This is a genomic window from Testudinibacter aquarius (genome assembly GCF_004342725.1).
GTDB classification, from domain to species: Bacteria; Pseudomonadota; Gammaproteobacteria; order Enterobacterales; family Pasteurellaceae; genus Chelonobacter; species Chelonobacter aquarius.
This window is the reverse complement of the sequence record NZ_SMCP01000002.1, coordinates 55,801-171,143: the sequence shown is the minus strand read 5'-3', so window position 1 is coordinate 171,143 and position 115,343 is coordinate 55,801. Positions and strand designations below refer to the sequence as shown.

The window sequence follows — 115,343 nt, the reverse complement described above, 5'->3', positions numbered from 1 at the left end:
TTGTCTTGGTTTCACCCGGTTTTATGACTTCAGCCGGAATTGATGAAGTGGATTTATTCTCTCTATTGTATCTTTTCAATAATTATCAACATTGGGAAAAGGTTGTTGATGGGAATATCGGTAAAAAAATTGCGGATATTATTTATCAAAAATCAGGTAATAAATATTATGTGATCGGCTATTGGACCGCTGGTGTGCGTCACTGGTATGGTAAAAAGCCAATAAATACTCCTGCAGATGCAAAAGGCTTAAAGATCAGAACCCAGACAGCGGGGGTTGTTTCTGATTTTTGGAGTTCGATAGGAGCAATTCCGACCTCAGTTGCATGGGCTGAGTTGTATCAAGCGCTGGCTAGCAATGTGGTTGATGGTTCAGAAAATGCTTATCCATACCTTGTACCAATGGAACACCACAAAACAGCTAATGGAAAATACATTTCTGAAACTGCTCATGATTACACCACTCGTTTTTTGCTGATCAGAGCTAGTATCTGGGACAAAATGAACTCGGAGCAAAAAGCAATTTTGGAAACTGCCGTCCAAGAGGCGACTCAAGCCGAGCGCAATGCCATTTATAGCGAAGAACATCAATATAAAGACAAAGCGATTGCCGATGGTGCGATTGTTAATGAGGTAGATACTGTCCCTTTCTCCGATGCAGCGAAAATTATTCAAGATCGCTGGGCTGAAAAATATGGTATGACCGATACGCTGCAACAAATTCGAGATACGCAGTAAATTCATTAAATGATGGTATTTGGTTGATGGACTTGAATTAGGGGGAAAGATGCGAAAACTAACGGATTATCTGGAAAAAATACAATTGTCGCTGGGTACATTATTTTTAGTGGTTTTTGTGATAACGACCCTGCTTCAAGTCGGTACACGTTATTCGGGGATCAGTGCGACTTGGACTGAAGAGGTATCGGTCAATGCGTTTATTTGGTCGATGTTGCTGGGGGCGGCGGTGATGGCGAAACGCAAGCAGCATTTCAGTTTTAATTTATTAAATGGTCAGCTTTCAACACAGAAAAAACCGATATTAATTATCTTGCAAGATCTGATTATTATTGTTTTTTGCACTTTTTGTTTTGTTTATAGCAGTGAAATCACCAATACATTTTGGAATTCACGCTGGGTTACCATTCCAAGTTTAAAACAAGGTTATGTTTGGCTGATTCTACCGATTACTTTTATCAGCATTACGATCTATCTGATTGAAGATCTGATTAAACAAGTTATTGCCTTAAAAACAGGTGTTTTGTTAACAGATGACATTTCGGGAGAAAAATAATGACACTCTTATTGGTCACTATTCTATTTATCATATTGATACTTATTGGTATTCCGATTGCATTTTCGATCGCTATCGCAGCTTTAATCGGAATCAGCTCTATCAGTGGTGTACCAAATACCATGATTCCGATGAAAATGTTTTACGGGTTGAACTCTTATGTGTTGTTGGCAGTACCGTTGTTTGTGTTGACCGCAACCATTATGAATCAAGGTAATATTTCCAGAAAATTGATCGATTTCTCACTAGGCATTGTCGGTCGATGTCCGGGCGGTTTGGGGCATGCTAATGTAATGGTTTCGATGTTATTTGCCGGGGTGAGCGGTTCTTCACAAGCTGATACCGCAGGAGTAGGTAAGATTCTGATTCCGAATATGATCGAAAAAGGCTATAGCCGAGAAATGGCCGTCGGTGTGACTGCGGCATCTTCTACCATCGGCAGTATTATCCCGCCGAGTATCACAATGGTTATCTATGGCGGGCTAACTAATACTTCGGTCGGTAAACTCTTTATCGGCGGTATTTTACCGGGTATCGCAATCGGTCTTGGTATGATGTTGTTTATTTACTATGTTGCAGTACGCACGGCTCTACCGAAAGAAGCTAAAATGCCGTGGCCTGTTTTTTGGCTGCTCTTTAAAAACTCGATTCCGGCTTTGATCACACCACTGATTATTATTGGCGGGATCGTGTTCGGGGTGTTCACACCAACCGAGGCGGCAGCATTTTCGGCTGTGTATGCTTATTTTGTCAGTGCTTATTTCTACAAAACCATTACGGTTAAAGATCTGCCAAAAATTCTGGTCGAAACCTTAAAACTAAGCTGCCTCTCTTTATTTGCGTTGGCTGCAGCTTCAGCGTTAGGCGAATTTCTGGGATATTTCAGAATCAATACTTTAGTTGCAGGCTTTTTCAATGATATCGGTGGTAGCCAATATCTATTCCTGCTGTTGATTATTGTATTTTTCTTATTTATCGGCACCTTTATGGATGCTATTCCGGCGATGGTACTTTTTGTACCGGTAATTTATCCGGTAGCGCAAGCAATCGGGGTTGATCCGATACAGTTGGGTATCATCATCATTATTACCTTAGCAATGGGATTGGTTACGCCGCCGTATGGCTTATGTTTGTTGATTGCCAGTGTCATCGGAAATTTGCCGATAGATAAATCATTTAAAGCTGTTATGCCATATTTAGCGATTATTTTGATTGTCTTGGCTATTGTGATTTTCATGCCGGCGATTTTGTTGAATAATATCCTTTTATAGATAAATTAGGATGGCTCAGCATGAAAATGGCTCCCGGCGATAAAAAAGCGACGATCAGTGATGTGGCAAAACTGGCAAAGGTTGGCAAAACCAGCGTATCACGCTATTTGAATGGCGAGTTTGCAATACTTTCAGAAAATATGCAGCACAAAATTGCGGCAGCAATCGAAAGCTTAAATTATCAACCTAGCCAGATTGCCCGTAGTATGAAGTGCGGTCGCACTAGATTGGTGGCACTGGTTTTTGCCGATATCAATAATCCTTATTCGATTGATGTTATGCAGGGAATCGAAGCGGCTAGTCAAGAGCATGATTACACCTTGCTGGTTTTTAATACCAACAATCAAATTGAGCGGGAGTGCAAAATTTTGCGACTTTTGCGTAGTTACCAGGTTGAAGGAGTGATTATTCATGCGTTGCGGACGCATGATGATAATTTTAAACAATTTTCCCTACCGACAGTTTCGGTGGATCGCCAAATTTATGATTTGCCCTGCGATGTGGTAGGTTTGGATAATGTGCAGGCGGCAACGGAGGTCACACATTATTTGTTAAATTCTGGGTTTGAAGCAATGCTTTTTATCACAGAAACGATGGATGATATTCAACCGCGGCAAAAACGGATCGAGACCTTTAAACAGATTATTGCACTGAATCAACCTTGTATCGGTGAAGTGGCGGAGCTGCATGATAGCAAAAACGCACAGGAAGTAGACCGTATTATTGCAGCATTTTGTGCTAGAAATCGAGGAATGCGCAAAGCGATCATTTCGGTGAACGGGGCGGTAACACTGAATATCTCACTCTCGCTAAAACGTTTAAAATTGGAATGGGGTAAGGATATTGGTTTACTGGGTTTTGATGATCCGGTTTGGGCTTCTGTCGTCGGAGTTGGAATTTCGACCTTGAAGCAACCTACGTTTCAAATAGGGTATAAAGCGTTCACACTGCTATACCAGCGAATGAACGGAGAGCGTTCAGATTTTCAAACGGTATTATATCCGGGTGAGCTAATCATTAGAGAGTCAACAGAATAAATCATTGTCAGTATTTAGTATGAATTCATTTTTTATTCTTTGGTATCGGTTCCATTAATATGGAAGACCAAAACAAAGGAAATATAGGCTATGGCTAGAAAAATTATTATTGTCACTTCATCTTACGGATCGGATTACATCCAAGAAATCGGTGGTCAGAAAGAAATTCTGGCAACGGTTAAAGCCGCTGGAGCCGACGGGGTTGAAATTCGTCGCGAACTATTTTCCGCTGAGGAATTATCACAATTGTCCGAACTGGCACAAGCCATTAAACACCAGCAGTTGGAGTGTTTTTACTCGGTTCCTTTTTCACTATTTTTGCAACAGTTTCCAGAGCAAAAAATCGAGATTAATCCAAATATTGAACAGTATTTTGATGAAGCAAAACAGCTCGATGCCAAGTTGATCAAATTTTCTCTTGGTGATTTTCAGTTGGATATGTCATCGGTTTTGGCAGAGAGATTAGCGGCAGTAAACCGTGTTTACCCGGATATATTATGTGTTATCGAAAATGATCAAGCGCTAAAAAGCGGTAATCTACACAGCATGGCTGCTTTTGCCGAATGGTTGAAACAACATAAGTTGCCGCTATGTTTGGCTTTCGATAGTGGTAATTGGGTTTGGGTGCAGCAAGATCCGCAAACGGCTGCACAAAAATTGGCGCCTTATGTTGGTTATGTGCATCTTAAGTCAACCGCACTTGATGCTGCCGGAAAATTAAGCGCTGTTCCACCAACAGGGAGCGCGGATAATTATGTACAAATTCTACAACGGAATTTTTCACAAGATATCCCACTGGGAATTGAGTTTCCATTAATTGGCGAAAATTTGGTCGCCACATCCTTGTATTTTGTCGAATTATTAAAAGGATAATAAGATGTCAAACCAACCGTTATTAGATGTCATCACTTATGGCGAAGCAATGGTGATGTTTGTTGCCACTGAATTTGGAGAGTTATCTGAAATCAACCACTTCGCCAAGCGAGCAGCTGGGGCAGAACTGAATGTGGCTATCGGACTGGCGAGATTGGGGCTTGAGGTTGCGTGGTTAAGCCGAGTCGGCCATGATTCTTTCGGAAAATTTATCTTGCAACAACTGGCTAAAGAAAATATTTACAGTGAATTAGTCACTATCGACTCACGCTATCCGACCGGATTTCAACTGAAATCAAAAGCGGTGAACGGAACAGATCCGGCAGTGGAATATTTTCGTAAAGGCTCGGCAGCCAGCCATTTATCGCTAGTAGATTTCAATCCAGATGCTTTCTTAAATGCGCGTCATTTACATCTCAGTGGTGTTGCGGCAGCGTTATCCGATAGCACCTATCAATTATCGTTGCATTTTGCTGATTTTATGCGAACCGCAGGAAAAACCGTTTCTTTTGACCCCAATTTACGCCCTATGCTTTGGAAAAGTGAGCAAGAAATGGTTTGTCACTTGAATCAACTCGCTTTCAAAGCCGATTGGGTGTTGCCGGGAATTAAAGAGGGTTATATTTTAACCGGATTAACTTCTAGCGAAGCAATTGCAGATTTTTATCTGGAACAAGGGGTCAAAGCGGTGATTATTAAATTAGGCGAACAAGGGGCTTATTTTAAAGATTATCAGGGAAATCAAGGTATGGTTCCGGCTTGTTTCGTCGAAAATGTGGTGGATACGGTCGGCGCCGGTGATGGTTTTGCTGTCGGTGTTATCAGCGCATTATTGGAAGGAAAAACGTTGCAGCAAGCTGTGGAACGCGGTAACCGTATAGGTTCGCTTGCGATACAGGCGATCGGCGATAGCGAAGGATTGCCAAACCGAGCGCAGCTAGGTGAGATTTGATGCATTAAATCAAACCGCATTTTAAGGATAAATGAATGAAAAAGAATGTTATTCTGTATAAAAAAATTCCACAAGAGCAGCAAGCCAGATTGGCTGAATCTTTTAATTTGATGACTTTTGATGGTATTACCTCCGATAACCGTGCAGAATTTATCGCAGCATTAGCACAGGCGGATGGTTTAATCGGTGCCAGCGTACCGATTAAACAGGATTTGCTGCAATTTGCTCCTAAATTAAAAGCAATTTCCACTATTTCGGTTGGTTATGATCAATTCGATGTGGACGATTTAACTTTGCGTGGAATCCGGCTGATGCATACGCCGACAGTATTAACCGATGCCACCGCAGATACGATTTTTACCTTAATTTTAGCCACCGCACGCCGTGCAGTCGAACTTTCGATGTTGGTGCGAGCGGGAGAGTGGCAGCGCAGCATCGGGGATGAATATTATGGAACGGATGTACATCATAAAACCATTGGTATTTTGGGTATGGGGCGGATCGGAAGCGCAGTAGCAAAAAGAGCGCATTGTGGTTTTGATATGAAAGTTTTATATATGAGTAATAAACCGAATATTCAGGTTGAGCAGCAATATCAAGCGCAACGTTGTTCTTTGGACGAGCTATTGCAGCGTGCGGATTTTGTCTGTATTACCCTACCATTATTGCCGTCCACCGAGCGGCTGATCTCCGCTGAAAAATTAGCGTTAATGAAACCGAGCGCTATTTTAATTAATGGCGCACGCGGAAAAATTGTTGATCAACAGGCACTGGTGGCAGCGTTACAAAATGGTACTATAAAAGCTGCCGGATTAGATGTATTTGAGGTTGAACCTTTGCCGTCAAATTCTCCGCTAATAGTATTACCGAATGTCGTGCTCTTGCCGCACATTGGCTCAGCCACCATAGAAACCCGCTATAACATGGTACGCTGTGCGGTGGACAACATCATTGTCGCCCTCGCAGAGCAACCACCTAATGAAAATTGGGTCAACCCTCAAGTCGGATAACGAATACCGCACTTTACTTGTTATAACAGCAAAGTGGGGTATCAACTATTTCATAAATGCACAGTGCAACTATGCAAGCTGGTGTGAATTATAAATAATCACCACAGATTATTTCGCATTCTGTGATTTCGCTTTTATAATAGCGCTTTGATGTTAGCTAACTTGAAAATATCCCTCCATGGCACTTTTTTATACGGAACGCAAGCAAAGCACCGCAGCGAAGAAAATGAAGCTGCAGATAACCGATCTTGATTATCAAGGATTGGGGGTTGCCCGTTTGCAGGGCAAAACCTGGTTTGTGGAAAATGCGTTGCCACAGGAAACCGTGGAAGTGCGGGTGTTGGACGAGAAAAAGCAGTACGGGCACGCCGTCGCGCAAAAAATTTTGCAGCATTCTGAGCAGCGCATTGAGCCCAAGTGCGCTTATTATGCTGAATGCGGCGGCTGTCAAATGCAGCATATTCCAATAACGTTACAACAGCAGGTGAAGCAGCAAGCGTTACAGCAGCGTTTAAGCCGTTTGCAGCCGAAAATTGCTTTTCAACCGCTGCTGACAGCTGATGAATGGGGTTATCGTCGCCGTTTGCGTTTAAGCATATTTTTCGATAAAAAAAGCCAAACCTTGTCGCTCGGTTTGCGCCAACGGCGTTCGAAATCGATTGTCAATATCCAACATTGCACCGTTGCCGAACCGCACTTGAATGTGGTGTTGGCGGCATTGCAAACATGGCTATCACAATGGCAGAGCAAAGCACAATTGGGACATATCGAACTGGTCGTGGCGGATAACGGTGTAGCGATGTTGTTGCGCCATTTAGGGAAAATACAACCTGATGACAAAGTGCGGTTGTTGCAGTTTGCCGCTGAACAGCAATTGCTGCTATTTGTTTGCGAACAGGAACATCAGATTCAACATTGGTATGGTGACACCCCTTATTATCAGTTGGCTAACGGACAGCGGCTGGCGTTTGCGGTGCGGGATTTTATTCAGGTGAACCGCACTTTAAATCAAAGAATGATCGATACCGCCCTTGACTGGTTGGCACTATTGCCGAACGATCGGGTGTTGGATTTATTTTGCGGCATGGGAAACTTTACCCTGCCGTTAGCGTCCAAAGTAGCAAGTGTGGCCGGGATTGAGGGTGTTGCCGAAATGGTGGTGCAAGCGAAACAGAATGCGCTTGCCAATGGCGTAACCAACGTTGAATTTTACCAAACGGATTTGGATCGTACTTTTAGTGATCAGCCTTGGGCGAAACAGGCGTTTGACAAAGTGTTGCTCGACCCGCCACGCAGCGGTGCGTTGTTTGCCTTGCCGCATATTTGCGAATTGCGTCCAAATAGTATTTTGTATGTTTCTTGCAATCCGGCAACATTGGTGCGCGACAGTGAATATTTGTTGCAACAGGGGTATCAAATTGAAAAAAGTGCGGCGATTGATATGTTTCCGCATACCGCGCATTTGGAATCAATCACGTTATTTAAAAAGCGCTAACCAGCAAAAAGGGAGAATAATATGGTAGCCATTCGTGCATCGCATTTGCTCTCACCCGAGCAATTTGTGATTGAGGATTGGAGTGAGAGTTTGACGCTCACTCCTGTGGTTCGTCAAAAGTTAATCGAAACTTGGCACTATAATTGCGGCAAATTAGCGGATTTGGAGGCAAAAGAGCAGCAATATTTGCTCTACTCTGCTAGCGAAATGGTAGAGGTGTTGAGTGGCTTGAATATGGATCAAGACAGTCTGATTGCTGCGATGTTATTCCCTTTGGTGAAGCGACGCATCATCAATTATGACCATGTTAAAGAGGATTTCGGTAACGACATTCGCAAACTGGTGAAAGGTGTGGTGGATATGGACAGTATCCGTCAATTGAGTGCCAGCCAGTCGAGCAGCAATTTGCAGGTGGATAATGTGCGCCGCATGCTGCTGGCGATGGTGGACGACTTCCGCTGCGTGGTGATTAAATTGGCGGAGCGGATTGCGTTTTTACGTGAAGAAAACAATTTTATCTCCGAACCGGAAAAAATCTTAGCTGCGCGCGAATGCAGCAATATTTACGCCCCGCTTGCCAACCGTTTGGGCATCGGGCAGTTGAAGTGGGAGTTGGAAGACTACTGTTTCCGCTATCTTGATCCGGCGCATTACCGCCAAATCGCTAAATTATTGCAGGAAAAGCGCCGCGATCGTGAAGCCTATATCCATGATTTTGTTGCGGTGATTGAGCGTGATCTACAAGCCGAACTGCCGCAACGTGCGCAAGTGTATGGGCGTCCGAAGCACATTTACAGCATTTGGAAAAAAATGCAGAAGAAAAATCTGCCGTTCGATCAGCTGTTTGATATACGCGCAGTGCGGATTATTGTGGATAAATTGGAAGATTGCTATACCGCACTCGGTATTGTCCACAGCCATTTTAAACATATCGCTGCTGAGTTTGATGATTATGTGGCGCACCCGAAGCCTAACGGCTATCAATCGATTCATACCGTCGTGTGGGGCGAAGGGAAAAAAGTGATTGAAGTGCAAATCCGTACCCAAAAAATGCACGATGATGCTGAATTGGGCGTGGCGGCTCACTGGAAATATAAAGAGGGCAGCACCGGCGGCAGGGCGGATTATGAACAGAAAATCAGCTGGTTACGTCAAGTGTTGGCGTGGCAGCATGATTTGAGCCAATCCGGCGACATGATGGAAGAGACCCGTAGCAAAATCTTCGATGATCGAATCTATGTGTTTACACCGCAAGGGGATATCGTTGATTTACCGTGCGGATCTACGCCGTTGGATTTTGCCTATACTATCCACAGCGAAGTCGGGCACCGCTGTATCGGCGCTAAAGTCGCGGATCGAATTGTGCCGTTCACCTACAAATTACAAATGGGGGATAAAGTGGAAATTATCACCCAGAAAAACCCGAATCCAAGTCGTGACTGGCTGAATCCAAATACCGGTTTTGTGACGATCAATCGGGTACGCTCTAAAATTCAAGCGTGGTTCAAACGGTTGGATCGCGAGAAAAATATTCCGCTTGGCAAAGAACAATTGGAAGCGGAAATGCTCAAATTGGGACTGAATCATAAGCAGATCGAAGAGTACGCATTACCACGCTACAATTTGAAACAGCTTGAAGATCTTTATGCCGGCATCGGCAACGGCGATATTCGCCTGAACCAACTCAGCAATTACTTACAAGGTAAACTGCTGAAACCGTCTGCCGAGCAGGTTGATGAGCATATTTTGCGCCAGGTGGAAAGCAAGCAGCAAAACAAAACCAGCAGCGGCAAAGGGCAAATTGTGGTGGAAGGGGTCGGCAATTTGATGCACCATATTGCACGCTGCTGCCAACCGATTCCGGGCGATGCGATTTTGGGTTATATCACCCAAGGACGCGGCATCTCAATTCACCGTGCTGACTGTGATCAGGTGCTGAATCTGCAAGAAGTCTGTCCGGAGCGGGTGGTGGAAGCGGTGTGGGGCAAAAGTTTCAACACCAAATTCAATTTGGTGATTCGGGTGGTCGCCAACGATCGCACCGGTTTACTGCGCGACATCACGACGGTATTGGCGAATGAAAAAGTCAGTGTGCTGCGGGTCTCCAGTAAAAGCGACGTCAAAAATATGACAGCCACCATTGATATGGAGATCGAACTAGGCAATGTCGAGATGCTGGGGCGGATTTTATCTTCGCTGCTGCGGATTAACGATGTGCTGGAAGCCAGACGTTTATCAAATTAAACCTAACCGCACTTTTAACCGTATTTTTAAACTAAACAGGAACATTATGTCAAAAAATCATTCTGAGCAGCCGGATATGCAGAAACACAAAGGCTTTACTCATTTAGTCAAGGCGACCGGTTACTCCATTAAAGGCTTGAAACAAGCCGTTACCGAAACCGCATTTCAGCACGAGCTGATGATGGCGGCGGTGTTGATTCCGTTAGCTTGTTGGCTTGGCGAAAACGGTGTGGAGCGGGCGTTGATGATCGGCTCGGTGCTGATGGTGTTGGTGGTCGAATTGCTGAACAGCGCAATCGAGTCGGTGGTCGATCGCGTGGGTATGGAATACCACGAACTCTCCGGCAGAGCCAAAGATCTCGGCTCGGCAGCGGTGACGATGGCGTTAGCAATCATGGCTATCACGTGGTTGTTGCTGATTTTTGGTTGATATCGTCGATGCTGACAATCCAATTACAACAGCGATCTTACTCCTTAAATTTACCTTAATATTCAAATGGCGTGATGAGATTTAAGTTATAGTATATTTTTTATATTGTTGAATTAAATATCTCATTGATTAACAATGATACAGTTCTCATTTGAGCAATAAAGAGATTGTTTATCATTTAACTCTCATTTAGAATGAAATCGCTCAATTCGAGTATTTCTTTATAAGAGGATTATAAAATGAAAAAAGTACTGGTTTTAACAGCAGCGCTGCTTAGTGGCAGCGTTATTTCAGCTACCGCTCTTGCGGCTCCAGCTGGTCAAACTTTTGTTGGCCCTTCAGTTGGTTTGAAAATAAATAGTGAAAAACTTAAATTCAATGAAGAAGGGATCAAACTAAAACGTTTCACATCAGTGAATTTAATTGCGGATTACGGGTTTGATTTTGGCAATGATTTTGTCGGCTTAGCCCAAGCCAGCATTCAATTAGGGACAAGTGGAAAATATGCGGTTGATACCGACGAGGATGGCGGAAGTGCTAAAAGAAAGTATAATTTCACCGTTGGCTATGCACAAGGTTACCGTGTACTGCCTAATCTCTTGCCTTATGTCAAAGTGAATTATAATTATGGTAAAGTCAAATGGTCTGATGACGGCAGTTCTTATAGTGTGAAAGGATTCGGCTATGGTCTAGGGGCTAAATATGCCCTGTCGCAAAATGTTGAATTGGGCGCGGAATACACGCGTGTACACTTACAAGATTCTGTAAAATCGAATGAACTTTCTTTCTTAGCATCTTACCGTTTCTAACGTTTGCATAAACCCAAATCAACTTAGCAATATAACTTTTAGGGCCTGTCCTCATTGCAACCATGAAGATACGCCCTAATTTATTTAAGCCTCTGCTTTAATCTTTTCCACCAGCTTAGCTACATTTTCATACAGCCAAGCATTCGGTAGCACTTTGGTTTTGCCGTTTTGCGCATGTGCCAGCAAAGAGGGTCGAATAAATACGTTAGTTTGGTGCTGGACATCATGCACTCCTGTTTGATGTGTGTTATGGCGCTTTATTTTAGAAAGGCTATCCGAACTAAACAATCAAGCCTAAAAATGCTGCCTGAACAGCCATCAGGTTAAATTAAATCGGTGACTTTTTCTGTTTTATGCTGTGGTTGTTGATGGTTTTGTTTACTTGTCAAATGCCCTATTAATCGCTAATAGGGCATTGATTTATTGCTTAGGATTGACCGCTAAATTTTACCAAGTAAATTTCACCCCAAGGTTGAAAATGGCATTTTGGTAATGGTTGCTGTCTAAAGCGAATTTCACATCTTGTGTCAAATACAGGTGTTGCGCCAATTTATAGCTTGATCCCAGATCCAAATTGAATTTTAATTTTCCGGTGCCACGTGAATAGTTACGGTCGGTATCTTTATACCGCACTTGCAATTTACCCAGATCATAACTAACCCCAATACCGGCATTAAAACTCCAGCGTTCACCATTGTAATCAACCATCACACCGACTTCGCTGCTGAGTGGTAATTTATCGCTCACCTCAATTTTATCGCCGTTGCTGTCTGTTAATTCGCCTAATCCCAAATTGTTATAGCTCAATGCAATATACTCTTTCAAGCTGATATTACCGAACGGCTGCGTATAGCTGATGCCGCCTTTGGCAAAAATGCCGGTAGATGAGAAATGGCTATTCATGCTCGTTGGCGCTTGTCCGTCAATTTTAGTATTAAAACGTGCTTTGGCTACCCCCAGCGCAGCATATAATTTGAGCTCATCAAAATAATAGCCACCGTAACCGATAACCGATGTTAATTTCGTTTTCGATTGTAACCGCACTTTGTCTGATTCTGTACTGGTGGCTAAATCTGCCAAGCGGATTTGCAACCCACCTTCGATATCATTGAGTCGGTTGGCTAGGTTAAACACCACGCCTTTACCATTTACCTTACTCTTGAAGTTGTATTGATGCTGGTAATTATCACGCTCGTAGTAACCTTCATAAGCTACACTGAAGCCAGACTGGGCATTATTTAAATTAATATTGACTATATTACGAGCACTGCCAATCAAGGTTAAATATTCGCCAACTTCCGGCGCTGTTTTTACCGATAAGCTGATTTTAGCGGCTTGTTCAGCAGCCGCTTTTTCTGCAGCGGCTTTTTCGGCAGCCGCTTTCTCTGCAGCCGCTTGTTCTGCGGCGGCTTTCTCAGCGGCAGCTTGTTCCGCAGCCGCTTGTTCCGCAGCAGCTTGTTCAGCAGCAGCTTTCTCTGCAGCTGCTTGTTCTGCGGCAGCTTTTTCTGCAGCGGCTTTTTCGGCAGCAGCTTGTTCAGCAGCGGCTTGTTCAGCAGACGCTTTTTCAGCAGCGGCTTGTTCAGCAGCCGCTTTTTCAGCTGCGGCTTTCTCAGCAGCGGCTTGTTCAGCAGCAGCTTTATCGGCGGCAGCTTTTTCGGCAGCTGCTTTCTCTGCAGCTGCTTGTTCTGCGGCAGCTTTTTCAGCGGCGGCTTTTTCAGCAGCTGCTTTCTCTGCTGCAGCTTGTTCGGCAGCCGCTTTTTCGGCAGCGGCTTTTTCTGCGGCAGCTTGTTCAGCAGCAGCTTTCTCTGCAGCAGCTTGTTCTGCGGCGGCTTTCTCAGCGGCGGCTTGTTCAGCAGCGGCTTTTTCGGCAGCGGCTTTTTCGGCAGCGGCTTTTTCAGCGGCAGCTTTCTCTGCGGCAGCTTTCTCTGCGGCAGCTTTCTCTGCGGCAGCTTTCTCTGCAGCCGCTTTCTCAGCAGCGGCTTTTTCGGCAGCGGCTTTTTCAGCGGCGGCTTTCTCTGCGGCAGCTTTCTCTGCGGCAGCTTTCTCTGCGGCAGCTTTCTCTGCGGCAGCTTGTTCGGCAGCAGCTTTCTCTGCCGCAGCTTGTTCTGCGGCAGCTTTTTCTGCAGCAGCTTTTTCGGCTGCGGCTTTCTCAGCAGCGGCTTTTTCTGCGGCAGCTTTCTCTGCAGCCGCTTTCTCAGCAGCGGCTTTTTCTGCGGCAGCTTGTTCGGCAGCGGCTTTATCGGCGGCAGCTTTCTCTGCCGCGGCTTGTTCAGCAGCGGCTTTTTCGGCAGCGGCTTTTTCAGCGGCAGCTTTCTCTGCTGCAGATATTTTTGCTTGATCGATTAAGAAAGTATGTTTATCGTCTTGGGTAAAACTAAATTCTACGCCTTTATTCACAATACGCGGCGCATTGATAAAATATAGCGAGCCGCTGTTATAGTCGACAAATGTCAATTTCTGCACCGAATCGACTAGCATTGTTGTTACCTCATCAGACAAGGAGAAAACCGGCTGTACAACACCGCTGACATGTCCATTAACCGTCAATTTATTGGTTAATTCATATTCCGTTCCGTTTACCGGTTTAAGTTGTGCTTGGTTGATATTACCAAATACCAACGTGCTCAATGCATATTCCGGGTTTGTCGAGAAATCACCACTGATGGTCAACGCGTTATGTAAGCCTAATGCGCCATTTTTTAATGTCAGATTGCTGTCTAATTGCGATTGTTTAAAATGGAAAGTGGTATTCTCATCGGATAGCGTAATTGTCGGTAATACGCCATTGTTGTTCACGGTATTAATATTGGCATTAATTGCCACCGCACGTTGAGTGGTATTTTGGCTCATTCCGGCAAAGGTTAACTGGCTGTCGTTATCCAGATTGATCTTAGTGTTTTCGCCCAAGACCGTTGCTGATGGCGCAAAACGTAGCGTGGCTTGTTTCTGGTTATTTAGCACAATATTATCGCTGTTGCTGCTCAAGGAGAGATCCAAACTGGCGCTGTTGTCGATTTGAAGTGCGGTATCCTTCGCCGTGATTTTAGTTTGCAGCACTGTTGGGCTGTTGTTTTTCCAGATAACACGGCCTTTTCCTGCGGTATTAATCGCAGCTGCACCATGCATACCACCTTCAATGGTTGTAGTAAAGTCGTCCGGCGTGGTGATATTAATTTGATTATTATCACCATTAAACTGTAAATTGGCTTTCAGGGAAGGATCATGGAAAGTCGGATCCAAGAATTTATCGCCTTTAATACTGGCGGCATCGGCATTGTGGCGCTTGCTATCTTGCACCGCTATTTCTAACTGATTGTTACCGGCAAAGGTGATGGTATCTGCGATTACTGCTGCAGCGCGCCCGATACCCAAAATTGCGCCATTATCTAATGTGATTGTTTTTGCTTGGAAACTATTCGGGCGCCATTCTCTACGATCGGCATCGCCGATGGATGTTTGTATATCGTAACCGTTTCTGAGTATCGTGGTATAAATCAATCGATCCGCTGCAACATTAACCCGCCCCTGTTGAATATGCAAATTGCCCTCAATCCGGCTGTCGCCACGCAAATGCCAAAGTGCGGTCGGCTGTGATGGTTTATATTGTAGATCCAGATTGCCGTTGAAGCTGCCTAAATAGTTGCGCTCACCATCGGCGGTAAAGGTAAAGGTTGATTTTTGCGCATGGTTTTCATTGCTAATATTGGCACCGCGATCGAGGTGATAAATATCATTAAAACTCAGTGAATGCCCATTTAAATCCAGTTTGCCGCCACGCACGCCAAAATAGATTTGGTTATTATTTAATTGATTTGGGTTAATCAATTTAACCGTACCACGCCCGGTAGCCAACATCACTTTATCTGCTGCCGTGCCTTGATTCGCCAGTTCTAACGTGCCTTCACCCACCGCCAAGCTGCCTTGTCCGGGTGCGGTGCCTGCAATGCGTAATGTCCCTGCCCCCACTTTGCGCCAATCACTGCCTTTGGCAAGCGTTAGGTTGGAAGTGACGGTTTTTCCCTCTGCCACCGAAAAACCGCTGAGATCGAACTTTCCTTGCCCTTGAATAGTCGCATTGCTGTTAAAATACAGCGGAATAGTGCCAATATTGGTGTCACCATCAATTTGCAACGTGACGCTACCATCACCACTATTATTTAAATAAAGATCTTTAACCCAAGGACGCGTTCCACTGTGATATAAACCCATTACTCGCCGCTTATATAGCTCTAACGAAGCTTGTTTCTGCCCATCGGAAAACAATTGAAAATCGGCAATATTATTTTTGCTGGTATCAATTTTAATTATTTGTCCGTCTGTAACATTTTGGGTTGCTGTTGTATTGTTTAAAACCTGCGTCAGATTGCCGGTCTGCATAATCCCAATTTTGCCGTAACCTTTAGCATTGTTGCCACCTTGCGAGTTGATGCCGAGCAATAACCAGTTTTGTGCGGTTTTATCCCACCAAAAAACCGGCGAACCGCTGTCGCCACCCATACTGGAACTGTCAAGTGCGGTTTGACTCTCTGGATCAAGCCAAAAAGAGACATTTTGCCCGGCAACCGAACCAATCTCTTTGACTTGCGTTAAGCTGCCGTGGATATAACGGTAACTATCGGCGCTCACATTGCCAGCCGTGCCAGAATACGCCCCTTGCAGCGGTTGCAGAAAGATCCCGGCGCCATTGCGTGCCAGCAAATCCTCCTTGGCAACATTACTGAAAGTGGCAACAGGATAGGGAATGGTATCAAACATCATTTTATCGGTGCGAATAACCGACGTATCAACACCGATATCTTCCGCATTGCGGAAATAAGAGCCATTGATAGAGTTGATATCCGGTTTATATCCGTATTCATTTCGTGCAATACTTTCCGCAGATAAGATAAATTTTAAATAGGTTTGTTCTTTTATATCTTTATCGGAAGTATTACTGTTTTCAAATAGCGATAAATCGGTGCGATAAAACCGTTTGCCGTAGGTTTCGTTAGTATATCTCTCTTTCATATGTGCGGCAGTTACAACCATATTATAACTGAACGGTGTCGCGAAGCCTTTATCCGAAACTGAATAGAAATCCGGCATTAGTGGAATGCTATTTTTGCCGTCCGCTTCACGACTGCCAATATTCTGATTACCGTCTTTTTTATAGACCGCAACATTCTGATTACCGGCTGCATATTTGCCGGCGTTATTTCCAAATTGGATATAGTCGCTATAATCAATATCATGCCGAATCACCCCGGCATAGCTTTTACTCAAATATAGTGGCGCAAGCAAAAACAATAATATCGGAGAGTAACCGCGTGCTTTGCTGTAGAAGTTTAATTTGAATAACGTTGTCCAATGGTTACTGTACATATTCCGTTCCTGTCGATAAAAATTTATCGATATTTAAGTGAGCCAGATCTCATCAAAAGGTTGAAATTTAATCATCAACTAGTTAATTTGAAGATTATAGCATCATTTTTCAAATTTTTACGGAGTTTTTACATCAATTAAAGTAATTATTCAATTAAAACACTGATAAAGAATAACTATTTCAGTAATAGATTTTATATAAAAAAACCTGAACCACACAGTTCAGGTTTTTAGCGAAAGAATATTTCAGTACTTAATATGCTTTTACATCTTTCACATCGCGCATATCCGGCAATTGGTGGGCAATACCTTTGTGACAATCAATACAAGTGTTGCCGTCTTTGATCGCTTTTTCGTGCATTTTTGCCGCAACGGTTTTTTGTTGGCTGAAATCCATGTTATCGAAGTTGTGGCAGTTGCGACACTCTTGTGAATCATTGGCTTTCATTCGCTCCCACTCACGCTCTGCCATATGCAAACGACGAGAATTAAATTTATCGATTGTGTCGGTATAGCCCATCACATGAGCATACACTTCGCGACTGGCTTGCAGCTTGCGGATCATCTTCGGTACAAACTCATGCGGCACATGGCAATCCGGACAAGTCGCTTTCACACCACTGCGGTTTTGGTAGTGGGCAGTATGTAAATATTCCGGATAGACATCATTGCTGTGACAACTGATACAGAATTCCTCGGTATTAGTCTGCTCCATACCGTAATTGAAGCCGACCCAAGAAACAATCCCGGCAATAAAAGCCACGACTAACAACGTGCCGACCGCAATTTTGCTCGGCGAACGAAACCAGTGCCAAAAACGCTTAATAAGGTTCTTTAACATAATGAGCAATCTCCTTATTTTTCACCGTAGCCGGGCAATGGTTTGAACTCGTTCGGCACAATTGGTTCAACATCAGATTGCGAAACGTGGCACTGAACACAAAAATAGCGACGTGGGGAGACTTCTCCGCTGACAACGCCATCACGACTGATAAAATGGGTCGGGCTGATACGAGTTGCACCGGTAGTACGAGACGCCTGCACACTGTGGCAATCCAGGCATTGATTGGTATTTTTGGTTACCTGATAATTTTTAGTACTGTGTGGCACCATCGGTGGTTGGTTCACATAATTCAACGGCGCCAACTCATTTTCTTTTGGCTGGTTATGAAATGCCGGTGCAATACTTTCCGGGGAACTGGCAATATCTTTGCCGACGGGCTGTACGTCCTGTGCCAAAATCGGTGTGCATACGCCACCCAATAATAAACTGACCAATACTAATGCTTTTGTATTTTTAATCATCGCTCACTCCTCGCATGATCAAATCTTGTCGTAAACTGAAAAACGGATTCCGGACACACATCAACACAACGACCACAACTGATGCAATCACGGGATAAAACTAATAAACTTTCATCTTTGCTGCCAAACAAAGGACTTCTCAAAACCTGTGGCTCCGGGCAAACATTAAAGCAGTCCATACAGCGATCACAACGCTCACGCTCAATGACTTTCACCCGAATGATGCCTTTGGCGCCAATCACGCCGTAAGCGGCACCAATCGGACAAAGGTGTCCACACCAACCGTGTTCGACTAACAATAAATCAAATAAAAACAGCGCTAAAATCAACCAGAGCGTAGCACCAAAGCCGTAAATCAAAGCTCGCCCCAATGCCGCAACCGGATTAATCCACTCCCATAACAGCATGCCGCTGACCGCGCTTCCGATTAAAATCATGATCAGAATGCCGTAACGCAAAGTGCGGTCGAGCTTGGCGCTTTGACGAATATTCAATTTACGTCTTAGCCACGCTGCCGCATCGGTCACTACATTCAGCGGACAACACCATCCACAAAACACCTTGCTGCCGAGTAATGCGTATACCGCGATCACGATAATCCCGCCCAAAAGTGCGGTAAACAACGGCAGATGTCCTGCCGCCAGACTTTGCGCCAACATCAGTGGATCAGAAAGCGGAATCGTGTCCAGTAACATGCTGCTACTGTAGTTGCCACGTAGAATCCACACATTCCATAATGGTCCACTGAGAAACATTGCCAGAATACTCAGCTGGCTCAGCCGCCGCCAAAACAGAAAACGGTTGGCATGCCACCAGCCCAATTTTTGTCGGGCTTCCCGTCCTGCCTGATTAATCGGATTTGCCATTATCGATTCTCCACCGGCAAGGTTTCCGGTAAGCGAGTCGGTAACTTAATCATCTCATCAGGCAATAAGGAATGTCCGGCTTTTTCTTTCTCTTCCCAACCCAAGCGGTAGTGCTGCCCTAACATGCCTTTTGCCAACGCCATCGGCAATACCTTAATCGCTGCTTCTTCCAACACGCAAGCTTGTTCACATTTACCACAGCCGGTGCAAGCGTCCGAATGAACCGTCGGTATAAATTTGGCATGACGGTCACTGCGATTGTTATGCTGCATTTCTAACGTAATCGCCTTATCGATTAACGGGCAAACCCGATAACAAACATCACAGCGCAAGCCTTGCCAATTCAGACAGGTTTCTTGATCCAGCAGTACCGAAAGTCCCATACGCGAATCATCGATATTATCTTGGGTCGAGTCCAACGCCCCACTCGGACAAGCTTTAGCACAGGGAATATCCTCACACATTTCACACGGCTTATCGCGTGCGATAAAATAAGGCGTTCCGGCTTCCAACGGTGATAACAATGACGCCAAATGCAGCATGTCATAAGGACAAGCTTGCACACACTGCCCACAACGAATGCACGCTGCGGCAAAATCTTTATCATTCTCTAGCGCAAAAGGTGGACGTAGCGCCACGCCTTCTCTTGCCAGACTTTGTTGCTGCTGCAAGCCAAGCAGCAATCCGATTCCCGCCAACCCACCGGCAGTGCGAGTTGCGTCTTTCAAAAAACGACGACGGTTCGGATTAACCGTTGGCTTATTCATCAATTGGCCTAAACTTAAGCTTTAACCACTTTAACCGCACATTTTTTGAAGTCGGTCTCTTTTGAAATCGGATCGGTTGCATCCAACGTCAATACGTTTGCCAACTGACCGGCATCAAAGAAAGTGGTATACACCAAACCTTGCGGCACTTTATTACGCCCACGGGTATCCAAATAAGTTTCCATTTCGCCGCGGCGAGAAATCACTTTGACTTTGTCGCCATGACGCATACCTCGTTCTTTGGCATCCAATGCATGCATATACAGCAAGTTATTCGGGAAAGAGCGGTGCAGCTCAGGCACACGACGGGTCATGGTGCCGGTATGCCAATGCTCCAATACACGGCCGGTGGATAACCACAAGTCGTACTCTTGATCCGGCGCTTCCGCAGGCGGCTCATACGGCACAGCAAGAATAATCGCACGTCCGTCCGGCTGTCCGTAGAAATTCACGCCTTCTCCGGCTTTGACATACGGGTCATAACCCTCACGGTAACGCCACAGAGTCTCTTTGTTTTCCACTACCGGCCAGCGCAAACCACGCGCTTTGTGGTACACATCAAAATCAGCCAAATCATGGCCATGACCTCGACCAAACTCAGCATATTCTTCGAACAAGCCTTTTTGAATGTAGTAGCCAAAATGGCGCGATTCATCATTCAACACGCTGTCGTCCCAATCACTGATTGGGAATTTATCTACTTGTCCATTGGTAAATAAAATATCGTAGAGTGTTTTGCCACGATATTCTGGCATTTGCGCCAACAGCTCTTCTTCCCAAACTTCTTCCACTTTGAAATATTTGGCAAATTCGACCAACTGCCATAAATCAGAACGAGAATCTCCGGTTTTCGGCACGAGTTGATGCCAAAATTGAGTGCGGCGTTCCGCATTACCGTAAGCCCCTTCTTTTTCCACCCACATTGAAGTTGGCAGAATCAAATCGGCAGACAACGCACTGGCAGTCGGATAAGGATCGGAAACAATGATAAAGTTTTCCGGATCGCGCCAGCCCGGCAAACGGTCTTCATTGATATTCGGACCTGCCTGCATGTTGTTGTTACACATCACCCATAACACATTCATTTTTCTGTCTTTTAATGCACGGTCTTGAGCAACGGCATGATAACCGACTTTATCTGAAATGGTACCTTTCGGCAGTTTCCACGCTTTTTCACAAATCTCACGGTGTTTCTCATTCGTCACCACCATGTCCGCCGGCAAACGGTGGGCAAACGTTCCCACTTCACGCGCAGTACCACAGGCTGACGGCTGTCCGGTCAACGAGAATGGCCCGCAGCCCGGTAATGAAATTTTACCGGTCAACAAGTGAACGTTATACATCAAATGGTTAACCCACACACCACGAGTATGTTGGTTAAAGCCCATGGTCCAGTAAGAGACAATTTTCTTGTTCGGATCCGCATACAGTTTTGCCAAGGCTTCCAGTTGATCTTTCGGCACGCCACTGATTTCGTGTGCTTTATCCAGCGTATATTCGGCAACCATAGCTTTCAGCTCGTCAAAGGTGCTGTCGTGCATTTTACCGCTACCGGCGTTTTGTGCTTTTTGTTCTAACGGATGTTCAGGGCGTAAGCCGTAACCGATATCGGTGTCGCCTTTTTTGAATTTGGTATGTTTGTTGACAAAATCCCAGTTGATCGCATCATTTTGGATCAAATAATTGATGATATAGTTCAGAATTGCCAAGTCACTTTGTGGCGTGAATACCAAACCGTAGTCTGCCAATTCAAAAGAGCGGTGCTCAAAAGTCGATAACACAAAGACTTGACTGTCTGGTTTTGACAAGCGGCGATCGGTAATTCGCGACCATAAAATCGGGTGCATTTCCGCCATATTCGACCCCCACAGCACGAAAGCATCGGCTTGTTCGATATCGTCATAGCAGCCCATCGGTTCATCAATACCAAAGGTACGCAAAAACGCCACCGCAGCAGAAGCCATGCAGTGACGCGCATTAGGGTCAACGTTGTTGGAACGTAATCCGGCTTTGTATAATTTGTTCAGGGCATAACCTTCCCAAATCGTGGATTGTCCGGAAGTGAAACAACCTACGGCATTACGTCCATTCTTAGCAATCGCTGCTTTAAACTTATCTGCCATGGTATTAAAGGCAACATCCCAACTGACCGGGGTAAATTCACCGTGTTTGTCATATTGTCCATTGCTCATCCGCAACATTGGCTGAGTCAGACGGTCTTTACCGTACATAATTTTCGGCAGGAAATAGCCCTTGATACAGTTCAAACCACGATTCACTTCGGAATCCGGATCTCCTTGTGATGCCACCACACGTCCGTTTTGTGTGCCGACCAACACGCTACAACCAGTACCACAAAAACGGCAAACCGCTTTATCCCATTTTATGGTGTTATCCGCAGCAGCGACATTCACCACCGGAATACTTAAACCGGCAGCCATAGTTGCTGCCGTTGCAGCATTGGCTTTCATAAATTCACGACGACTTAGATTCATCTGTTCCTCCGTCTGTTCCCACATCCGATTGATTAATTCTGATCTTGTTGGTGATACACCAAAGAGACAGCCAATACGCCATGAATATTGCGCGCCGCCTCCATACGTTCTAATAAAGCGCTCTGGCTGTGCGACTCCATCACTACTGCCAGTTTGCCACTATTTTCATCAACAGCGTTGATCTCGGTATAATCCATTTGTTGCAAAGCGGTTTTGACCGGGAAAACATCTTGTGGTCGACACTGCACCACCACACCACAAACATGCCATTCGGCACTGTTTTCTCTGTTTGAATCACTCATCTCAATTTCCCGAAACCTGTCTTAAATCCCACTGACCTCACCGCATAATAGTGTGTAAAAATGCAAAGTGCGGTCAATTACAACTTTGAAGATAAAATTATCCATGCTTTCCGTCTAGATTTAATGACTATAAAGAGGTATTTTTCCGCTTACCTTTGAGACTTTTGATTTATATCAAGTCATACGGGATAAACTTATGGTTATATAATTTTTTATATTACGATTAAATATGATCAAGCGCTTGCTTTTTCACCTGCCCACCAGTAGATTGGTATTATTATCCCTCTAATTTAAAATTTTATGTCTTTCTTTCAGTTTAACGCTGCCGCAGCGATGTTGATTTTTCTGATTATTCTCGGTTACTTCAGCCATAATAATTCTATTATTATTTCTGCAGCCGTGTTGCTGCTGATGCAGCAAACGCCATTAGAACGGCATATTCCGTGGCTTGAAAAATACGGATTACACATCGGTATTACGGTATTGACCATTGGTGTGCTCAGCCCGCTGGTTTCAGGCAAAATCAAATTGGATGGCATCGGCAGCTTATTATTCAATTGGAAAATGATACTTGCCATCGTTGTCGGTATTTTTGTTGCTTGGCTCGGTGGGCGGGGTGTCACGTTAATGAGTGCTCATCCATCAATCATCACAGGGCTGTTAATCGGTACTATCGCCGGAGTGGCTTTTTTCAAAGGCGTTCCGGTTGGACCATTAATTGCCGCAGGTATGCTGTCATTAATTTTAAGTCGCTTCAATTGAATAGTCATATATAACCGCACTTTTAAGGCTGACTCAGCACTAAATAGAACGAAAAACAATCAAATCATTGTTTTATTTCTTGAATTGCAACACCAAACTGACTAAAATGAACGTTCATTCATTTAACCGTTTTGAGGTCGGTTCAACCCATGCAATATTCTGAAACGCAAACTGCCCAGCAAATCCTTGTTGCAACAGAAAAATTGATGGCAGAAGACGGTTTACACACCCTGTCGATGCAAAAAATCGCCAAAGCCGCGGGCATTTCCGTCGGCACGATTTATATCTATTTTACCAATAAAGAAGAGTTGTTAAGCAATTTGGCAAAATATCTCTTTGCGCGAATTGATGCCCAGCTAGTTAAAAAGCACAATCCTGATGCACCGCTGTTTGAGCAATATCGTCAAATGTGGTGGAATTTTTGGGAATTTTTCGAGCAAAATCCGCATGTTTTAAAGAATTTCTACCAATATGACAGCCTTCCCGGATTTAGTGAGCTCGTTAAAAGCTGCCACCAACGCCGAGATATCTGGAATACATTTATTAAACATGGGCAGAAGCAACGAGTTCTATCCAGCTTGCCACATGATGTTTTATTTGCGCTAAGCTTAGGAAGCGCCATCAAACTGGCTTTTCGGCAAGCACATTATGATGAATCCTATGCTGTTGAAATGCTTGAAGATGTGATCCGCAGAACTTGGCAAAGTATTTGCTATTAACTACAAAACCAATCCTATTTTTATTCTTACGGAGTTTTTTTATGTCAGATATTCAAACTAACAAGCCTAAGAGATCGCGCTCTTTTGTGATGAAATTGGTGCTTCTCATTGTTATTCTGGCGTTTGCCGCCGTGATCGGCTTACAAATAATAAAATCACGCGGCATGGCTGCCTATTTTGCCAATATGCCGGAAGCAATCAACCCAGTCACAGTGACCACAGTACAGACTCAACAATGGACACCGGCTATCGAAGCCACCGGGATTATCCGTCCAAATCAAGGAGCAATGCTCAGTTCGCAAATGGCGGGTAGCGTGAAGTCAATTTTTGTGCAGGCCGGGCAACACGTTAAAAAAGGGGATTTACTGATCGAACTGGACTCTGATGTGGAAAAAGCCAATTTAGCCGCTTATCAAGCTCAATTAACCTCCGTACAGGCCAACTACCAACGTTATCAAACCCTGTTCCGCAGTAAAAGTGTGTCAAAAAGTGAATTGGACAATGCCGAATCCAGCTATCGGGCGTTGGTTGCCAATATTGAAGCGGCCAAAGCCACCATTGCTCGTCGCCAAATTTATGCGCCGTTTGACGGCGTCACCGGGATCATCCAAGTCAATGTTGGACAATATGTCACCATTGGGCAGGCAATGGTGCGGGTGGAAGACATAAGCACCACCAAAATTGATTTTTCTTTAGGACAAAATAGCTTAGAAAATCTGTTTATCGGGCAAAAAGTCACTGCAGTCGTCGATGCTTTTGTCGGTGAAACGTTCTCTGCCAAAATTTCGGCGATCGAGCCGGCGGTTACCTCAACCAGTGGCTTGATCGATTTGCAAGCCACCGTTGAAGACAGTCGTGACAAATTGCTGTCCGGTATGTTTGCCCGAGTGCGGGTTGCACTGACCACCGAATACGATCAAATCGTGTTGCCACAAGTGGCAATTGCCTACAATATGTACGGTGAAAGTGTGTATCGCTTGACCGCACTTTCCGAAGCGGACAAAGAAAAATATGCCGATAATCAAAATCTGGATAAGATGTATCGTGCAAATTTGGTTACCGTCAACACCTTAGAACGCAGCGGTATCTATTCTCATTTGAAGAGCGGTTCATTACAGTTCGGTGATATCATCGTAACCGGCGGACAACAGCGGTTGAGTAATGGCAGTCTTGTCGTGGTTTCAGACCAAGCCGGTGTTGGTACTGAGCAGCCTGCTGCAACACCGAAGTTGTAAGCAAAATCAGACAAAAAGATAGGAAAATATATGCGTTTTACAGATATTTTTATTCGTCGTCCAGTCTTGGCTGCCGCAATCAGCATTCTGATTGTGATTTTGGGTTTGCAAGCGGTGTCCAAATTGACGGTGCGCGAATACCCGAAAATGACCACCACGGTGATCAACGTCAGCACCGTCTATGCCGGTGCCGATGCTAACCTGATTCAGGCGTTCGTGACCTCACAGTTGGAAGAAGCAATTGCGCAAGCGGACAATATTGATTATATGTCATCCAGCAGCCGCCAAAGCGTATCGACCATTACCGTCAAAATGAAATTGAATACCGATCCGAATGCAGCATTGGCGGATATTCTTGCTAAAGTCAATTCGGTGCGCTCTGCCTTGCCGAGTGATATTGACGACCCGACCATCACCTCTTCAACGGGTGGTTCGGGGATGATGTATGTCAGTTTCACTTCTGAACAGCTTGACCCAAGCCAAGTGACCGACTATATCCAACGGGTGGTCAAACCGCAGTTTTTCACCATTCCCGGCGTGGCTAAAGTCGATATTTTCGGTGGTACGCCGTATGCCATGCGAATTTGGTTGGATCCACAAAAAATGGCTGCCTTAGGGCTTTCTGCCCCAAGAGTGATGACCGCACTTTCCAGCAACAATGTGCAGACCGCCGCAGGTAGCACCAACGGCTGGTACACCGTCATCAAAAATAAAGTCAACACCACTACCACCGATGTTGAGCAGCTAAAAAATCTGGTGATCAGTGCTGACAATGATAAATTAGTCCATTTAAGTGATATTGCTACTGTCGAACTGGATCAAGAAAGCGATAATGCACGTGCTGTTGCCAATGGCGAAAATGCAGTAGTATTGTCAATCGAACCGGCGTCCAGCGCCAACCCGCTGACCGTGATCGAAAATATCTATCCGTTATTAGACACTATTCAGAAGAACTTACCGCCGAGTATTCAGGCGAAAGTGTTGTATGACCGTACGATTGCGATTAACAGCTCGATTGATGAGGTGGTGAAAACCATTTTGGAAGCGACCTTGATCGTATTGGTGGTGATTACCATGTTCCTCGGTTCTTTCCGTGCCATGATTGTGCCGGTGGTGACGATTCCGATCTCACTGATTGGCGTCATTATGTTGTTGCAAGCCTTTGATTTCTCTATTAACTTGATGACACTGCTGGCAATGATTCTGGCAATTGGTTTGGTGGTGGACGATGCGATCGTGGTCTTGGAAAATGTTGACCGCCACATCAAGTTGGGTGAAACACCGTTCCGTGCAGCCATTATTGGAACACGAGAAATCGCCGTTCCCGTCATTTCGATGACCATCGCCCTGTGTGCAGTTTACTCGCCGATGGCACTGATGGGTGGAATCACCGGTACATTGTTCAAAGAGTTTGCCTTGACGTTGGCGGGGGCGGTTTTAATCTCCGGCGTGATTGCCCTGACCTTATCACCAATGATGTGTGCCAACCTATTGAAAGCTAGCGCTACGCCAAGCAAATTGGAACGCTGTGTCGAAGGATTCTTGCACAAACTAACCGAAGGTTACCGCACTTTATTGGCTCTCACCATGGCAAACCGCATTTGGGTGTTGGGCTTTGCTGGGATTATTTTCGCCACACTCCCCGTATTGTTCACCTCACTATCCAACGAGCTGGTACCAAATGAGGATAAAGGCGCCTTATTGGCGATTGGAACCACTTCCGCCAATAAAAATATCGACTATATACAAGACTCGATGAAAGCTTACGAAGCCTTGTTGAAAGAGACGCCTGAAATTCAATTTTCCCAGGTCATTTCCGGGGTGCCTGCCTCGAACAATGCGCTGGCAATTGCCACACTGGTGGACTGGTCTGAACGCAGTCGTAGCCAAGCCCAAATCATGGCAGATCTGAACAACAAAGCCAAACATATCCCGGAAATTTCGGTTTCCGGCTTTCCGTTCCCAGAAATTGATACCGGCGAGCAGGGGATGCCGGTGTCGTTTGTAATCACCACCCCGAATGACTACTCCGATTTGGTGCTGATTGCTCAATCTGTGTGGCAGGCGGCACAACGGTCCGGACAATTTATCTTCTCTAATCTGGACTTGAGCTTCGACACCGCCGAAATGCACATGGATATCGATATGGACAAAGCCAACTCCTACGGTATTACCATGAGCCAAATCAGCGCCACCTTAGGCAGTTTCCTCTCCGGCGCTACCGTTACTCGAGTGGATATTGAAGGACGTGCTTATAAAATTATTTCGGAAGTGGAGCGCAAGAAACGCCTGAATCCGGAATCAATGAGCAGCTACTCCCTGATTGCCGCCGATGGACGTGCGGTACCGCTCAGCAGCTTAATTAAACTGGAACTAAAAACCCAACCGCTGTCGCTGCCACGCTTTAACCAGCTAAATTCTGCGGTGATCAGTGGCGTCCCAACCGGATCGATCGGTGATGCCGTTCAATGGTTCCAAACCAGTGGTGCCGAGCTATTGCCACAAGGCTACACTTATGATTTCCGTGGTGAATCACGGCAATATGTACAAGAAGGCAATACGTTGGCAACCACTTTCGGTTTAGCGGTAATCATTATCTTCTTAGTCTTGGCAATTCAATTTGAATCGATTCGTGACCCGCTAGTGATCATGGTTTCAGTGCCGCTGGCAATCAGTGGTGCACTCTTAATGCTTAATCTGCTCAACTTCTTGGGGCTTGTCGGTACAACTTTGAATATCTACTCGGAGGTCGGGTTGATCACCTTAGTCGGACTGATCACCAAGCACGGCATTTTAATGTGTGAAGTCGCCAAAGAAGAGCAGTTATTACACGGTAAAAACCGTATCGAGGCAATTTCCGAAGCGGCTCGTATTCGTTTGCGCCCGATTTTGATGACCACCGCCGCGATGATCGCCGGGCTGATTCCTTTGTTGTACGCCTCTGGCGCCGGTGCAATCTCGCGTTTCAGTATTGGTGTGGTCATCATCTCCGGTTTGGCAATCGGCACATTGTTCACCCTGTTTGTGTTGCCGGTGATCTACAGTTTTATCGCCAGCCAACATAAACCTCTGCCGGAGTTTGACGAAAACCAACCGGCTATCGAGGATCACGGACAATTGGATCAGTCACATTAAGCCGCTGACCTGACCGCACTTTATAGAGTATTGCTAAAAGGGATTACTTGTCTGGGTAGTCCCTTTTTCTTTACTAGAACAACATAAGCTGCTACAAATACTTTCTTATTCTTCAATATTAGGAACTTTCAAAATGTCAGAAAAATTAGCCATAAAGCGTGATTGGCTGCAAAAAATCGAATATATCGGCAATAAATTGCCGGATATTACCATGTTGTTTGTATATGCCCTGATTATTTGCTGGCTGCTCTCGTGGGGATTATCTTACTTCAGTTTTGACTATATCAATCCAATTACGCAGCAGCCATTGGTGATTGTTAATTTATTCCAACCGTCTGAAATTTTGGCTTTTTTGACTTCGCTGACCAAAAACTTCGTTAATTTTCCCCCTCTAGGTATTACCATTGTTGCCACCATCGGTATTGGTATTGCTGAGGCAAGTGGTTTTATCAATGTCGGCTTAAGCCGCGCTTTAAATGTTATACCCCAAAACATTGTGACACCGGCAGTGATTACAGTTGCGGTTTTTGCACACATCGCATCCGATTCTGCCTATGTGATTTTAATGCCGGTCGCAGCACTGATTTTCTATTCTGTCGGTAAACATCCGTTATCCGGCATTGCCGCATCATTTGCCGGCTTGGCGGGTGGCTTCTCAGCCAGTTTCACGCCATCCATTATCGATCCGATTATGCAAAGTTTTACCCAAAATGCGGCACGTATTATTGATCCAAGTTATGAAGTCAATATTTTAGCGAACTACTTTTTGAGTTTCGGCAGCACGTTTTTTGTGATTGGTGTATGTTGGTATATTACTGACAAAATCATCGATCCACGTTTAAAAAGAACCATGCCGCTTTCCAACGAATTAGATTCAGCACACATTGATATCCAGCAACCTTCTGCACTGGATTTAAAAGCCTTTCGTTGGGCAAGTGCGGTTTTCATTTTGATCGCCATCGGATTATTTGCTGTTGCAGCTCCGCAAAATTCATTATTACGCTCACCGGAAGGCTCGCTGACCAGCCCGACTGCTCCGATTATGCAGATCATCGTGCCGTTATTGCTGTTGTTTTTTGCTGTACCATCACTGATTCATGGTGTGATCGCCAAAACCTTCTGTGACACACGAACAGTGACGAAATCAATGGAAAAGATCACCTATACCTTAGTGCCTTTCATCGTATTTTCATTCTTTTGCGCCCAATTTCTGTACTCGTTTAACCGATCCGGCATCGGCACGCTAATCGCCTTATCAGGCGCTGAGTTCTTGAAATCACTGCAAATGCCGTCCGGTATTACGATTTTCGGCGTATTAATCCTGACCGCACTTTTAAATATTATTATCACCTCCGCCACCTCAAAATGGGCGATTTTATCCTCTATTTTGGTGCCGATGCTGATGTCGGTAAATATTTCGCCGGAACTAACCCAAGCTGCATTTCGCATCAGTGACTCGGTGGTCAACGTATCCACCCCAATGTTTGCCTTTTATCCGCTGTTGATTTCATACTGCCAACGGTACTGCAAAAATACCGGCGTCGGCACATTGTGTTCGATGATGATTCCTTATACCATCGGCCTATTTATCGTCTTGACCCTGGTGTTGTATGTTTACTGGTGGCTCGGGATTCCGCTCGGTTTTGACAGTGGCTACACTTACCCGAAAGCATAACTGAATAATAAGCAGAACATGATGCAAGGAGAACACAATGCAACAACAGTTAATTGAACGCTTTTTTCGTTATCTGGCGATCAGCAGCCAAAGTAATGCCGCAGCTTCAAGCGTGCCCAGCTCGGATGGGCAATGGAAAATGGCGGAATTATTGTCGGAAGAATTAAAACAGCTGGGCTTAAGCCAGATTCATATTGATCAATATGCCAATGTAACCGCACTTTTGCCCGGCAGCGTGCCGAATGCTACGCCAATTGGGTTTGTGGCACATATGGATACCGTCGATGTTGCGCTGTCGGCACAAATTTCACCACAAATTAAACGCTTTGACGGTACAGATCTGGTATTAAATCCGGCACAAAATATTAAGTTGAAAGTCGCCGAACACCCTGAAATTCTTGCCTATCAAGGGCAAGAAATCATTTTCAGTGACGGTACCAGCGTGTTGGGTGCCGACAACAAAGCGGCGATTGCAAATATCATGACCGCACTTTCGATCATTCAACAACAAAAAATCCCGACCGGCGATATTTATATTGCTTTTGTGCCTGACGAAGAGATTGGTTTACGTGGCGCAAAACAGCTGGATCTAACCCGCTTCAAACCGGATTTTGCTTATACTATCGACTGTTGTGAATTGGGTGAAGTGGTGTACGAGAACTTTAATGCCGCTGCTGCCGACATTACCATCTACGGTATCAGCGCCCACCCAATGTCGGCAAAAGGCGTGATGGTCAACCCAATTTTAGTCGCCCATGATTTGATCAGCCGTTTCGATCGCAATCAAACACCGGAATGCACCGAACAAAAAGAGGGCTATTGGTGGTTCAACCGTGTTGACGCCAACCAAAGCCAAGCTAAGCTGCAAATTGCAATTCGCGATTTTGATAAAACTGCTTTTGAACAGCGTAAAGATTTTATTTTACAATCAGTTACACAACTACAACAGCAATATCCACAAATCAGAGTCGAGTGTAAAATTGAGGATATTTACGGCAATATCGCCAACACTTTAACCGATGATCGCCGCTCAATCGATTTACTGTTCAGCGCCATGCAACAGCTCGACATCACTGCAAAAGTCACCCCAATGCGTGGCGGCACCGACGGTGCAGCACTTTCCGTGAAAGGCATTACCACTCCGAACTATTTCACCGGCGCACATAACTTTCACTCTAAATTTGAATTTTTACCGATCCCGTCATTTGTCAAATCCTGTGAATTGACCTTGCAGCTGATCAAACAGGCGACGAAATCATCAAAGTGTGGGTGAGAAAATTTCACAAAAAAAGCGGTTAAGTGATAAACTAGCCCTCAATTTGAATGGTCTTTAACAGACTTTACTTCATCACTGAATTGACTGGGTATTAGTGAGAAAACGGGAATGACGGATAATAAGAAAAAGAGCGGTTTTTGGTCTTGGTTAGGCTTGGGCAGCAAAGAGCAACAGCAGACAGAACAGCAAGTTGAAACGTTGGCGCAGCAGCAAGCAGAACAAGAAGCGGCGAGACAAGCCGAAGCATTAGTACAACAGCAGGCTGAACAGCAAGCCGCAGAGAAAGTGCAGTTGGCGCAACAACAAGCTGAACAAGAAGCGGCGAGACAAGCCGAAGCATTAGTACAACAGCAGGCTGAACAGCAAGCCGCAGAGAAAGTGCAGTTGGCGCAACAACAAGCTGAACAAGAAGCGGCGAGACAAGCCGAAGCATTAGTACAACAGCAGGCTGAACAGCAAGCCGCAGAGAAAGTGCAGTTGGCGCAACAACAAGCTGAACAAGAAGCGGTGAGACAAGCCGAAGCATTAGCGCAACAGCAGGCCGAGCAGCAAGCCGCTGAAAAGGCACGCTTGGCGCAGCAGCAAGCAGAGCAGGAAGCTGCTGAACAAGCACGCTTGGCGCAACAACAAGCTGAGCAAGAAGCCGCAGAGAAAGTGCGGTTGGCGCAGCAGCAAGCAGAGCAAGAAGCGGCGATACAAGCCGAAGCATTAGCGCAACAGCAGGCTGAGCATGAAGCCGCTGAAAAAGTGCGGTTGGCGCAGCAGCAAGCAGAACAAGAAGCCGCTAGACAAGCCGAAGCATTAGCGCAGCAACAAGCTGAGCAGGAAGCCGCCGAGAAAGTGCGGTTGGCGCAGGCGCAAGCACAACCCAAAGAACAAGAAAAACCGAGCGAAGGCGGCTTTTTCAGCCGTTTGCTGAAAGGCTTGGTAAAAACTAAACAGAACCTAGGTTCCGGATTTCGTAATCTATTCACTGGCAAAAAAATCGATGATGAGTTGTTTGAAGAGCTGGAAGAGCAGCTGTTGATCGCCGATATCGGTATGCCGACCACCACCAAAATCATTAACAATCTGACCCAGCATGCCTCGAAAAAAGAGTTGCGCGATGCAGAGCAGTTGTATCAAAAATTGAAAGAGGAAATGGCGAATATTTTGCAGCCGGTGGCACAGCCGTTGGTGGTGGCGGATAAAAAACCGTTTGTGATTTTAATGGTCGGGGTCAACGGTGTCGGCAAAACCACCACCATCGGTAAATTGGCACGCCAGTTCCAGTCGCAAGGCAAATCGGTGATGTTGGCGGCAGGCGACACATTCCGTGCGGCAGCAGTCGAGCAGTTGCAAGTTTGGGGCGAACGCAACCATATTCCGGTGGTGGCGCAAAGCAGTGGTTCCGATTCGGCTTCGGTGCTGTATGATGCACTGGAATCGGCAAAAGCCAAAAATATCGATATTTTATTGGCGGATACTGCCGGGCGCTTACAAAATAAAAATAATTTGATGGATGAATTGAAAAAAATTGTGCGGGTGATGCAAAAAATTGATCCACAAGCGCCACATGAGATTATGCTGACACTGGATGCCGGCACCGGGCAAAATGCCATCAGCCAAGCCAAACTGTTTAACGAAGCGGTCGGCTTGACTGGAATTACGCTCACCAAGCTGGACGGCACCGCAAAAGGCGGTGTGATTTTTGCCATTGCCGATCAATTTAAAGTGCCGATTCGCTATATCGGCGTCGGGGAAAAGATCGATGATCTGCGTCCGTTTGAGGCAAAAGAGTTTATCGAAGCGTTATTTAGTCAGGAAAGCGAGCAATAAGTCAGCACGTCCTAACAATAAGAGAGAGAATATGATTCGTTTTGTGAATGTCAGCAAAGCCTATCTGGGCGGCAAACAAGCCTTGCAAGGTTTGAGCTTCCACCTGCCGATCGGTAGCATGAGCTATCTGACCGGTCATTCGGGTGCCGGCAAAAGTACCTTGTTGAAATTGATCATGGGGATTGAACGTGCCAATGGCGGCAATGTGTTTTTCAACGGTCACGATATTACCCGCATCAACTCGCAGCAGATTCCGTTTTTACGACGCCAAATCGGTATGGTGCACCAAGACTACCGCTTACTGACAGATCGCTCAGTATTGGAAAATGTCTCTCTGCCACTAATTATCAGCGGTATGCACCCGAACGAAATTAAACGCAGAGCCTCGGCAGCGTTAGACAAAGTCGGTTTGCTACACCGTGCCAACCATTTGCCGGCACACCTCTCCGGCGGCGAACAACAACGAGTGGATATCGCCCGCGCCGTGGTCAATCGACCGCAATTGCTGTTGGCAGACGAACCGACCGGTAATTTGGACAAAGCCCTGTCGCAAGAAATTTTTCGCCTGTTTGAGGAGTTTAACCGTATCGGTGTTACTGTGTTAATTGCTACTCACGACCACAACATCATTCAACAAAAACCAAAACCGACCTTAGTCTTGGAACAGGGTCATCTGCGGGCATTTCAGTAGGAGCGGTAAAAATATGAATTCTCGTCGCTTGCAAGCGCCGTTTTGGCTAAACATTCAGTATGTTATGAAATCGGTGTTGACCGATCTTTGGAACAAAAAAATCGGCACCGTTTTGACTGTGCTGGTGATCGCAGTTTCGCTAACTATTCCAACTATCAGCTACTTGTTGTGGAAAAACACCAAACAAGCCGCTACCGAATTTTATCCAGAGTCGCAAATCACGGTTTATCTGCATAAAACCTTAAGTGAAGCCGACGCCAATCTGGTGGTAGAGAAATTGCGCCAACAAGAGGGGGTTGCTGCATTAAGTTATGTTTCGCGTCAACAGAGTCTGGAGGATTTTCGCGCTTGGTCTGGATTTGGCAGTGAATTGGAACTGCTGGATGACAACCCGCTACCGGCGGTGGTGATGATCACGCCGCAAGAGGAGTTTCAACAATCTGCGAAATTAGCCGATCTGCGCGTTGCGCTCAACAAAGTTAAAGGTGTAGATGAAGTGCGGTTGGACAGTGATTGGCTGGAAAAACTGGCGGCAATCACTTGGCTGGCAGGACGAATTGCAGTGGTTTGCACCCTGCTAATGTTATTGGCGGTGGTGTTGGTGATCGGCAACAGCATTCGCTCTGATGTTTACAGTAGCCGTGCCAATATTGAAGTGATGAAACTGCTCGGTGCTACCGAACATTTTATCCTGCGCCCTTTTTTATACACCGGCTTAATCTACGGCATTGTCGGCGGCATTTTGGCAGCATTGCTAAGTGCGGTTACGATTGCCTATTTTTCCACCGCAATTGAATATGTCGCCAATATTTTTGCAGTCAAATATGAATTAAACGGCATCAACCTGATTGAAGCTATTTTTATCATTATGCTAGCTGCTTTCACCGGCTGGTGCGGTGCTTGGATTGCGGCGAAAAAGCATATTAACCGTTTGGACGAGGGGCAATAATGATCTGCCCCCTCTTTATCTTGTTCAAACCGCACTTTAGCTTGTAATTAAAGCATTATGTCACCATAAACTTTTCAACAAACTGTTGAGTTGATTAATCAGCACCAATCCCATTACTGCGTGGTTGAACATCGCGCTGCCTGAAAATTGGAAGAGGTGGCGAAGTTGCGCGGCACTGAACTCGGGCAGGGTGCGAAAGCCTTGGTGTGTACCCTGAAGGGTAACGGGGTGAAACAGACGGTATTGGCAATCCTGCCGGCGGATCGGCAAGCTGATTTGGCAAAAATTGCTGCTGTGTTCGCAGAGGTATAGTTTTTATATTCGTTTATTAGAGAAATGCAGTTGCTACTATACCGAAAGCTGTCTGACACTTTATCTAAAAATTTTTCATTGATAGTTTGATGAGTTCAAGTTACAAATTTTATTTCCCATATATTTTTATCTATCATGTCTAGATGATTATCAAACCTGTCTTTATGTATTGCTATACAAAGTAAATCCGTTGGTCGTGAAAAACCAACATAAGCCATTTTTGCTGACTGTTTAATTAAGTTGTGGCTATTTTTTACTATCGTTAATGTTTCAGTAATAGATTGTGTACCTACAAACTGATTTCGTAATCTTTCAGATTCATAATTCCCACAACCTCTACTATAAAACGACTCCAAATACAATGTTGCACAATGCGTTTGCCCTTTTACTGCGTGAACACTGGTAATTTCAATTTTAAGCCCATCCTCTTCGTAATAATTTGTTGATGCCAAAATTTCAACATCTTCGTCAAAAATTTTAGGATTGTCATTATTTATAAAGTCTGAACTTACGGAAATAGTTTTGTTGAAAATAGTGAGTAAAATAGGAATATATTCTTTTATGCCATTCCAAACTTCATTTGTTTTTTCTTGAATTATTCCTATTGACCAATTGTAAAGGTTTAAATTTAATTCGTCATATTTTTCAATATCTTTTTCACGTATAGACTCAATTAATTTTTTCTTTGTGTATAGTCTGTCATCTGATGTGTTGATGCTCTCCAAACGGAAGATTTTCAAAAAAGCATTTAAGATATTTTTTCGAACAGGCTCTAATGTTTGCTTTTTCTCGTAGTATAACAAATAACTTTTCAGGTTGTCGTAATCTTGTTTAGGCTTGCCTTTTTCTTTTTTGAAACCTTTGTGATAATCTTCTAAACGTAGCTTTGTTACATTGTTACGACTTATATCATCATCTTTCCAATCTGTATTCCAACAGACAGCTTTGATAGGTTTTTCAGAATTGACTAAATTATTCTCTCGTACAATTTTAGAAAAATAAGGAATGATGTTTTCGATCGTTTCGTTTTCAAAAACCAAAATATGTGGTTTTATATTGCACTCATTTTTCCCAACAATATCAAAATTATTGTCGTTGTACAAAGCAAATTTTTTCACTACGTCTGCAATTGGTTTGCTTAATCGCTGACTTCCGTTTAGCCTTAAAACCTCCACTCTGTCTTGCCAAATATCTGTTGCTTTTACTGAATTATAAATTGCTTGGTTTTTGTCGCCAATTCTTTGAATTTTTGAAACGCTGTGTCCCTCATCATAAAATAATCTTTCCAACAGATTGTATTGATGCGTGTCCATATCCTGCATTTCATCCACAAAGACGAAGGAGAAACGTTTTTGAAGAATTGTTTTGATACTCGGAATTTCTTTCAAATACAATTCGGCTAAAAAATATGCGTCGTCATAATTCAAAACACCCGACTGTAAAATTTGAAGTTTTATCGTTTTAAAAGTTTTATAAGTTTGAGTATTACTATCGCTTCGTAAACTTATTGTTCCATTCATTCCGTTTGTCAAGTTTAAATCAATATCAAAACGGAAATTTTTAAATAAACTTTCTGGGTCGTGTTGCCGATTTAGCCACGTTTTTGCTGCGGAATTTGGTAAGTTGTTATATCGTTTTGTTGCAACTTCATCGTAAATTTCGTGGTCAATTCTGTTTGGTTTTTTCTTGTATTTATGAACGTAATATGGAATTGCCAAAAACTCATCAACAAAACTTTGTATTGTTCCTATGAAATTGGGGTAAGAAAAAAGTTTAGGGCAATGCTTTTGTATTTTTCCTTTTATTTCATCAATGGCAGCGTTGGTATGCGACAAAACTAAAATTCCCGAACCATCAATAAATGGAAGTTTACGTTCTAAAATAACCAACTTTCCCAATAAAGCCGTTGTTTTTCCACTTCCAGGGACGGCTTGTAAATCGATGGTATTAAAATTGCGGATAAATGCTTTATGTTCATCATCAAAGGTTTTACCCAAAGGTAGAAGCAATCGTTCCGCATAATAAATTTCTTCTTCGGTTATATTAATTCCCTGCAGCATACTCAATCGCTCTTATAAGATAATTAATTGTATCGCTTTCATGTTTTGAAATTGAAATCTCTTGAATTTCTTTTGTTAGATCTTCATCAAGGGCATTTGCGATGCTATAAGCAATTTCAGTTTTCTTCAAACCTTTATTGATTAACTTCTTTGCTAACGCTAACTCAAAATCCTTTTCCCAATCTGTTCCTGAGTGAATGGCTTTTGCTACATTTTGAAATACGGCTCTCAGACTTGTCGACTTAAATAATGAATACTCCAAAGTCCAATTTGGTGCTAAAAAATATTGAACGTTGTTTTCTGATTTTTTGTTTATGGTTGTTAGTGCGGTTTGTATTTCTTGTTGAACAATGTTTGCATCTCGTTTTACGAAATCGTTTCCGTTCTTTTCGTATTCTCTAATATCGGAATCGGTAATTACAGCAACAGGAATTTTCATATTGGGTTCTGTTTGTCGCAAGTAAATTTTTGCGTAATGGTCAAATCCCGTATGTCCGATGTTTACAACCGAAACGCCTTTTTCGGTTAAGTTAATTCCTATTGCCTTTGCAATGCTTGGTAACAAAATTTCTTCTGCCCAGCCTTCAACTAAAATCACACCTTTGGCAAAAAATAAATTGGCTTTTGTGGTGTCCAAAAACTTTTCTAAAAACTTGTAATTGTTTTTATCCAATTTGGTATAGGTTTCGCCCATTGGAAAAGCATTTTTGTTGTTACAAATAATCAGGTTTTCCAATTTCACTTTAGAAACTAAATTTGGACTGTGTGTAGTAAGAATAAGTTGAATGGTGTCTAATTTTTGCAACGCCTCAATTACCTGCATTTGTGCTTGTGGATGCAAATGTGCTTCTAACTCTTCAACCAAGCCCAAACGCAAACCGCTCCAATTCGATTTGTTTAAGTGAAGTAATTCGGCTGCCATAAACAAACGGTTCAGTGTCCCTAAGCCTGGATTTATTTCACCTTTTAATGACAAAGTGAGCTTTTCAAGTATGCTTTTGATGTCGTTTGACGTTGCACCAAATTCGGTCTCGTAATTGTTACCGTAAAAACCTTTGATGTAACCGTCAATTTTATCTTTTATCTGCTTGCCAACTTTGGGCTGACCTGTTCCATCATTTTCGTTGAAAAACTCTTCTAATTTGTTTTTTAAACCAGAAAAAATCTGTAACAACTCGTTATCGTTTTCTTTTCCTTTAAAGGCTTCATCGCCTAAAAGAATTTGTGATAAACGCGAGTTACGTTTTGCAACCAATTCATTTCCAGCATCACGCAGCGGCTTTAAGTATGTTATTTTCAGATATTCTTTTGCTTCTGCCGTGAGCAAATAACCGTCTTCATCAATACCTGCTTTTATATCAACGGGTAGTATTTTATCTGCTTGGCGTTTTACATCGTAGTTGAGTTTTAAAAATGGTTTTACATTTTCTCCTGTGCCATTCCAACCTAACAACTCTGTAAAATTTTTTGCTTCATTTGGTGTTAAATCATCAAAAGTTAATTCAATACGGAAACGGTTTGCATTGTTGTAAAAATCCTTATCATCAATTCTTATGTATTCATAACTATGCGTTTTCAGAACTAATTTTATGGCATCAATAATAGCTGTTTTTCCTGAGTCATTTTCACCAATAATAACGTTTAGGCCTTTTGTAAAATTTAAATCTAAATTCGGCTTTTCGAGGTTTATTGCACTGCTCGAACCGAATTTCTTAAAATTCCAGAGTTTAATATTTGATAAATACATAACTTAATAACCACAAATTATTTGTACATGCTCGCTAATAGGCTTCTCATAAAGCAGCCAAAAATCTAACCAAGAGGCTTGATGATACAGCAAATCAAGCATGATCACTATCGCCACTGCTACTAGTGGTGAAACATCGATTCGCTTAATATGTTGTAGCTATACCGCACTTTAACCTCAGCGGCTTAAATCATAACTGTCCGCCAACAGGCTGAAAATCGTTGCATCGTTCTGGCCGCCATCCAGCAGCACGCTGATCCAATGTTCTTTGTTCATGTGCCAGCCCGGAAATATCCCCGGCATGCTGCGCAGGGCGCCGATTAATTCCGGCGGTGCTTTTAGGTTGATGATGTCCACATTGGCGCCATCTACCAGCCCCAATTTGCTGCCAGGCACCCGCAGCAGGACGCAAAACCATTTGCGGTTGGGGTGGCGGAACACGGCGTAGTCGGGGTGTTTTTGCCACGGGTAATCCGGCGCTGCGCCGTATTGTTCGGCAATGTATGCCATCAGCTGTGCTCGTTGCATGATTTCTCCGTTGTTATCGGGCGGTTTTGGCTTTCAGGCAGCCTGAATAAACCGCCGCCCCACTATCCTTGCCAATTCCTCAAATACAAACTTCACCCGTGCAGGCACCGCGGTTTGTTGTTGGCGGTAGAGGTATACCGGCCACTGGATTTTGGGGATGTCGGCAAACAGCTCGACAACTTCGCCTGTTGCCAGTGCGTCGGCGCAGACGCAGTCTAAAATATGCCCGACCACCCGCCCTGATTTCACCGCGGCAAGGATGGCGTTCATCTCTTGGCTGTAAAACTGCGGATTGGCGTGGATTTGTTCGTCATCGTTGATGTGCCATGCCCAGGCTTTGCCGGTGTTTTCGTCGGCAAGGGCGGCGAGCGGGTAGCGCTTTTTGAGGTCGACAAAATTGGCTGGTTTGCCCAGTTTTGCCAGTAATTTGGGGGCGATGACGATTTTTTCGTGCATTTGTCCGATTTTTCTGGCGATTAAATTGCTGTCGGCGGCGAAACCGATGCGTATGCCCACGTCTATCTGTTTTTCCACCACGTTCAGGCGCTTGCCGCCCACTTGCCAATCCAGCGTGATGTGCGGATAGGGTTCAAGTGCGCTCAGAAGTTCGCCTAAAATCTCATCGTTAAACGGCAGAATCGGCATGGCAATCCGCACCACGCCGTGCATTTCGTCGTCGTTGCCCTGGCTTTGGAACAACTGCTCGCTCTCGTCCAACAGCCCTTGCGCCTTGGGCAAAAACTGCCGCCCGAAATCGCTCAACACAATCTGACGGGTGCTGCGAATAAACAGCGGCTCGCCCAAAGCACGCTCCAGCTCGGCGATGCTGCGGGTAATCACCGGGGCGGAAATGGCAAGGCGATGGGCGGTTTCTTTGAATTGCAGGGTTTCTGCTGCCACGCAGAAGACTTTTAGGGCGAATAATCTGTCCATTTTTGGCTCGTGTTTTTTTAAAAAAAAGGATGGTTTCTGTTTGGGTAATTATAAATGAATAAATGGCGGATTTATAGGGAATTATTGAGTTTTGGTGAAGTAGGAAAATGCCGCCTGAAACCGCACTTTGCCCTTTTTTTCTCTATCGCAATAAGCGTAAAATAAACGGCATACATGGGTTTTACGGGGCATAAGATGAATAAAGCAAACAACATACGGCTGTTTGAACAAAAACAAGTTCGCAGCCATTGGGATGAAGAGCAGGAGCAATGGTATTTTTCTATTGTTGATGTGGTTGGTGCATTGACCGACAGCATAGACCCACAAGCCTATTGGCGTAAGCTGAAACAGCGCTTAAAAGAAGAGGGAAACGAAACCGTGACAAATTGTCACGCTTTGAAGATGACGGCAAAAGACGGCAAGCTGAGAATGACCGATGTCGCCGACACCGAACAGCTTTTCCGCTTAATCCAATCCATTCCGTCGCCCAAAGCCGAGCCGTTCAAACTCTGGCTGACACAAGTCGCTTCCGAACGCTTGGACGAAATGCAAGACCCTGAATTGAGCATAGACCGTGCCTTAGAACAGTATTTGAACTTAGGCTATTCGGAAAATTGGATAAACCAGCGGCTGAAAAGTATTGAAATCCGCAAAGAGCTCACCGACGAATGGAAGAAACGCGGCTTGAAAGAGGGCGTTCAATTTGCTGTTTTGACCGACATCGTCACCAAAGCCTGGAGCGGTAAAAACACCAAAGAATACAAAATCCTCAAAGGCTTGAAAAAAGAAAACCTACGCGACAATATGACCAACACCGAGCTAATTTTGAATATGCTCGCCGAGGCTTCCACCAAAGACATTTCCCAATCCGAAAGCCCCGAAACTTTTGCAGAAAGTGCCAAAATCGCCAAACGCGGCGGCAACGTCGCCAGCGTCGCCTGATTAGAACTGGAATCGCAAACGGGTAAAAAAGTGGTAACCGCCTTGAATGCACAAAGCGGATTGAAAGGGAGTAAGCAACACATTGATAAAAAAGCAAAAGAAAAATAAAGGCTGAACTTTAGCCGTGAATAAAAATGCCGTCTGAAACCGCACTTTGATGTGCCAAGTTTCAGACGGCATGATTTTATAGTCGTTCCGTTAGTTTGATACAGCGTTGCTGCGCCTTGCCGTACTATCTGTACTGTCTGCGGCTTGCTGCCTTGTCTCAATCTAAATTGAAACGACTATATCAAGCGTATTTTTTCTAACCCATCAAACCCTTCGCCACCGCCACATAATAATGGCGGCTGTTGGCACTGGTTTCTTGGCGAGCCAAGAGCAGCAAGGCTTGGGCTTTGCATTGTTTGGCGGCTTGATTGTTGCCATCGCTTGCCAGCAGGATATCGGCAAGTTCCGCCGCCCATTGCGGGTCTTGCTTGTTCAAGGCATCACGTGCAGCGGCAAGCACGGCTTGTTGCCCGCCCATCATCGCGATGGTTTTGTCGGCTTTTTCTTTGGCGGGCAGCGGGTGAATGTGGGTCGGATTGCCGTCAAACCAGCCGATATACAGGCTGTAGATGCCGCGCACCGTCCAATCCACCGAGCCGTAGTATTCGCCCAAATACGGCAGCTTTGCGTATTTTTCAGGCAGGCGCACGGTTTCGGCGGTTTCGTCCATGCTCATGCCTTGGTTGATGCAGTTCAGCGTTTCGGTAAACACATAATCCAGGGCGTTGCGGAAGTTGGTCAGCTCTTCCTTAATTTTGGCTTTGCCGATCACAGGTCGGGTATGGCCGAGCAATAAGGCATTGGCGTTTAAGGCAATCAGTTTGTCCAGCGAGGCAATCCACGTATCCAAATCACGGCTTTGCCCGCCGCGCAGGGGCGAGGTGTTCGGCCAGCAGCCTGAATAATTGTCGCCGCAGCACACTACCTGATAGTCAGGCAGCCACACGTAAATCATGTCGTCCGCTTCGCCGGGAGCGGCAATCAGCTCAATCTTCACGCCGTCAATATTGCGGGCGATGTTGGTTTCGTTTTTGTACAGCGTGGATGGGGCGAGAAAGGCGCGTTTGGCACGGTTCAACGCCACGCCCTCACGAATGCCGTAGCCTTGCGACAACGCTTCTTCGTCACTCAATTCATAGCCCATTTGTTTGATGCCACGCTGTTCAAACACGTCTTTTAATTGGCTCATGCGCGGCAGTGACGGCTTGACAGGAGCAAAGGCGATAACTTCGGGCTGGCTATCGGCAAACACGCCTGCGCCGCCGCGGTGGTCTGGGTGACCGTGGGTGTAAATAATGGTTTTAACGGGCTTGTCGGTGCGTTCGGCAATCAGTTTTTTCAAGGTTTCGCCACGCACGTCGCTGTCCAGGCTGTCCACCAAAATCACTGATGTATCGCCGATGATAAACGCCGCATTGCTGTGGCCGTAGCCCACCGCTTGATAGACTTTGTTCGGCACGATTTCATGCACGCGGGTTTGATATTGCGCGGCAAAATCACGCAATTTCTGCTCACCGTTGGCTAATGTTTTTGGTGCAAAACTGACCGCACTTTTGCTTGTGTCGGCAAAGGCTTTGTTACCCAATACAGGCAAGGTCATGGAAACGGCACACAATTGGGCGAAATGGCGGCGGCTCAAGGCTTTGTTGCTCATTTGGCCGCTCCAAATACGCTTTGTTCAAACCTTGCCACATACGCCGCCACTTGCGGTTTGGTTTGCAGATAATCGCCCACTGCCCAGTCAAAATCACTCGCCAGCCAATTGGCAAACAAGCCTGCAAGGGTTGCGTCTATCGTGGTCGGCATATCGCCAAAGAAAAACGGCTTGTCGCCCAAATAGTTCAGCACCGCTTCAATATCGGCAATGGCAAAAGCGTAAATCTGCTCCGCCGAATGACGACCCAAGCCGTGTCCGTGCATTTCGTTGCGCACGTTTTCACGCATGGCGGCAGCAATGGCAGGCTTCATCTCGGCAGGCGCACCGCCCAACATCTCGTTCAGCAAAAAAGCGTCGCCCGCAGGGTCAAGAAAACGGGCATACACACCAGCCCAATACGTCCGCTCTTCCAACATCACCCGAAACGCACGCCCCACGGCTTGTTGTTCTGCACTCAAAGTGCGGTCAATATCCAGCGAATAATGTTGCACCAAATGGGCTTTGATCAATTCACTGTCGGCTATCAGCTGCTCGCCGTCTTGCAACACTGGCACTTTGCCTTTTGGCATTTTTGAAAAATCCGCCACATATTCAAGCTCATATGCCACACCGCTCATGACAAGCAGGGCTTCGGCTTTGTAAGCGAAAGGGGAAAATGAACGGCTGTTGGCGTTGCCGGGTACGGTGAAAAATTTAAACATTTGGGCTGTCCTCTTGATAAAATTTGGGGTATTTTACGCTATTCAAATTTGAATTAAAATAAATTAAAATGAGAAACCAATCGCCAAAAATGGAAAACAAAATGAACCTGAACGCCGTCAAACTTTTCACCGCCGTGGTGCAGCAAGGCAGCCTGTTGGGGGCAGCACAGCAAACCGGCGTGGCAGTGGCAACGCTAAGCCGTAAAATCGGCGAGCTTGAAAAATCGCTGAACGTGCAACTGCTCGAACGCTCCAGCCAGGGCGTAAAACCCACGCTGATTGGGCAGCAATTGTTTGAGCAAAGCCAAACCAGCATTGACACATTGGACGAAATCGCCCGCAATATCCAAAGCAACCAGCAGCATATCAAGGGCAAATTGCGGCTCTCCATTCCGCAGGCGTTCGAGCGGATTTGGACGATGATTGATGAGTTTCAGACGGCCTTCCCTGATATTGAGCTACATATTTTGGCAAGCGACCGCAAGCTGGATTTGCTCGCAGACGGCATAGATGCCGCCATTCGTGTGGGCGATTTGCAGACCGACAGCCTGATTGCCAAGCCCTTAAGCCCAATTCGTCACAAACTGGTGGCAAGCCCTGATTTTATTACCAAACACGGTATGCCACACACGCCCGGCAGTCTGCAAAATTATCCGCTTACCGCATGGACAGCCACCGCCGAGCAAACCGCCACTTGGCACTTGGGCAAAACAAAACTGCCCATCAAACCGCACTTTTCCAGCAACGATTATCAGCATATCAAACACCATGTTCTGCACGGCAAAGCGATTGGCGAGCTGCCTGATTTTCTCGCCAATCCGTTGATTGATAAAGGGGATCTTGTGGCGATTTTGCCTGACTACCCATTTCCCGCAACGCCTGTACATTTGCTGTATCCAGCACACAAGCTGCCGTCTAGTGTGGTGCGGGCGTGGGTGGGGTTTTGTGGGGAGTGGGATAATGAATGAGTCATGCCGTCTGAAACCGCACTTTGATGTGCCAAGTTTCAGACGGCATTTTTCTTGCATCAAATCCCAAGCGGGGCGGTAATGTGGTGCGAATAAAGGCTTCAAAGAAACAAACTCAACTATTATGCTTAAAAACCATCAAACCAAACAACATCAAGGGGAAAACATGATTGACACAATCCACGATATTCCGAATGCCGACACATTTGCAAAAATCAACATCATCAATAAAGGTTGGTCGGACGATAAAAAATATTGCATAACAACCATTGATGGCGAAAAACGATTGCTGCGTGTTTCGGATATTGCCGAGTATGAACACAAAAAATACGAATTTGAATTGATGAAGCGTTTTTCAGTGACTGGCATCAAGATGTCACAGCCGCTTGATTTCGGCGTATGCAACAAGGGGCAAAACGTTTATCAGCTGCTGACCTGGTGCGAGGGTGAGGAGGCAAAAGAACGGCTCCCTTCGCTTTCAGAAAGCACGCAATATGGCTTCGGCTGCCAAGCAGGGCAAATGCTGAAAACCATGCAGGCAGTTGAAAGTCATCCGCCTTCCGCCAATTGGGCGACGATATATGGCGGCAAGGTCAAAAAATATCTTGAAGATTATCACGCCTGCGGCGAAACATTGTTTGGCGGCGAGCTGCTGCTTGCTTTTATAGACAAGCATATCTCTTGCTTGCAGCACCGCCCGATGAGCCTGTTGCACGCCGATTTTCAGTCCGACAATATGGTGATTTCACCGCAAAACGAGCTGTATGTGATTGACTTTCAAGGCAGCGGTTTGGTCGATCCTTATTATGCGCTGACAGGGGCAATGGTTACAGCAGAGGTGAGCCCACCGTTTGCCATTGGGCAGCTTCGTAGCTATTTTGGCGATGTGCCGGCGGATTTTTGGACGCTCAATGCGTTTTATCTGGCGGCGGAAAGCATTCACGCCTTTACGGTGGCGCTCACTTTGGCAAAGAAGAGGTGGATTATTCAAACGAAATGATGCAGATGATGCTGGCGTGGTTTGATCATTTGAACACCCTTGTGCCAAGTTGGTTTGGTGAGAAAGCGTATTCGGGGCGTTTTTGGGGCTGACGATGATGTTCGCCAGCATTGTATTGCGTTCTATTTACCTCTCTGATTTTGTGCTAAATTATCCAAAATCAGAAAGCCGATAAAGGAAAAAACAATGAGCAAAGAACTGATAAGCAGTAGCGATTACAGTGAAATCTTGCAACAAGCCATTAGCCAAATTTACACCACCAGAGCCCGAGTTGCCAAGCAAATCAATGGGGCGGTGAATTCGGTGTATTGGCTTTTGGGCAAATTGCTGTTTGACAGGCAGTTAGCGGAAGGATACGGCAGTGCGGTGGTGAAGCAGCTTTCAGCCGATCTCAAAAATGAATTTCCAGATATGGGGCTGTCGCCACGCAATCTGTGGGATATGAAGCGTTTTTACGAGCGTTATTATCAGGCAGATGAAAAACTGCGACAGGCTGTCGCAGTTTTGCCATGGGGGCATAATTTATTGTTGTTAAACAAGGTTCAATCTTTAGCAGCAATCGCCTTTTATGCCAATGAAGTGATTAGCAAAGGCTGGTCAAGAGATTTGCTGCTCAACGCCATCAAAATGGACACATTCCGCCATACCCAAACGCAATTGCAAACCAATAATTTCAACGAAACCTTATTGCCGATCAGTGCCGACTACGCCAACGAAGTCTTTAAAAATTCTTATAATCTCGGCTTTTTAGGCATTACCGAACCCATCAAAGAGCAAGAATTGGAAAAAAGACTGACGGAGAAAATCAAGTCGTTTGTGTTGGAATTGGGCAAAGGCTTTTCTTTCATCGGCAATCAATACCGCTTGGAATACAACCAAAAAGAGTATTTTGTCGATATGCTGTTTTTCCATCGTGGCTTGCGTTCGCTGGTGGCAATTGAATTAAAAATCGGCAGTTTCAAAGCAGAATATGTGGGCAAGATGAATTTTTATCTGACCCTGATGGACAAATTGGAAAAAAGTGAACATGAAAACCCATCCATCGGCATTATTCTTTGTGCCGAAAAAGATCGCTTGGACGTAGAAATCGCCTTGCAAGACATCAACAAACCCATCGGCGTATCAGATTATCAGCTTTTGCTGCCAAAAGACGAACTGCAAACCTTGGTGTTGAATGAATTAAACAAGGAAATATAGCGGACGTTGATAACCCCCGCAAAATCTACCTCTTGTTATGGCAAATACCGTCTGAAACCGCACTTTGATGTGCCACGTTTCAGACGGCATTTTTCATGCATTCGTCCGCTTTATAATTTCTGTTTCGTTAATTATAAATTAACAAATAGCAAATTTACAGACAATTATCGGTTTTTTATAATAAGCCCAACAGTAAACACAAAAGTATCAAACACCAACGCATCAAGCAAAGGGGCAATCCATGACCAAATCCATGAAACAACTGCTGACCATCACCGCCATGAGCGCCGGTCTATCGTTCGCTTCGGCTTCTGCCTTGGCGCAAGTTTCCATTCACAGCAATATTAAGGGCAATACTATGCAAACAGTTAGTACGCAATGGGACAAGATTTTTCCGCAATCAGATCAGGTAACGCAGCAAAAAGTGCAGTTTAAAAACCGCTACGGTATTACTTTGGTGGCGGATTTATACCTGCCGAAAAATGCGCCGAAAAACGCCAAAGGCAAGCTGCCTGCGATTGCGGTGGCGGGTGCATTTGGGGCGGTGAAGGAGCAATCATCAGGCTTGTACGCCCAAGAACTTGCGAAGCGTGGTTTTGCCACACTGGCGTTTGATCCGTCATTTACAGGGGAAAGTGGCGGCGAGCCGCGCAATGTGGCCAGCCCCGACATCAACACCGAAGATTTCAGTGCGGCGGTGGATTTTTTGAGCAATCAGGATTTTATTGATGCCGAGCGTATCGGTGTGTTGGGCATTTGCGGTTGGGGCGGCATGGCGTTGAACGTCGCCAGCATGGACACCCGCATCAAAGCCACCGCCACCAGCACCATGTATGATATGTCGCAAGTGATGGCAAACGGCTACAACAACAGCGTGGACGAAGCGGCACGTTATGCGATGTTGCAAGGCCTGAACGCCCAACGCAGTGCTGATTTCAAAGCGGGCGAATTCGCCCCCAGCAGCAATAATCTACCCGAAAAGTTAAGCGGTGAAGAACCATGGTTTGTGAAGGAATATTGGGCGTTTTACAAAACCCCGCGCGGCTTCCACCCGCGTGCGGTCAATTCCAACGCCGCCTGGACGGCAACCACACCGCTGTCGTTCATCAATATGCCGCTGCTGCAACGCGCCGGCGAAATTCAACATCCGGTGCTGCTGGTACACGGCGAAAACGCCCATTCGCGCTACTTCAGCGAAGACGCGTTTAAAAAACTCAAAGGTGACAATAAAGAACTGTATATCGTGCCAAACGCCACCCATGTTGATTTATACGATTACCAATCAGGCAAAATTCCGTTTGATAAGTTTGAACAGTTCTTTAAGGCGAATTTGAAGTAAACGGATATTACAGGCTGCCTGAAACCGCACTTATGTGTGAAGTTTCAGACGGCTTGGCGTAGCTTATGAAAGCCCTGATTTATGCCTTGATTATCTTATTCAGCCACACCGCCGCCGCACAGGAGCCAACCATGAAAATCAAAATCACCCTTGGTCATCAAATCCATACTGCCACGCTGGAAGACAACCCCAGCACACAAGCCTTGCTCAAGCAACTGCCGCTCAGCCCGCCTGCGGAAAACTACGGCGGCATTGAAAAAATCGCCTACCTGCCGCAAAAACTGCCCGACAGCCCAAACCACAACGGCAATTTCGCGCCCAACGCAGGCGACGTCACCTACTACGCCCCGTGGGGCAATCTCGCCTTGTTTTACGGCAGCACCAACCCTGCCAACGGTTTGGTTTATTTAGGGCGTTTTGATGGTGAATTCAAACCCTTGGTAACGGCAAATCAGATAACGATTGAACGGATTGAGTAAATTGGCATAACACTAAGATTTTTTGACTGCACTTTTTGCTTTGGAAAAATGTTGTTGATTGACATCTTTTCCTCTGCAAAAATGTGATTTTTGGGGCTAGTGGAAGAAATACCGTCTGAAACCGCACTTTAACCGACCAAGCAGGACTATCAACATGGCAAAATTTCGTTATTTGACCACGCCGTTTCGCGTAAAAAACCTTGAACTCAAAAACCGGGTGGTGATGCCGCCGATGTGCACCTACAGCGCCACCGACGGCGTGCCCAACGACTGGCATTTCGTGCATTACAGCGCCCGCGCCATCGGCGGCGTGGGGCTGATTATCGTTGAGATGACCAATATCGCCCCGAACGGCCGCATCACCCCCAACTGTTTGGGCTTGTGGAATGACGAACAGCGCGACGCTTTCAAACGCATTGTCGATGCCGCCCATCAATACGGCAGCAAAATTGCGATACAAATCGCCCATGCGGGGCGTAAAGCATTGGGACATGATTATGTGGACGCCCCGTCGCCGATTTTGTACGACGGCGATGACAAAGACCCGCGCTGGAGCTATCAAACACCGCGTGATTTAAGCACCGACGAGGTCAAAGGCTTGGTGCAGAAGTATGCCGAAGCAGTCAAACGGGCGGTGGAAGCTGGTTTTGATGCCATCGAAATCCACGGCGCACACGGCTATCTGATTCATGAATTCCATTCATTCAAAGCCAACCAGCGCAGCGATGAATACGGGCAGGACAAAATGCTGTTTGGCGAGCAGGTGATTCAAGCCGCCAAAGCGGTGATGCCTGCCGAGATGCCGCTGTTGGTGCGCATTTCCGCGCAAGAATACGCCAAAGGCGGCTACAGCAAAGAGCACGGGCTTGAAGTGGCAAAACGTTATGCGGCGGCAGGAGCGGACGTGTTGCACGTCAGCGGCGGAGGCGACGGCACGCCAGACCGGGCGCACAGCCCCAGCATTCAGGCAGGCTATCAGGTGTATTTGGCAAGAGCGGTCAAGCAGGCAACACAAAAACCGGTGATTGCGGTCGGTATGTTGGAAGATCCGGCGGTGGCGGATTATGTATTGGCCAGCGGCGATGCTGATTTGGTCGCCATCGGACGCGGCTTATTGCGTGATCCGCACTGGCTGCTGAATGCGCAATACCACCAAAACGGCAAAGACAGCGCGCCGATGCAATTTGTGCCACGCCAGTACCAGCGCGGATTTTAAGGCATTTTGGCATTTGAATATCATAATCAGGCTGCCTGAAACCGCACTTTGAATGTTTTTAAACGGCGTAAACCGAGGTTTACGCCGTTTTGGTTTGGGATGGGCAAATTCAAGTATGATTGAAATTTCTTTATAATTATTAATAATTTCAAGTATACTTGAAATTGTTCTAATAATTCCATAAAATTCAATCATACTTGAAATTGACCCGGTGAGGTGAGTGATGCTAGCGCGTGATCATTATTTGCAATGGCTAATTGATGTAAAAGACAATGAATTTATCAAAGTGATCACCGGCGTTCGCCGTTCGGGGAAATCGGTAATTTTGCAGCTTTATCAGGACTATCTGCTTGCGCAGTCGGTGTTGCCGCAAAATATTCTGTTTTATAATTTTGAACACCCGGCCAATTTTAGATTCACCGATGCCGGTGTGTTATTTGATCATATTCAACAGCAAACGCAAGGGTTGAATGGTAAGATCTATTTTATTTTTGATGAAATTCAAGAAGTAAATGATTGGCAAAAACTGGTGAACGGTTTGAGGGTTGCATTTGATGCCGATATTTATATTACGGGTTCGAATGCGAATTTATTATCCGGTGAATTAGCCACTTATTTGGCCGGGCGTTATCTTGAATTGCATGTTTACCCGTTGAGCTTTAAGGAATTTGTCGACTATAAACAGCTTAATCATAATTCAGCCAGCCCGGACTTGCTGTTTGATGAATATTTAAAATGGGGTGGTTTTCCGGTATTGCCAAGCGTGCAAAATGATGCCGTGAAAAAGGAGATTTTAAACGGCATTTATAGCAGCATCGTGTTAAAAGATGTTGCCGCACGAGGTAATATTCGTGAAATCAATTTATTAGAACGGGTGATTGCCTATTTACTGGATGTTATCGGCTCATCAGTTTCTATCAAGAAAATCGCCGACACCATCAACAGTAGTGGCATTAAAACCAACCCCACCAGCATTGATAAATATATTCAGTTATTAAAAGAATCGTTTATTTTCTACGAGGCTAACCGCTATGATATTCGTGGTAAAGTGCGGTTAAAAATGCAGGCGAAATATTATGTGGTAGACAGCGGAATCCGCAATAATACGCTGGGGCAAATAGGCAGCATCGGTTCGCAGTTAGAAAATATTATTTTTATTGAATTAAAACGGCGTGGTTATGAAGTATTTGTCGGCAAATGGGATGCCGAAGAAATTGATTTTGTGTGCTTTAAAGGCGAACAGAAAAAATATATCCAAGTTGCTTACCAATTGCCTGAAAATAATGATCGGGAACAACGAAATTTGTTGCACATCAATGATAATTATCAAAAAATCATTTTAACGCTAAATCGAATGAATGTCGGCAGTATTGACGGCATCCCGGTACTATATGCCATAGATTGGCTGTTGGGCGATGATTAACGGTATATTATGTCGCCCAACCGCACTTTTGAATATATTGGGGAATATAGGGCAAAACCGTTCAGGCAGCCTTTTTTATACGCTCGCCATTTTCTCCGCCAAAAAATCAATCAGCACCCGGATGCGTTTGGCTTTTTGGCTGTGCTGCGGATAATACAGCGACAGCGGCGGGTAATGTTTCCAGTGCCGCTCCAGCACGGGGATGAAGTCGGCGGCGTCGGCTTCCAGCGCCAAAATCGGCTCGAACACGCGCCCGATGCCCAGCCCTTGGCGCACGGCGTCCAGCACCACTTCCAAGCTGTTCACAATTAACGGGGTTGGCATTTCGATGTTCACCTCGTGTCCGTTTTCATGCAAACTCAGCGGAAACAGGCTGTTGGCGGTCATAAAACGAAAACCGATCAGCTTATGTTGCGCCAATTCCGCCAAACTTTGCGGCACGCCAAATTGGTCGGCGTAGGCTTTCGACACATACAAACCGCCCCTGAACGGCGGCAACAGTTTGCGTGCCACCCGATTTTCTTCGATGGCGTGCCCAAAGCGAATCCCCAAATCGAAGCCTTCTTTGATGATGTCCACCGTGCCGTCATACATCGAAATTTCCAATTCCACCTGCGGATAGCGGCGGCAAAATTCGGCAAAGTGCGGTTTTAACACCAGCAGATAGGCGATGCGCGGCACGGTTATCCGCACCCTGCCCGCAGGCGTTTGCCCTAAATCGTGTACACTCTCCACCGCATATTGCAGCGACTGCACCGCCTCGCCCGTGCGCGCCAGCAGCAGGCTGCCCGCTTCGGTCAGCTCCAGCTTGCGGGTGGTGCGGTTGAACAGCGGCAGGCCGATGTGTTCTTCCAGTTGTTTCAAGGATTTGCTCACCGCAGGCGCGCCGATTTCGAGCTGGCGCGCGGCGGTGGAAATGCTGCCTTGGGCGGCGATGGTGTGGAACACGGTGAGTTGTCCGTAAATGGCGCTGTGCATCATTGTTTCCTTTTGGGAAAATATATTTGTGCTTATCATACGATAGTAATGGTTAATAAAGCAATTTATACTGTGCTCAATTCATCCATCGGCTATCTTTAGGAGCAAACAATGAGCCAAGTATTAATCATTTCGGGACACCCGAATCTAGCGCAATCCAGCGCCAACCAAACCATTCTCGCCGCCTTGCAGCAAGGCTTGGGCGAGGCCGCCGAAATCCGCCGTTTAGACCGCTTGTATGCCGACGGCAATATCGACGTGGCCGCCGAACAAGCCGCGTTGCGTGCCGCCGAGGTGGTGGTGTGGCAGTTTCCGCTGCACTGGTATGCGCTGCCCGCGCTGATGAAAAAATACCTCGACGAGGTGTATGTTTACGGCTTTGCCCACGGCAGCAGCGGCACCGCCCTGCACGGCAAAAAACTGTTGGCGTCGTTTACCGCCGGTGCGCCGGGCGAGCTGTATCAAACCGGCAAGGCGATGAATTTCCCGATGGAAGCCTTTCTGCCGCCGTTGCAGCAAAGCGCCACCCTGTGCGGCATGGAGTGGCAGCCGCCGGTGTATTCCACCGGCATGACGTATATCCCCGGTGTCAACAGCGCCGAGGATTTGGCGGCGGTGCAACACAAAGCCCGCGCACACGCCGAACGGGTGCTGGCGCACATCCGCAGCCTGATTTAAGGAGGCAATCATGACTTTAAGCAAATGGCTGCTGGCCACCGCCCTTGCCACCGGCACCTTGGCGCAAGCCGCGCCGATTGTGAACCTGTTTGAGCTCGGTGTTGCCGCCGGTAAAAACGCCGACTATCAAGCCGTGGGCGAACACAACATCACCACCTCGCTGGCCGCCGAAGCGGGCACACTGGCGATGTATTCCGTGCGCAGCAAAGCCGATGCAAACTTGGCGTATATGTTTGAAATCTATGCCGATGAGGCGGCGTATCAAGCCCATTTGCAATCGCCGCAATATCAGGCTTTTTTACAGGCAGTCCCAAGCATCCTCACCGACCGCAAACAGAAAACCGAGCTGGTGCCGCGGTTTTTGGGCGACAAAAAAATCGCGCCCGGCGCCGACATCCGCACCAATTTGGTGGTGGTAGAAGTCAAACCGCCATTCAATCAAGACTTCTACCGCCTGGTCAGCGCAGAAATGCAGCAATCGCTGCAAGCCGAAAACGGCGTGCTGGCGATGTATGCCGCCACCGCCAAAGAAGCGCCGCAGCGTTGGTATTTCTTTGAAATTTACGCCGATGAAGCGGCCTATCAACGCCACCGCCAAACACCGCACTTTCAGCATTACCTGCAAACCAGCGCGGCAATGGTGCAAGACAAACAGTTTATTCAAATCCAGCCGATGCTATTGGGCAATAAAGGCTACCTGAACTTTCAGGCAGCCCCGCCGCAAAGCGAAGCCACACAGGAGCATTCAAAATGAGCCATCCCGCCTATTTTATTCTTGAGGTGACCATCAAAGACCACGAAGCCATGCAACCCTATCTGGACAAAGCCGCCGCCAGCCTTACCGCATTCGGCGGCGTGCCGATTGCCAGCAGCGGCAACATCGTACCGCTCGAAGGCAACGCACCCGCAGCCGACAGCAAAGTAGTGATGCTGCGGTTTGACAGCATGGAAACCGCGCAAGCCTGGTACCACTCGCCCGACTACCAAGCCATCCTCGGCCACCGCCTGCAAGCGGCGGACAACCGCGCGTATTTGGTGGAAGGCGTGGCTTAGTTTTAATCGTAATGAAATAACCATGCCGTCTGAAACCGCACTTTCAGACGGCCTGCTTTGGCTTTATTCTTTCCTTTAGGGAAGTAATGGTTTCACCAACGCCCATCTAGTAAAGCGTAATCGGCATCTTTATACTGCTTGCATCGAAACAAACTGATTACTGAAACAGCAAGAGGAATCCAACCATGAACACATTATCTAAAACCGCCCCGAAAATCGCTCCGAAAATCGCATTAGGCACCTGGTCTTGGGGTGCGGGCTTTGCCGGTGGCGACCAAGTATTCGGCAACCATTTGAGCGACGCACAAATGCAGGCGGTGTTCGATGTCGCCGTGCAGGCAGATTTAAACCTGTGGGACACCGCCGCCGTGTACGGCATGGGCAGCTCGGAAACTGCATTGGGCGCACAAATCCGCCGCCATTTGCAAAGCCACCGCCGCGACAGCCTGCTGATTTCCACCAAGTTCACCCCGCAAATCGCCGACGCCCAATCCGCCACGCCGGTGGCCGACATGCTGGCGCAAAGCTGCGAACGCCTCGGCACCGACTCCGTTGACTTGTATTGGGTACACAACCCCACCGACCTCAATCGCTGGACCAGCCAGTTTGTGCCGCTGCTGAAAAGCGGCAAAATCAAAGGTTTCGGCGTGTCCAACCACAATCTGGAGCAAATCAAATTGGTGAACGACACCCTGGCCAAAGCAGGCTGCCGCATTGCGGCGGTACAAAACCACTACAGCCTGCTGTACCGCGCTTCGGAACACGCCGGGATTTTGGATTACTGCCAAGCCAACGGCATCACTTTTTTTGCCTATATGGTGTTGGAACAAGGCGCATTGAGCGGGCGCTACAACAGCCAAAACCCGCTGCCTGAAGGCAGTGGCCGCGCCGAAAGCTACAACAAAGTGCTGCCGCAACTGCAAACCCTCACCGATGCCATGCAGCAAATCGGCGCACGCCATCAGGCCAACGCCGCCCAAATCGCCATTGCCTGGGCGATTGCCAAAGGCACCTTGCCGCTGATTGGCGCCACCAAACCGCAGCATGTTAGCGACGCCGCCGCAGCCGCCGCTATTGTGTTAACCACTGAAGAAATCGCCACGCTGGAGCGCTTGGCAGAGCAAACCGGGGTGGATACCAAAGGCGCATGGGAGCCGGAGATGGCGTAAGCCAATAGATAAATAAGGAGAATTTTATGCAAAGCAGACGTGAAGTTATCAAAGCAGGGCTGGTGTTAGGCGCAGCCGCAGTCACAGGCGGTGTGTTGTTTGCCACAGGCAGCAAAACCGCCCAAGCCGCACCCCAGCAAAGCCATATCAAAACCCTGGTGATTGTGTCGCACCCCTACCCCGAACGCTCAGTGCTGACCAAAGGGCTGCAAGCCGCAGCGGAAAGTGTGGCGGGCGTAACCGTGCGCAATCTGGAAACGATTTACGGCTTCGACACCCGCGCCATCAATGGCGACGAAGAGCGGCGCATCACCCGCGAACACGACCGCATTGTGTTTGTATTCCCCACCCACTGGTTCAATATCCCGCCGATGATGAAGGCTTATCTGAACGACACTTGGGGCAGCGTCGGCCCCGGTTTGTGGCAGGGCAAAGAGATGCTGGTGGTGTCCACCGCCGCCGGTGGCAGCTCCACTTACGGGCAAAACGGGCGCATCGGCGTGCCGCTTGCCGAGGTGTTTTTGCCGATGAAAGCCAGCGCATTGCACGCCGGCATGACATATTTACCGCCTTTGGTGTTTGAAAGCGCTAGCAGCGGCAGGCTGCCTGAATACCAACAACAATTGATTGAACGTTTAACCCAATAAGGAAACCGTAATGAAAAAACGACTGATCGCACTTTTATTTACCGGCCTGCTGGCGGCAACAAGCCTCGCCCACGCCGCACCGGCGTATGTAATCTCCGAATTCCAGCTCACCGATGCCGACAGCGTCAAACCCTACCGCGCACAAATGCCCGACACCCTCAAAGCCCACGGCGGCCAATTTCTCGCCCGCGGCGGCAAAGCCGAACGCAAAGAGGGGATTGCGCCGATGGGCGGTGTGGTGATCATCAAATTCGACAGCCCGGAGCAAGCCAAAAATTGGTACAACTCCGATGCCTACCAAAGCATCAAACCGATCCGCCAACGCAGCGGCAACACCCGCAGCATTTTGGTGGAAGGCTTGGACGAACAAGCTGGCTCGATTAGCCGAAACGGCACGCCGCACGCCTATTACATCGCCGAATTCGAACCCACCGACAGCCAAGGTATGCGCCCTTACAGCGAAAAAGTCGAAAGCCTGTTCGCTCCTTATAGCGGCCGCTACATCGTGCGCGGCAAATCCGCCGAAGAAGTGGAAGGCTTCGGCAGCCAGGGGCGCATGGTGGTGATTGAATTCGACAGCCTGCAACAGGCGCAAAACTGGTACAACTCGCCCGAATACGCCGAGTTGCGCAAAATCCGCTGGCAAAGCGGCAATACCCGCGCCATGATTGTGGAAGGCGTAGCGCAGTAACTGCCCCAACACCAGGCTGCCTGAAATATAGTGAAATCACTAAAATCTGTTTTTTCAGGCAGCCTTTACTCTCAATAAACCTACGCCCGCTCTTTTCTGAAGCCGTCTTTCAAAATCGCCCACAGCGTTTTCCAGGCGGAATAGCCGGGTTGCGGTGGCAAGCCTGAACCGAGCAGGTGCAGTTGTTTGGTGTACCAATATAGCTCCAAAAATCCACCGACTTTTTGGTCGATCATTTTCACACCGGTGCGCACAGGCGGGGTGGCCACTTTTTGCACGCTGCCGTTTAGTAATTTATTCGCCACATCAGGCATCACGGCATAGGGTTTTGCCATGCCCACTATGTCGACACTGCCGTCGGCAAGGGCGTCGTTCATGGCCATCAGGCTGCCGCTACTATTGTGTTAACCACTGAGGAAATCGCCACGCTGGAGCGCTTGGCAGAGCAAACCGGGGTGGACACCAAAGGCGCGTGGGAGCCGGAGATGGCGTGATGGTACAGCGTGGAAAATACCACGCTGTAAGCATTGCAGTGTATGACGTGTTCTAAGCGACAGCGTTTGCCGCTTCAACAATCAATGCCGTCACTTCTTGCGGACGAGAGGCCAAAGAGGCGTGGCTGGCATCAAGGGTGATGGTTTTACGCGGGCTCATCCGTTCAGCCATCATTTTTTGGTTGTCGGGGTGAATCATGCGGTCGGCAGAAGAGATTTGATACCAGCTCGGTTTCACTTTCCAAGCAGGCGCGGTGACGTTATCGCCGAACGTATTGCCGACGGGGGCTTTTTGTGTCACCGCCATAATATAGGCTTCTTCTTCGTCCAAATCCTGACAGAAACTTTGATGGTATTTATCTTGCGCCACCCACAAATAGCCGTCGCTGTCGGGTTGAATATTGGCAAAAGCTTGCGGCGGATTGGCTTGGCTGATCGCACCGGCACTTTCACCGGCGTCCGGCGCAAATGCTGCGATATAAACCAAGGCGGCCACATTCGGCAAATCGCCCATTTCGGTGATCACTTTTCCGCCGTAGGAATGGCCGACCAGCACCACCGGCTTATTGATTTGACGCACCATTTTACGGGTGCGTTCGGCATCATCGGCCAAAGAGGTCAGCGGATTTTCTACCGCATAAATATGGTTGAAACCTTGGGCACGCAGCAGCGGAATCACTTTTGCCCAATGCGCCGCACCGCCCCAAAAGCCGTGCACTAAAACAATGGCAGGTTTACTCATCACTTTTCCTTTGTTGTTGGGTTGCGAAAATAATCTTGATTCAGTAGGCAGATACGCGCTTTGCCTGTGGCAGATTATAGCGCTAAAGCAATGGAAAACAATTACCCAACAGGATTTTTTATGAACGGCACTGCAATACGGCAGCGGCATTTTTTCCTCCTCGCTGCTGGCAATGTGGGAGCAGAAGCAGGTTTTGTTAATAATATGCCGTCTGAACTTAGCACAGGCAAAATGCGCTTTCAGACGGCTTTGTTTGCTTAGAATCGGGCCTTACACACTCACTTAATGGGCTTGGCGTTCTTGCTGTTAAGTGTTAAACCTGTTTTTTATCCATTGTTCGATTTTCTTGCGATTTATCCCCTTTGATGTGCTGAAATAGGCAGTATCACCTTTTAAATCATCTGTATTGAATGTCGTGGCAAAATAATTTTCAACCTGCGCCAAAAACTTGCCAAGTTCTAATAAATTCGGTTTGTCTATTTTTTTCTCATCAACTCTTATTGTAAATACCTCACTGTCTGTAAAGCTTATTTTTTGTATTTTTTGCGAAAGGCTGTTTTCGATACTAATTTTAAACGTGTCATTTTTTATTCCCGGGCTGCCAAAATAGATTTTTAATTTAAACTGTTTTTCCTTTTCGTCATCAGTCAATCCATCGGTGGTGAACCATTTGCCAAAATTCATCAAATGAAGGCTTACACTCCAATCATATTTATTAGGCAAATCAATGCCTAATTTTTCCATTAACTGATAAGACGGTAAAGTGTGAAAAATGCCGTCATAGTATTGCTTAATTCTTTCTGCATAAGGGTGTTGCACGTTTGGCAAATTCAATAATGTAAAGAGGTGATTGAGAAAAAAGTCCTCATCCTTTTTGTCGATAATATTGGCAAAATACGCCAATACATTTTCTTTCCTTGAAAACGAAAGAACCGCCCAAACGGCACACAATCCGTGAATATCGTGTTGTTCTCTATAATGGCGTTCTGTTTTGTTGTATTCTGCAAGGCATTCTAATAAGAAATCATTGACTTCATCGGTTGCAATACCTTTGAGTTTGACAATATTTTTGTTGTCAGGTGTATATGCGCCATTTTTGAGCTTGTTACAAAGCTGATTGACCAATTTTTCAGTTTGCTTGGGTAATGATGCTTTTTTTTCGATGATGATCTCGGTTAAATATGCCATCTTGCTTTTCCTCCCGTTTTTCTATAAAAACAACAAGCTCTATCTGCTTGCGCCACCCAACGCAGGCTGATTGTTCGCCAGCTCTTTCAACGTTTCGTGTAAATGCCCTTCAGAATGCAGCAAACCATTTTCAGCCTTGTGCAGTGCGACCAGTATCTTGTCAAATAAATCATCCAAACTTTGTGCCAATACAAACATGTCTTCTTCATCACGCCCAAAGTTGATTACCTGCCCTTTTTTACCTTTTGTATCCGGATCCAGGTCGATTCCCAAGTAATTTCCGCCACCGTCTGAAAATATAGGCAACCATTTATAATGAAAATATTTTTTCCGAATTGCGTTTTTAGGGGTTGATGTAAACGAAATTTGATTGTCAAAATCGTGAGCCGAGCGTTCTACTTCATATTTTCCATTTGAGTAAACCACAAAGTTTAGTTCGTCCCATTTATAAGCCGGTTGTTCTAATTCGTGCAGTTTTTTCACTATTTCTGAAACGTTGTCTAATTCTTTAAAGTCTATTTCTAAAATTTTTCGTTCTTTCCCTGTCGTATTTTCGCTTGCATAAATATAAGGGCCGCCAAAGCGATTAGGGCCGCATTCAAATGCAATTTTGTACCAACTCTTTTGCAGTCCGAAAAGTTTATGTTTGGGTGCTTTGCCGACATAAAAATCGACAATTTGCCGGATCAGTTGCTCTGATTGCTCGGGATTGGCAATGGTCTTTGTTTCCGGATTGATTAAACTGCGGCTGAATTCCAATTGTTGAATAATTTCATCGGCACGACAAAAATTGTCGCCGAAGAATATGCCGTTTCCATCATCATTTTGCCCATTGGCAAACGAATAAAGTGCTTTTATTTCCGTCGGTAAGGACTCTTGCAGCAGGTTTTCGATTTTTTGAATCTCGTTATCGGAAACTGGCGGGTTCAATGTGCCGCTTGAGGCTTCCGCGTTGCTTGGCTGGATGGCTATAATTTCTTGAAATTTGGTTATGATGTTCATGATATGTTGTCCTGCTTGTCATTACCTTTAGGGGTTTTATGCCGTTACGTCATAAACCTGTTGCGGTGCGCCTGCTGCTCGAGCCAACATAAACCAAGTGCGGTGTGCTTGCAAGGTTAAAACCGCACTTTTCCTCTTCAGGCAGCCTTAATCTGCCCAATTATCCCGCAAAAAATCAATCCACAACCGCACTTTGGGCGAAAGCTGGCGGCGGCTGGGGTAAACCGCCTGAATCGGGATGGCGTCGATCATAAAATCGGCGAGCAGCGCTTGCAGTGCGCCGCTGGCGATGGCGTGGTTGACCAGATAATGCGGCATTTGGACGATGCCCAGCCCGGCAACGGCGGCCGATATTAAGGTTTCGCCGTGGTCGGCGCTAAAGCGTGCGCTGCCGCTGAAACGGAGGGGTTTGCCGTGTTGCCGGAACTGCCACGCCGAGATGCGGCCGTTGTGGATAAAATGCAGGCAGGCGTGCGCGGCCAGATCGTCGGGGCTGCCAGGTTCGCCGTGTTGCTGCAAATAATCGGGCGCAGCACAAGTCAACATGCGTTGTGTGCCGATGGTGCGGGCTAGTAGGCCGCTGTCGGGGTTGGGCGTGCCCACCCGCACCGCTACGTCAAAGCCTTCTTCCACCAAATCCACATAGCGGTCAGACATCGACAATTCAATTTCAAGCTGCGGGTATTGCTGCATAAAGCGAATGGCCAGCGGCGCCACGGCCAATCTGCCCAGCGTTACCGGCGCACTGATTTTAAGCTTGCCGCCGGGGATAATGCTGCGTTGCACCAGGCACTGTTCGGCATTTTCCAATTCTTCCAGCACGGCAACGCACCGCTCATAAAACAACCGCCCTTCATCGGTCAGGCTTAGGTTGCGGGTGTTGCGGTTGAGCAGCCGCACATTCAGCCGTTGTTCCAATTTGGCAATGCGCTTGCCGATGGTGGAGCGTGTCAGCCCCATTTGTTTGCCCGCTTTGGTAAACGAACCGCTTTTAACACTGCTGATAAATGCCGCCATATCGTTCAGATTATTCATTTCCATGATTGCGTTTACCTTATTTATAGGGTTTGTTTCGTGCCGTTTATTCGCCATATTGGGGAAACAAATTCTACAATTATTCTAATATAATTCAAAGCACTAAAAATACGAAACAAAAGGCTTGATGATGAATACATTGGTTTTACCGGATTATCTGCAACACCATGCAGGATTTTCACGCACATTTGTGCCAAACCGGCTGACCTTGGGCGTGATTGCCCCGTTTTTGCCCTATCCCGACAGCCCGTTTCCCGATTTAGAAAGCATGGGGCAGATGGCAAAAATGGCTGATGATGGCGGTGTGGCGGCATTGTGGGTGCGTGATGTGCCGCTGTATGATCCCGCTTTTGGCGATGTGGGGCAGGCATATGATACTTCGGTTATGCTTGGCTATTTGTCAGCGATGACAAAGCGGATTGCCATAGGCACGGCAGGCTATGTCAGCCCTTTGCGCAATCCGATTTTAACCGCCAAAGAAGCCACATCGGCCGACCAGTTGAGCGGCGGACGCTTTATTTTGGGCTTGGCAAGTGGCGACCGTCCTGTAGAATATCCTGTATTTCAACAAGATTTTGACCAGCGCGCCGAGCGTTTTCGTGAAAATTGGCAAATTATCCGCACCTTGAGCGAGCAGAAATTCCCCGTGCAACACAACCGGCTCGGCGGCTCGTTCACCGGCAATCTTGACCTTGTGCCCAAGCCCGTACACGGGCGCTTGCCGATGATTGCAATCGGACGGGCGCGGCAGGAAATCAGCTGGTTTGCCAATCAAGCCGATGCGTGGATTTGGCACGGCGTTGCCCCCGAACAATTGCGCAGCATTCTTAAGCAGCTGCGCGAGTTGGGCGACGGCAAAACATGGAAACCGTTTGGCTATGGTATCTTTGTCGAACTGAGCGAAAACGCGCATGAGCCCGTCCGCTTGTTCAACCATGCCTATTTGCGTGGCGGTTCGAAAGGATTGGTGGAATTTTGGCAAGAGCAAGAAGCGCAAGGCGTGGCGCACGTCAGCGTGAATTTCAAACCCAGCCGCCGCCCCGCGGTGGAGCTGATGCAGGATTTTGTTGAAAACATCATGCCTCATTTTCAGGCAGCCTGAACCAACCCAAACATTCACCCCACAACAAAAGGAACAAAATATGTCAGAAAAGCAAGCCTTTAAACATGTCGGCTTAATCTACAAAAAAGCCGATATGAGCTTTGAAGAATTCGTCGATTATTGGCACAATGTCCACACCAAAATCACCACCAAACTGCCCAACCTGCGTAAATATGTGGTCAATCCGATTGACCGCCGCGAATATCCCGATTCGCCGATTGATGGGTTTTCTGAATTGTGGTTCGATTCGATTGAAGACGCCCAAGCTGCATTCGCTTCCGAAATCGGACAACAAGCCTATAACGATGTGCCGAATTTTGCTGAAAACGTGGCGGTCACTTATATTACAGAAACGCAGAAATTTTAAGGGCTGATCAATAATCAGGCTGCCTGAAAAGCATTTTTGCCAAAGCAAAGTGCGGTGTTGGGCGGCATTTCCCTATCCATTCAATCAAAAAAACCGACGGCGTAAGTTTACAACTTGTGCCTTTTTTACATTTGATTTATCAGGGCTTTTGATTAACGAACAATAATTAACGCAAATTCTTGCTTTGCACATTCTGCCAATTGCTGTTTTTGCTGATTTCGGCATTTTGCCCCACGAACACTTGTTTGGCTTTAGCATCGTTATTCAACGTGTATAAAAACCATGCCGCCATATAGCCGTTTGGCACATACAGCATGGCGCCGTGGTCTTCACCTTTACGCTGTGCAATTACCGCCTGTCCGCTGATTTTATTAAAATTATTTTTGAGCGAACTCAAAGGGGCGATGCCGCCTGCGGTTTCATCGGGTTTGCCTGCATCAAAAACGCCGGTGCCGGAGGTTTCAAAATAGGGTACGTTGATTTTGCTGATGTCGTAATCCCAGTTTAAATCCCGTGCCAAGCGGTGTTGGGTGGTGCTGGCGGTATAGACCGAGCGGATAAGGCGGCTGTTTGTCTGTGTGGTCGCGGCATTAATCGCACCGACACCGCCTTGCGAATGCCCGGAGACGCCGATTTTAGCCGGGTTGATTTTTTGATAAAGCGGGCTGGTTTTGTTTTGATTCAGCGACAAGGCGAAATCCAAGCTGCCTGCCACGCCGCTGCCTGTCCACGATGTGCCTTCTTGCGAACCGATGACCACAAAGCCGTGGCTGGCCAAGTGTTGCAACACTGCTTCGTATGACGACACTTTCATGCCGGTGCCGTTTGCCAGCACAATCAAGGGATACTGGCCGCCTGTTTGCGGATAATACACGGTGAAATAATCCTGCTCTTTGTTTGCAGCCGGGTATTTCTGCACCGCCACGGCGTATGGGCCCATTTGGCTGTATTGCTTTTCCAACGGGGCGTTGGTTTGCACATGGGTGATTTTTTCTACTTTAACCGCAAAGGCTTGTTCGAGGGCTTGGCAGCCTGCCAAACCGAGCAAGCCCAGCAAGGCGACGGCGCTTAGGGTGGTGATGGTTTTTTTCATCGGTTTCATCAGGTTATCCTAATGGCGTATTGGTGTCAGTTTTTAGCGCGCACATTCTGCCAGTTGGCATTGCGGTAGAGTTCGGCGTTTTGCCCTATAAAAACTTGTCTGGCTTGGGCATCGTTATTCAGCGTGTATAAAAACCAAGCGGTCATGTAGCCGTTGGCGGCATACAGCATGGCGCCGTGGTCAAGCCCTTTGCGTTCGGCAACAACAGCGTTGGTACTGGGCATTTTTCGCAAATTATCTTGCATTTTACTGATCGGTGCGGCGTTTTTGTCAAACGCGCCATTGCTGGTCACGGCAAAATACGGCTTATCCACTTGCCAAGGGGCAAAATCAAACAAGTTCATCTCGCCTTCGCCACGGGTGGTGCTGGCGGTGTAGAGCGAACGGACAAGGTGGCTGTTCGGCTGTTTCATGGCCAAATTGATGGCACCGGCACCGCCTTGCGAATGCCCGGATACACCGATTTTATCGGCATTGATTTTATTAAATAACACGCTGTTTTGGTTTCGGTTTTGAGCAAGGGCGAAGTCTAAAGACTTGGCCGCGCCCGTACCACGCCACGAGCTGAGTTCTTCCGAACCAATTACCACAAAACCATGGCTGGCCAGATGTTTTAACACCGGCTCATATTTGGAAACCGGGGTGCCGGAGCCGTTTGCCATCACAATCAAAGGGTAATTGCTGCCCGTTTGCGGATAATAAACCGTGTAGGTTTTTAATTCCTTGTCTTGTGCGTCAAACTTGGCGGATGCCACGGCGTATCGCCCCATTTGGCTGTATTGTTTTTCGAGCGGAGCCGTGGTTTGGATTTGAGTGATTTTTTCATCGGTGATGGCAAGTGCTTGTTCGATGGCTTTGCCCAAGCCTGCACAACCTGCCAAACCGAGCAAGCCCAGCACGGCAGCAGCGGTTAGGGTGAGGATGATTTTTTTCATAGGTCAGACCTTTTGTACATCGGTTAAGGGGATGATAAATACGTTGTCAAATACTGTATCACTTTTTGCATATATTGCTGATACTGCTTGTCGTCATTTTGCAAACCGTGCCCGGAATGGGGAAATTCGATAAAGTCGTGGGCAATGCCGTGTCGGCTTAAGGCATCGGTTAAATGGCGCACCGAAGCGAACGGGGCGATTTTATCGTGTCTGCCGTGAGCAATCAGGGCGGGCACGCTGTCGGCATTCACCCACATGGCGGACGAAATGTTTTTCACCGCATCATCAAAAGCAGGCGTGCCGAGCATGGCAGGCGTAATTGTCTTGCCCGACATCACCGAAAACAGCCCGGCGGCGGCTTGTGGATTGTTGTCCACCCCGTAAATGCCCCAGTCTTCAGGATAAAAACTGGCGGGGCCGACCATTTCAAACACCATTTTGACCGGAATCGGCGAGGTGTCGGCATCGCGGTAGGCATAAATCAGCGCGAGCGTTCCGCCGGCCGAGCCGCCCGCAACCGCCATGCGGTCGAGCGTGTAGCCTTGGGTTTGGGCGTATTGTTTGATCACGGGGATGGCGGATTTGATCTCTTGGCTCATGCTGTCCACACTGGCGGTGGGGTTGGCTTCATTGCGTAAAGTGTAATTAACCCCCGCCGCCACATAGCCTTGGCTGGCCAGCCATTGCAACATCTGCCTGTCGTCCACCTTGTCGCCACTGGTAAAGCCGCCTGCGTGCAGATACACCACCAAGCCGTAAGTGTCTTTTTTGACCGCAGGCAGATACAGATCAAATTTATGCTGGCCGCCGCTGCCGTAAGCGATGTCGGCGTGTACCGTACCGATTTGCTCATTCCAATCTATGCGGTATTGGCTGGCAAGCGGGTTGTGCAGCAACTTGACTGCCGCAGACCCGACAAACGACACCACAAACACCAGCATACCAAGCGCAAGCCATTTTAGTTTTGCCGTCATAAAAAATTGCCCCCGAATAGCGTGCCGCCCAGCAGGACATTCAAAAAGACACGCACCGCCAAACGCCCCAGCACAATGCCTGCAATGGCGACGATGATTAAAGTGATGATTTTTGATGGGGTAAAAGTCATAACCTATCCGCAAAATTCAGGCTGCCTGAAAATACAGGCTTAGCGGTAGTAGCGTTGATCGTTTTTATTCATCTGGCTGCCGATAACCCCGCCCAATGCCGCCCCGCCCAATGTTGCGCCGGTGTCGCCGCCGATCAAATGCCCCGCGGCACCGCCGATCACCGCCCCGGCGACCATATTGCGTTGCTGTCTGTCCATACTGCCGCAGGCAGCCAGGCTGCCGACAAGGGCGAACATCATCAAAAAACGGCTGATCATTTGCATAAAAAATCCTTCCAACATCATGATTTAAAAAGCTTGTTAAAAAGTGATACATCTGTAACAATGCGAATTCTAATGATTGCAGCGCACCCAAACAAGCAAAAAATCAAAACTGAAACACATCGGCAGATTTGTAACATGAGCAAACCCACATTAAACCAAACCATCAAACACCGCATCAACCAAGCCCTGCTTGAGCTGATGGCACGCTATGACTTTCACGCCATCACCATCACCCAAATCACCCAAACCGCCGGGGTGAGCCGCGTGTCGTTTTACCGCAACTTCAGCAGCAAAGAAGATATTTTAATCAAAGCCTTGCGCAGCGATATCGAACAGCATTTTTACCGCACCGCCCAAAGCGGGCAATTAACCAACCACCGGGAATTATTCATGGCGATTTTTGCTTTTGTGGAACAAAAAGGCGGAATCGTGGATTTGTTGTATCAAAATGATTTGTCGCATATTTTTTTAGCTTTTATCCGTGAGTGCTGCGGCGCAAAGCCCGAGTCGGACAACCACACCGCCTATCACCACTCCCTGAATATGGGCGTGTGCTTTGGTGCGCTCGACGAATGGATACGACGCGGCAGGCAAGGCACGGCGGCAGAAATGGCGGATAAAGTGGCGCAGGCGTTAGCCACTATATTGGCGAAATGGTAGCTTGGACGGTGATGACCGCACTTTGAATCCGAGACCGTCTGAAAAATGTTTTCAGGCAGCCTTTGTTATTGAAAAAAACCTCACCGCACTGTGTTGCGATACTCCCTCGGCGTGCGCTGATAAAAGCGTTTGAAGATTTGCGCAAAATGGCTCGGGTTGTCGAAGCCGGATTCGGTGGCAATCAGGGCAATACTTTTGGCGGGCTGGTTGGTCAGCAAATCGGCGGCGTGGTTGGTGCGGTATTTCAGCAGGTATTGCATCGGCGAGGTTTGCAGCGTGCGTTGGAAGCAGCGTAGGCTTTCGCGCTCGCCGATGTCGACAGCGGCGGCGATGTCGGCAAGTTTGATGTCTTGTGCAAAATGGCCATGGATGTAGTCCAGCATTTTGCGAATACGGCGGTTGTCTTGGTTTGGTTTGTCGTTATCCTGGGCGAATTTGTGTTGGAAACGTTGGTATAACGCCAAACACAAGGCGGAAAGGTGGTGGCGGGCGGTAAATTCAAAGCCGAACGGTTCGTCTGCCAAAGCGTCAAAGGCTTGCTGAAAATGCGCGGGGCTGTCTGCCGAAACCTCGTTGAGCGTGCAGCCGTCAAAAATACTGCAATCCAATAAGGGTGCAATATATTTATCGGCGAATACCGATTCGGCAGCGCCACTAATCAGGCGGCTGTGGAACAGCAGCGATTGCAATTCGCAGGCAGGATCGGCACAAGCATAATGCGGCACATTGCTGTTGATGACAAAGCCCTCGCCTTGGCTCAGGCGGAAGTGCTTGGTCGGGATTTGCACATTCAACACGCCGCTTTTCACATACAGCACTTCAATTTCTTCATGCCAATGCCACGGAATTACGGCATCGGTTTCCACGCCGTAATGGGCAAAATAAGCGGCACAAGGAAAGGCTTCCGTACCGTGCGGCTGCATTTCCTGCTGGCGGCGGTTGAGGTTTAATCCGCATTGGCTCAGTCCCATAGATTCCTCTTCTGATAAATAATGCCACTTTGGGCGGTTTTCAAATAGTTTAAGTCTGAAATCTGATTGTTTCAAGCCTTGCAAGTCTATATTCTGACAATCAGACAATTAAACACATATAAGGAGTTCTATGAAAGCCAATGCACTCTCGCTGCAAAGCTCGGTGGTCGGTCGCGCGAATTTGCGCACTTATATTCAGGCAGCACAAATGGCGGGGTTTGATGCCATCGAGCCGACCAAAGTCCAACTGGATTATTTTTTCAATGCCGGACACACGCCGCAAGATGTCAAAGCCTTGCTGGGCGACATCAAAATCTCATCGGTGGGCTGGTTGTCGGATATCGAACGCCAAGGGCATGATTTTGTGGTGATGATGAAAGAAGCGGAAAAGCTGTTTGAAATGTCGGCGGCGATTGGCGGTCAGGCGGTGGAGATTTTAAACGGCCCGGTGGATTGGCGTGCGGTGGAAAGTTTCCGCCACAATCTGCCCTATCAAGGCTATATGGGTTTGCAAGGCTTGCCGCTGCCGGAGCAGCAACGGCTGACGGTGAAAAATATGCAGGCGTTGGCGGATTTGGCGAAAGATTTCGGGCTGAGCTTGTTTTTCGAGCCGCTGTGCTGGACGAGCTTTCCTTCATTGAAAGAAGGCATTCCGCTGATTGAGCAGGCCGAACGCGACAATCTGAAAGTGGTGGTGGATTTTTATCACAACTACATCGCAGGCCTGGATGCGGAGTTTTTGGCCAAGATGGATAAACGGCACATTCTCGGCGTGCATATCTGCAATTCCCGCCAACGCAGCGAACAAATTCCGTGTGAAGAAATCTTCCGTGATGCGGGCTTTTACGACGGCGTGATTCCGATCAAAGAATGGGTGGATGCGGTGAAATCCACCGGATTTGACGGCTGGTGGGCGTATGAAACCTTTTCCAAACGTGAGGCGGAAGAAGAAATTTACCGCTTTAGCCGATATGTTCATCAGGAATTGCACAAACTGGTGCACGGAGGCGGCCAATGATTGATTTGCACATGCACAGCTTATACAGCAGCGACGGCGATTTCAGCCCGGCCGATTTAGCGGCGAAATGTGCCGCCGCCGGCATCAGCCTGATGTCGATTACCGACCACAACACCGTTGCCGCCACCGAAGAAGCCATCACCGCCGCCAAACAACACGGCATCCGCTATCTGCCCGGCATTGAAATCGACTGCATGTATGAAAACAGCGGTTTCCATATGCTCGGCTACGGCATCGACTACCGCAACAGCGATTTTGCCGCCATTGAACACCACGTCCGCGCCCAAGACCGCCAAGCCGCGTATCTTATGCTGGAGAAAACCCAAACCTTGGGCTTTGACGTGCAAGAAAGCGATATGCAGGCATTGGCAGCGGGGCGTTATTGGGCGGAAACCTGGACGGGTGAAATGTTTGCCGAATTCTTGCTGGAGCACCCCGCCTATCAAGACCACCCCTTGCTCAAGCCTTACCGGGCAGGCGGCGAACGCAGCAGCAACCCTTTCGTCAATTTTTATTGGGATTTTTACGCCCAAGGCAAACCCTGCCATGCGCCGATACACTATCCGGCCATGCAGAAAATCGTGGACATCATCCACCAAAACAACGGCCTGGCGGTGCTTGCCCACCCGCACATGAACCTGAAAGGCAAAGCCCACCTGCTCGACGGCATCATCAAAACGGGCATAGACGGCATAGAAGCCTTCAGCAGCTACCACAGCCCCGAACAAATCCAAAAAAGTTTGAACGACGCCGCCCAAAACGGCTTGTTCACCACTTTCGGCAGCGACTTCCACGGCAAAACCAAACCGTCTATTCAACTGGCCCAACACGGCTGCACCTGGCCGCTTGCGGATATGGAACGGCAATTGGATAAACTGTGGGAGAAAGTGATTTAAGTGCGGTTCGATTTGTTGAAAATTTGATAAAAAACCACCGCACTTTGCATACAAAAGGCCGTCTGAAACCGCACTTTAACGGGCGCTGTTTCAGACGGCCCGAAGTTTCAAACCTTCGGTTATTTTTAATACACACCACACAAGGAAAACCCAATGTCCGCTTACGTTATCTTTATCCGCGACAATATGCTCGACCGGGCAGGCTACGACGAATATCTCGCCGTGGCCGCCCCCACGCTCGCCAAACACCATGGCGAAATCATCGTATTCAACGGTGAAATCGAGGCCCTGGAAGGGGCGGCTGCCGATGGCTCGGTGGTGATTAAATTCCCCGATATGCAAGCCGCCCGCAATTGGTATTACGGTGCGGAATATGCCGCGGTGAAATCGCAACGGATTGCCGTCACCCAAGGGCGTGCGGTGTTGGTTGCGGGCATTGCCTGATTCAAACCGATGCTGTCTGTAAGCAAATCCAGCTTGCGGTTGCTTGCCAAAATATGCAGCTTAATATCGGGGGATAGGCTGCCTTGTTGCACCACAGCGGTGAAGAGTTTGACGGCGTTTAGGTTCATTTGGCTTTCCATTTTTGGCGATTGATTATTCATTTTAACCCGTTCGATTTGTCATTTGAACAGCGTAAAATAGCCTGAATTTCATCAATAGGACAACCAAAATGCTTAAACTCTACACCACCCCCGGCACGGCAAATTGCCGCTCATTTTCCCCTTTTGCCTACAAAGCCGAAGCGCTGCTGGCTTTATCCGGGGCGGATTATACGCTGGAATACCTGACCGATTTTTCTAATATGCCCAACGGCAAAGTGCCGGTGTTGCAAGACGGCGAACGGTTGATTGCCGACAGCGAGCTGATTAAAGCATATTTGACGCAGCGCTTTGCGCTGGATGTTGACCGCACTTTAACGCCCGAACAGCAGAGCATCGGCCACGCTTTTCGGGTGATGTTGGAAGATCGCACTTATTGGGCAGGTGTTTACAGCCGTTTTATTGATCCCGCCGGTGAGCATTTTTTGATGAACACCATGCTCGGCGGCGCGCCTGAGGAGATGAGAGCCGCGATTGCCGCGGCCATGCGCGAAAATGTGCGCCAAGAAATACACGGCCACGGCATCGGGCGGCATTCGCAAGCGCAAATTTATGCCTTCGCCCAAGCCGATATTGAGGCGTTGCTGGGCTATATGGGCGACAATGCGTTTTTCTTCGGCAGCAAACCCACCGGCATCGACGCCACCATCGCCGGGCTGTTTGCCAACTGGCTGGTAAACAGCTTTGATTCGGCGTTGAGCGATTACCTCAACACCCGCCCGCAGATTGCGGATTATGTACAGCGCTTTGAGCAAGTGGTGTTTGGTAACAATTAAGGATAACTTAGGCACAAACCGGCAAGCCATTATACTGAGTGCTAAAAGTGCGGTATGGCAAGTCGTTATGCTGTTCGTTATGGCTAGCGTAACCGCACTTTGTGTTGCTTCTGCTTGCGCCACTTTTGTTTGCGCCACTGTTTTTTGCGCCACAACAGCAGCCGATAGCGCAATTGTGGTTGTAGGCGATAGGCAAAAAGTGCGGTTAGAATCAGCATGCAGCCCAAGCCTTTTTGCCAGGTGATGATTTCGCCTAACAAGCTGACGCTCAATAATAATGTCCAGACGGGTTCTAGAATCATAATAATTGCGGCGTTGGTGATTTGGCTATGTTTTTGCCCGATGGCTTGTAACAGAAAACGGAAGCCGGTGGCAATCAGCACGCTGGCGGCAACCCAGTTCCAAGTGGTCAAGGAAACGGAGTCAGGCCAAGTTTCGAACGCCAGTGAAAACAGTCCGCAAGACAGTCCGACCATACTGAGTTGGATGGTGGTTAAAGGTAGCGCGGGAATCGATTTGGAGAATTGGTTGTTCAGTACAAAAGAAGTTGCTGCAGCCAGTGAGGAGCAAAGAAACAGCAGATTGCCTAACGATAAATGTAAACCGCTGCCGGACGCCAGCAAAAACAATCCGGCGGCAGCGAGTGGCAAACAAAACCAGAACATTCGCTGCGGACGGTGTTTGAATACCAGCCAAGACACCAGCGGCGCAAGCAGCATCGATAGGCTGACGATAAATGCACCTTCGCCCATATTTTCGGTATAACTCATGCCCTGCACCCACAAAAACAGGTTCAAGCTGAATGCAGCGCCGACCGTGACCGCACTTTTAAGTTGTGCGTTGGAAAGACGGCGCAGTTGCGGGTAGGCAAAGGGGAGAAACAACAATGCAGCTGCCAAAAAACGCACACTGATAAAGCCTGCCGGCGGCAGTGCCATCAGCGAATATTTGGAAAACAGCCAACCTGAAGCGGCTAAAATACTCACCACCAAAAGAATCAGTTCACCACGATATTTTTGCACGCGTTTTATCCATTTTTATGTTTAGTGGCTTTATTATATCCATTCCTGCAGCCTCTGCGACAGTGCAATCGTGATTTATCTGAAATTTCTGATTGCTCATCGTCGTTTGATCAGTAAACTAAGCGCAATGATCGTATTGCAACAAACCCTTATTTATTTATCGAAGAGATTTTATGCAAAATTTACAACCGTTTCATACTTTCGCCTTACCGCTACAAGCCAATCAGATTATAGCAATTGGCTCGGTTGGGCAATTGTTGCAATATTGGCAGCAATATGCCGGACAAGCACGTTTATTGCTCGGGCAAGGCAGTAACGTACTGTTTTTAGAAAATTTTAACGGTGTGGTTCTGCTCAATCGAATCCTCGGTATTCAGCACCGTGAAGACAGCGAATACCATTATCTGCATCTGGGTGGTGGCGAAAATTGGCATCAATTAGTCACTCGTTGCGTTGAATTAGGCTACGACGGTTTAGAAAATTTGGCGTTGATTCCCGGCTGTGTCGGCAGTGCGCCGATTCAAAATATTGGGGCTTATGGAGTAGAGTTTAAAGACGTGTGCGAATACGTTGAAGTGCTGGATTTGAAGTGCAGTCAAATACAACGTTTCAGTCGAGCAGATTGCCAATTTGGTTATCGCGATAGCCTGTTCAAACATGCGCCTTACGACCAAGACTATGCGATTGTTGCTGTCGGTTTAAAATTGGCAAAACACTGGCAGCCACAACTTCAATACGGCTCACTTGCCCAACTTGATCCACAAACCGTCAGTGCTAAGCAAATTTATGATGAGGTTTGTGCGGTGCGGCGTAGCAAGTTGCCGGATCCGAACGAATTTGGCAATGCCGGCAGTTTTTTTAAAAATCCCAGCGTCAGTCAGGCGCAATATCAACAACTGATAGCGGAGTATCCGACGATGCCGGCGTTTGCGCAAACCGACGGTACAGTGAAATTGGCAGCCGGCTGGTTGATTGATCAATGTGGGCTGAAAGGGCATCAAATTGGTGGCGCCGCGGTACATCGGCAACAAGCATTGGTGTTGATCAACCGTGACAACGCTCAGCCCGCAGACGTACTGGAATTGGCACGTTATGTGCGTCAGCAGGTGTTGCAAAAATTTAGGGTAGCGCTACAGCCCGAAGTGCGGTTCTTTGATGCCAATGGTGAAATCGACAGTGAACAGGCGATCAGCTGATGTTAGATCAAACGCTACTGGAGTCGGTTTTAAGATTACTTGCCGACGGTAAACCGCACTTGTTAATGCCGATGCCGGCTGAACAGCAGCGTGCGATTTTGCAGCAATTAGCAGCATGGCATTTGCAGCCACAGCAAGATGCACAACAGCGCTATCAGCTTGCCCGTCCGCTGGATTTGTTGGATCAAACAGTCATCAACCGCATGTTGGAACAAGGTTCGGTACGGGTGTTTCGCTGTCTGGATTCGACCAATGAATTTTTGCTGAATGACAAAAGTTTGCCGTCTGGCACGGTGTGTACCGCGGAAATGCAAACTGCCGGACGCGGACGGCGTGGGCGTGTGTGGCATTCGCCGTTTGCACAAAATCTCTATTTTTCACTATTACGCCATTTTCAACAAGCGCCGGAACAACTGAAAGCGATTAGCTTGGTCACGGCGATTTGTATTGCCGATACGCTGGTGGCGCTTGGGGTGCAAGGGATCAGCATTAAATGGCCAAACGATATTTATCTGCATGGGCGTAAATTAGGCGGCATCTTGATCGAAAGCCGCCGTTTCAGCACTGAAACACAGGAATTAGTGATCGGTGTTGGCTTGAATTTGGCTATGCAAACCAGCGCTGCGCTGCAAATTGATCAGGCTTGGGCAAATTTGAGCGAAAGTGCGGTTCGGATTGAACGCAACCACTTGGTTGCAACCTTGGCAAATCATTTGCAGCGTGCTTTTACACAGATAGAACAGGGGAATATCAGCCACTATCTGCAACGTTGGCAGGACTATGACCATTTTTATCAGCAGCCGATCACCTTGCTGCTAGAGCAGCACTCGATTTCCGGCATTTGTTGTGGGATTGATCCACAAAGTGGCGAATTGCTGCTAAAAACTGCCGATCAGCAACTACAGCGCTTTGCGATTGGTGAAATTTCGCTACGCGCTTTATCAGTAGACCCTAATTGTTAATAAGAGGAATTTGGATGACTTTTCAACAAAATCTGGCAACGTTGCCCAGTGTCGATCATTTAAGCGGCTTAGATATATTCAATGCGCAAGGGGAATTGGTTCGACATATTCCGGCGGTTGTTGGCAAACTCGGTTCGCTACGAGTTTACTATGCCCTTGCCCAACGTTTTCAGCAGCTTGATGCACAAGCGGCGCAGCTGGGGTTGGCGTTGTTTGCGGAACATGTGGTTGATGCCAAACAAAATCCGGGTAAACACCCGAATATTGATTTTCTGTTTCAAGTCATTGATACCCAATCGGTGTTATCTGTTACACCGTTATTAAAGTAGGATCAATATTCCCAACTGTCCGGGTCAATACCGCACTCGCGCATTAACACTTTGGCATCTTCCGGAATTTCATCGCTACGTTCTTTCATCAGATCGTGGTCGGTCGGTAGTGGTTGTCCGGTGAAGGCATGCAAAAAGGCTTCGCACAGCAACTCGCTGTTGGTGGCGTGGCGCAGATTGCGGATTTGACGTCGGGTGCGTTCGTTAGTGAGAATTTCCAGCACTTTGATCGGAATCGACACTGTAATTTTCTTGACCTGTTCACTTTTTTTGCCGTGCTCTGCATACGGGCTGATATATTTTCCGTCCCACTCCGCCATAATTCACCCTGTTGTATAACCCTTAGAGAAAGTTTGGCTATTTTAACAAAAAATGCAGAAATAACAATCTGGACGTCAAGACTGCCAAAAAATCGGGCATTTAATTTTGATAGCGCTAAAAAACTGTTAAAATGAGCGACGTATATTTCCCCCTTTAGACTTTCCCCTCGATTCGGGCTGATCAACGGAGCGTGTGATGAAAACAAATCCGACAAGAGAGATGCACAAATTCGGCGGCAGCAGTTTGGCTGATGCCGAGCGTATCCGCAATGTCGCACAATTAATTAAAAAATATAGTCAACAGCAGGATTTGATCGTTGTTTCGGCAATGGGGGATATGACCGATAATCTGATTCGTTGGGTCACGCTATCAAGCAGCGATCCGGTCAGCGCCAACCAGCAATTGCAAAAAATCAAATTTCAATATCTAACCCAAACCAACAAACTGCTTAATGCCCCCGAAACAGTTTCGCAGCCGTTTCTGGAAGATATTTTATCGCTCTCTTCGTTGCTGGATAAGCCATGGAGTGAAGCGATTTATGCTGAAGTAGTGGGACATGGCGAAATTTGGACTGCAAGATTGGTCAGTGCGTACCTCAACCAAGTGGGAATTGAGAGCTGCTTTTTAGATTCGCGACTGTTTATGTATGCCGAAAGAGCGGTCATGCCGCAGGTCGCTTTTGCCGCTAGCCGCCGCAAACTGCAACCGTACTTGGCGCAGGCAGAGGGCAAACGCCTGATTATCACCGGCTTTATCTGTCAAAATAGGGCGAAAGAAACGGTTTTGTTGGGGCGTAACGGCTCCGACTATTCCGCGACCCAGATTGCAGCATTGGCAGAGCTGAGCAAAGTGACAATTTGGAGCGATGTCGCCGGTGTTTACAGCGCCGATCCGCACCAGATTCATCATGCCAATTTATTAACATTTTTGCGATTGGACGAAGCTAGTGAGCTGTCGCGTTTAGCCGCGCCGGTGTTGCACGCCAGAACCTTGCAGCCGGTCAAAAGCCACTCACTCAGCCTGTTGCTGCGCAGCAGTTTACAGCCGGAAAATGGTTCTACCCGAATTGAACATGCCCTGACTGCCAGTGAAAACGGCAAAATCGTGACCCGTCACAACCAAATTGGATTGATTGAGCTGCTGATTCCACCGACGCAACCGCTGGATCAATGGCAACAAACCGCACTTCAATGGCTGGAACAGCAACAGTTACTGCCATTGGCGCACAATTTGGATCGACCACAGCGATTGTTAAAGCTCGCTTATCCGGTTGAATATTTAGATAATATTTATCTTCAGCTAAAACAGTTGCCTTTGGCCGTTGAATCCTCTTTTGTGCGTTACGATATGGCACTGTTGGCAATTGTCGGCTATGGCGTTTGTCGTAATTCATTGCAGATGATGCGCTTTTTACAGATGTTGAAAACACAACAGGTTGAATTTATCTGGCAATCACCGGAACAGATCAGTGTGGTTGCCATTTTACGGCAAAAAGTCGGACGCGAGTTGCTGCGCAATGTACATGATGATCTGTTTCGACCGCATAAAAGCATTGGTTTGGTAGTATTGGGTAATGGTTCTATTGCCAAAACTTGGATTGAGCTTTACCGCCAACGTCGCGAAGAGCTGTCAGCACGCAGCAAATTCAATTTTACGCTGATCGGTATGGTCTCCAGCACCAAGGGCTGGCTCAGTTATCAAGGGCTGATTCCGCAGTTGCAGCAGCGTTCGATTGACGAAGCATTTGCCCAGTCGGCGCAAGAGTTGCAGCCGCAGCAGCTGATCAACTGGATGAGCGGGCACCCGTTTGATGAGTTGGTGGTGCTGGATATTACCGCCAGCGACGAAGTTGCCAAACATTATATGAATTTTGCCAAACATGGTTTCCATGTGATCAGCGCCAATAAACGCGCGGCGGCTTTTCCCTTGAGTGAGTTTCATGCCTTGCAAAATGCCTTTAGCCAATCGGGCAGCTACTGGTTTTATAATGCCACGATTGGCAGCGGCTTACCGCTGAATACGATTTTGCGTGATTTGGTCGAGAGTGGTGATACGATTTTATCGGTGGAAGGCACATTTTCTGACACGATGACGTGGTTGTTTTCGCAATATGAGCAGCATATTTACAGTTTTCCGGAATTGATTGAACAAGCGTGGCAACAGGGCTTAAGCGAACGCAATCCGCGCGAAGATTTGAGCGGAGCCGATGCGATGCGGAAATTGGTGATTGTGGCGCGAAGTGCGGGTTATGATCTGGATCCGCAGCAAATTAAAGTCGAATCGTTATTGGACGCAGATGCGGAACAATTTTCGCTAAGTGAATTTTTTGAACGCTTGGAGCCGCTCAGTCAGCGCTTGCAGCAACGTTATCAGGACGCACATGAAGACGGTATGGCGCTGCGTTATGTCGCCCGTTTTAATGCTAACGGGCAGTCCACCGTACGTTTGGAGCAGTTGGAACCGGACGATCTGATCAGTCAAACACTGCCCGGTGAAAATCACTATTTAATTCGTAGCCTATGGTATCGAGATAAACCGTTGGTTATCCATGGTCCCAGTTCGGGCCCGGCAATGACTGCCGGTGCGATTCAAAGCGATTTAAACCGTTTGGTTAAATTGCTGTAGACTTGAGGACAAGCGGAGCAAGATAACATGATGATACCGGCCATCAGCTTCAGTAATGCCCGACAATTGGCTGCCGATAAAGATCACAAAATGCGGCATGTACATATTCGTTATCCGATGATTGGGCTGATAAAGAGCGGTCGCAAAACCTTCTTGCGTAATCAATCGTCGCACGATGTGGTGGAAAACGAGCTGTTTATCCTGCAAAAAGACAGCCACTGGGACATTTTCAACAATACCTTGGGCAAAGGCTATTACTGTTCGCATATCATCAATTTATCGCCGGATACTTTACAACTGTTTTATCGCTATTACCCACAGATGAAACCGGTTAAAACCCAAGATTGTATCAGCTGCCATTCAAAAACCTTATTTGAGTGTTTTCAGCGGACATGGCTCAGCCTGCAAGACCCAGATCTCAGCGATCAAGTTAAACAGCACCGCACATTGGAGCTATTGCTGCAATTATCTGAATTAAATATCTATTTTCCCTCGCCCCAACAACTCAGTTGGACCGAGAAAATGCAGTATCTGGTGGAAAATGATTTGGCAAAATCATGGCGTTTAAGCGAGATTGCGGCTGCTTTTCACGTGAGTGAAAGTACACTGAAACGCCGCTTGCTGCGTGAAGATACGCATTTTCGGCAATGGTTGCAAGATTTACGCTTGGATACCGCACTTTCATTGATTCTCAGCACCTCAAAAAACCTTGCCGACATTGCTCAGTTGTGCGGCTATCATTCACAAAGCCGCTTCAGTGCTGCGTTTAAGAAACGCTTTGATCTTTTACCGTCGATGATCAAAACCGATAAAATGACTGAATACAGCTAAATATTGCACTAAAACGGATAGTGGCTTTGACGGTATTGCAGCAAAATAGCCTCCTTATTCACGTTTATAAGGATTTTAAAATGAAAATATCTCAATTAGCTTCAACATTAATCGTCAGTGCGGTTGCGGCTAGCGCCCAAGCCGATAACAGTTTCCAACTCAGCAGTCCGCAAATTCAAGCGAATAGCAGCATTTCGGCTGATTTTGAATTTAACGGTTTTGGTTGCAGTGGTAATAATCAATCACCGGAACTGCACTGGAAAAATGCCCCGGCAGGCACGAAAAGTTTTGCAGTATCGGTGTATGATCCCGATGCGCCGACAGGTTCCGGCTTTTGGCACTGGTATGTGGTTAATATTCCGGTAACAGCCAGTGGTTTAGCCGCCAATGCCGGTGCGGCTGATCAAGCCAATTTGCCGCAAGGCGCATTTCAATTGAGAACGGATTATGGTTATCACGGTTGGGGCGGCGTTTGCCCACCGCAGGGAGATGATGCTCACCGCTATATTTTCACTGTGCATGCGCTGAATACTGAAAAGCTGGCTGTAGACGAAAACACCACGACCGCACTTGGTGGTTTCTTGGTTAATGCACACACGATTGATAAAGCCTCATTTACTGCGTACTATCAGCGCAAATAATTTCTCTTCATAAAAATGCCCCGTTATTCTGCAATAACGGGGCATTTTTTTACTAGAACGAGGTTACAGTTTTACCGGCTGTAAATGCCAGATCTGATCAGCATATTCTTTGATGGTACGGTCAGAGGAGAAATAACTCATATTCACAATATTTTGAATTGCTTTGGCAACCCAAAGATTTTGATCTTTATACACTTTGTCAATCTCCCGCTGCGCTTCAACATAGCTGCGGAAATCTGCGAAGGCTTGATAGTAATCACTCAGTGGTGAAAATGATTGGTAGCGTCCCGGTTCTTCTGGGCTAAACGCACCGCTGGTGATTTGTTGCAAGGCTTCACGCAATTGCGGATCATTTTCATAATAGGCTGACGGTTGATAGCCTTTGTGGCGCAATGCTTCCACTTGTTCTACGGTATTGCCGAAGATGAAAATATTGTCTTCACCGACATTCTGCAAAATCTCGACATTGGCGCCATCCAGAGTACCGACGGTTAACGCGCCATTCAAGGCAAATTTCATGTTGCTGGTGCCGGAAGCTTCAGTACCCGCCAGCGAAATTTGTTCAGAAACATCAGCTGCCGGAATAATCAATTGTGCCAAGCTGACGCTGTAGTTCGGAATGAAAACCAGCTTCAGTTTGTCGTGCACTCGCATATCGTTGTTGATCACTTTTGCTACATCATTGATTAAACGAATAATTTGTTTTGCCGCATAATAAGCCGATGCTGCTTTACCGGCAATAATGAACACCCGTGGTGTCCAGTCTTTTTCCGGGTTACGCAGAATTTCATTATAACGGGCGATAATATGCAGCAAATTCAAGTGCTGGCGTTTATATTCGTGAATTCGTTTGATTTGTACATCAAACAGCGCATCAGGGTTGACCACAATATTCAAGTTGTGCGCGATATAGTTTGCCAATTTGACTTTATTGGCTTTTTTCACTTCACGCACTTCCTGCATAAATTTTGGGAAATCTGCATATTGTTTCAGCTGTTCTAAGTGGCTCAGATCCTTACGCCATGATTTACCGATATATTTGTCGATTACCGTGGATAAACCAGGATTGGCAACGCCGATCCAGCGACGTGGAGTAATTCCGTTGGTCATATTGCAGAAACGTTCTGGATAAATTTTAGCAAAATCAGCAAAAATGGATTTCACCATCAAGTCAGAGTGCAGCTTTGCTACGCCGTTGATTTTGTGTGAAGCGACCACCGCTAGCCATGCCATCCGCACTTTACGTCCGTCGTTTTCGTCGATTAATGAAACTCGGCGGATTAAATCCGGATCTTTTTCGGTATAAGATTTGATACTCTCCAGGAAGTGTTCATTAATCTCTAAAATAAGCTGTAAATGGCGTGGCAAAATAGCGCCCATCATATCAACCGGCCAAGTTTCCAACGCTTCACTCATCAAGGTGTGATTGGTGTAAGAGAATACTTTGCAAGTGATTTCCCACGCAGCTTTCCAGCTAAACTCTTCTTTATCAATCAGAATACGCATTAATTCCGGAATCGCCAGTACCGGGTGTGTGTCATTTAAGTGAATCGCCACTTTATCAGCAAGATTAGTGAGGGTTTTGTGTTCCCAGCGATGGCGGTTTAGGATGTCTTGCAGGGAGGCGGAAACCAAAAAGTATTCTTGGCGTAAACGCAACTCACGTCCGGCATAGGTTGAATCATCCGGATATAACACGCGTGAGACATTTTCAGAACTGTTTTGGCGTTCCATTGCAGCAAAATAGTCACCGCGGTTAAACTTGGTTAAATCAAACACATCGCCAGCATGGGCTGACCATAAGCGCAGGCTGTTCGCCATGTTGGTTTCATAGCCCGGAATAATTTGATCATAACCCAAGGCAACGATTTGTGAGGTATCGACCCAATGGCATTTGTCGCCTTCAAAATAGATGCGTCCACCGAATTCGACTTTATAGCGCTTGGTCGGACGAATAAACTCCCAAGGTACACCTTTTTCCAACCAAGCATCCGGACGTTCTACCTGTTGACCATCGACGATTTTTTGGCGGAACATGCCGTATTCATAACGGATACCATAGCCCATACCGGGATAATTTAAGGTAGCAATGGAATCGAGGAAACAGGCAGCCAAACGACCTAATCCCCCGTTGCCTAAGCCGGGATCCACTTCTTTTTCAATCACGTCTTCTAAATTCAGACCTAATTGTTCCAACGCTTCTCGTACCACATCGTAAATGCCTTCGGCTAGCATCGCATTAGACAGGGTGCGACCCATTAAAAATTCCATTGAGAGATAATATACTCGGCGGCAGTTTTGTGATTGGGTGGCACGCTGTGTTTTCAGCCAACCTTCTGAAACCAAATCACGAACCGCCAATAAAGTGGCGTTCAACCAGTCACGTTGACTGGCAACACCCGGATCGCGGCCAATGGAAAAGATTAGTTTTTGTACAATTGCGTTTTTAACACCTTCAGCACTAGACAGAGGGGAATGGTGTAAAATGGTATTGCTCATTAGGTCAAATATCCTTCATTAAAATTGAATAAATCGTGTCAGTTAAACAAATTCTGATAGATAACTGAATATTTTTCAGCAGCTAAATGCCAGCTGAAATCGGCCTCCATGGCATTGATACGAACTTTATACCATTGTGGTTTGGCGTGCCATAGCGCTTGTGCCTGTTCAAACGCAGTCACCAGTTGCTCGACATTTGCATCATTAAAAACAAAACCGGTTGCCTGCCGGGTTTTTAGATTTTCTTTGCTGCAATCAACCACGGTATCGGCTAATCCACCGGTCGATCTCACTAACGGTAAAGTGCCATATTTTAACCCATATAATTGGGTTAAGCCACAAGGTTCAAAACGGCTCGGTACTAAAATGACATCACCGCCAGCAATAATTAAGTGAGACAGCTTTTCGTTATAGCCGATTTCCACACTGACTTGCTGTGGATATTGTAGCTCTAGTTGTGAGAATGCCAGTTCATACTGCTTATCGCCGGAACCCAATAAAATAAATTGCACCCCGTCTTTTAAGATTCGCGGTAGTGCTTGCAACAGCAAATCTACGCCTTTTTGCGCAGTCAAGCGAGTGACCATCACAAACAACAGCGCATTTTTATCCTGTGGCAAGTTGAATGCTTGTTGCAGCTCGGCTTTACATTTTGCCTTGCCGCTCATGCCTTTTAATTTGTAGTGCTCAGGCAAATGGCTGTCCAGCTCAGGATTCCAGATTTGGTAGTCCACACCATTTAGCACACCACTCAATTTGTTTTGTTGCTGCAAGGTGGTCAGCAGCCCTTGCAAGCCGTAAGCATATTCCGGCGTGGTGATTTCTTGAGCATAAGTCGGACTGACGGCGGTAACATGATCCGCATAATACAATCCGGCTTTCAAATAGGAAATTTGCCCGTTTAGCTCGACTCCGTTCACGTTAAACATTTCCAGTGGCAGTGCTATCTCCGTCATATGACGATAATTAAATTGTCCTTGATAGGCTAAATTATGAATGGTGAATACCGATTTTGCCGGTCTGCCTTTGACATGTAAATAGGCACAAGCCAAGCCGGCGTGCCAATCGTGAGCATGCACTACATCGGCTTTCCACCAGCTATCCAGATTATCACCCAGCTCGGCACCAAACCATGCCAGCAAGGCAAAACGCAGATAGTTGTCGGCATAATCGTGGTAGGATTGATCGTGGTAAGGATTGCCTTCGCGTTGATACAAGTGCGGTGCGTCGATCAAATAAACGCCCAAACCTTGATACTCGGCATAGCGTAATGTGGCTTGACCGGCAAAGGTATCAAAAGTGCCGACCACTCCTGATTCCGGTAAACCCGCCGTGATCGCCGGAAATGCCGGGATTAAAATTCGGACGTTGTCACCGTTTTGTTGTTGGGCAAAGGGTAACGCGCCGGTGACATCTGCCAGACCGCCGGTTTTTAATAAAGGATACAGCTCTGAGCAAACGTGTAAAACATTCATAGGATTTCCACCTGATTTTTGCTGAAATAAAACATCGTCTCCGCACTTGAAAAAGCGGAGACGATGATGTGTGACTATGGTTCTGCTTTATAAGCTTTTTTAGCTTGTTGCTCTGTTTCCTGTTTTAGTTTGCCCAACATTTTTGAGGTCACCAAAACCACCCCGCCTTTGCTGACACGGAAGCGTCTTGCATCAAGCTCTAAATCAACCCCGATTTCCATACCGTCAGGAATATTACAATGGCGATCAATAATGGCACGCTTGATCACCACATTTTTTCCGATGGTGACTTCCGGCAAAATGACTGAGAACTCTACTTGTGATCCCTCTTTTGCTACGACATGATCAAATAACACTGAGTTACTGATAATTGCATCAGTAATAATGCAGCCGCCGCCAACTAAGGAGTTGTCCAACGCTCTGGTTTTACGCAGATGCTTGTAGAAAAATTTGGACGGGAAGGTCTGTTTAGGGGTGGAACGAATCGGCCAGCGTTGGTCGAAAATATCCAACTGTGGATGTTCGGTGACTAAATCAATATTAGCTTCCCACAACGCATCAATGGTGCCCACATCGCGCCAATAAATTTCACCCTGTGGGTTGCGCCCCATGCAAGAGCGGCTGAACGGATGGGCATATAAAACGCCTTCTTTTAATGCTTGTGGAATAATGTCTTTGCCGAAATCATGGTTGGATTCAGGTTTGGCAAATTCTTGATCCAAAATGCTATACAGATAATCTGCATCAAACACATAAATTCCCATCGACGCCAAGCAGGTATCCGGTTTGCCTTGCATCGTTGGTGGATTCTTCGGTTTCTCGATAAAATCGGTCACTTGCAGATTCTCATTCACACCCATCACACCGAATTCAGATGCCTTCTCTTTTTCCACCTCGATACAGCCAACCGTACATTTTGCACCGCTGGAGACATGATCTAGCAGCATTTGGGCATAATTCATTTTATAAATATGATCCCCTGCCAGAATCAGAACATATTTCGGTTTGTAATGGCTTTTCATAATATCGCAGTTTTGGTACACCGCATCGGCAGTGCCGCGATACCAAGTGCTGTCATCCAACTGTTGACGTGCCGGTAGCATATCGACAAATTCATTGCGTTCACGCGGCAGGAATGACCAACTGTGCTGCAGGTGACGTAGCAGCGAGTGCGCCATATATTGGGTGACGACCCCGATACGATTCAAATTGGAATTGATACAATTTGACAGGGCGAAATCAATAATACGGCAAGAACCTCCGAAATAAACCGCTGGTTTTGCACGCTTATCTGTGAGTTCGTACAAACGTGAGCCTCGTCCACCGGCTAAAATCAACACTAAAGTATCATCCGTGATACGCAACATGCTTGGTGAGTTTTTCAAAATTTCGTCCATATTCGTTTTCCCCTAGTTTAAGATCCAATAAAACACCATAACAATTTGGTAATACGACTTGATTTACCGATATAAAATATAAAGGCCAACAGTGCTAACCTTCAGATTATTCCCCTCTACTGTCATTGTTTGCTGCGAAATAGCATGACGCCATGTTCCCTGCGGCAGATTAAAATCCTGTTGCTGTGCGCTGCGGTTGACGATGAATAACCATTTGTCGTCAAGCTGAATCTGGAATCCGACACCACTGCCATCTTCCCAATCAGCAATGCTCATCGCTTGGCCCGCTTGGTTCAGCCATTGCACATCATTGTCATTCCACCAGTCATTGTGTCCACAAAGTGCGGTAATCTGTTTGCGTATTTGGATAATTGCCCGGCTGTAAGCCAATAGCTGTTGATCTTGTTGACTCCAATCTATCCAAGTGATCTCATTATCTTGGCAATAAGCGTTGTTATTGCCTTGCTGACTATGCCCAAACTCGTCACCTGCCAGCAACATCGGCGTACCGTTGGCTAAAAGTGCGGTCGCGAGCAGCGCCCGTTTTGCGGCTTGGCGCTGTTGTAAAATATCGGCTTGCTCAGTTTCACCTTCAATACCGAAATTATTGTTATAACTTTCACCGTGTCCGTCACGATTCTCTTCGCCGTTAGCCCAGTTGTGTTTCTGCTGATAGCTCACCAAATCGTGTAGCGTAAATCCATCATGGGAACAGATGTAATTGATCGAAGCACTAGGGCGTTTTTGGTCGTGCTGAAAAATATCCGCCGAGGCACTGAAGCGTTGCGCAAACAAGCCCATATTGCCTTGGTTATGCAGCCAAAAGCGACGTATATCATCCCGGAAACGATCATTCCATTCAGCAAAATAATCGGGGAAATTGCCTAATTGGTAACCGCCCCAACCAATATCCCACGGTTCGGCAATATATTTTTTATCTTTTAAAACCGGGTCATTGGCAATCCGTTCAAAAATCGCAGCATATCGGTTAAATTCCGGCTCACGTCCGATAATTGTTGCCAGATCAAAACGGAAACCGTCCACATGAAACGTGTCCACCCAGTAGCGCAGGCAATCATGCACCCATTGCAAGGTATTCGGTTTGGTCAGGTTCAACGCATTGCCACAGCCGCTCCAATTATGGTATTCACCGTTTTCGGTCAGCCAGTAGTAATTGGCATTGTCTAAACCGCGCTGGCTAAGTGTTGGCTGCCACCAATCAGAATCGGCGGTATGGTTGAACACGACATCTAAAATTACTTCGAATCCGGCTTGATGCAGGGTTTTTACCATCTGCTTAAATTCGCTTTCCGGCGTGGTGCCTTTGCGCCCGGACCAATAGCGATTGTCCACCGCAAACGGAGCCAATAAATTGTAACCCCAATAATTGGACAAACCGCGACGTTGCAAATGCAGTTCATCGGCATGAAATGCAACCGGCATCAGCTCAAGTGCGGTCACGCCGAGTTTTTTCAGATAGTTCACTGAAGCCGGGTGCGCTAAGCCGGCATAACTGCCACGCAATTCCTCCGGAATGTTCGGGTTTAGTTGGCTGAAGCCTTTCACATGCAGTTCGTAGATGATGGTTTGTGCCCAAGGGTAATCAGGCGATTGGTCACCTTGCCAATCGAAATCATCGGCGATGACGACTGCTTTTGGTGCAACTTCATGATTATCCAACTCATTGGCAAAATCAAACAACATCAGTTGTTTATCGGTTTGATAACAGGGTTTGCTGTCCACCGCTTTGGCATAAGGATCCAACATCACTTTTTGTGGATTAAAGCTGATGCCTTGCTGCGGTTTGTCTTCGCCGTAAGCGCGAAACCCATATTTAATACCGATTTCAACCCCAGCCAACCAGAGTGACCAAATATGATCTTGTCCTTTGATCATTTTAAAACGATGTTCTTTGCCGCGATAAGAAAACAGGCACAGCTCTATCATCGCAGCATGCTCGGAAAATACCGCAAAATTCACACCGCACTGTCCCTCAATAACTTGAATTGAAGCGCCCAGCGGCTGCGCCATTCCGTTTCTCACTCTACCAATCATGTTACCAACAACCTTTTTCCAGAATAGCCTGCTTGTTTATTTTTGATATTGCAGATAAATTGTTGCCAATGGTGGAATTGTCAGCGAAAGCGATTGCAATTTATTATGGCTGGCAATCTCCTCAGTCAGGGTAACCTCTGCATTGCCGACGTTCGAACCGTGATAATACTCCGAATCAGTGTTCAAAATTTCCTGATAAGCACCGACATGATTGACGCCGATGCGGTAATTTTCACGCGCTACCGGGGTAAAGTTGCTGACCACAATCACCTCATTGCCGTGACGATCTTTACGGGCGAAAGCAAAAATCGAATTTTGATAATCATCGACCACTAACCATTCGAATCCTAACGGATCGAAATCCAATTGGTGCAACGCGGGGGTTTGCTGGTAAACGTGGTTTAAATCTTTCACCAGATTTTGTACGCCGCGATGCCAGCCGCCGCCGTGTTGGTCGTCCAGCAGGAACCAGTCCAAACTTTCTTGATAATCCCATTCACGACCTTGGGCAAATTCTGAACCCATAAACAGCAGTTTCTTACCCGGATGTCCCCACATATAGCCGTAATACGCACGCAAGTTAGCAAATTTTTGCCATGCGTCACCGGGCATTTTGTCGAGCAGCGAGCCTTTGCCGTGCACCACTTCATCGTGTGAGAGCGGTAAAATAAAGTTTTCGGTGTAGTTGTACAGCATACCGAAAGTCAATTGGTTATGGTGGTGTTGACGATATACCGGATCCAGCTTCATGTATGACAGGGTGTCATTCATCCAGCCCATATTCCATTTGTAATGAAAGCCCAAACCGCCCATTTCCGGTGGGTTGGTGATACCCGGAAACGCTGTCGACTCTTCGGCGATCGCCATGCAGCCGTCCATCTCGTTGCCGATGATGTAGTTGGTGTGCTTCAAAAATTCAATTGCTTCCAGATTTTCACGACCACCGTATTGATTCGGGATCCATTCCCCCTCTTTACGGCTGTAATCGCGATAGATCATTGACGCTACCGCATCAACCCGTAGCGCATCGATGCCAAAGCGCTCTAGCCAATACAGTCCGTTGCCTGCCAAAAAGTTTTTGACTTCATTACGACCATAGTTATAAATCAGGGTGTTCCAATCTTGATGGAAGCCTTCGCGCGGATCGGCGTGCTCATAAAGTGCGGTGCCGTCAAAATACGCTAAGCCGTGCGTATCGTTCGGGAAGTGACCCGGCACCCAGTCCAGAATCACATTAATGCCGGCATCGTGCGCTTTTTGAATAAAGTTGCGCAGTTGTTGCGGGCTGCCGAAACGGCTGGTCGGTGAATATAATCCCAGTGGTTGATAACCCCACGAACCATCAAACGGAAATTCATTAATTGGCATCAATTCGATGTGTGTAAAGCCCATCTCTTTGACATAAGGAATCAGTTGTTCGGCGATTTCGTCATAATTTAGCCAGAAATTATTTTCCAGATTACGCCGCCACGAGCCCAAATGGACTTCATAAATTGAGATCGGTGCCTCAAAGTTGTTCGCTTGTTTGCGCGCCTCGGTCATTTCAACCATATCCGGCAGCGCACTGACTTGTGAAGCCGTATCCGGACGCAACTGCGAAGCAAACGCATAAGGATCGGCTTTCAGGCGCAGAGTGTCGTTGGCGTCTAACAGCTCATATTTATACAGGCTGCCTAAGGTGACTTTGGGAATAAAAATTTCCCACAAGCCGTTTTCCGGGTGGAAGCGCATCGGGTGACGGCGTCCGTCCCAGAAGTTAAAATCCCCGACCACCGAGACCCGCTTGGCATTTGGCGCCCACAGCACAAAATTTACCCCTGCTACGCCATCAATTTCGGTGAAATGTGCGCCCAGTTTTTCATAAGGGCGATAATGTGTGCCTTCTGCCAACAACCAGTTGTCTAAGTCCGACAAAATCGGGCGAAAACGGTAAGGATCTTCTAAAATTTGGTTTTCATGCCCCCAAAACACATTGAGTTGATAATTAAAAAAATCATGCTTATCTGCCATCACGGCGCTGAAAAAACCATCTTCATGCAAGCAAGTCATTTCTGCCACTTCTTGCTGACTCTCTTTATCAATAATCAAAACTTTTGAAGCATCCGGCATCAGCACCCGCACTTCTACCCCGTTGTCGGTTTCGTGCATTCCTAACACCGCAAACGGATCCGAATGTCTGCCGCCCAATAGTGCTTCTATCGTTGCCCTATCCACTGTCGCTGAATTTGCCAAAACACTCATATCTATCTCCATTTCGATTATTTGACTGACCAAACCGTTATATTCAAGGTTGAGAAAAAAATTCAAATGAATTTAACATTTAAGCAAAAAATATAACGTTATATTATCCTTTTTTATACTTAGCACAGCTAATCTGCCTATAACTTAAGACTGTCACAAGCTTTGTTAAGATTCAATCGGAAAAGTTGAAAAGCAGGGGATAGATCACATTATTTTATAAAATTAAATAAATGCTCGTAATGGAGACGATGGCTCAAATTATAAACAAGGATCAACAGATCCTAGAAACATTGGAAAATAAAAAACCGAGTGCGGTTTACACTCGGTTTTTAATGGACAAAGCCAAAAAGAATTACACGTTATCGATTTTACCCAATAGCGAACGCAATCTTTCTTGCCAATTGTTATGTTCGTTTTTCAAGTGATCATTTTCGCCAGCCAACGCATCGCGCTCACCGCGCAAATGATTCAACTCATTTTGAACCTGTTCATGTTTACCTTTCAACTCTTCAATTTCCAATTGTTGTAATTGAATGGTTTCAACGGCTTGTTTAATTTTTTCATCTAGTTGTTCGAGCAGCTCAAAAGACATAATCATCAATCCTCAATAAATAATAGTTCTACAGAAAATAAACCTCATTCTAGCCTAGTTAGCCGCAGATTTCACATAGAAATTGAAAAGTGCGGTCAATTTTTTTACGGCTTTGCGCCATCAGTTGCAATACTGTGCTAAACTACGGCTTTGTGTGGATAGCCAATCCATCGTTCGCTAACTCATTCTCCTTCAACCTCAAATGAATAGGTCACACAAAATGAAAAGAGCCCTTGCAATCGAATTTTCCCGCGTTACTGAAGCCGCCGCCCTTGCCGGCTTTGCCTGGTTAGGACGCGGCAACAAAGATGCCGCCGATGAAGCGGCAGTCAAAGCCATGCGCATCATGCTGAATCAAATTGATATTAACGGCGAAATTGTTATCGGCGAAGGTGAAATAGACGAAGCACCGATGTTATATATCGGCGAAAAAGTCGGCAATGGTAGCGGTGAGAATATTACGATTGCCGTTGACCCGATTGAAGGTACACGCATGACTGCGATGGGGCAAGCCAATGCGCTGTCGGTGCTCGCTGCCGGCGGACCGGATACCTTCCTGCAGGCGCCGGATATGTATATGGAAAAATTGGTGGTCGGGCCGGAAGTGAAAGGCATGATCGATCTCAACCTGCCACTGGAACAAAACCTACGCCGCGTTGCCTCAAAACTGGGCAAACTGCTTTCACAATTAACGGTGATCACCCTCGACAAACCCCGTCACCAAGAAATCATCGCCAAAATGCAGCAGCTGGGCGTCAAAGTATTGGCAATTCCCGATGGCGATGTTGCCGCTTCGATTCTATGCTGTTTGCCGGATAATAATGTCGATATGCTGTATGCCATCGGCGGTGCGCCGGAAGGTGTGGTCGCCGGAGCGGCAATCCGTGCCTTAGGCGGCGAAATGCAAGTGCGGTTGCTGCCACGCAATCAAGTGAAAGGCGACAGTGAAGAAAATCGTGCCATTGCCGCACAAGAGATCGCCCGTTGCCAGCAAATGGGGGTGGAAGTCAATAAAGTGTTGCAACTGGAAGAGATTGTGCGTGACGACAACCTGATTTTTTCCGCCACCGGCATCACCAACGGCGACTTGCTGAAAGGCATTCACCGCAAAGGCAATATCGCCACCACCGAAACATTATTAATCCGCGGACGCTCACGCACTATTCGCCGTATTCAATCGTTCCACTATCTGGATCGCAAAGATACTGAGTTATATCGTCTGATTGGTAGCTAATGACCTGATAAAGTGCGGTCAGCATCGCTATCGGCCGCAAAACCGATAGCGATTTCTTATGCCAACATCAATTCAATATTCAGATTTTGAATATTTTTCTGCACGCTTTCCAGCAAATCTTTATCGGTCACAATGGTGTCAAATACGTCTAAACCGTAAATCCAGAAGGTGGCGACTTTGCCGTATTTTGACGAATCGGTGACCAGCACATTTTTTTTGCTCGATTCGACAATCGCGCGTTTCACTGCCAGTTTTTTCTCGTCCGGGGTGGTTAAGCCTTTCAGGTTCCAGGAAGAGGTGGAAACAAAGGCGACATCAATCGAAATGTTGCGTAAAAATTGTGCCGACAGTTCGCCGACGGAAGAGTAGTTATCTTTGCAGACATGACCACCGGTGTGGATCAATTCACCGTTGCCCTCTTTAATCAAGAAATTGGCGATCACGAAATCATTGGTGATCACTAATAAATCACTGCGTTTGGCAATATGGTGTGCGATTTCCAACGTAGTGGTGCCGGCATCTAAATAAACCGTTTTACTGTCGGTGATCAACCGAGCCGCAGCTACGCCGATAGCTTGCTTTTGGCTTTGAAACAGCAGGGATTTATCATCATGCGTCGGCTCGCTGAACAGGCGTTGCAGTAATTGCACGCCGCCGGACACCGACACCACTTTGCCTTGTTCTTCCAGTTTTTGAATATCGCGCCGCACCGTCATATGCGACACCTGCATAATCTCAACCAATTCGGCGATGCTGATCAGATCGTGTTCGCTCAGCAACATCAGAATGCGTTTTTGTCTTTCTGCCGGAATCATGGGCTAATTCCTTAAATTTATTGTGAATTTTAGTGAAATAATAACACTTTATGAGTAAAGAACTCAAATATTGATTTTAAACAGCGATAAAATTAACAATAAATAACATAAATTGTGAATATTTGTGATCTTACTCTCAGTTTTATCTTTTTAGTTCAGGCATTATGCAGCGAGATAATACAGATAAAAGTAATTTAATGTTAAACCTAAATGGAGATTTTTTATGAGCTATTCAGTCGCAGTCGTAGGTCTCGGCGCAATGGGTATGGGCGCGGCACTTTCTTGTGTTAACGCTAAGCTTGATACTTATGGGATTGATTTAAATCCTGTTTTATTAGATAAATTGAAACAAGCCGGGGCAAAAGAAGTGGCAATGAATGCCGATGGTTTTGCCGAGAAACTGGATGCCGTGCTGCTGTTGGTGGTCAATGCCGCCCAAGTTAAAGGGATCTTATTCGGCGAAAGCGGACTGGCAGCCAAATTAAAAGCGGGTACGGCGGTGATGGTTTCCTCCACCATATCCGCACAAGATGCCAAAGAAATTTCACAAAAATTAACAGCGCTAGGCTTAATTATGCTGGATGCACCGGTCTCCGGCGGTGCAGCCAAAGCGGCACAGGGTGAAATGACGGTGATGGCGTCGGGTTCGAGCGAAGCCTTTGAAAAGCTGCAACCGGTGCTAAGTGCGGTCGCAGGCAAAGTGTACAACATCGGCAGCGAAATCGGCTTGGGTGCAACAGTAAAAATCATTCACCAATTGCTTGCCGGCGTGCATATTGCTGCCGGTGCGGAAGCGATGGCGCTGGCTGCCCGTGCCGGCATTCCGTTGGATTTGATGTATGACGTGGTGACCAATGCTGCAGGCAATTCGTGGATGTTTGAAAACCGCATGAAACATGTGGTGGACGGCGACTATACACCGTTGTCTCAGGTCGATATCTTCGTCAAAGATTTGGGCTTAGTCACTGATACCGCTAAATCATTGCGTTTCCCGCTCCCTCTCGCCAGCACCGCATTTAATATGTTCACCTCTGCCAGTAACGCCGGTTACGGCAAAGAAGACGACAGCGCCGTGATCAAAATTTTCGACGGTATTACCTTGCCACAAAAAGAGGAGAAATAATCATGTTGGGTGTTATTGCAGATGATTTTACCGGGGCGAGTGATATTGCCAGTTTTTTGGTTGAAAACGGCTTGCGCACCGTGCAGATGAACGGTGTGCCGAAACGCCAGTTGCAAGAGCCGGTCGAGGCCGTGGTAATCAGTTTAAAATCCCGTTCTAATCCGGTCGAGGAAGCGGTGCAGCAGTCGCTGCAAGCTTTGGCGTGGTTACAAAAGAGCGGTTGCAACCAGTTCTATTTTAAATATTGTTCCACTTTCGACAGCACCGCCAGCGGCAACATCGGTCCGGTGACCGATGCACTGTTGGATCAGCTCAACGATGATTTCACGGTGATCACCCCGGCATTGCCGATTAACGGCAGAACCATTTTCAACGGCTATCTGTTTGTCGGTCAAACGTTACTCAACGAATCGGGGATGCAAAACCACCCGATTACACCGATGAAAGATGCCAATCTGATGCGTCTGATGGACGCGCAAGCGCGCGGTAAAACCGGTTTGGTGGCGTATTCTGATGTGATTCAAGGCGCCGATCATGTCAAACGCTGTTTTGAGCAATTAAAACAACAGGGCTACCGCTATGCGGTGGTTGATGCGGTGGATAATTCACAACTAGCGGTCTTGGCTGAAGCCATTGACGATTTCAAACTGGTGACCGGTGGTTCCGGTTTAGCGGCGTATATGGCGGCGTACAAAAATAAAAACAACACGGCACAGGCTGCAAAAACCGCACTTTTACCCAACAAAGCCAAAAGTGTGATTCTCTCAGGTTCTTGCTCAGTGATGACCAACAAGCAAGTGGAAGCCTATAAAACCAAAGCCGCGCATAAATTATTGGAAGTCGAGCAGAGCCTGAATAATCCGAATTATGCCGAAGAGCTGTATCAATGGGTGATTGAAAATCTGAACGGTGAATTTGCACCGATAGTCTATGCCACGGTTGCGCCGGCGCAGTTGCAAGCGATTCAAGCCGAATTCGGCGGCGAGACCGCCAGCCATGCAATTGAGCAAACTTTCGCCGAATTAGCTCAAAAATTAAAGCAGTACGGTGTGAAAAACTTCATCACTGCCGGGGGAGAAACCTCCAGCATTGTGGTGCAGAAATTAGGTTTTGACGGCTTCCAAATCGGCAAGCAAATTGCACCGGGCGTGCCGTGGCTGAAAGCCCTCGATGAAGCGACTTTTTTAGCACTCAAATCCGGCAACTTCGGCAAAGAGTCGTTCTTTAGCGATGCACAGGAGATGTTTGTATGAGTGAACAGCAACAAAAAATCGATCTGGTCAACTTAGCTCGTTCATTGTTTGAACGTGGTTATAGCGTCGGCGGTGCCGGCAATATTTCGCTGCGTCTGAGCGGCAACCGCTTTTTGGTGACCCCGACCGGTTCGTCGTTGGGGCGCTTGAAGGCGGAAGATTTGTCGGTGTTGGATAGCGACGGCAACTTGCTGGAAGGCAAAAAACCGTCAAAAGAATCAGTGTTCCATTTGGCGATGTACCAACGCAACCCAGCGTGCAACGCCATTGTGCATCTGCACTCCACTTATCTGACCGCACTTTCCTGCCTGGACAATCTGGATCCAAGCAATGCCATCAACGCTTTCACGCCCTACTATGTGATGCGGGTCGGCAAATTGCCGGTAATTCCTTATTATCGCCCCGGCTCGCCGGAGATTGCCCGTGAATTGAGCGAACGGGCGCTGGACGGCAAAGCCTTTTTGCTTGCCAACCACGGCGTGGTGGTGTGTGGCAGCGATTTATTCGATGCGGTGGATAACACTGAAGAACTGGAAGAAACCGCGAAACTGATGTTCTTGTTAAAAGGACAAAATGTGCGTTATCTCACCGATGACGAAGTCAATGATTTGAAAAACAGAGGAAAATAAGATGCCTAAGTTTGCTGCTAATTTATCCATGATGTTTACCGAACTGCCGTTTCTCGATCGTTTCGAAGCGGCGGCAAAAGCCGGTTTCAAGTATGTGGAATACCTTTTCCCCTATGATTATCCGAAAGAGCAGTTAAAAGTCAAACTGCAACAAAACGGCTTGCAACAAGTGCTGTTCAACACGGCGCCGGGCAATGTGCAAGCCGGTGAGTGGGGCGTGTCTGCCATTCCGGGACGCGAAGCCGACAGCCAGCGTGATATTGATTTGGCATTGGAGTATGCGCTGGCGCTTAATTGTCCGAATGTGCATATCATGTCCGGCGTCGTGCCACCGGGCGAAAATTATGCCAAATACAAACAAACCTTTATCGACAACGTGCGCTATGCCGCTGACAAATTCAAACCGCACGGCATCAAGATTTTGTTGGAGGCGCTCAGCCCGCAAGTCAAACCGAACTACCTGACTGCCAGCCAATTCCAAACGCTGGAACTGGTGGATTTAATCGATCGTGACAATGTGTTCGTGCAGTTGGACTATTTCCACGCCCAAAATGTCGATGGCAATTTATCCCGACTAACCGACGCCTTAAAAGGCAAATTCGCCCATGTGCAAATCGCTTCCGTGCCCGATCGCCATGAGCCTGACGAGGGCGAAATCAACTACCAACATATCTTCGCCAAACTAGACGAAATCGGCTACGACGGCTGGGTCGGTTGCGAATATAACCCAAGAGGTAATACTGAAGACGGCTTGAAATGGTTTGAGCAGTATAAATAATTCAAAACGAGGATACCAATATGAAAATAGTTATTACCGGTGGTCAAGGTTTTCTAGGGCAGCGCCTAGCCAAAACGCTATTACAACAACGTGATATTAATATTCAGGAGTTGATTTTGGTTGATGTGAATGAGCCTGTTATTCCGAATAATGACAGTCGCGTTCGCAGTATTAAAATGGATTTGCGCCATCCTGACGGCTTAAACGAAGTGATTAGCAAAGACACAAGTGCGGTTTTTCACTTAGCAGCGATTGTCAGCAGCCATGCCGAAGAGGATCCTGATTTAGGCTATGAAATCAATTTCTTAGCGACCAAAAATCTGTTGGAGGCATGCCGTAGAGCTAATCCGAAAACCCGCTTTATCTTCTCCAGCTCCTTAGCGGTTTATGGTGGTGATTTACCTGAGGTGATCAGCAACAGCACAGCGGTAACCCCACAATCCACTTACGGCACGCAAAAATCGATGTGCGAACTGTTAATTAACGATTACAGCCGTAAGGGTTTTGTTGATGGGATCGCAGTACGCTTGCCAACAATTTGTATCCGTCCGGGCAAACCGAACAAAGCAGCCTCCTCTTTTGTCAGCGGGATTATTCGTGAACCGCTGAATGGCGAACAGTCCGTTTGTCCGGTAGCAAAAGAATTACTGCTGTGGATCTCCAGTCCGAATACTGTAATCCGCAACTTTATCCATGCGCTGACACTACCGTCATTGACCTCACGAGATTGGCATGTCATTAACCTACCGGGCTTTACTGTCAGCGTTGAATCTATGTTACACGATCTTGCTACGATTAAAGGAGAGGCTGTTTTAGAAAAAATTGAGTTCCAATTCGATAAAAAAATTAATGATATTGTCGCTAGTTGGCCTGCTCGTATTGATTGCAGCCAAGCGGCAAAACTAGGCTTTTATGTCGATAACAACTTTACTGATGTTATCAATCAATTTATTCAGCACGATTTATAGGAGATAACCCTATGTTTGGATTACCGATTCCCATTATTGGTCTTATTGTTGCCGTTGCTGTACTGGTTTATTTAGTGTTAAAAACTCGTGTTCATGCTTTTATCGCGATGCTGATTGCATCGGCTATTGCCGGGATTGTCGGCGGATTAAATGCCACCGAAACGCTGGCGGTAATTTCCAAAGGATTTGGAGGAACGCTTGGCAGTATTGGGATTGTAATTGGTCTCGGGGTGATGATGGGCAGCATTTTGGAAGTGTCTGGTGCTGCTGAAAAAATGGCATACAGCTTTATCAAATTTTTAGGCAAGAAAAAAGAAGAGTGGGCGCTGGCAATCACGGGTTATGTGGTGAGTATTCCGATTTTTGTCGATTCTGCTTTTGTTATTTTATACCCAGTTGCCAAAGCGTTGGCAAAAAACGGTAAACGTTCACTGTTGACGCTTGGGGTTGCCTTGGCAGGCGGTTTGGTAGTTACCCACCATACCGTACCACCAACGCCGGGGCCGTTAGGGGTTGCCGGATTGTTTGGCGTTGATATTGGTGCAATGTTATTGGTTGGTATGGTTTTTGCAGTTCCTGCGGTCATCGGTATTGTACTTTATGCTAAATGGTTAGATAAAAAATATCCTGATTTTAATCAACAAGTTTTTACTGATGAGGAATTGAAAGAAAAATACGACAGCTATATCGAAAGCAGAGAGAAGAAAAATCTGCCGGGCTTGGGTATTTCTATGTTGCCTATTGTGTTGCCTATTGCATTGATTTTTATTAAAGCGATCGTTGATTTAATCGCAAAACAGGAGCAATTTGCTTGGATTTTAGATTCGACCATTTACCAAATTATCGCCTTTGTCGGGAGTCCGATTATCGCCTTGGCATTGAGTGTATTGGTCTCAATCTATGCGCTATTACCCAATGCCGATAAACACACCACCGCACTTCACTTGGAAGAAGGGGTGAAAACCGCTGGGATCATTTTACTGGTTACCGGCGCCGGTGGCGCATTAGGTGCGGTATTACGCGATAGTGGCGCCGGTCAACAATTAGCGGAACAAGTGGCTAATTTACCGATTTCGCCGATTCTGATTCCGTTTATTGTTTCAACCCTAGTCCGTTTTATTCAAGGTTCAGGTACGGTCGCCATGATTACCGCAGCCTCAATTTCAGCGCCGATTTTAGCTGAAATACCAGGGGTTAATATGTTGCTTGCCGCACAAGCGGCCACTATGGGCTCTTTGTTCTTCGGTTACTTTAACGACAGTTTGTTCTGGGTGGTCAATCGTATGATGGGCATCAACGATGTGAAAAAACAGATGATTGTTTGGTCGATTCCAACCACAATCGCTTGGGCAATCGGCGGAACAGTTGTGATTTTGTCCAACTTGGTTTGGGGACAAGACGGTTCAGTATTTGACCTAGTGTTCCCGTTGGGCGTGCTTGCTGCTATTTTACTCTACGTCCAGTTACAAAATAAAAAGCTTTAATTTTCTCCTACAGGGCAATGGAATCGCATTGCCCTTTTCAACCAAAATTTTTTCAAACACAAATTCCTGCAAAAAGTTCTCAAACAAAAGGACACGATTATGTTTAAATCCTATTTTGCTGTGTTGTTTTCTTTAGCCTTATCCCCGCAGCTGTTGGCCAATGATGTCGTCACCATTCCCGACGAACCGGAATCATCAAAAATTATCAGTGCCAAACTGATCACTGAATTAACCGCCAAAGGACAAAAAGTCTCGGCGCTCGCTTTGGAATATGAGGATGAGTTATTCAATGGCGAAGGAGTGGAAACGCGTTATCAAATTGAAGTGGTGTTGGACGGAAAATCACAAGGCGAGCGCCAAATTCTCCGAAGCTACGGCATGGATAAACCGACTTTATCTCCACAAGCGAAATCAGGTAACTACCTGATTTTGGAACTGAATAAAGAGGATACTAATGCTGATGTGTATTCATTGAGAACCGAAAATAGTGAGCCGATGTCGTTTCGTGCCAAAAATGAGCAAGGTGAAATTATTCAGCGAGACATCGTGCAAAGCAACCGCGTACCAGAATTTTATCAACAGCGCTTGCAATACCATGTGACCCAACAAGGGCTGCTGAAATTAAGCAACGGTAAAACCGTTGCGCCGCAAAATATTAGTGTAACGGCAGAGGCGAAGAATAGGCATAATCTGTGGTTTGATCAATTTGCAGCGGATCAAGTTTCTCTAAACGATCCCAAAAACATATTGCATTATCAATTGTATAAACCGCACTTTACCGCTGATAATACCAAGCATCAAAATGCGGTGGCGCAACAGTATCCACTGACCATTTTCCTGCATGGTTCCGGGCAGTTGGGGCAGGATAATGTCGCGCAATTACTCTCCAGCCAAGGTGCAATTTCAACTTTGCAATATGAAGAAGGCTTTGTGCTTGCGCCACAATATGCCAGCGTGGCGGCATTCATTGGCAGACAGAAAACCGTAGAGCGTTGTTGCTGGCAATGATCGATAAAACGCTGCAACAACATCCACAGATTGATCCGGCGCGGATTTATCTGGTCGGTTTATCGCGTGGTGCCGAAGGTGCGCTTTATTTGCTGCTGGACAGACCGCACTTTTTTGCCGCCGCATTATTAATGGGCGGACGGGAAGCCTATTCCGTGGAATGGATTGACGGCAACGCAAGCCAAGAAAATTTAGCCTCACTTGCCAATATGCCGATTTGGTTTTTCCACAGCAAAGAAGACAAAGTTTCGCCGGTTGCCGGTTCGCGAATTAATTACCAAATCCTCAGCCAGCAACTGAAAAATCCCGCCGTAAGATACACAGAATTCAGTTTTGAGCAGGCGGGGGATAACGGCATTGTCAATAACAATCCCCACAACACTTGGGATGCCGTATTCAATAGCCCGGCTGCACAGCGTTGGTTGCTTCAACAAACCCGTACTCTCAATCAAACAAAGGAGTAATTTATGCCATATCAACTGCTTTCTTATCCGCTGGATATTAATGATCCCGGCTTTCCCGGAGAGCCGACCCTGAGTATCGAAAAGTGTAGTGACACACAACAAGGTGCGGTGTATAACAGTGCAAAAATCCATCTGTTCAACCATTTCGGCACCCATTTTGATGCGCCGAATCATTTCAATCCGAACGGAAAAACCATTTCGGAGCTGCCGTTGGTACAGTTTATTTATCAGAAACCGCTGCTGCTTGATATTCCAAAAGCAAAAGCCAGCCTAATTGAAGTTGAGGATCTCGCCCCTTTTCTATTGCAAATTCAACAAGCGGATTGCTTGCTGATCCGTACCGGTTTGGAAAAAGTGCGGTTTGAACAACCGCAGCAATATGCTGCACAAGGTTGTGCAGTCAGTATCAATGCTGCCCAATATTTGATTGACTACGCCCCGAATCTGAAAGCGCTCGGCTTTGATTTTATCTCGCTCGCCTCTCCTGCCAATCCAGAGCATGGTGTGAAAGCACACCAGATTATGCTCGGTATGTTCAGTGAAAACTTCATTTGCATTATAGAAGATATGAAATTGGCTGAACTTGATGCACCGCAGTTGCAGCGCATTTTTGCGCTGCCGTTACTGGTCAAAGGGATCGATAGCGCCCAAGTCACGGTGCTGGCTGAAACCGCAACTTAGCTTATGCCTTAAATTAGGGAGAAACCTATGAAAAATAGAAATGCCAGCCGCTCTTCGCTTTTAGGCGCAATCCTGTTTGCGATATTGACGCTGGTTTTTGCCTATTTGGCGTCATTGATCGATCGGGATTTTGGTCGTATCGATGTGCGACAACTTCAGATTATGACCGAAGAGATGCAGCCGATGACGGCAAAGCTTTATCGCCCGCTCACGGCAACCGCTGAAAATCCGGCGCCGGGTGTTTTGGCACTGCATGGCTATCAAAGTGATAAAGAAGCAACCAGCACTTTTGGGGCGTTAGAGTTGGCAAAACGGGGCTTTGTTGTGTTGGCGATCGATCAATTCGGGCACGGTTACTCAACCACATTGCCTGCCAGCAATAAAAATATGAGTGGCTCGAACAACGGCTACCAATATTTAAAATCCCTGCCGTTTGTTGACCAAGATAGGCTGGGTATTTTTGGTCATTCAACCGGCGCACTGAATGCGATTCGGGTCGCTAAGCTCAATCCCGATCATAAAGCGGTCAACGGCTTAAGCAGCAATGGCGGTGATCCGGAAATCCATAACTATCTGTTGACGCAGGGATTATATGAGGAGATTGGCGGTTATCGTGAAAGAAGTTTTCCGGTGAAAGAGTTAGTCCATCATCCAGCCCGGTTATTGGCATTCTCTTTGCCTGAAAGCGAAACGTTGAAGTGGGGCTATACCTACGGCAATTTTGCTGACGGTTCGGCAAGACGGGCGGATCTGGTTGAAGGCACACATTTGGGCGTGATGATTGCCAAAGAGAGCAATCGGCGGGCGATCGAATGGTTCAATACGGCATTGCAAAACGGCGATAAAAGCCACTGGATCGATCCGGCGCAACAAACTTACTGGTATAAGGAGTTCGCCGGATTGTCTGCACTCTTCTTTGCACTTATCTCCAGCCTGTTTGTTGCTAATGCTTTGCTTCAAACGTCGTATTTTAGTGCAGCTACGCAGCCTGTTACTACAAAAACGGCGATCAGCCCCAAAACCTGGTGGCGCTTTGCGATGCTTAATATCGTGACCACGCTTGTGCTTTATCCCCTGTTGACCCAATGGGGTGGAGCCAATGAGCCGATTGCTGCTCATTTTGCTTTTATGCCGCTGGAAATGGGCAACGGTATTATTACTTGGTTTGCGGTCAGCGCGGCGTTAAATCTGATTTTTTTCCTTGCTTGGAAAAAATCCGCACCGCCGTTCTCCTTGGCAGAATTTGGGGTTTTCAGTCAGCAGCATAAATTATCTACTGCTAATATTATCCTGCGATTTTTAGCGTTGAGTGCTGTTTTAATCGGCTGGCTGTACCTGCTTGCCGGTTTTGCCCATTGGTATTGGGGCGCAGAACTGCGATTTTTATGGCCGTTTTTAAAACCGTTAACCCCGGAGCGATTTAATCTGTTTCTGGTGTATTGGCTCCCGATTCTCGCCTTCTTTTTTATCTATAACGGCTTGATTTTAACCGTACAGATGAAACAACCGCTCGCGGAAAGTGCGGTATCTACCCTGGTAATCTGGACATTAAAAGTGGTCTTCGCCGCTGTCGGTGGCTTGTGTATCTTGTGGTTATTCCATTTTATACCGAATTTTATGCAAATCGGCCCCGGTTTTGATCTCATCGGGCTGCCGCAATTTGGCGGGCGTTGGATGATGATGTTGGCGGTAATTATTCCGCAATTCATCGTATTATTGTTGATCAATAATTGGTGCTATCTCAAAACCGGCTATCTGTATCTGGGGGTATTTTTCACCTCGTTACTGATGACTTGGATTCTGGTTGGTGGACAGGTTATCGGACGGTTTTTGGCTTAATCAGCATCATCAAGGTTGGCAATGGGTTTAATTTAGCCACTATTTGCCAACCTATAATTTCACAACCCACTCAGCATTTGATCTTGCGGATATTCCAGTGTGAATATCTTATTGATGGTTTGTTTGCTGTTGGGGGCGAGGGTGATTTTTTGTTGATAGCGGCCATTGTCGTCGATAGTGACGGCTTTGGTGTCTGGCGCCAAGATATTCACTTTAATCGCTTGGTTGACAGCTTGTGGCAGGCGGTCATAAACCACCACATCAACGCTTTCAGTGCGGTTGTTTTGCAGAGTGTAGCCCGTTTCAAGGCGTATTTTGTTGGTTTTGTTGATCAAGCCACCACTTTCTTGGCTGCGTTTTACTGGTTCGGCTTTGACGCTGATGGTTTGATCTTCGCCGATCAACTGCGTAAACGCTTCGCCGGGCAGTAGGGTTGGCAGGTAGCCGGAGCCGACGATTTTGCCGTCATAAGCGGTGCGTAATGTGCCGCCTAATAACGGGTAATCCTGCTGGTTTTGCCCACTGACGGTGATGAGAATGTTATCCTGAAATTCCGGATAAAACGCATATTCCGCTTTTGCTTCTTGGCTTGTACCGGCAATGATCACGCTTTGGTTGCCTTGCTGGCTGGCAATGCTGACCGCACTTGGAAGGGTGAAACTGGAGGCAACAATTCCGCTTTCCACCTCAGCGGTTTGCGGCGCAGCTGCCATGGTCAGCTCTGCTTGTATAGCCGTTTCTGCCTGATCTAACCCTTGCAGGCTCAATTTCTTATCTTTGGCAGCTTGAGTGATGGCAAGTGGTTGCGGTTGGTAGAAGTCGATTAGCCAAGGTGAAATTTCGGGTACGTTGCCGACTTCAACCTGGCGTGCGCTGGACAGTATCAGTTTGACATTTGACCAATCCTCTCCGCTATTTTGTTGAATTTTTGCGCCATATTGTAAATCTAACTGGTTGTTTTTGCTGTTATAATTTAACTGATATTGCGGTTGCCAGCTGGCGTTAAAGATATTATAGGCTAAACTCAGTTGCTGTTTGCCGTCGGTTGCTGCCTGAATTTGTACACGAACCAAGCGCTGCATATTTTGCTGCTCACCACCTAAACGCTGGTAGTTCTGCTCTAACTGCGCCAGTTTTTGTTGCTGCGCTTCCAGTTCTGTCTGGGTGGTGCGTTTTTCGGCACTCAGTTGGGTGTAGCTGGTTCGAGAAAATTGCTGTAGGCGACTAAAATCTTCAAAGCTCTGTTGAGTGTCGCTGTTTAGACGAGATTGCTGCAACAATTGCAGCAAATTAAACTGGTTGTCCAACTCCGCCAACTTATCTTGATGCTGTTGCACAATGGCTTGCTGGGCAGTGATTTGTTGCTGCAAATCCCGTAATACACTGCCGCTGTGCTGCTCGGCGGCTTGTAGTTCGCTGTCGATGGAAAGCACGGTTAACGGGCTGTTGCCGTTGGCATTAAATTGTAATGAGGCTTCATCCAAATACTGCGGCAAGGCGGAAAATACCAGTTCATGCTGCCCTTTGCTTAATTCAATTTCAGCATGGCGTTCAACTTTGGCTTGTTGTTGGTATAAAGTCACTTGGTTAATTTGCGATTCAATCTGTTTAATTTCCGCTTTGGCTGATGCAGAGAATCCCATGGTTGAAAAGAAAATGCTTGAAAAGCAAAATGTTGAGATGCCAAGTGCGGTTTTTTGCAAACCGCTTAAGTTTTTTATGTGCATATCCGCCTCGTCTTAGCCTAAAATCATTTGGCTGTATTTTTAAATTGGTGGTTCAAAAAATCGATGATCAAATTGATTACTTGCGGTTGTGCCCAGTAAACACCGGCATGATCTGCATTTTTAATCACATAACGTTGTGCTGAAATCCCTTTTTCTGTTAAGGCGTTAAACAATATTTCAGTTTGGCTTGGGGAGACCAGCATATCGGCATCACCGTGCATTAATAAAAACGGTGGCGTATTGGAAGAGATATGGCTAATCGGGTTAGCTTGTGCTGCCAGTTCAGGGGTTGAGCTGACCGCACCGCCACTGGCAAATGGTGGGATTCCGTTTAACATCAAGGCTTCTGAAACATTATCGCCAGCATGCATAGCTTGTATTTCCGCCGAATAATCCGCACCGATTTGGCTTAGATCAGATAAGCCGTACAGATCAATCGCGGCTTGTACAGTACTGCTTTGATCCAGATTTTCACCCACATCAAATTGGCGATCACCATTGGTGGTGGCGGCTAATGCGGCAAAATATCCCCCGGCGGATTCCCCCATAATCGTAATCTTATCTTTATCAATACCAAATTCGTCGGCATGGGTTCGCAAATAGCGCACTGCCGATTTCACGTCCAGCAATGGTTCCGGGAATTTACCTTGCGGAATATGGCGATATTCAATGCTGGCGACCACATAACCGGCTTCAGCAATAGCCAAACGCTGTTGAATGTAGTTGGCTTTTGGTGACATCAGAAAACCGCCACCGGTGACGAACAGGACGGCAGGCAGCTTGGCATCACTTTGTGGTTGCAGGATATCCATTTTCAGATTCAGCGGACGTCCCATCGCTTTGGGCTGTGCGTAGCTGATATCTTGCCATTGATTGACCAGAGGTTTTTCTGCGGCGACTTCAATCAGAGTGCTTTGCGGCAGTGTCGGCGTTAGGTTGGCAGCCAGCGCAAAGGGTAGCGTTAATAATGTGATGCTGAGCCATTTTGTCCACTGAGGTCGATGTCGTTGCATAAAAAATTCTCCTGCTTAAACTTGAGTTATATGATTTATCATTACTTTGACCGCACTTTTAACATAAAGTGCGGTAGCGAACAGAGATGCATGCTTCATTGGCATATCGGCGCGCCCAATATACAAAAAGATAGCCGTAGCTATCTTTTAGACTGCTGACAAAGGTTAAAATACACGATTAATATTGTAAAAGTAGGGGGCGATTATATATCGCCCCGAACCGCACTTTGCATTTTTCCTTTATTGATTAAGTGCTTATACCGCACTTCGCAAACGGGCGGATGCAATCCGCCCCTACCTTGCCTCATCAAATATCTACTTTGCCTCATCAAATATCTTTGTCAATAATCTGAAAGATAGCCGTAGCTATCTTTCTGTTTATGATGAGATACGCCAAGCAGATTAGTGCTTGTGTTTACCGCCGCAGCACCCTTCGTGACCATGACCGTGGTGGTGATCGTGTCCGTGATGATCGTGATCATGGCTGTGTCCGCAGCCGCAGCCGTGCCCTTGTTCGTCACTGTCGTGACCGCCGCAGCAACCGCTGCCTTCAGCATGGATATGACCGTGGGAAATCTCTTCCAGTGTCGCTTCGCGCGTGGCAACAATTTCTACGTTAAACAACAACTCTTGTCCGGCCAACATATGATTGCCGTCCACCACCACATGATCGTCGCCCACTTCTGTGATCACCACCGGCAACGGGCCGATGTCGGTATCAGCGATAAAACGCATGCCAACTTCCAAGTCATCGACACCGACAAATACGTCTTTCGGTACACGTTGCACCATGTTGTCGTTATATTCGCCGTAGCCCTCTTCCGGCTTGACCCGCACTTCAAATTTTTCGCCGACTTTACGCCCTTCAATGGCATTTTCCAAACCGATAACCAGATTATTGTGTCCTTGCAAATATTCCAACGGTTGGTTGACCGGAGCTTCGTCCACTAACACACCATCTTCAGTACGAACTTGATATGCGATACTGACCACTACATTTTTTGCTACTTTCATCGGCTACTCCGCCTTAATTTTTTATGGATAGAAAGCAGGATTATAGCAAATCCTGCTATGAATTAGTCATTTTTCAGATAAATGGTGGCATTCAGCTGAATTTTCAAGTCGGCTAAACCGCTTTCCACCTGCATGCTCGGTGTCTCAGAGGCGGAAAAAACCGCTCTGCGTTCATAATAGACAGGTTGGCTGTCCACCGCCAGATCACTCGGACTGCCTAGATCCAGATTAGCAATTTGGTAACCCTTTGTTTGTAGATTTTGGCTGATGAGTTCGGCTTTTTGTTTAAATGCCTGCAATGCCTCTTCCGTCATCTGTTTTTCCAAGCTCTGCTTTTTCTGCTCGGAGAGGGTAAAACGGATATTTTGTACTGCTAATTGCTCGCTGACGCTGGCGATTAGATCGGAAAGTGCGGTAAAGTCTTGGCTTTCCAACGTGATCTCGCCGTAATCAATCCAGCCACTCGGTTTACCTTGTTTATCATAACTGATATTGGTGCGACGGTTGGTCATACCGGTTTGAACTTGGCGTTTTTTGGCTTCTTCAACCGTGAGATTGAGTTTTTGAGTGATAATCGGGCTGATCTCTTTTAGGGTTTTGCCGGATTGTTGGGCATAGAGCACCACTTGCATCGTGTCGCGTTCCACTTGGCGTGAAACTTGCACTGAAAAGCTGACCTGTTGTTCCGGCTTGGCAGGTTCGGCAGCTTGTGCCGGCAAAGCGCTTACCAGCAGTAAAATGCCGGAAGTGATAAAGCCTTTAATTCGTTTCATATTGATTTCCTTAATAAAAATAGCTTATTGTTAAATTTGCAGCCAAAAAGTCACGGGTCCGTCATTGATTAAGCTGATTTGCATGTCTGCGGCAAATTTTCCGCATGCGGTGTTGATCTGCCGACTGCACTGTTGGCTGAAATAATCATACAGCTGTTCCGCCAGTTGCGGCGATGCACCGTTGGAAAAACTGGGACGCAAGCCTTTGTTGGTCTCCGCAGCCAATGTAAACTGAGACACCACTAAGACGCTTCCGTTCGCTTGCTTGACATTTAAATTCATTTTGCCGTCTTGATCGGCAAACACTCGATAAGCCAATACTTTATCCAATAGGCGTTTGGCTTTTTCGGTATTATCATCTTTTTCCACCCCGAGCAGCACCAGCAAACCGCACTTTATCTCACCGACGGTTTGCCCTTCAATGCTGACCGAAGCTTGCCTAACTCTTTGAATCAACGCGATCATTTTCTTGTTTTTCTCCGTCATTCGGTGCAGCTTGCGTAGCAATTTTTTGTTTTAAACGTTGCAACTCTTCGGATAGTTTTTGTTGTTTGTCTTGCGATGCTTTGTGCAAATCCAATTGCCCTGTGTGAACCAAATGTAGATCTTCCAGCACTGCCGTCAATTGTGCCCCCAATAACACAAAGGTCCAACTCAATTGAATCCATAGCAGCAGAATCGGCAACGTCGCCAAGGCGCCGTAAATCAGTTGGTAAGACGGAAAGGCAGTCATGTACCAAGTGAATCCTTTTTTGCCAAGAGTAAAAAAGATGGCGGCAACTAACGCACCGATCATCGCATAACGCAGATTGACTTTGGTGTTCGGTACCACGGTATAAATCAGGGTAAAAGCAAGCCAAGTCAAGACAAACGGCACCAGACTGAGCAATTTGGTGCCGAAAGACATTACCGTTTGATGGCTAAAAAATTGAATAGAAAAAATGTAGGAGCTGACAATCAGACTGACTGCAAGGAACAGTGGCCCGAGTGTTAAAATCATCCAATACATCGCAAACGAAAACAGTGGCGTGCGCGAGTTGGTGTTCGGCCAAATATCATTCAACGTACGGTCAATGGAGGAGATCAACATCAACGCCACCACGATTAACCCAATGATACCGATGCCGCTCATTTTTTTTGAATTGGCAACGAATTCGTTTAAATATTGTTGCACTACGCCACCGGTCTCTGGCGCAAAATTGTCAAAAATCAGACTTTGCACTTGGCCGCTGACTTCGCTGAATACTGGAAAAGCAGAAAAAATCGCTAACACCACCATCATCAACGGCACTAGCGCCAGCATGGTGCTGTAAGTCAAATAGCCTGCCGCCATATTCAGTTTGTTTTCATTAAAGCGGTGCCAAAATAGTTTGAGAAAAATCAACAGTTGTGAAAAAAAACGTATCATTATTTTATCCTTGTGTCAGCTTGCCAACCAGTTTCGCAACATCTGCTCCCCGTGTTCAGTGATAAAGGACTCAGGGTGAAACTGCACCCCGAAAATTGGCAAAGTGCGGTGCTGCATCGCCATTAAGGTGCCGTCTTGATCGACAGCCGTTGCTTGTAAACACGGCGGCAAATTTTTAATTGCCCACGAGTGGTAAAGTCCTATCTTAAAGGATTGCGGCAGGTTTTGAAACAGCAAGCTGCTGTCTGTTTGCCGCAATACCTCACTTCGCCCATGCCGAATCTGTGCCAAATTATACAACTCGCCACCAAAAAACTGGCATAGGGTCTGATGTCCTAAGCACACCCCAAGTATCGATTTTTGTTGGTGATAACGTTGTAAAATTTCAAATAATTGCGGATATGCCGACGGCACATCCGGCCCAGGCGAGATTAAAAGATGGCTGAAATCGGCAACCCGATCCAAATCCACGTTTTCGGTATCACACACCTGCATCTCCAGCCCCTCAATCCGCCGTAGCAAATCGACCAGATTATAGGTGAAAGAGTCATGGTTGTTGATGATCAGTAGCATGCTTATCCTTTTGTTTTCACTTCCCAAGCCCCGTTTTTTTTGGCACCGTGAAAGGTGAGTTTGCCTTGCTGTTTTAGTTTGGCTACCGCACGTTCGACCGCACTTGATGAGCGGTTAATCTGCTTGGCGACTTCGGATAGGGTGAGGTTGGGATTCTGTTGCAATAATAGAAGAATTTTTTCAGGCGTTTTTTCCTGCGTTTTCATCGGTATTGCTTCGGTGAGAATCGCTTGTTGTAGTGCAGATTGCAATGTATCCAGTAAAAATTCAATAAATGTCGAACAATCCGCTGTAAGATCCGATACAGTTTTCCCTTCGATTACCGCAGTTACTTGTTCTAAGGTTAGCGTGTTATGCTCAACGGCCAGAGAAGCTTGTATCGTTCTGATGCGATTTTCTCGGCGTAGTATCGGTACTAAGCCGTTAGGATTGCCCGCTGACCAGCGTCCCAGTAATTCAGAAATAGATGCCACTAGGCTTATCATTTTGTGGGTTAACTGAAATGGCGGAGAGTAGGGCATCCGATATCCTTAGGATCTGTTGTTTAATTTTATCTTTGATTTGTGTTTTGGCAGCACCATTTTATCCATAAATTTAAATAACTGCCAACCGCACGTTGTGTTTACTCGATCCCAACCAGCTTATGGGTTTGCAAACTCAGTTGCCATTTAGGGCGTTTGCCCGACAACGCTTCGGGGCGTTGGTTGAGTTCGCCCAGCTTGCGAATGGTATCCAGTAAATTCATCTCGCCCTGTTGTTCACGGGGGGAGAGGTAGTAGTGATCGGCTTGCATCTGTTGTTCGAGTTGTTGGCAAAACGGTAAAATATCACCGTCGTTGACGATCCGCACTTCGTGTGCAAACGGGATGCCACGCTGCTGATATTTGTGTTGATATAAGCGTTTCGGGCTGGTGGCGATGTAGTCGATTTGCGGCGGAACCGGTTTTAAGCCGTTGGTTTCGATTGCCAAGAAATAACCCTCGGCTTTCAGCTGATCGAGCAGTACGTTCAATTTCGGTTGAATGGTCGGTTCGCCGCCGGTGATGATGATGTTTTTCGCGGTGTAGGACCGCACTTTTTGCATAATCTGGTCCAACGTCCAGCGCTCAAATCGGTTGTAATCGGTGTCACACCACGGGCAGGCGAGGTTACATTTGCCGAAGCGGATAAAAATGCTCGGCATACCGGTGTTGAAACCTTCCCCTTGCAGGCTTTCGAAAATTTCGACGATGTTGTAGTGAATTTCGCTCCTCATTAGCTGGCCGTATATTCGCAGAATGAGGTTGGGGTTTCCCATAAACGTACCGCTGAAATCGGCAAGCCTGCTTGTTGCAGCCGTTGGAAAATAAATTGCGCCATCAATTCGGCGGTGGTGCGGTAGGGCAGGGCAAACACTTTAGAATCCAACTCTTGCAATAAGTCGGCAACTTTGCTCTCTTTTGCGCTATTTTGATCGAAGATAAACGCATGATCCATCGGTTTGATGATCAGCTCATTGACTGTGTTTTTCAGATCGCTGTAGTCCATCACCATACCGCACTTTGCCGCATCGGTCAGTAGTGGCGCACAGAGTTCGATTTGCAGTTTATAGGTGTGCCCGTGCAGATTCTTGCATTTGCCGTCATGTCCGTCGAGCATATGCGCCATATCGAAACTGAACTCTTTGCTGATTTTAAACATTTCGCACCTCTTTTTCTGCCAAGTATTCGTTTAAGCCTTTTTCGCGCAGTTTGCAGCTAGGGCATTCGTGACAACCGCCTTCGACGCCGAGGTAGCAGGTGTGGGTGTGTTGCCGCACATAATCCAAACCGCCCAATTGGTCGGCGAGCGCCCAAGTCTGTTTTTTATCCAGATACATCAGCGGGGTTTGGATATTAAAGTTGTAATCCATCGCTAGATTGAGAGTGACGTTCATCGATTTGACAAACACATCGCGGCAGTCGGGGTAGCCGCTGAAATCGGTTTCGCATACGCCGGTGATGATATCGTGAATGCCTTGTCCTTTGGCATAAATCGCAGCATACAACAGAAACAGGGCATTGCGTCCGTCCACAAAGGTGTTTGGCATTTCGTCGGCATTTTGGCTGATGACCGCACTTTGATCCATCAGGGCGTTAGTCGTGATGGCTTTGATGACTGAGGTGTCGATCAAGGTTTGCTTCACGCCGAGATCATTGGCGATCCATTGCGCTTTTTCCAGTTCGATGGCATGCCGTTGTCCGTATTGAAAGGTCACGGCTTCGACATTTTCTTTGCCGTAGTGGTGAATTGCCTGTAGCAGGCAGGTGGTGGAATCTTGTCCGCCGGAGAAGATCACCAGCGCTTTTTTGGTGTTATTTTGCATAATTTGTCCTAGTTTTTTTGCGTGGGAGGGTTACGAACCACGGTGGTTAAAGGCTGGGCATTTTACAGGATTTTATGCGGGAAGCATACTGCACTTCGGTTTTATATCTTTTATTTTAAATTTAACCATCGGATTTCGCCGATGGCGGCTTACTTTTACTCGCAAGCTCGCCCTATGGGCTGTTGCCTAAAGGCAACATTCAAAACCTAAAGGTTTTGTCTTTGCTTCGCCAAAGAAAAGATAAGCAAAAGAAAGGCGCCCCCAATTGTAGTGCTGATCTTCGCCTTTGCTAATTTCTACGCTCAATTTGTAAACTTGCCTGCTGCGTAGACTTCGGACACGACAAATTGACCTTGAAATCTTCACGCAAACGCTCAGGCACTCCAGATGGGGAGTAAAAACCAACCGCACCGCACTTTCATTTTTCTATTTATACGTGGGCGCATTAAAAATTTTTCGTTAAGCAAATTCACACTAAGCGAAGATCAGCAGTTCATTAGGGTGTGCTTTCTTTTTTGGACAAGTAAAAAAGAAAGTCGCCGATGAGGCGAAATAGCGATAGTGATAAAAAAGCAAATCACCATCGGCGAAACCCGATAGTGCTATTCTGTGTTGTCGTGTGGTAAAACTAAATTGAGCGTGAGCGCTAATAATGAACCGACGGTGATGCCGGAGCCGAAAATCTCTTTTACGAACGACGGCAGTTTGTCCAGAATTTCCGGACGGGTGGTGACGGCTAGACCACAGCCGATGGAGATGGCGATAATTAAGCCGTTGCGTTTGTTGCGCTCCACCTTATCCAACATCTGAATCCCGGCAGCGATAATCATCGCAAACATCATCAAGCCGGCACCGCCTAATACCGGCAGTGGAATCGACACGATTAAAGCGCCGAACACCGGAAACAATCCGGCTAACATTAATAGCGCACCGGTGATTGTCACCACATAACGGCTGGCAACACCGGTCAGCGAGATCACGCCGATATTTTGTGAGAATGACGAAAACGGCGTGGTGGACATCATCGCAGCCAGCGCTGAGCCCAGACCATCGCACAGCACCCCGCCACGCAGGTGTTTGCCGCTGATCTCGGTTTGGGTAGCGTTGCCGAGTGCTAAAAAGTTACCGCTCGATTCGACAATTGTCACCAAATAGGCAATGCTCATACCGATAATGCCTGAAATCGGGAACGCCAAACCGAAATGCAACGGTTGCGGCAGTGCAAATGCCTCAGCTTGCTGCACACCGCTGAAATCAATCCAACCGAGTAAAAGTGCGGTAATATAACCAGTAAACATACCGATCACAATCGCCGCCGCCGAGAAAATCCCTTTGCCCCATTGCACTAGAACCACCACAATGGTAAGTACAAAAAATGCCATCGCCAGGTTTTGCGGTGAAGCGTACTGCGCATCGCCACGCTGCCCACCGGCAAACCAATCGACTGCCACCGGAATCAAACTCAAGCCAATCATCATCACGACAGTTCCGGTGACCACCGGCGGAAACAGTTTGCGAATGGTCGGCATAAAGAAGCTGCCGATAATCATTACCAACGATCCGACCAGCGACGCCCCTAAAATGCCGGCAACCCCGTCTTGACTGAAACCAATCGCCAAGGCAGCGGCAACAAAGGTGAAACTGGTGCCCATCACACTGGGCAAGCGGATACCGATCGGACCGATGCCTTGGCATTGAATCATGGTGACCACACCGGAAATCAGCAGTGCCGCATTGACCAAAATAATGGTGTCACTGCTTGGTAGTTGTAGCACATTACCGATCACCAACGGCACGGCGATAATCCCGCCCAGCGCCGCAAGCAGATGTTGTGCGCCCAGTAACAGGCTGAGAAAAAATGGCGGTTTGTCTTCGACTGAGTAGATCAGTTTGTTCATCGTGGTTATTACCTTAGGTTGTTAATAAAAAATTTTTTGAGTTTGTTATTTCGTTTAGTAGTTTAGAGCATTAACCGTATCGTGCTGTTATTCATTAAAGTGCGGTTTAAAACCTTGTACTCTACGGCGTGTTTTCGGTTCCCTTATGAACTGCCTGAGCGGGTGTGAAATTTGTAGGGAAATTTTTTTGTTTGAGCGTAGCGAGTCTGCCCGCATAGCGGGCGCATTAAAAATTTTCCGTTAAGCAAATTCACACTGAGTGAAGATCAGCAGTTCAATAGGGTGTGTTTCTTTGCCAACTTTCTTTGCACAAGCAAAGAAAGTTGGGCGCCGTTAGGCGAAACAGCGATAGTTAAACTTCAAATAATCGATAAAGGGCAAAGCAAGATCACTATCGGCGCAAATAGATAAAAAAATACCAACTACAAAGGTAATTGGTATTCAAAGTGCGGTCTGGTTATTCGTCGATATAGCCCAAACTACGCAGCGCACGTTCGTCGTCCGCCCAGCCGGATTTGACTTTCACCCACAGCTCCAGATGGACTTTATTATCAAATAGCTTTTCCATGTCGGCACGGGCTTCGATACCAATGGTTTTGATCTTCTGCCCCTGATGGCCGATGACCATTTTTTTCTGCCCTTCACGCTCCACCAAAATCAAACCGTTGATCTCATAAGTGCCACGCTCGTTGGTTTTAAACTGCTCGATTTCCACCGTCACCGAATACGGCAACTCTTCGCCCATAAAGCGCATCAATTTCTCACGAATAATTTCGGATGCCATAAACCGCTCGGAACGATCGGTAATATGATCTTCTGGGAAATGGTGGATGCCGGGACGGAGTGATTGCTGTACAATTTTTTTCAGCTGGTGCACATTGTTGCCACGTTGGGCTGAAATTGGCACCGTAGCTTTAAACTCAAAGCGCTTATTCAGTTCGGTAATAAACGGCAGCATCTCGTCTTTATTTTTGACATTATCAATTTTATTGATCACCAAAATCACCGGTGCTTTGGCGGTACGCAGTTTATTCAGCACCATCTCGTCATCGTCGGTCCAGTGGGTGCCGTCCACCACAAAGAAAATCAGATCGACGTCGCCGATGGCGCTGCTGGCGGCTTTGTTCATCAAACGGTTGATCGCGCGCTTTTCCTCAATGTGCAGCCCCGGTGTATCCACATAAATCGCCTGATAAGCGCCTTCGGTATCAATGCCGACAATGCGGTGGCGGGTGGTTTGTGCTTTGCGTGAGGTGATCGAAATTTTTTGTCCTAACAATTTATTCAACAGTGTCGATTTGCCGACATTCGGGCGACCGACAATCGCAATAAAGCCGCAATAGGTTTGTGGAATTTCATCGGTTGTTTCTATAGTTGTGTCTGGGATTAGCTCGCTCATAAAGTTGCCTATTGGGTTAAATTAAGTTGTTTCAGAATGGCTTCAGCGGCGGCTTGTTCAGCCTTGCGACGGCTTTGTCCTTGCCCGACCACGACTTTATCCAGGCTGCTGACCCGACATTCGACTTTAAACAGTTGTTTGTGCGCTTCCCCTTGAATATCAATCACTTCATATTCCGGCAACGGTTGACGGTTGCCTTGCAGATATTCCTGCAAACGGGTTTTCGGGTCTTTTTGATTGTCACCCGGTTTGATCTCGGCGAGGAAGGTTTTATACCAGTTACGCACCACCGGCATAATGCTTTCCAAGCCGCGATCCAGATACATTGCGCCGATAATGGCTTCCACGCCGTCAGACAAAATCGAATCGCGACGATAGCCACCGCTCTTTAATTCGCCTTGTCCCAAACGCAGGTAATCGCCCAGCCCGAATTCACGTGCCAAAATCGCCAGCGTTTTTTCGCGAACCAGCGTGGCGCGCATCCGACTGAGATCACCTTCATCGACTTTTTCGAACTGTTTAAACAACGCTTCGCCGATAATAAAATTCAGAATCGAGTCGCCTAAAAATTCCAACCGTTCGTTGTGCTTACTGTCGGCGCTACGGTGGGTCAGCGCCTGTTTTAATAAATCGGTTCGTTGAAATTGATAACCGATTTTACGTTGTAATCTATCGAGATCTTGCATAGTTTTCCCTAAGGGATTCTACTGAACAGGCGTTCGGTACGGATACCGGTCGGCCATTCATTGGCTTTTTTATCCAAGCTTAACCAAATCCAGCTGGCTTTGCCGACCAGTGCTTTTTCAGGCACAAAGCCCCAGAAGCGGCTGTCGTCGCTGCTGTCACGGTTGTCACCCATCACAAAATATTCTCCGGCGGGCACAGTCCATTCACCCGGTGGATTACCGGCCTGTTTGTAATAGGCGGCATCATAATAGAAACGTACCGGATTCAGCAGAATTTGGTGGTTTACTGCCCCTTTTTCGGTCATCTCGATTTGTGCATTGCCGTGATAGAAAAAGTCCGGGTTGGCTTTGGCATCGCTGTATTGGTAAGTTTCCGGTGCACAAACGGCAGAACCGCACTTTGCCGGCGTTACGGTCAGCGTGCCGTTGGCTTGATCATATTTGATGTGATCGCCGGGCAGACCGACGACACGTTTAATATAATCCACATTGGGTTGCGGTGGGGCTTTAAACACCACCACATCGCCCCGCTTCGGTTCACCGACAGGAATCAAGGTATTTTGAAAAATTGGATCTTTAATGCCGTAAGCGTATTTTTCTACTACCACAAAGTCGCCGATACGCAGGCTCGGTTCCATCGAGCCGGACGGAATTTGAAACGGTTCGAACAGGAAAGAGCGCACCAACAACACAATTGCCAGCACCGGAAATAAGGAGGCGATAAATTCGCTGCCTTCCGAAATCGGCTCGACTTGCGCCCGTTCTTCTTCGTTCAAGGTTTTGCCGCTGCGTTGCTCCAGCCGTGCGATTTGGCGTTGGCGTTTCGGTTCGAGCGAAAAACGGTTATAGCACCAAGTTGCCCCAGCGATCAGGGTGAAGATAATCAATAGAATTGAAAAGGTATTTGGCAGCGCTAAATTGTCCAATACTTTCCATAAAATATAACCGCTGACTAACAGAATCGGCAGAAAAAATTTTGACATTCACTTTCCTTATTTGTCTTTTCCAACATGTAAAATCGCTAAAAATGCCTCTTGCGGCACTTCGACGTTGCCCAATGACTTCATGCGTTTTTTACCCTCTTTTTGTTTTTGCAACAGCTTTTTCTTACGGCTGACATCGCCGCCGTAGCATTTTGCCAACACGTTTTTACGCAGCTGTTTCACCGTGGAACGGGCAATGATATGGTTGCCGATCGCCGCTTGAATCGCAATATCGAATTGCTGGCGCGGAATCAATTCTTTCATTTTT

General features: G+C 46.8%; 107 protein-coding genes, 3 pseudogenes and 1 riboswitch (2 of these 111 only partly in view). Of the genes and pseudogenes, 59 read left to right on the top strand and 51 right to left on the bottom strand.

The window, feature by feature from the left end; translation table 11 throughout:
- From EDC16_RS02570 to EDC16_RS02520, 11 genes are all read left to right on the top strand, one after another.
- Nucleotides 1-737: the 3' portion of a TRAP transporter substrate-binding protein gene (locus EDC16_RS02570; protein ID WP_132965104.1), read on the top strand. The gene continues 265 nt to the left of window position 1, outside the view; only the last 737 of its 1,002 coding nucleotides appear in the window; the start codon falls outside the window, past its left edge; it ends in the stop codon at nt 735-737.
- A gap of 49 nt (nt 738-786) precedes the next feature.
- A complete protein-coding gene (locus EDC16_RS02565; protein WP_132965102.1) occupies nt 787-1,293 on the top strand; it encodes a TRAP transporter small permease in 507 nt (168 codons plus the stop codon).
- A complete protein-coding gene (locus EDC16_RS02560; RefSeq protein WP_132965100.1) occupies nt 1,293-2,564 on the top strand; it encodes a TRAP transporter large permease in 1,272 nt (423 codons plus the stop codon). The genes EDC16_RS02565 and EDC16_RS02560 overlap by 1 nt, the downstream gene beginning before the upstream one ends.
- A 20-nt stretch (nt 2,565-2,584) precedes the next feature.
- Nucleotides 2,585-3,601: a LacI family DNA-binding transcriptional regulator gene (locus EDC16_RS02555; RefSeq protein WP_198362740.1), complete on the top strand. Its 1,017-nt coding sequence runs from the start codon at nt 2,585-2,587 to the stop codon at nt 3,599-3,601.
- A 90-nt stretch (nt 3,602-3,691) separates the two neighbouring features.
- On the top strand, nt 3,692-4,474 hold the full coding sequence (locus EDC16_RS02550; protein ID WP_132965098.1) for a sugar phosphate isomerase/epimerase family protein: 783 nt from the start codon (nt 3,692-3,694) through the stop codon (nt 4,472-4,474).
- 4 nt (nt 4,475-4,478) lie between these two features.
- On the top strand, nt 4,479-5,426 hold the full coding sequence (locus EDC16_RS02545) for a sugar kinase (protein ID WP_132965096.1): 948 nt from the start codon (nt 4,479-4,481) through the stop codon (nt 5,424-5,426).
- A gap of 35 nt (nt 5,427-5,461) precedes the next feature.
- Nucleotides 5,462-6,436 (top strand): NAD(P)-dependent oxidoreductase, encoded by a 975-nt coding sequence (locus EDC16_RS02540; protein ID WP_132965094.1) that lies wholly within the window; start codon nt 5,462-5,464, stop codon nt 6,434-6,436.
- Between the two features lie 178 nt (nt 6,437-6,614).
- Nucleotides 6,615-7,931 (top strand): 23S rRNA (uracil(1939)-C(5))-methyltransferase RlmD, encoded by a 1,317-nt coding sequence (gene rlmD / locus EDC16_RS02535; protein ID WP_132965092.1) that lies wholly within the window; start codon nt 6,615-6,617, stop codon nt 7,929-7,931.
- Between the two features lie 21 nt (nt 7,932-7,952).
- Nucleotides 7,953-10,175 (top strand): GTP diphosphokinase, encoded by a 2,223-nt coding sequence (gene relA, locus EDC16_RS02530; protein WP_132965090.1) that lies wholly within the window; start codon nt 7,953-7,955, stop codon nt 10,173-10,175.
- Between the two features lie 76 nt (nt 10,176-10,251).
- Nucleotides 10,252-10,605, top strand: coding sequence for a diacylglycerol kinase (locus EDC16_RS02525; RefSeq protein WP_132965445.1), 354 nt, complete (start codon nt 10,252-10,254; stop codon nt 10,603-10,605).
- 239 nt (nt 10,606-10,844) lie between these two features.
- Nucleotides 10,845-11,414, top strand: a complete 570-nt coding sequence (locus tag EDC16_RS02520; RefSeq protein ID WP_132965088.1) for a porin family protein — start codon at nt 10,845-10,847, stop codon at nt 11,412-11,414.
- Between the two features lie 84 nt (nt 11,415-11,498).
- On the opposite strand, the gene EDC16_RS12730 is transcribed toward EDC16_RS02520, so the two are convergent.
- From EDC16_RS12730 to EDC16_RS02485, 8 genes are all read right to left on the bottom strand, one after another.
- Nucleotides 11,499-11,645: a hypothetical protein gene (locus tag EDC16_RS12730; RefSeq protein ID WP_157330466.1), complete on the bottom strand. Its 147-nt coding sequence runs from the start codon at nt 11,643-11,645 to the stop codon at nt 11,499-11,501.
- 216 nt (nt 11,646-11,861) lie between these two features.
- The gene (locus tag EDC16_RS02515) at nt 11,862-16,775 is read right to left on the bottom strand and encodes a histone H1-like repetitive region-containing protein (protein ID WP_132965086.1); all 4,914 of its coding nucleotides are present in this window, start codon (nt 16,773-16,775) and stop codon (nt 11,862-11,864) included.
- A 253-nt stretch (nt 16,776-17,028) separates the two neighbouring features.
- Complete coding sequence (locus tag EDC16_RS02510) at nt 17,029-17,616, bottom strand: cytochrome c3 family protein (RefSeq protein ID WP_132965084.1); 588 nt, start codon at nt 17,614-17,616, stop codon at nt 17,029-17,031.
- Between the two features lie 14 nt (nt 17,617-17,630).
- Complete coding sequence (locus EDC16_RS02505; RefSeq protein WP_132965082.1) at nt 17,631-18,080, bottom strand: nitrate reductase cytochrome c-type subunit; 450 nt, start codon at nt 18,078-18,080, stop codon at nt 17,631-17,633.
- The gene (gene napH / locus EDC16_RS02500) at nt 18,077-18,946 is read right to left on the bottom strand and encodes a quinol dehydrogenase ferredoxin subunit NapH (protein WP_132965080.1); all 870 of its coding nucleotides are present in this window, start codon (nt 18,944-18,946) and stop codon (nt 18,077-18,079) included. The genes EDC16_RS02505 and napH overlap by 4 nt, the downstream gene beginning before the upstream one ends.
- Nucleotides 18,946-19,713 (bottom strand): ferredoxin-type protein NapG, encoded by a 768-nt coding sequence (gene napG, locus EDC16_RS02495; RefSeq protein ID WP_132965078.1) that lies wholly within the window; start codon nt 19,711-19,713, stop codon nt 18,946-18,948. The genes napH and napG overlap by 1 nt, the downstream gene beginning before the upstream one ends.
- A gap of 14 nt (nt 19,714-19,727) precedes the next feature.
- On the bottom strand, nt 19,728-22,208 hold the full coding sequence (napA, locus tag EDC16_RS02490) for a nitrate reductase catalytic subunit NapA (RefSeq protein ID WP_132965076.1): 2,481 nt from the start codon (nt 22,206-22,208) through the stop codon (nt 19,728-19,730).
- A gap of 32 nt (nt 22,209-22,240) precedes the next feature.
- On the bottom strand, nt 22,241-22,510 hold the full coding sequence (locus EDC16_RS02485) for a chaperone NapD (RefSeq protein ID WP_132965074.1): 270 nt from the start codon (nt 22,508-22,510) through the stop codon (nt 22,241-22,243).
- 300 nt (nt 22,511-22,810) lie between these two features.
- Here EDC16_RS02485 and EDC16_RS02480 point away from each other — a divergent pair, with 300 nt between their 5' ends.
- From EDC16_RS02480 to EDC16_RS02435, 10 genes and pseudogenes are all read left to right on the top strand, one after another.
- Nucleotides 22,811-23,272, top strand: a complete 462-nt coding sequence (locus tag EDC16_RS02480; RefSeq protein ID WP_132965072.1) for a DUF441 domain-containing protein — start codon at nt 22,811-22,813, stop codon at nt 23,270-23,272.
- Between the two features lie 149 nt (nt 23,273-23,421).
- Nucleotides 23,422-23,991, top strand: coding sequence for a TetR/AcrR family transcriptional regulator (locus tag EDC16_RS02475; RefSeq protein WP_132965070.1), 570 nt, complete (start codon nt 23,422-23,424; stop codon nt 23,989-23,991).
- A 41-nt stretch (nt 23,992-24,032) separates the two neighbouring features.
- Nucleotides 24,033-25,226 (top strand): efflux RND transporter periplasmic adaptor subunit, encoded by a 1,194-nt coding sequence (locus EDC16_RS02470; RefSeq protein WP_132965068.1) that lies wholly within the window; start codon nt 24,033-24,035, stop codon nt 25,224-25,226.
- Between the two features lie 30 nt (nt 25,227-25,256).
- Nucleotides 25,257-28,361: an efflux RND transporter permease subunit gene (locus tag EDC16_RS02465; RefSeq protein WP_132965066.1), complete on the top strand. Its 3,105-nt coding sequence runs from the start codon at nt 25,257-25,259 to the stop codon at nt 28,359-28,361.
- Between the two features lie 133 nt (nt 28,362-28,494).
- Nucleotides 28,495-30,036, top strand: a complete 1,542-nt coding sequence (locus tag EDC16_RS02460; RefSeq protein ID WP_132965064.1) for an AbgT family transporter — start codon at nt 28,495-28,497, stop codon at nt 30,034-30,036.
- A gap of 37 nt (nt 30,037-30,073) precedes the next feature.
- Nucleotides 30,074-31,309 (top strand): peptidase T, encoded by a 1,236-nt coding sequence (pepT, locus tag EDC16_RS02455; protein WP_132965062.1) that lies wholly within the window; start codon nt 30,074-30,076, stop codon nt 31,307-31,309.
- Nucleotides 31,310-31,420: 111 nt separating this feature from the next.
- Nucleotides 31,421-33,130: a signal recognition particle-docking protein FtsY gene (gene ftsY, locus EDC16_RS02450; RefSeq protein WP_132965060.1), complete on the top strand. Its 1,710-nt coding sequence runs from the start codon at nt 31,421-31,423 to the stop codon at nt 33,128-33,130.
- 31 nt (nt 33,131-33,161) lie between these two features.
- A complete protein-coding gene (gene ftsE / locus EDC16_RS02445; RefSeq protein WP_132965058.1) occupies nt 33,162-33,821 on the top strand; it encodes a cell division ATP-binding protein FtsE in 660 nt (219 codons plus the stop codon).
- A 13-nt stretch (nt 33,822-33,834) separates the two neighbouring features.
- Entirely contained in the window at nt 33,835-34,770 is a 936-nt protein-coding gene (gene ftsX, locus EDC16_RS02440) for a permease-like cell division protein FtsX (RefSeq protein ID WP_132965056.1), read from the top strand.
- Nucleotides 34,771-34,860: 90 nt separating this feature from the next.
- Nucleotides 34,861-35,061 (top strand): annotated as a pseudogene (locus EDC16_RS02435) (YbaK/EbsC family protein); the annotation flags it as partial.
- A 116-nt stretch (nt 35,062-35,177) separates the two neighbouring features.
- Here the strand turns inward: EDC16_RS02435 and EDC16_RS02430 are convergent.
- From EDC16_RS02430 to EDC16_RS02415, 4 genes are all read right to left on the bottom strand, one after another.
- A complete protein-coding gene (locus tag EDC16_RS02430; protein WP_132965054.1) occupies nt 35,178-37,142 on the bottom strand; it encodes a UvrD-helicase domain-containing protein in 1,965 nt (654 codons plus the stop codon).
- Nucleotides 37,126-38,889 carry an ATP-dependent nuclease gene (locus tag EDC16_RS02425; protein ID WP_132965052.1) on the bottom strand — a complete coding sequence of 588 codons (1,764 nt, stop codon included), beginning with the start codon at nt 38,887-38,889 and terminating at the stop codon, nt 37,126-37,128. Before EDC16_RS02425 ends, EDC16_RS02430 begins: the two co-directional genes overlap by 17 nt.
- 177 nt (nt 38,890-39,066) lie before the next feature.
- Nucleotides 39,067-39,417, bottom strand: coding sequence for an MmcQ/YjbR family DNA-binding protein (locus EDC16_RS02420; protein WP_132965050.1), 351 nt, complete (start codon nt 39,415-39,417; stop codon nt 39,067-39,069).
- 33 nt (nt 39,418-39,450) lie between these two features.
- Complete coding sequence (locus tag EDC16_RS02415; RefSeq protein WP_132965048.1) at nt 39,451-40,350, bottom strand: LysR family transcriptional regulator; 900 nt, start codon at nt 40,348-40,350, stop codon at nt 39,451-39,453.
- A gap of 195 nt (nt 40,351-40,545) precedes the next feature.
- Between EDC16_RS02415 and EDC16_RS02410 the strand changes: the two are divergent.
- Nucleotides 40,546-41,289: pseudogene (locus EDC16_RS02410) on the top strand (BRO-N domain-containing protein); the annotation flags it as partial.
- Nucleotides 41,290-41,596: 307 nt separating this feature from the next.
- Here EDC16_RS02410 and EDC16_RS02405 read toward each other — a convergent pair.
- On the bottom strand, nt 41,597-42,994 hold the full coding sequence (locus tag EDC16_RS02405) for an alkyl/aryl-sulfatase (RefSeq protein ID WP_198362739.1): 1,398 nt from the start codon (nt 42,992-42,994) through the stop codon (nt 41,597-41,599).
- A complete protein-coding gene (locus tag EDC16_RS02400) occupies nt 42,991-43,698 on the bottom strand; it encodes a glutathione S-transferase family protein (protein ID WP_132965046.1) in 708 nt (235 codons plus the stop codon). The genes EDC16_RS02405 and EDC16_RS02400 overlap by 4 nt, the downstream gene beginning before the upstream one ends.
- 101 nt (nt 43,699-43,799) lie before the next feature.
- On the opposite strand from EDC16_RS02400, the gene EDC16_RS02395 reads away from it, so the two are divergent.
- From EDC16_RS02395 to EDC16_RS02365, 7 genes are all read left to right on the top strand, one after another.
- Complete coding sequence (locus EDC16_RS02395) at nt 43,800-44,666, top strand: LysR family transcriptional regulator (RefSeq protein ID WP_165894186.1); 867 nt, start codon at nt 43,800-43,802, stop codon at nt 44,664-44,666.
- 166 nt (nt 44,667-44,832) lie between these two features.
- Nucleotides 44,833-45,666 carry an aminoglycoside phosphotransferase family protein gene (locus EDC16_RS02390; RefSeq protein WP_157330462.1) on the top strand — a complete coding sequence of 278 codons (834 nt, stop codon included), beginning with the start codon at nt 44,833-44,835 and terminating at the stop codon, nt 45,664-45,666.
- A 186-nt stretch (nt 45,667-45,852) separates the two neighbouring features.
- A complete protein-coding gene (locus tag EDC16_RS02385) occupies nt 45,853-46,863 on the top strand; it encodes a PDDEXK nuclease domain-containing protein (RefSeq protein WP_132965040.1) in 1,011 nt (336 codons plus the stop codon).
- A 253-nt stretch (nt 46,864-47,116) separates the two neighbouring features.
- Nucleotides 47,117-48,202: an alpha/beta hydrolase gene (locus EDC16_RS02380; protein ID WP_132965441.1), complete on the top strand. Its 1,086-nt coding sequence runs from the start codon at nt 47,117-47,119 to the stop codon at nt 48,200-48,202.
- 65 nt (nt 48,203-48,267) lie between these two features.
- Nucleotides 48,268-48,681 (top strand): cyclophilin-like fold protein, encoded by a 414-nt coding sequence (locus tag EDC16_RS02375; protein WP_198362738.1) that lies wholly within the window; start codon nt 48,268-48,270, stop codon nt 48,679-48,681.
- 154 nt (nt 48,682-48,835) lie between these two features.
- Nucleotides 48,836-49,897, top strand: a complete 1,062-nt coding sequence (locus EDC16_RS02370) for an NADH:flavin oxidoreductase/NADH oxidase (RefSeq protein ID WP_132965038.1) — start codon at nt 48,836-48,838, stop codon at nt 49,895-49,897.
- A gap of 223 nt (nt 49,898-50,120) precedes the next feature.
- Nucleotides 50,121-51,320 (top strand): ATP-binding protein, encoded by a 1,200-nt coding sequence (locus EDC16_RS02365; protein ID WP_132965037.1) that lies wholly within the window; start codon nt 50,121-50,123, stop codon nt 51,318-51,320.
- A 75-nt stretch (nt 51,321-51,395) separates the two neighbouring features.
- On the opposite strand, the gene EDC16_RS02360 is transcribed toward EDC16_RS02365, so the two are convergent.
- On the bottom strand, nt 51,396-52,301 hold the full coding sequence (locus EDC16_RS02360; protein WP_332835429.1) for a LysR family transcriptional regulator: 906 nt from the start codon (nt 52,299-52,301) through the stop codon (nt 51,396-51,398).
- 108 nt (nt 52,302-52,409) lie between these two features.
- Between EDC16_RS02360 and EDC16_RS02355 the strand changes: the two genes are divergently transcribed.
- The 6 genes from EDC16_RS02355 (at nt 52,410) to EDC16_RS12800 (ending at nt 56,536) form a co-directional block, all read left to right on the top strand.
- On the top strand, nt 52,410-52,976 hold the full coding sequence (locus EDC16_RS02355) for an NAD(P)H-dependent oxidoreductase (protein WP_132965035.1): 567 nt from the start codon (nt 52,410-52,412) through the stop codon (nt 52,974-52,976).
- 10 nt (nt 52,977-52,986) lie between these two features.
- Nucleotides 52,987-53,730 (top strand): putative quinol monooxygenase, encoded by a 744-nt coding sequence (locus tag EDC16_RS02350; RefSeq protein WP_132965033.1) that lies wholly within the window; start codon nt 52,987-52,989, stop codon nt 53,728-53,730.
- Nucleotides 53,727-54,029, top strand: a complete 303-nt coding sequence (locus tag EDC16_RS02345; protein WP_132965031.1) for a DUF1330 domain-containing protein — start codon at nt 53,727-53,729, stop codon at nt 54,027-54,029. The genes EDC16_RS02350 and EDC16_RS02345 overlap by 4 nt, the downstream gene beginning before the upstream one ends.
- Before the next feature lie 185 nt (nt 54,030-54,214).
- On the top strand, nt 54,215-55,198 hold the full coding sequence (locus tag EDC16_RS02340; RefSeq protein ID WP_132965029.1) for an aldo/keto reductase: 984 nt from the start codon (nt 54,215-54,217) through the stop codon (nt 55,196-55,198).
- A 26-nt stretch (nt 55,199-55,224) separates the two neighbouring features.
- Nucleotides 55,225-55,845 (top strand): NAD(P)H-dependent oxidoreductase, encoded by a 621-nt coding sequence (locus tag EDC16_RS02335; RefSeq protein WP_132965027.1) that lies wholly within the window; start codon nt 55,225-55,227, stop codon nt 55,843-55,845.
- Between the two features lie 10 nt (nt 55,846-55,855).
- Complete coding sequence (locus EDC16_RS12800; RefSeq protein WP_232517222.1) at nt 55,856-56,536, top strand: DUF1330 domain-containing protein; 681 nt, start codon at nt 55,856-55,858, stop codon at nt 56,534-56,536.
- Between the two features lie 80 nt (nt 56,537-56,616).
- On the opposite strand, the gene EDC16_RS02320 is transcribed toward EDC16_RS12800, so the two are convergent.
- Both EDC16_RS02320 and EDC16_RS02310 read right to left on the bottom strand, forming a co-directional pair.
- The gene (locus EDC16_RS02320) at nt 56,617-56,919 is read right to left on the bottom strand and encodes an FMN reductase (RefSeq protein WP_132965025.1); all 303 of its coding nucleotides are present in this window, start codon (nt 56,917-56,919) and stop codon (nt 56,617-56,619) included.
- Nucleotides 56,920-57,082: 163 nt separating this feature from the next.
- A complete protein-coding gene (locus EDC16_RS02310) occupies nt 57,083-57,772 on the bottom strand; it encodes an alpha/beta hydrolase (protein ID WP_139613457.1) in 690 nt (229 codons plus the stop codon).
- A gap of 120 nt (nt 57,773-57,892) precedes the next feature.
- Between EDC16_RS02310 and EDC16_RS12650 the strand changes: the two genes are divergently transcribed.
- Nucleotides 57,893-58,033: a hypothetical protein gene (locus EDC16_RS12650; protein ID WP_157330460.1), complete on the top strand. Its 141-nt coding sequence runs from the start codon at nt 57,893-57,895 to the stop codon at nt 58,031-58,033.
- 45 nt (nt 58,034-58,078) lie between these two features.
- Here EDC16_RS12650 and EDC16_RS02305 read toward each other — a convergent pair whose 3' ends face one another.
- The 3 genes from EDC16_RS02305 to EDC16_RS02295 all read right to left on the bottom strand — a co-directional run bounded on the left by EDC16_RS02305 (nt 58,079) and on the right by EDC16_RS02295 (nt 61,003).
- Complete coding sequence (locus EDC16_RS02305) at nt 58,079-58,960, bottom strand: molybdopterin-synthase small subunit (RefSeq protein WP_132965021.1); 882 nt, start codon at nt 58,958-58,960, stop codon at nt 58,079-58,081.
- Between the two features lie 39 nt (nt 58,961-58,999).
- Complete coding sequence (locus EDC16_RS02300; protein ID WP_132965019.1) at nt 59,000-59,962, bottom strand: SMI1/KNR4 family protein; 963 nt, start codon at nt 59,960-59,962, stop codon at nt 59,000-59,002.
- Nucleotides 59,963-60,109: 147 nt separating this feature from the next.
- A complete protein-coding gene (locus tag EDC16_RS02295; protein WP_132965017.1) occupies nt 60,110-61,003 on the bottom strand; it encodes a LysR family transcriptional regulator in 894 nt (297 codons plus the stop codon).
- 124 nt (nt 61,004-61,127) lie between these two features.
- Here EDC16_RS02295 and EDC16_RS02290 point away from each other — a divergent pair, with 124 nt between their 5' ends.
- Entirely contained in the window at nt 61,128-62,099 is a 972-nt protein-coding gene (locus EDC16_RS02290; RefSeq protein WP_132965015.1) for a TIGR03571 family LLM class oxidoreductase, read from the top strand.
- Nucleotides 62,100-62,139: 40 nt separating this feature from the next.
- Complete coding sequence (locus EDC16_RS02285; protein WP_132965013.1) at nt 62,140-62,466, top strand: EthD family reductase; 327 nt, start codon at nt 62,140-62,142, stop codon at nt 62,464-62,466.
- A 166-nt stretch (nt 62,467-62,632) separates the two neighbouring features.
- Here the strand turns inward: EDC16_RS02285 and EDC16_RS02280 are convergent, their stop codons facing one another.
- Genes EDC16_RS02280 through EDC16_RS02265 form a run of 5 tightly spaced genes read right to left on the bottom strand, consistent with a single transcriptional unit; the run spans nt 62,633 to nt 65,872 of the window.
- Nucleotides 62,633-63,568 carry a poly(ethylene terephthalate) hydrolase family protein gene (locus tag EDC16_RS02280; RefSeq protein WP_132965011.1) on the bottom strand — a complete coding sequence of 312 codons (936 nt, stop codon included), beginning with the start codon at nt 63,566-63,568 and terminating at the stop codon, nt 62,633-62,635.
- Nucleotides 63,569-63,594: 26 nt separating this feature from the next.
- The gene (locus EDC16_RS02275; RefSeq protein WP_132965008.1) at nt 63,595-64,503 is read right to left on the bottom strand and encodes a poly(ethylene terephthalate) hydrolase family protein; all 909 of its coding nucleotides are present in this window, start codon (nt 64,501-64,503) and stop codon (nt 63,595-63,597) included.
- A 23-nt stretch (nt 64,504-64,526) separates the two neighbouring features.
- Nucleotides 64,527-65,477, bottom strand: a complete 951-nt coding sequence (locus EDC16_RS02270) for an alpha/beta hydrolase (protein WP_132965006.1) — start codon at nt 65,475-65,477, stop codon at nt 64,527-64,529.
- Nucleotides 65,474-65,608 (bottom strand): hypothetical protein, encoded by a 135-nt coding sequence (locus EDC16_RS12890; RefSeq protein ID WP_255296787.1) that lies wholly within the window; start codon nt 65,606-65,608, stop codon nt 65,474-65,476. Before EDC16_RS12890 ends, EDC16_RS02270 begins: the two co-directional genes overlap by 4 nt.
- A gap of 39 nt (nt 65,609-65,647) precedes the next feature.
- Nucleotides 65,648-65,872: a glycine zipper 2TM domain-containing protein gene (locus EDC16_RS02265; RefSeq protein WP_132965004.1), complete on the bottom strand. Its 225-nt coding sequence runs from the start codon at nt 65,870-65,872 to the stop codon at nt 65,648-65,650.
- Nucleotides 65,873-66,007: 135 nt separating this feature from the next.
- On the opposite strand from EDC16_RS02265, the gene EDC16_RS02260 reads away from it, so the two are divergent.
- On the top strand, nt 66,008-66,532 hold the full coding sequence (locus EDC16_RS02260) for a TetR/AcrR family transcriptional regulator (protein WP_232517221.1): 525 nt from the start codon (nt 66,008-66,010) through the stop codon (nt 66,530-66,532).
- Between the two features lie 80 nt (nt 66,533-66,612).
- Here EDC16_RS02260 and EDC16_RS02255 read toward each other — a convergent pair whose 3' ends face one another.
- The gene (locus tag EDC16_RS02255) at nt 66,613-67,503 is read right to left on the bottom strand and encodes an AraC family transcriptional regulator (RefSeq protein ID WP_132965002.1); all 891 of its coding nucleotides are present in this window, start codon (nt 67,501-67,503) and stop codon (nt 66,613-66,615) included.
- 130 nt (nt 67,504-67,633) lie between these two features.
- Between EDC16_RS02255 and EDC16_RS02250 the strand changes: the two genes are divergently transcribed.
- The 4 genes from EDC16_RS02250 (at nt 67,634) to EDC16_RS02235 (ending at nt 70,795) form a co-directional block, all read left to right on the top strand.
- Nucleotides 67,634-68,521 carry a sugar phosphate isomerase/epimerase family protein gene (locus tag EDC16_RS02250; RefSeq protein ID WP_132965000.1) on the top strand — a complete coding sequence of 296 codons (888 nt, stop codon included), beginning with the start codon at nt 67,634-67,636 and terminating at the stop codon, nt 68,519-68,521.
- Nucleotides 68,518-69,417 carry a PHP domain-containing protein gene (locus tag EDC16_RS02245; protein ID WP_132964998.1) on the top strand — a complete coding sequence of 300 codons (900 nt, stop codon included), beginning with the start codon at nt 68,518-68,520 and terminating at the stop codon, nt 69,415-69,417. The genes EDC16_RS02250 and EDC16_RS02245 overlap by 4 nt, the downstream gene beginning before the upstream one ends.
- A gap of 153 nt (nt 69,418-69,570) precedes the next feature.
- Entirely contained in the window at nt 69,571-69,861 is a 291-nt protein-coding gene (locus tag EDC16_RS02240) for a DUF1330 domain-containing protein (protein ID WP_132964996.1), read from the top strand.
- Between the two features lie 229 nt (nt 69,862-70,090).
- A complete protein-coding gene (locus EDC16_RS02235) occupies nt 70,091-70,795 on the top strand; it encodes a glutathione S-transferase family protein (RefSeq protein ID WP_132964994.1) in 705 nt (234 codons plus the stop codon).
- An 83-nt stretch (nt 70,796-70,878) separates the two neighbouring features.
- Here EDC16_RS02235 and EDC16_RS02230 read toward each other — a convergent pair whose 3' ends face one another.
- Nucleotides 70,879-71,817: a DMT family transporter gene (locus tag EDC16_RS02230; RefSeq protein ID WP_132964992.1), complete on the bottom strand. Its 939-nt coding sequence runs from the start codon at nt 71,815-71,817 to the stop codon at nt 70,879-70,881.
- 173 nt (nt 71,818-71,990) lie between these two features.
- Here EDC16_RS02230 and murB point away from each other — a divergent pair, with 173 nt between their 5' ends.
- From murB to EDC16_RS02215, 3 genes are read left to right on the top strand one after another with little or no spacing between them, the layout of a single operon-like run.
- Nucleotides 71,991-73,013: a UDP-N-acetylmuramate dehydrogenase gene (murB, locus tag EDC16_RS02225; RefSeq protein ID WP_132964990.1), complete on the top strand. Its 1,023-nt coding sequence runs from the start codon at nt 71,991-71,993 to the stop codon at nt 73,011-73,013.
- The gene (locus EDC16_RS02220) at nt 73,013-73,975 is read left to right on the top strand and encodes a biotin--[acetyl-CoA-carboxylase] ligase (protein ID WP_132964987.1); all 963 of its coding nucleotides are present in this window, start codon (nt 73,013-73,015) and stop codon (nt 73,973-73,975) included. Before murB ends, EDC16_RS02220 begins: the two co-directional genes overlap by 1 nt.
- Before the next feature lie 14 nt (nt 73,976-73,989).
- Complete coding sequence (locus EDC16_RS02215) at nt 73,990-74,304, top strand: DUF2322 family protein (RefSeq protein WP_132964986.1); 315 nt, start codon at nt 73,990-73,992, stop codon at nt 74,302-74,304.
- A 2-nt stretch (nt 74,305-74,306) separates the two neighbouring features.
- Here the strand turns inward: EDC16_RS02215 and metJ are convergent, their stop codons facing one another.
- Nucleotides 74,307-74,624, bottom strand: coding sequence for a met regulon transcriptional regulator MetJ (gene metJ / locus EDC16_RS02210; protein WP_132964984.1), 318 nt, complete (start codon nt 74,622-74,624; stop codon nt 74,307-74,309).
- A gap of 196 nt (nt 74,625-74,820) precedes the next feature.
- Here metJ and metL point away from each other — a divergent pair, with 196 nt between their 5' ends.
- The 3 genes from metL to EDC16_RS02195 all read left to right on the top strand — a co-directional run bounded on the left by metL (nt 74,821) and on the right by EDC16_RS02195 (nt 78,722).
- Nucleotides 74,821-77,250: a bifunctional aspartate kinase/homoserine dehydrogenase II gene (metL, locus tag EDC16_RS02205; RefSeq protein WP_132964982.1), complete on the top strand. Its 2,430-nt coding sequence runs from the start codon at nt 74,821-74,823 to the stop codon at nt 77,248-77,250.
- A 27-nt stretch (nt 77,251-77,277) separates the two neighbouring features.
- Nucleotides 77,278-78,081 carry a helix-turn-helix transcriptional regulator gene (locus EDC16_RS02200; RefSeq protein ID WP_132964980.1) on the top strand — a complete coding sequence of 268 codons (804 nt, stop codon included), beginning with the start codon at nt 77,278-77,280 and terminating at the stop codon, nt 78,079-78,081.
- Nucleotides 78,082-78,161: 80 nt separating this feature from the next.
- Nucleotides 78,162-78,722 carry a YbhB/YbcL family Raf kinase inhibitor-like protein gene (locus EDC16_RS02195; RefSeq protein WP_132964977.1) on the top strand — a complete coding sequence of 187 codons (561 nt, stop codon included), beginning with the start codon at nt 78,162-78,164 and terminating at the stop codon, nt 78,720-78,722.
- 63 nt (nt 78,723-78,785) lie between these two features.
- Here EDC16_RS02195 and glgP read toward each other — a convergent pair whose 3' ends face one another.
- From glgP to zapB, 6 genes are all read right to left on the bottom strand, one after another.
- Nucleotides 78,786-81,221 carry a glycogen/starch/alpha-glucan family phosphorylase gene (glgP, locus tag EDC16_RS02190; RefSeq protein WP_132964975.1) on the bottom strand — a complete coding sequence of 812 codons (2,436 nt, stop codon included), beginning with the start codon at nt 81,219-81,221 and terminating at the stop codon, nt 78,786-78,788.
- A gap of 38 nt (nt 81,222-81,259) precedes the next feature.
- The gene (gene glgA / locus EDC16_RS02185; protein WP_132964973.1) at nt 81,260-82,696 is read right to left on the bottom strand and encodes a glycogen synthase GlgA; all 1,437 of its coding nucleotides are present in this window, start codon (nt 82,694-82,696) and stop codon (nt 81,260-81,262) included.
- Nucleotides 82,697-82,770: 74 nt separating this feature from the next.
- Nucleotides 82,771-84,093 (bottom strand): glucose-1-phosphate adenylyltransferase, encoded by a 1,323-nt coding sequence (glgC, locus tag EDC16_RS02180; RefSeq protein ID WP_132964971.1) that lies wholly within the window; start codon nt 84,091-84,093, stop codon nt 82,771-82,773.
- 63 nt (nt 84,094-84,156) lie between these two features.
- On the bottom strand, nt 84,157-86,148 hold the full coding sequence (glgX, locus tag EDC16_RS02175; RefSeq protein ID WP_132964969.1) for a glycogen debranching protein GlgX: 1,992 nt from the start codon (nt 86,146-86,148) through the stop codon (nt 84,157-84,159).
- A 36-nt stretch (nt 86,149-86,184) separates the two neighbouring features.
- Nucleotides 86,185-88,389, bottom strand: coding sequence for a 1,4-alpha-glucan branching protein GlgB (glgB, locus tag EDC16_RS02170; protein WP_132964967.1), 2,205 nt, complete (start codon nt 88,387-88,389; stop codon nt 86,185-86,187).
- Between the two features lie 352 nt (nt 88,390-88,741).
- Complete coding sequence (gene zapB / locus EDC16_RS02165) at nt 88,742-88,981, bottom strand: cell division protein ZapB (RefSeq protein ID WP_084256318.1); 240 nt, start codon at nt 88,979-88,981, stop codon at nt 88,742-88,744.
- A gap of 220 nt (nt 88,982-89,201) precedes the next feature.
- Between zapB and glpX the strand changes: the two genes are divergently transcribed.
- Nucleotides 89,202-90,215, top strand: a complete 1,014-nt coding sequence (glpX, locus tag EDC16_RS02160; RefSeq protein WP_132964965.1) for a class II fructose-bisphosphatase — start codon at nt 89,202-89,204, stop codon at nt 90,213-90,215.
- Nucleotides 90,216-90,271: 56 nt separating this feature from the next.
- Here the strand turns inward: glpX and EDC16_RS02155 are convergent, their stop codons facing one another.
- Complete coding sequence (locus EDC16_RS02155; RefSeq protein ID WP_132964963.1) at nt 90,272-91,030, bottom strand: DeoR/GlpR family DNA-binding transcription regulator; 759 nt, start codon at nt 91,028-91,030, stop codon at nt 90,272-90,274.
- A gap of 223 nt (nt 91,031-91,253) precedes the next feature.
- Here EDC16_RS02155 and ltnD point away from each other — a divergent pair, with 223 nt between their 5' ends.
- From ltnD to EDC16_RS02110, 9 genes and pseudogenes are all read left to right on the top strand, one after another.
- Nucleotides 91,254-92,153 (top strand): L-threonate dehydrogenase, encoded by a 900-nt coding sequence (ltnD, locus tag EDC16_RS02150; RefSeq protein WP_132964961.1) that lies wholly within the window; start codon nt 91,254-91,256, stop codon nt 92,151-92,153.
- Between the two features lie 2 nt (nt 92,154-92,155).
- Nucleotides 92,156-93,406, top strand: coding sequence for a 3-oxo-tetronate kinase (gene otnK, locus EDC16_RS02145; RefSeq protein WP_132964959.1), 1,251 nt, complete (start codon nt 92,156-92,158; stop codon nt 93,404-93,406).
- Nucleotides 93,403-94,035, top strand: a complete 633-nt coding sequence (gene otnC / locus EDC16_RS02140; protein ID WP_132964957.1) for a 3-oxo-tetronate 4-phosphate decarboxylase — start codon at nt 93,403-93,405, stop codon at nt 94,033-94,035. Before otnK ends, otnC begins: the two co-directional genes overlap by 4 nt.
- A gap of 1 nt (nt 94,036) precedes the next feature.
- Nucleotides 94,037-94,813, top strand: coding sequence for a 2-oxo-tetronate isomerase (otnI, locus tag EDC16_RS02135; RefSeq protein ID WP_132964955.1), 777 nt, complete (start codon nt 94,037-94,039; stop codon nt 94,811-94,813).
- 20 nt (nt 94,814-94,833) lie between these two features.
- The gene (gene denD, locus EDC16_RS02130) at nt 94,834-95,781 is read left to right on the top strand and encodes a D-erythronate dehydrogenase (RefSeq protein ID WP_132964953.1); all 948 of its coding nucleotides are present in this window, start codon (nt 94,834-94,836) and stop codon (nt 95,779-95,781) included.
- An 11-nt stretch (nt 95,782-95,792) separates the two neighbouring features.
- A complete protein-coding gene (locus EDC16_RS02125) occupies nt 95,793-97,265 on the top strand; it encodes a GntT/GntP/DsdX family permease (protein WP_132964951.1) in 1,473 nt (490 codons plus the stop codon).
- Between the two features lie 99 nt (nt 97,266-97,364).
- Nucleotides 97,365-98,737, top strand: a pseudogene (locus EDC16_RS02120) (phospholipase).
- A 3-nt stretch (nt 98,738-98,740) separates the two neighbouring features.
- Complete coding sequence (locus tag EDC16_RS02115; protein WP_132964949.1) at nt 98,741-99,418, top strand: cyclase family protein; 678 nt, start codon at nt 98,741-98,743, stop codon at nt 99,416-99,418.
- A 27-nt stretch (nt 99,419-99,445) separates the two neighbouring features.
- Complete coding sequence (locus EDC16_RS02110) at nt 99,446-101,257, top strand: alpha/beta hydrolase (protein ID WP_132964947.1); 1,812 nt, start codon at nt 99,446-99,448, stop codon at nt 101,255-101,257.
- Between the two features lie 59 nt (nt 101,258-101,316).
- On the opposite strand, the gene EDC16_RS02105 is transcribed toward EDC16_RS02110, so the two are convergent.
- From EDC16_RS02105 to lepA, 16 genes are all read right to left on the bottom strand, one after another.
- Nucleotides 101,317-102,984: a mucoidy inhibitor MuiA family protein gene (locus tag EDC16_RS02105; RefSeq protein ID WP_132964945.1), complete on the bottom strand. Its 1,668-nt coding sequence runs from the start codon at nt 102,982-102,984 to the stop codon at nt 101,317-101,319.
- A 23-nt stretch (nt 102,985-103,007) separates the two neighbouring features.
- Complete coding sequence (locus tag EDC16_RS02100) at nt 103,008-103,997, bottom strand: alpha/beta hydrolase (protein ID WP_132964943.1); 990 nt, start codon at nt 103,995-103,997, stop codon at nt 103,008-103,010.
- Between the two features lie 402 nt (nt 103,998-104,399).
- A complete protein-coding gene (slyD, locus tag EDC16_RS02095; RefSeq protein WP_132964941.1) occupies nt 104,400-105,011 on the bottom strand; it encodes a peptidylprolyl isomerase in 612 nt (203 codons plus the stop codon).
- Nucleotides 105,012-105,073: 62 nt separating this feature from the next.
- Nucleotides 105,074-105,784 (bottom strand): SIMPL domain-containing protein, encoded by a 711-nt coding sequence (locus EDC16_RS02090; RefSeq protein ID WP_132964939.1) that lies wholly within the window; start codon nt 105,782-105,784, stop codon nt 105,074-105,076.
- A 30-nt stretch (nt 105,785-105,814) separates the two neighbouring features.
- Nucleotides 105,815-106,249: a D-aminoacyl-tRNA deacylase gene (gene dtd / locus EDC16_RS02085; protein WP_132964937.1), complete on the bottom strand. Its 435-nt coding sequence runs from the start codon at nt 106,247-106,249 to the stop codon at nt 105,815-105,817.
- Nucleotides 106,224-107,192 carry a virulence factor BrkB family protein gene (locus EDC16_RS02080; RefSeq protein ID WP_132964935.1) on the bottom strand — a complete coding sequence of 323 codons (969 nt, stop codon included), beginning with the start codon at nt 107,190-107,192 and terminating at the stop codon, nt 106,224-106,226. Before EDC16_RS02080 ends, dtd begins: the two co-directional genes overlap by 26 nt.
- A gap of 15 nt (nt 107,193-107,207) precedes the next feature.
- On the bottom strand, nt 107,208-107,765 hold the full coding sequence (locus EDC16_RS02075; RefSeq protein ID WP_132964933.1) for an anthranilate synthase component II: 558 nt from the start codon (nt 107,763-107,765) through the stop codon (nt 107,208-107,210).
- A gap of 2 nt (nt 107,766-107,767) precedes the next feature.
- Complete coding sequence (locus tag EDC16_RS02070) at nt 107,768-108,286, bottom strand: winged helix-turn-helix transcriptional regulator (protein WP_132964930.1); 519 nt, start codon at nt 108,284-108,286, stop codon at nt 107,768-107,770.
- A gap of 101 nt (nt 108,287-108,387) precedes the next feature.
- Nucleotides 108,388-109,020, bottom strand: coding sequence for a 7-carboxy-7-deazaguanine synthase QueE (locus tag EDC16_RS02065; RefSeq protein ID WP_232517153.1), 633 nt, complete (start codon nt 109,018-109,020; stop codon nt 108,388-108,390).
- Entirely contained in the window at nt 109,020-109,445 is a 426-nt protein-coding gene (queD, locus tag EDC16_RS02060; RefSeq protein WP_132964926.1) for a 6-carboxytetrahydropterin synthase QueD, read from the bottom strand. Before queD ends, EDC16_RS02065 begins: the two co-directional genes overlap by 1 nt.
- Nucleotides 109,438-110,109 (bottom strand): 7-cyano-7-deazaguanine synthase QueC, encoded by a 672-nt coding sequence (queC, locus tag EDC16_RS02055; RefSeq protein ID WP_132964924.1) that lies wholly within the window; start codon nt 110,107-110,109, stop codon nt 109,438-109,440. Before queC ends, queD begins: the two co-directional genes overlap by 8 nt.
- Nucleotides 110,110-110,111: 2 nt before the next feature.
- Nucleotides 110,112-110,156, bottom strand: a riboswitch (PreQ1 riboswitch).
- Nucleotides 110,157-110,711: 555 nt separating this feature from the next.
- Nucleotides 110,712-112,007, bottom strand: coding sequence for a uracil-xanthine permease family protein (locus tag EDC16_RS02050; protein WP_132964922.1), 1,296 nt, complete (start codon nt 112,005-112,007; stop codon nt 110,712-110,714).
- Nucleotides 112,008-112,464: 457 nt separating this feature from the next.
- Nucleotides 112,465-113,406: a GTPase Era gene (era, locus tag EDC16_RS02045; RefSeq protein WP_132964920.1), complete on the bottom strand. Its 942-nt coding sequence runs from the start codon at nt 113,404-113,406 to the stop codon at nt 112,465-112,467.
- 8 nt (nt 113,407-113,414) lie between these two features.
- Nucleotides 113,415-114,092, bottom strand: coding sequence for a ribonuclease III (gene rnc, locus EDC16_RS02040; protein ID WP_132964918.1), 678 nt, complete (start codon nt 114,090-114,092; stop codon nt 113,415-113,417).
- An 8-nt stretch (nt 114,093-114,100) separates the two neighbouring features.
- A complete protein-coding gene (gene lepB / locus EDC16_RS02035; protein WP_132964916.1) occupies nt 114,101-115,075 on the bottom strand; it encodes a signal peptidase I in 975 nt (324 codons plus the stop codon).
- 9 nt (nt 115,076-115,084) lie between these two features.
- On the bottom strand, nt 115,085-115,343 hold the 3' end of the coding sequence (gene lepA, locus EDC16_RS02030) for a translation elongation factor 4 (protein ID WP_132964914.1). It continues 1,538 nt past the right edge of the window; 259 of the gene's 1,797 nt are visible here — the last part of the coding sequence; the start codon falls outside the window, past its right edge; the stop codon is at nt 115,085-115,087.

What these genes read in the sequence shown, in the direction of transcription:
- EDC16_RS02415 (WP_132965048.1), bottom strand. Translation starts at nt 40,350, where the DNA reads ATGGACAGATTATTCGCCCTAAAAGTCTTCTGCGTGGCAGCAGAAACC.
- napA (WP_132965076.1), bottom strand. Translation starts at nt 22,208, where the DNA reads ATGAATCTAAGTCGTCGTGAATTTATGAAAGCCAATGCTGCAACGGCA.
- EDC16_RS02250 (WP_132965000.1), top strand. Translation starts at nt 67,634, where the DNA reads ATGAAAGCCAATGCACTCTCGCTGCAAAGCTCGGTGGTCGGTCGCGCG.
- EDC16_RS02305 (WP_132965021.1), bottom strand. Translation starts at nt 58,960, where the DNA reads ATGGCATATTTAACCGAGATCATCATCGAAAAAAAAGCATCATTACCC.
- EDC16_RS02370 (WP_132965038.1), top strand. Translation starts at nt 48,836, where the DNA reads ATGGCAAAATTTCGTTATTTGACCACGCCGTTTCGCGTAAAAAACCTT.
- rnc (WP_132964918.1), bottom strand. Translation starts at nt 114,092, where the DNA reads ATGCAAGATCTCGATAGATTACAACGTAAAATCGGTTATCAATTTCAA.
- EDC16_RS02365 (WP_132965037.1), top strand. Translation starts at nt 50,121, where the DNA reads ATGCTAGCGCGTGATCATTATTTGCAATGGCTAATTGATGTAAAAGAC.
- EDC16_RS02275 (WP_132965008.1), bottom strand. Translation starts at nt 64,503, where the DNA reads ATGAAAAAAATCATCCTCACCCTAACCGCTGCTGCCGTGCTGGGCTTG.
- ftsX (WP_132965056.1), top strand. Translation starts at nt 33,835, where the DNA reads ATGAATTCTCGTCGCTTGCAAGCGCCGTTTTGGCTAAACATTCAGTAT.
- EDC16_RS02505 (WP_132965082.1), bottom strand. Translation starts at nt 18,080, where the DNA reads ATGATTAAAAATACAAAAGCATTAGTATTGGTCAGTTTATTATTGGGT.
- ftsY (WP_132965060.1), top strand. Translation starts at nt 31,421, where the DNA reads ATGACGGATAATAAGAAAAAGAGCGGTTTTTGGTCTTGGTTAGGCTTG.
- EDC16_RS02550 (WP_132965098.1), top strand. Translation starts at nt 3,692, where the DNA reads ATGGCTAGAAAAATTATTATTGTCACTTCATCTTACGGATCGGATTAC.
- EDC16_RS02065 (WP_232517153.1), bottom strand. Translation starts at nt 109,020, where the DNA reads ATGAGGAGCGAAATTCACTACAACATCGTCGAAATTTTCGAAAGCCTG.
- EDC16_RS02465 (WP_132965066.1), top strand. Translation starts at nt 25,257, where the DNA reads ATGCGTTTTACAGATATTTTTATTCGTCGTCCAGTCTTGGCTGCCGCA.
- EDC16_RS02565 (WP_132965102.1), top strand. Translation starts at nt 787, where the DNA reads ATGCGAAAACTAACGGATTATCTGGAAAAAATACAATTGTCGCTGGGT.
- queC (WP_132964924.1), bottom strand. Translation starts at nt 110,109, where the DNA reads ATGCAAAATAACACCAAAAAAGCGCTGGTGATCTTCTCCGGCGGACAA.
- EDC16_RS02080 (WP_132964935.1), bottom strand. Translation starts at nt 107,192, where the DNA reads ATGATACGTTTTTTTTCACAACTGTTGATTTTTCTCAAACTATTTTGG.
- EDC16_RS02430 (WP_132965054.1), bottom strand. Translation starts at nt 37,142, where the DNA reads ATGCTGCAGGGAATTAATATAACCGAAGAAGAAATTTATTATGCGGAA.
- EDC16_RS02335 (WP_132965027.1), top strand. Translation starts at nt 55,225, where the DNA reads ATGCAAAGCAGACGTGAAGTTATCAAAGCAGGGCTGGTGTTAGGCGCA.
- glgP (WP_132964975.1), bottom strand. Translation starts at nt 81,221, where the DNA reads ATGAGCAATACCATTTTACACCATTCCCCTCTGTCTAGTGCTGAAGGT.
- EDC16_RS02240 (WP_132964996.1), top strand. Translation starts at nt 69,571, where the DNA reads ATGTCCGCTTACGTTATCTTTATCCGCGACAATATGCTCGACCGGGCA.
- EDC16_RS02270 (WP_132965006.1), bottom strand. Translation starts at nt 65,477, where the DNA reads ATGACGGCAAAACTAAAATGGCTTGCGCTTGGTATGCTGGTGTTTGTG.
- glgC (WP_132964971.1), bottom strand. Translation starts at nt 84,093, where the DNA reads ATGGACGAAATTTTGAAAAACTCACCAAGCATGTTGCGTATCACGGAT.
- EDC16_RS02385 (WP_132965040.1), top strand. Translation starts at nt 45,853, where the DNA reads ATGAGCAAAGAACTGATAAGCAGTAGCGATTACAGTGAAATCTTGCAA.
- EDC16_RS02460 (WP_132965064.1), top strand. Translation starts at nt 28,495, where the DNA reads ATGTCAGAAAAATTAGCCATAAAGCGTGATTGGCTGCAAAAAATCGAA.
- EDC16_RS02295 (WP_132965017.1), bottom strand. Translation starts at nt 61,003, where the DNA reads ATGGAAATGAATAATCTGAACGATATGGCGGCATTTATCAGCAGTGTT.
- EDC16_RS02280 (WP_132965011.1), bottom strand. Translation starts at nt 63,568, where the DNA reads ATGAAACCGATGAAAAAAACCATCACCACCCTAAGCGCCGTCGCCTTG.
- napH (WP_132965080.1), bottom strand. Translation starts at nt 18,946, where the DNA reads ATGGCAAATCCGATTAATCAGGCAGGACGGGAAGCCCGACAAAAATTG.
- dtd (WP_132964937.1), bottom strand. Translation starts at nt 106,249, where the DNA reads ATGATCGCGTTGATTCAAAGAGTTAGGCAAGCTTCGGTCAGCATTGAA.
- EDC16_RS02115 (WP_132964949.1), top strand. Translation starts at nt 98,741, where the DNA reads ATGCCATATCAACTGCTTTCTTATCCGCTGGATATTAATGATCCCGGC.
- EDC16_RS02200 (WP_132964980.1), top strand. Translation starts at nt 77,278, where the DNA reads ATGATGATACCGGCCATCAGCTTCAGTAATGCCCGACAATTGGCTGCC.
- EDC16_RS02070 (WP_132964930.1), bottom strand. Translation starts at nt 108,286, where the DNA reads ATGCCCTACTCTCCGCCATTTCAGTTAACCCACAAAATGATAAGCCTA.
- relA (WP_132965090.1), top strand. Translation starts at nt 7,953, where the DNA reads ATGGTAGCCATTCGTGCATCGCATTTGCTCTCACCCGAGCAATTTGTG.
- EDC16_RS02310 (WP_139613457.1), bottom strand. Translation starts at nt 57,772, where the DNA reads ATGAGTAAACCTGCCATTGTTTTAGTGCACGGCTTTTGGGGCGGTGCG.
- EDC16_RS02555 (WP_198362740.1), top strand. Translation starts at nt 2,585, where the DNA reads ATGAAAATGGCTCCCGGCGATAAAAAAGCGACGATCAGTGATGTGGCA.
- glpX (WP_132964965.1), top strand. Translation starts at nt 89,202, where the DNA reads ATGAAAAGAGCCCTTGCAATCGAATTTTCCCGCGTTACTGAAGCCGCC.
- EDC16_RS02320 (WP_132965025.1), bottom strand. Translation starts at nt 56,919, where the DNA reads ATGGCCATGAACGACGCCCTTGCCGACGGCAGTGTCGACATAGTGGGC.
- otnI (WP_132964955.1), top strand. Translation starts at nt 94,037, where the DNA reads ATGCCTAAGTTTGCTGCTAATTTATCCATGATGTTTACCGAACTGCCG.
- EDC16_RS12890 (WP_255296787.1), bottom strand. Translation starts at nt 65,608, where the DNA reads ATGACTTTTACCCCATCAAAAATCATCACTTTAATCATCGTCGCCATT.
- EDC16_RS02405 (WP_198362739.1), bottom strand. Translation starts at nt 42,994, where the DNA reads ATGAGCAACAAAGCCTTGAGCCGCCGCCATTTCGCCCAATTGTGTGCC.
- EDC16_RS02285 (WP_132965013.1), top strand. Translation starts at nt 62,140, where the DNA reads ATGTCAGAAAAGCAAGCCTTTAAACATGTCGGCTTAATCTACAAAAAA.
- EDC16_RS02545 (WP_132965096.1), top strand. Translation starts at nt 4,479, where the DNA reads ATGTCAAACCAACCGTTATTAGATGTCATCACTTATGGCGAAGCAATG.
- EDC16_RS02520 (WP_132965088.1), top strand. Translation starts at nt 10,845, where the DNA reads ATGAAAAAAGTACTGGTTTTAACAGCAGCGCTGCTTAGTGGCAGCGTT.
- EDC16_RS02470 (WP_132965068.1), top strand. Translation starts at nt 24,033, where the DNA reads ATGTCAGATATTCAAACTAACAAGCCTAAGAGATCGCGCTCTTTTGTG.
- slyD (WP_132964941.1), bottom strand. Translation starts at nt 105,011, where the DNA reads ATGAAAGTAGCAAAAAATGTAGTGGTCAGTATCGCATATCAAGTTCGT.
- pepT (WP_132965062.1), top strand. Translation starts at nt 30,074, where the DNA reads ATGCAACAACAGTTAATTGAACGCTTTTTTCGTTATCTGGCGATCAGC.
- EDC16_RS02075 (WP_132964933.1), bottom strand. Translation starts at nt 107,765, where the DNA reads ATGCTACTGATCATCAACAACCATGACTCTTTCACCTATAATCTGGTC.
- metJ (WP_132964984.1), bottom strand. Translation starts at nt 74,624, where the DNA reads ATGGCGGAGTGGGACGGAAAATATATCAGCCCGTATGCAGAGCACGGC.
- rlmD (WP_132965092.1), top strand. Translation starts at nt 6,615, where the DNA reads ATGGCACTTTTTTATACGGAACGCAAGCAAAGCACCGCAGCGAAGAAA.
- EDC16_RS02420 (WP_132965050.1), bottom strand. Translation starts at nt 39,417, where the DNA reads ATGCAACGAGCACAGCTGATGGCATACATTGCCGAACAATACGGCGCA.
- EDC16_RS02540 (WP_132965094.1), top strand. Translation starts at nt 5,462, where the DNA reads ATGAAAAAGAATGTTATTCTGTATAAAAAAATTCCACAAGAGCAGCAA.
- EDC16_RS02245 (WP_132964998.1), top strand. Translation starts at nt 68,518, where the DNA reads ATGATTGATTTGCACATGCACAGCTTATACAGCAGCGACGGCGATTTC.
- EDC16_RS02235 (WP_132964994.1), top strand. Translation starts at nt 70,091, where the DNA reads ATGCTTAAACTCTACACCACCCCCGGCACGGCAAATTGCCGCTCATTT.
- EDC16_RS02360 (WP_332835429.1), bottom strand. Translation starts at nt 52,301, where the DNA reads ATGATGCACAGCGCCATTTACGGACAACTCACCGTGTTCCACACCATC.
- queD (WP_132964926.1), bottom strand. Translation starts at nt 109,445, where the DNA reads ATGTTTAAAATCAGCAAAGAGTTCAGTTTCGATATGGCGCATATGCTC.
- EDC16_RS02375 (WP_198362738.1), top strand. Translation starts at nt 48,268, where the DNA reads ATGAAAGCCCTGATTTATGCCTTGATTATCTTATTCAGCCACACCGCC.
- EDC16_RS02260 (WP_232517221.1), top strand. Translation starts at nt 66,008, where the DNA reads ATGAGCAAACCCACATTAAACCAAACCATCAAACACCGCATCAACCAA.
- EDC16_RS02110 (WP_132964947.1), top strand. Translation starts at nt 99,446, where the DNA reads ATGAAAAATAGAAATGCCAGCCGCTCTTCGCTTTTAGGCGCAATCCTG.
- EDC16_RS02215 (WP_132964986.1), top strand. Translation starts at nt 73,990, where the DNA reads ATGACTTTTCAACAAAATCTGGCAACGTTGCCCAGTGTCGATCATTTA.
- EDC16_RS02290 (WP_132965015.1), top strand. Translation starts at nt 61,128, where the DNA reads ATGAATACATTGGTTTTACCGGATTATCTGCAACACCATGCAGGATTT.
- otnK (WP_132964959.1), top strand. Translation starts at nt 92,156, where the DNA reads ATGTTGGGTGTTATTGCAGATGATTTTACCGGGGCGAGTGATATTGCC.
- EDC16_RS02090 (WP_132964939.1), bottom strand. Translation starts at nt 105,784, where the DNA reads ATGAAACGAATTAAAGGCTTTATCACTTCCGGCATTTTACTGCTGGTA.
- glgB (WP_132964967.1), bottom strand. Translation starts at nt 88,389, where the DNA reads ATGAGTGTTTTGGCAAATTCAGCGACAGTGGATAGGGCAACGATAGAA.
- murB (WP_132964990.1), top strand. Translation starts at nt 71,991, where the DNA reads ATGCAAAATTTACAACCGTTTCATACTTTCGCCTTACCGCTACAAGCC.
- EDC16_RS02340 (WP_132965029.1), top strand. Translation starts at nt 54,215, where the DNA reads ATGAACACATTATCTAAAACCGCCCCGAAAATCGCTCCGAAAATCGCA.
- EDC16_RS02155 (WP_132964963.1), bottom strand. Translation starts at nt 91,030, where the DNA reads ATGATTCCGGCAGAAAGACAAAAACGCATTCTGATGTTGCTGAGCGAA.
- EDC16_RS02195 (WP_132964977.1), top strand. Translation starts at nt 78,162, where the DNA reads ATGAAAATATCTCAATTAGCTTCAACATTAATCGTCAGTGCGGTTGCG.
- glgX (WP_132964969.1), bottom strand. Translation starts at nt 86,148, where the DNA reads ATGATTGGTAGAGTGAGAAACGGAATGGCGCAGCCGCTGGGCGCTTCA.
- lepB (WP_132964916.1), bottom strand. Translation starts at nt 115,075, where the DNA reads ATGTCAAAATTTTTTCTGCCGATTCTGTTAGTCAGCGGTTATATTTTA.
- zapB (WP_084256318.1), bottom strand. Translation starts at nt 88,981, where the DNA reads ATGTCTTTTGAGCTGCTCGAACAACTAGATGAAAAAATTAAACAAGCC.
- denD (WP_132964953.1), top strand. Translation starts at nt 94,834, where the DNA reads ATGAAAATAGTTATTACCGGTGGTCAAGGTTTTCTAGGGCAGCGCCTA.
- EDC16_RS02380 (WP_132965441.1), top strand. Translation starts at nt 47,117, where the DNA reads ATGAAACAACTGCTGACCATCACCGCCATGAGCGCCGGTCTATCGTTC.
- EDC16_RS02255 (WP_132965002.1), bottom strand. Translation starts at nt 67,503, where the DNA reads ATGGGACTGAGCCAATGCGGATTAAACCTCAACCGCCGCCAGCAGGAA.
- EDC16_RS02525 (WP_132965445.1), top strand. Translation starts at nt 10,252, where the DNA reads ATGCAGAAACACAAAGGCTTTACTCATTTAGTCAAGGCGACCGGTTAC.
- EDC16_RS02510 (WP_132965084.1), bottom strand. Translation starts at nt 17,616, where the DNA reads ATGTTAAAGAACCTTATTAAGCGTTTTTGGCACTGGTTTCGTTCGCCG.
- EDC16_RS02515 (WP_132965086.1), bottom strand. Translation starts at nt 16,775, where the DNA reads ATGTACAGTAACCATTGGACAACGTTATTCAAATTAAACTTCTACAGC.
- glgA (WP_132964973.1), bottom strand. Translation starts at nt 82,696, where the DNA reads ATGAATGTTTTACACGTTTGCTCAGAGCTGTATCCTTTATTAAAAACC.
- EDC16_RS02355 (WP_132965035.1), top strand. Translation starts at nt 52,410, where the DNA reads ATGAGCCAAGTATTAATCATTTCGGGACACCCGAATCTAGCGCAATCC.
- EDC16_RS02475 (WP_132965070.1), top strand. Translation starts at nt 23,422, where the DNA reads ATGCAATATTCTGAAACGCAAACTGCCCAGCAAATCCTTGTTGCAACA.
- EDC16_RS02395 (WP_165894186.1), top strand. Translation starts at nt 43,800, where the DNA reads ATGAACCTGAACGCCGTCAAACTTTTCACCGCCGTGGTGCAGCAAGGC.
- EDC16_RS02050 (WP_132964922.1), bottom strand. Translation starts at nt 112,007, where the DNA reads ATGAACAAACTGATCTACTCAGTCGAAGACAAACCGCCATTTTTTCTC.
- EDC16_RS02560 (WP_132965100.1), top strand. Translation starts at nt 1,293, where the DNA reads ATGACACTCTTATTGGTCACTATTCTATTTATCATATTGATACTTATT.
- EDC16_RS02220 (WP_132964987.1), top strand. Translation starts at nt 73,013, where the DNA reads ATGTTAGATCAAACGCTACTGGAGTCGGTTTTAAGATTACTTGCCGAC.
- EDC16_RS02105 (WP_132964945.1), bottom strand. Translation starts at nt 102,984, where the DNA reads ATGCACATAAAAAACTTAAGCGGTTTGCAAAAAACCGCACTTGGCATC.
- EDC16_RS02485 (WP_132965074.1), bottom strand. Translation starts at nt 22,510, where the DNA reads ATGAGTGATTCAAACAGAGAAAACAGTGCCGAATGGCATGTTTGTGGT.
- otnC (WP_132964957.1), top strand. Translation starts at nt 93,403, where the DNA reads ATGAGTGAACAGCAACAAAAAATCGATCTGGTCAACTTAGCTCGTTCA.
- EDC16_RS02350 (WP_132965033.1), top strand. Translation starts at nt 52,987, where the DNA reads ATGACTTTAAGCAAATGGCTGCTGGCCACCGCCCTTGCCACCGGCACC.
- metL (WP_132964982.1), top strand. Translation starts at nt 74,821, where the DNA reads ATGAAAACAAATCCGACAAGAGAGATGCACAAATTCGGCGGCAGCAGT.
- napG (WP_132965078.1), bottom strand. Translation starts at nt 19,713, where the DNA reads ATGAATAAGCCAACGGTTAATCCGAACCGTCGTCGTTTTTTGAAAGAC.
- EDC16_RS12650 (WP_157330460.1), top strand. Translation starts at nt 57,893, where the DNA reads ATGAACGGCACTGCAATACGGCAGCGGCATTTTTTCCTCCTCGCTGCT.
- EDC16_RS02345 (WP_132965031.1), top strand. Translation starts at nt 53,727, where the DNA reads ATGAGCCATCCCGCCTATTTTATTCTTGAGGTGACCATCAAAGACCAC.
- EDC16_RS02390 (WP_157330462.1), top strand. Translation starts at nt 44,833, where the DNA reads ATGATTGACACAATCCACGATATTCCGAATGCCGACACATTTGCAAAA.
- EDC16_RS02100 (WP_132964943.1), bottom strand. Translation starts at nt 103,997, where the DNA reads ATGCAACGACATCGACCTCAGTGGACAAAATGGCTCAGCATCACATTA.
- ftsE (WP_132965058.1), top strand. Translation starts at nt 33,162, where the DNA reads ATGATTCGTTTTGTGAATGTCAGCAAAGCCTATCTGGGCGGCAAACAA.
- EDC16_RS02265 (WP_132965004.1), bottom strand. Translation starts at nt 65,872, where the DNA reads ATGCAAATGATCAGCCGTTTTTTGATGATGTTCGCCCTTGTCGGCAGC.
- EDC16_RS02400 (WP_132965046.1), bottom strand. Translation starts at nt 43,698, where the DNA reads ATGTTTAAATTTTTCACCGTACCCGGCAACGCCAACAGCCGTTCATTT.
- EDC16_RS12800 (WP_232517222.1), top strand. Translation starts at nt 55,856, where the DNA reads ATGAAAAAACGACTGATCGCACTTTTATTTACCGGCCTGCTGGCGGCA.
- ltnD (WP_132964961.1), top strand. Translation starts at nt 91,254, where the DNA reads ATGAGCTATTCAGTCGCAGTCGTAGGTCTCGGCGCAATGGGTATGGGC.
- era (WP_132964920.1), bottom strand. Translation starts at nt 113,406, where the DNA reads ATGAGCGAGCTAATCCCAGACACAACTATAGAAACAACCGATGAAATT.
- EDC16_RS02480 (WP_132965072.1), top strand. Translation starts at nt 22,811, where the DNA reads ATGTCTTTCTTTCAGTTTAACGCTGCCGCAGCGATGTTGATTTTTCTG.
- EDC16_RS02425 (WP_132965052.1), bottom strand. Translation starts at nt 38,889, where the DNA reads ATGTATTTATCAAATATTAAACTCTGGAATTTTAAGAAATTCGGTTCG.
- EDC16_RS02125 (WP_132964951.1), top strand. Translation starts at nt 95,793, where the DNA reads ATGTTTGGATTACCGATTCCCATTATTGGTCTTATTGTTGCCGTTGCT.
- EDC16_RS02300 (WP_132965019.1), bottom strand. Translation starts at nt 59,962, where the DNA reads ATGAACATCATAACCAAATTTCAAGAAATTATAGCCATCCAGCCAAGC.